This is a genomic window from Intestinirhabdus alba (assembly GCF_009711095.1).
In the GTDB taxonomy this organism is placed as follows: domain Bacteria; phylum Pseudomonadota; class Gammaproteobacteria; order Enterobacterales; family Enterobacteriaceae; genus Intestinirhabdus; species Intestinirhabdus alba.
Genome location: NZ_WMJZ01000010.1, coordinates 57,672 through 140,640 on the forward strand (window position 1 = coordinate 57,672; position 82,969 = coordinate 140,640).

The 82,969-nt window shown below is 60.5% G+C and carries 70 protein-coding genes and 3 pseudogenes (1 of these 73 running past the window's edge); 56 read left to right on the forward strand and 17 right to left on the reverse strand.

Features of this window, described 5'->3' with window-relative positions; translation table 11 throughout:
- The 12 genes from nuoC to GJV78_RS09215 form a co-directional block, all read left to right on the forward strand.
- Positions 1–997: the 3' portion of an NADH-quinone oxidoreductase subunit C/D gene (nuoC, locus tag GJV78_RS09160; protein ID WP_155108047.1), read on the forward strand. Its footprint begins 806 nt before the window's first position; the window shows 997 of its 1,803 coding nt (coding positions 807–1,803); its start codon lies beyond the left edge, outside the window; its stop codon occupies positions 995–997.
- Between the two features lie 2 nt (positions 998–999).
- A complete protein-coding gene (nuoE, locus tag GJV78_RS09165; protein WP_155108048.1) occupies positions 1,000–1,500 on the forward strand; it encodes an NADH-quinone oxidoreductase subunit NuoE in 501 nt (166 codons plus the stop codon).
- Positions 1,497–2,834, forward strand: a complete 1,338-nt coding sequence (gene nuoF / locus GJV78_RS09170; RefSeq protein ID WP_155108049.1) for an NADH-quinone oxidoreductase subunit NuoF — start codon at positions 1,497–1,499, stop codon at positions 2,832–2,834. Before nuoE ends, nuoF begins: the two co-directional genes overlap by 4 nt.
- Positions 2,835–2,888: 54 nt before the next feature.
- Entirely contained in the window at positions 2,889–5,615 is a 2,727-nt protein-coding gene (gene nuoG, locus GJV78_RS09175; protein WP_155108050.1) for an NADH-quinone oxidoreductase subunit NuoG, read from the forward strand.
- Entirely contained in the window at positions 5,612–6,589 is a 978-nt protein-coding gene (nuoH, locus tag GJV78_RS09180) for an NADH-quinone oxidoreductase subunit NuoH (protein WP_155108051.1), read from the forward strand. Before nuoG ends, nuoH begins: the two co-directional genes overlap by 4 nt.
- A 13-nt stretch (positions 6,590–6,602) precedes the next feature.
- Complete coding sequence (nuoI, locus tag GJV78_RS09185; protein WP_155108052.1) at positions 6,603–7,145, forward strand: NADH-quinone oxidoreductase subunit NuoI; 543 nt, start codon at positions 6,603–6,605, stop codon at positions 7,143–7,145.
- A gap of 10 nt (positions 7,146–7,155) precedes the next feature.
- The gene (gene nuoJ / locus GJV78_RS09190) at positions 7,156–7,710 is read left to right on the forward strand and encodes an NADH-quinone oxidoreductase subunit J (RefSeq protein WP_155108053.1); all 555 of its coding nucleotides are present in this window, start codon (positions 7,156–7,158) and stop codon (positions 7,708–7,710) included.
- Positions 7,707–8,009, forward strand: a complete 303-nt coding sequence (gene nuoK / locus GJV78_RS09195; protein WP_155108054.1) for an NADH-quinone oxidoreductase subunit NuoK — start codon at positions 7,707–7,709, stop codon at positions 8,007–8,009. The genes nuoJ and nuoK overlap by 4 nt, the downstream gene beginning before the upstream one ends.
- Positions 8,006–9,847 carry an NADH-quinone oxidoreductase subunit L gene (gene nuoL, locus GJV78_RS09200; RefSeq protein WP_155108055.1) on the forward strand — a complete coding sequence of 614 codons (1,842 nt, stop codon included), beginning with the start codon at positions 8,006–8,008 and terminating at the stop codon, positions 9,845–9,847. The genes nuoK and nuoL overlap by 4 nt, the downstream gene beginning before the upstream one ends.
- Before the next feature lie 230 nt (positions 9,848–10,077).
- Entirely contained in the window at positions 10,078–11,607 is a 1,530-nt protein-coding gene (gene nuoM / locus GJV78_RS09205; RefSeq protein ID WP_155108056.1) for an NADH-quinone oxidoreductase subunit M, read from the forward strand.
- Between the two features lie 6 nt (positions 11,608–11,613).
- Entirely contained in the window at positions 11,614–13,071 is a 1,458-nt protein-coding gene (gene nuoN / locus GJV78_RS09210; protein ID WP_155108057.1) for an NADH-quinone oxidoreductase subunit NuoN, read from the forward strand.
- 235 nt (positions 13,072–13,306) lie between these two features.
- A complete protein-coding gene (locus GJV78_RS09215) occupies positions 13,307–13,660 on the forward strand; it encodes a hypothetical protein (protein ID WP_155108058.1) in 354 nt (117 codons plus the stop codon).
- A gap of 182 nt (positions 13,661–13,842) precedes the next feature.
- Here the strand turns inward: GJV78_RS09215 and GJV78_RS09220 are convergent, their stop codons facing one another.
- Both GJV78_RS09220 and rbn read right to left on the reverse strand, forming a co-directional pair.
- Positions 13,843–14,847, reverse strand: coding sequence for a chemotaxis protein (locus tag GJV78_RS09220; protein ID WP_155108059.1), 1,005 nt, complete (start codon positions 14,845–14,847; stop codon positions 13,843–13,845).
- Positions 14,848–14,915: 68 nt separating this feature from the next.
- The gene (rbn, locus tag GJV78_RS09225) at positions 14,916–15,833 is read right to left on the reverse strand and encodes a ribonuclease BN (protein WP_155108060.1); all 918 of its coding nucleotides are present in this window, start codon (positions 15,831–15,833) and stop codon (positions 14,916–14,918) included.
- Between the two features lie 71 nt (positions 15,834–15,904).
- On the opposite strand from rbn, the gene GJV78_RS09230 reads away from it, so the two are divergent.
- The 15 genes from GJV78_RS09230 to yfaU all read left to right on the forward strand — a co-directional run bounded on the left by GJV78_RS09230 (position 15,905) and on the right by yfaU (position 30,993).
- Positions 15,905–16,363, forward strand: coding sequence for a GNAT family N-acetyltransferase (locus GJV78_RS09230; RefSeq protein WP_155108061.1), 459 nt, complete (start codon positions 15,905–15,907; stop codon positions 16,361–16,363).
- A 56-nt stretch (positions 16,364–16,419) separates the two neighbouring features.
- A complete protein-coding gene (gene elaB / locus GJV78_RS09235; RefSeq protein ID WP_155108062.1) occupies positions 16,420–16,725 on the forward strand; it encodes a stress response protein ElaB in 306 nt (101 codons plus the stop codon).
- Positions 16,726–16,828: 103 nt separating this feature from the next.
- Entirely contained in the window at positions 16,829–18,127 is a 1,299-nt protein-coding gene (gene menF / locus GJV78_RS09240) for an isochorismate synthase MenF (RefSeq protein ID WP_167519478.1), read from the forward strand.
- A gap of 84 nt (positions 18,128–18,211) precedes the next feature.
- The gene (menD, locus tag GJV78_RS09245) at positions 18,212–19,882 is read left to right on the forward strand and encodes a 2-succinyl-5-enolpyruvyl-6-hydroxy-3-cyclohexene-1-carboxylic-acid synthase (protein WP_155108063.1); all 1,671 of its coding nucleotides are present in this window, start codon (positions 18,212–18,214) and stop codon (positions 19,880–19,882) included.
- A complete protein-coding gene (menH, locus tag GJV78_RS09250; RefSeq protein WP_167519479.1) occupies positions 19,879–20,643 on the forward strand; it encodes a 2-succinyl-6-hydroxy-2,4-cyclohexadiene-1-carboxylate synthase in 765 nt (254 codons plus the stop codon). Before menD ends, menH begins: the two co-directional genes overlap by 4 nt.
- A 14-nt stretch (positions 20,644–20,657) precedes the next feature.
- The gene (gene menB, locus GJV78_RS09255; RefSeq protein ID WP_155108064.1) at positions 20,658–21,515 is read left to right on the forward strand and encodes a 1,4-dihydroxy-2-naphthoyl-CoA synthase; all 858 of its coding nucleotides are present in this window, start codon (positions 20,658–20,660) and stop codon (positions 21,513–21,515) included.
- On the forward strand, positions 21,515–22,477 hold the full coding sequence (gene menC, locus GJV78_RS09260; RefSeq protein WP_155108065.1) for an o-succinylbenzoate synthase: 963 nt from the start codon (positions 21,515–21,517) through the stop codon (positions 22,475–22,477). The genes menB and menC overlap by 1 nt, the downstream gene beginning before the upstream one ends.
- Positions 22,474–23,868, forward strand: coding sequence for an o-succinylbenzoate--CoA ligase (menE, locus tag GJV78_RS09265; RefSeq protein WP_155108066.1), 1,395 nt, complete (start codon positions 22,474–22,476; stop codon positions 23,866–23,868). The genes menC and menE overlap by 4 nt, the downstream gene beginning before the upstream one ends.
- A 95-nt stretch (positions 23,869–23,963) precedes the next feature.
- Positions 23,964–24,221, forward strand: a complete 258-nt coding sequence (pmrD, locus tag GJV78_RS09270; protein WP_155108067.1) for a signal transduction protein PmrD — start codon at positions 23,964–23,966, stop codon at positions 24,219–24,221.
- Between the two features lie 250 nt (positions 24,222–24,471).
- Positions 24,472–25,077, forward strand: coding sequence for a lipopolysaccharide core heptose(II)-phosphate phosphatase (locus tag GJV78_RS09275; protein WP_167519480.1), 606 nt, complete (start codon positions 24,472–24,474; stop codon positions 25,075–25,077).
- A 240-nt stretch (positions 25,078–25,317) separates the two neighbouring features.
- The gene (locus GJV78_RS09280; protein ID WP_155108068.1) at positions 25,318–26,514 is read left to right on the forward strand and encodes a nicotinamide mononucleotide deamidase-related protein YfaY; all 1,197 of its coding nucleotides are present in this window, start codon (positions 25,318–25,320) and stop codon (positions 26,512–26,514) included.
- Between the two features lie 309 nt (positions 26,515–26,823).
- Positions 26,824–27,606 carry an IclR family transcriptional regulator gene (locus GJV78_RS09285; RefSeq protein ID WP_155108069.1) on the forward strand — a complete coding sequence of 261 codons (783 nt, stop codon included), beginning with the start codon at positions 26,824–26,826 and terminating at the stop codon, positions 27,604–27,606.
- 12 nt (positions 27,607–27,618) lie between these two features.
- Positions 27,619–28,824: an L-rhamnonate dehydratase gene (gene rhmD, locus GJV78_RS09290; protein WP_155108070.1), complete on the forward strand. Its 1,206-nt coding sequence runs from the start codon at positions 27,619–27,621 to the stop codon at positions 28,822–28,824.
- A 53-nt stretch (positions 28,825–28,877) separates the two neighbouring features.
- Positions 28,878–30,167: an MFS transporter gene (locus GJV78_RS09295; protein WP_155108071.1), complete on the forward strand. Its 1,290-nt coding sequence runs from the start codon at positions 28,878–28,880 to the stop codon at positions 30,165–30,167.
- A gap of 25 nt (positions 30,168–30,192) precedes the next feature.
- On the forward strand, positions 30,193–30,993 hold the full coding sequence (gene yfaU, locus GJV78_RS09300; RefSeq protein WP_155108072.1) for a 2-keto-3-deoxy-L-rhamnonate aldolase: 801 nt from the start codon (positions 30,193–30,195) through the stop codon (positions 30,991–30,993).
- 54 nt (positions 30,994–31,047) lie between these two features.
- Here the strand turns inward: yfaU and glpC are convergent, their stop codons facing one another.
- The 3 genes from glpC to glpA are packed head-to-tail and all read right to left on the reverse strand — an operon-like array spanning position 31,048 to position 35,109.
- Positions 31,048–32,235, reverse strand: a complete 1,188-nt coding sequence (gene glpC, locus GJV78_RS09305; RefSeq protein WP_155108073.1) for an anaerobic glycerol-3-phosphate dehydrogenase subunit GlpC — start codon at positions 32,233–32,235, stop codon at positions 31,048–31,050.
- Entirely contained in the window at positions 32,232–33,491 is a 1,260-nt protein-coding gene (gene glpB / locus GJV78_RS09310) for a glycerol-3-phosphate dehydrogenase subunit GlpB (RefSeq protein WP_155108074.1), read from the reverse strand. Before glpB ends, glpC begins: the two co-directional genes overlap by 4 nt.
- The gene (gene glpA, locus GJV78_RS09315; RefSeq protein ID WP_155108075.1) at positions 33,481–35,109 is read right to left on the reverse strand and encodes an anaerobic glycerol-3-phosphate dehydrogenase subunit A; all 1,629 of its coding nucleotides are present in this window, start codon (positions 35,107–35,109) and stop codon (positions 33,481–33,483) included. Before glpA ends, glpB begins: the two co-directional genes overlap by 11 nt.
- A 261-nt stretch (positions 35,110–35,370) precedes the next feature.
- Between glpA and glpT the strand changes: the two genes are divergently transcribed.
- The 3 genes from glpT (at position 35,371) to inaA (ending at position 38,631) form a co-directional block, all read left to right on the forward strand.
- Positions 35,371–36,729, forward strand: coding sequence for a glycerol-3-phosphate transporter (gene glpT, locus GJV78_RS09320; protein WP_155108076.1), 1,359 nt, complete (start codon positions 35,371–35,373; stop codon positions 36,727–36,729).
- Positions 36,730–36,733: 4 nt separating this feature from the next.
- A complete protein-coding gene (glpQ, locus tag GJV78_RS09325; RefSeq protein ID WP_155108077.1) occupies positions 36,734–37,801 on the forward strand; it encodes a glycerophosphodiester phosphodiesterase in 1,068 nt (355 codons plus the stop codon).
- 176 nt (positions 37,802–37,977) lie between these two features.
- Complete coding sequence (gene inaA / locus GJV78_RS09330; RefSeq protein WP_155108078.1) at positions 37,978–38,631, forward strand: lipopolysaccharide kinase InaA; 654 nt, start codon at positions 37,978–37,980, stop codon at positions 38,629–38,631.
- Between the two features lie 60 nt (positions 38,632–38,691).
- On the opposite strand, the gene yfaE is transcribed toward inaA, so the two are convergent.
- From yfaE to ubiG, 4 genes are all read right to left on the reverse strand, one after another.
- Positions 38,692–38,946, reverse strand: a complete 255-nt coding sequence (gene yfaE / locus GJV78_RS09335; protein WP_155108079.1) for a class I ribonucleotide reductase maintenance protein YfaE — start codon at positions 38,944–38,946, stop codon at positions 38,692–38,694.
- Positions 38,946–40,076: a class Ia ribonucleoside-diphosphate reductase subunit beta gene (nrdB, locus tag GJV78_RS09340; RefSeq protein ID WP_155108080.1), complete on the reverse strand. Its 1,131-nt coding sequence runs from the start codon at positions 40,074–40,076 to the stop codon at positions 38,946–38,948. Before nrdB ends, yfaE begins: the two co-directional genes overlap by 1 nt.
- A gap of 115 nt (positions 40,077–40,191) precedes the next feature.
- Entirely contained in the window at positions 40,192–42,477 is a 2,286-nt protein-coding gene (gene nrdA / locus GJV78_RS09345; protein WP_155108081.1) for a class 1a ribonucleoside-diphosphate reductase subunit alpha, read from the reverse strand.
- A gap of 346 nt (positions 42,478–42,823) precedes the next feature.
- On the reverse strand, positions 42,824–43,552 hold the full coding sequence (gene ubiG / locus GJV78_RS09350; protein WP_155108082.1) for a bifunctional 2-polyprenyl-6-hydroxyphenol methylase/3-demethylubiquinol 3-O-methyltransferase UbiG: 729 nt from the start codon (positions 43,550–43,552) through the stop codon (positions 42,824–42,826).
- Between the two features lie 194 nt (positions 43,553–43,746).
- Between ubiG and gyrA the strand changes: the two genes are divergently transcribed.
- Together gyrA and rcsC are read left to right on the forward strand one after the other, a co-directional pair.
- Complete coding sequence (gene gyrA, locus GJV78_RS09355; protein WP_155108083.1) at positions 43,747–46,383, forward strand: DNA topoisomerase (ATP-hydrolyzing) subunit A; 2,637 nt, start codon at positions 43,747–43,749, stop codon at positions 46,381–46,383.
- Between the two features lie 209 nt (positions 46,384–46,592).
- Positions 46,593–49,442, forward strand: a complete 2,850-nt coding sequence (rcsC, locus tag GJV78_RS09360; RefSeq protein WP_155108084.1) for a two-component system sensor histidine kinase RcsC — start codon at positions 46,593–46,595, stop codon at positions 49,440–49,442.
- 273 nt (positions 49,443–49,715) lie between these two features.
- On the opposite strand, the gene rcsB is transcribed toward rcsC, so the two are convergent.
- Both rcsB and rcsD read right to left on the reverse strand, forming a co-directional pair.
- Positions 49,716–50,366, reverse strand: coding sequence for a response regulator transcription factor RcsB (rcsB, locus tag GJV78_RS09365; RefSeq protein ID WP_155108085.1), 651 nt, complete (start codon positions 50,364–50,366; stop codon positions 49,716–49,718).
- A gap of 17 nt (positions 50,367–50,383) precedes the next feature.
- Entirely contained in the window at positions 50,384–53,053 is a 2,670-nt protein-coding gene (rcsD, locus tag GJV78_RS09370; RefSeq protein WP_155108086.1) for a phosphotransferase RcsD, read from the reverse strand.
- A 1,024-nt stretch (positions 53,054–54,077) separates the two neighbouring features.
- On the opposite strand from rcsD, the pseudogene GJV78_RS09375 reads away from it, so the two are divergent.
- The 6 genes and pseudogenes from GJV78_RS09375 to mgtE all read left to right on the forward strand — a co-directional run bounded on the left by GJV78_RS09375 (position 54,078) and on the right by mgtE (position 60,973).
- Positions 54,078–54,645, forward strand: a pseudogene (locus GJV78_RS09375) (porin).
- Between the two features lie 185 nt (positions 54,646–54,830).
- A complete protein-coding gene (gene apbE, locus GJV78_RS09380) occupies positions 54,831–55,886 on the forward strand; it encodes an FAD:protein FMN transferase ApbE (RefSeq protein ID WP_155108087.1) in 1,056 nt (351 codons plus the stop codon).
- Positions 55,887–55,969: 83 nt separating this feature from the next.
- A complete protein-coding gene (gene ada, locus GJV78_RS09385; protein WP_155108124.1) occupies positions 55,970–57,028 on the forward strand; it encodes a bifunctional DNA-binding transcriptional regulator/O6-methylguanine-DNA methyltransferase Ada in 1,059 nt (352 codons plus the stop codon).
- Complete coding sequence (alkB, locus tag GJV78_RS09390; RefSeq protein WP_155108088.1) at positions 57,028–57,678, forward strand: DNA oxidative demethylase AlkB; 651 nt, start codon at positions 57,028–57,030, stop codon at positions 57,676–57,678. Before ada ends, alkB begins: the two co-directional genes overlap by 1 nt.
- Positions 57,679–57,753: 75 nt before the next feature.
- Entirely contained in the window at positions 57,754–59,397 is a 1,644-nt protein-coding gene (locus tag GJV78_RS09395; RefSeq protein WP_155108089.1) for a multidrug ABC transporter permease/ATP-binding protein, read from the forward strand.
- A gap of 139 nt (positions 59,398–59,536) precedes the next feature.
- Positions 59,537–60,973 (forward strand): magnesium transporter, encoded by a 1,437-nt coding sequence (mgtE, locus tag GJV78_RS09400; protein WP_155108090.1) that lies wholly within the window; start codon positions 59,537–59,539, stop codon positions 60,971–60,973.
- Here mgtE and GJV78_RS09405 read toward each other — a convergent pair.
- On the reverse strand, positions 60,936–62,180 hold the full coding sequence (locus GJV78_RS09405; RefSeq protein ID WP_155108091.1) for a SulP family inorganic anion transporter: 1,245 nt from the start codon (positions 62,178–62,180) through the stop codon (positions 60,936–60,938). The two genes, mgtE and GJV78_RS09405, sit on opposite strands and share 38 nt — an antisense overlap.
- A 220-nt stretch (positions 62,181–62,400) precedes the next feature.
- Positions 62,401–62,886, reverse strand: a complete 486-nt coding sequence (gene eco, locus GJV78_RS09410) for a serine protease inhibitor ecotin (RefSeq protein ID WP_155108092.1) — start codon at positions 62,884–62,886, stop codon at positions 62,401–62,403.
- Positions 62,887–63,348: 462 nt separating this feature from the next.
- Between eco and napF the strand changes: the two genes are divergently transcribed.
- From napF to GJV78_RS09485, 15 genes are all read left to right on the forward strand, one after another.
- Positions 63,349–63,843 (forward strand): ferredoxin-type protein NapF, encoded by a 495-nt coding sequence (gene napF / locus GJV78_RS09415; protein ID WP_330998796.1) that lies wholly within the window; start codon positions 63,349–63,351, stop codon positions 63,841–63,843.
- A complete protein-coding gene (napD, locus tag GJV78_RS09420) occupies positions 63,833–64,096 on the forward strand; it encodes a chaperone NapD (RefSeq protein WP_155108093.1) in 264 nt (87 codons plus the stop codon). Before napF ends, napD begins: the two co-directional genes overlap by 11 nt.
- The gene (napA, locus tag GJV78_RS09425; RefSeq protein ID WP_155108094.1) at positions 64,093–66,579 is read left to right on the forward strand and encodes a nitrate reductase catalytic subunit NapA; all 2,487 of its coding nucleotides are present in this window, start codon (positions 64,093–64,095) and stop codon (positions 66,577–66,579) included. Before napD ends, napA begins: the two co-directional genes overlap by 4 nt.
- Before the next feature lie 6 nt (positions 66,580–66,585).
- A complete protein-coding gene (gene napG / locus GJV78_RS09430; protein WP_155108095.1) occupies positions 66,586–67,281 on the forward strand; it encodes a ferredoxin-type protein NapG in 696 nt (231 codons plus the stop codon).
- The gene (napH, locus tag GJV78_RS09435) at positions 67,268–68,161 is read left to right on the forward strand and encodes a quinol dehydrogenase ferredoxin subunit NapH (RefSeq protein ID WP_155108096.1); all 894 of its coding nucleotides are present in this window, start codon (positions 67,268–67,270) and stop codon (positions 68,159–68,161) included. The genes napG and napH overlap by 14 nt, the downstream gene beginning before the upstream one ends.
- A gap of 89 nt (positions 68,162–68,250) precedes the next feature.
- Positions 68,251–68,700 carry a nitrate reductase cytochrome c-type subunit gene (gene napB / locus GJV78_RS09440; RefSeq protein ID WP_155108097.1) on the forward strand — a complete coding sequence of 150 codons (450 nt, stop codon included), beginning with the start codon at positions 68,251–68,253 and terminating at the stop codon, positions 68,698–68,700.
- 9 nt (positions 68,701–68,709) lie between these two features.
- Positions 68,710–69,312: a cytochrome c-type protein NapC gene (gene napC / locus GJV78_RS09445; RefSeq protein ID WP_155108098.1), complete on the forward strand. Its 603-nt coding sequence runs from the start codon at positions 68,710–68,712 to the stop codon at positions 69,310–69,312.
- 14 nt (positions 69,313–69,326) lie between these two features.
- A complete protein-coding gene (ccmA, locus tag GJV78_RS09450) occupies positions 69,327–69,953 on the forward strand; it encodes a cytochrome c biogenesis heme-transporting ATPase CcmA (protein WP_330998795.1) in 627 nt (208 codons plus the stop codon).
- Positions 69,950–70,609 (forward strand): heme exporter protein CcmB, encoded by a 660-nt coding sequence (gene ccmB, locus GJV78_RS09455; protein ID WP_155108100.1) that lies wholly within the window; start codon positions 69,950–69,952, stop codon positions 70,607–70,609. The genes ccmA and ccmB overlap by 4 nt, the downstream gene beginning before the upstream one ends.
- Before the next feature lie 149 nt (positions 70,610–70,758).
- Complete coding sequence (locus GJV78_RS09460) at positions 70,759–71,496, forward strand: heme ABC transporter permease (protein ID WP_155108101.1); 738 nt, start codon at positions 70,759–70,761, stop codon at positions 71,494–71,496.
- Positions 71,493–71,702, forward strand: a complete 210-nt coding sequence (ccmD, locus tag GJV78_RS09465; protein WP_155108102.1) for a heme exporter protein CcmD — start codon at positions 71,493–71,495, stop codon at positions 71,700–71,702. Before GJV78_RS09460 ends, ccmD begins: the two co-directional genes overlap by 4 nt.
- Positions 71,699–72,178: a cytochrome c maturation protein CcmE gene (gene ccmE / locus GJV78_RS09470; RefSeq protein WP_155108103.1), complete on the forward strand. Its 480-nt coding sequence runs from the start codon at positions 71,699–71,701 to the stop codon at positions 72,176–72,178. The genes ccmD and ccmE overlap by 4 nt, the downstream gene beginning before the upstream one ends.
- The gene (locus GJV78_RS09475) at positions 72,175–74,118 is read left to right on the forward strand and encodes a heme lyase CcmF/NrfE family subunit (protein ID WP_155108104.1); all 1,944 of its coding nucleotides are present in this window, start codon (positions 72,175–72,177) and stop codon (positions 74,116–74,118) included. Before ccmE ends, GJV78_RS09475 begins: the two co-directional genes overlap by 4 nt.
- A complete protein-coding gene (gene dsbE, locus GJV78_RS09480) occupies positions 74,115–74,672 on the forward strand; it encodes a thiol:disulfide interchange protein DsbE (RefSeq protein ID WP_155108105.1) in 558 nt (185 codons plus the stop codon). The genes GJV78_RS09475 and dsbE overlap by 4 nt, the downstream gene beginning before the upstream one ends.
- Complete coding sequence (locus tag GJV78_RS09485; RefSeq protein ID WP_155108106.1) at positions 74,669–75,727, forward strand: cytochrome c-type biogenesis protein CcmH; 1,059 nt, start codon at positions 74,669–74,671, stop codon at positions 75,725–75,727. Before dsbE ends, GJV78_RS09485 begins: the two co-directional genes overlap by 4 nt.
- Positions 75,728–75,788: 61 nt before the next feature.
- Here GJV78_RS09485 and narP read toward each other — a convergent pair whose 3' ends face one another.
- The 4 genes and pseudogenes from narP to GJV78_RS09505 form a co-directional block, all read right to left on the reverse strand.
- Entirely contained in the window at positions 75,789–76,436 is a 648-nt protein-coding gene (gene narP / locus GJV78_RS09490; protein ID WP_155108107.1) for a nitrate/nitrite response regulator protein NarP, read from the reverse strand.
- 319 nt (positions 76,437–76,755) lie between these two features.
- Entirely contained in the window at positions 76,756–78,300 is a 1,545-nt protein-coding gene (locus tag GJV78_RS09495) for a DUF6056 family protein (RefSeq protein ID WP_155108108.1), read from the reverse strand.
- A 197-nt stretch (positions 78,301–78,497) separates the two neighbouring features.
- Positions 78,498–78,674: pseudogene (locus GJV78_RS09500) on the reverse strand (RNA-guided endonuclease InsQ/TnpB family protein); the annotation flags it as partial.
- A gap of 544 nt (positions 78,675–79,218) precedes the next feature.
- The gene (locus tag GJV78_RS09505) at positions 79,219–79,404 is read right to left on the reverse strand and encodes a hypothetical protein (RefSeq protein ID WP_155108109.1); all 186 of its coding nucleotides are present in this window, start codon (positions 79,402–79,404) and stop codon (positions 79,219–79,221) included.
- Here GJV78_RS09505 and GJV78_RS24270 point away from each other — a divergent pair.
- The 3 genes and pseudogenes from GJV78_RS24270 to GJV78_RS09515 form a co-directional block, all read left to right on the forward strand.
- Positions 79,403–79,477 (forward strand): annotated as a pseudogene (locus tag GJV78_RS24270) (Clp protease N-terminal domain-containing protein); the annotation flags it as partial. The gene GJV78_RS09505 and the pseudogene GJV78_RS24270 sit on opposite strands and share 2 nt — an antisense overlap.
- 161 nt (positions 79,478–79,638) lie before the next feature.
- The gene (locus tag GJV78_RS09510; protein WP_155108110.1) at positions 79,639–81,981 is read left to right on the forward strand and encodes a type VI secretion system Vgr family protein; all 2,343 of its coding nucleotides are present in this window, start codon (positions 79,639–79,641) and stop codon (positions 81,979–81,981) included.
- Complete coding sequence (locus tag GJV78_RS09515) at positions 81,981–82,901, forward strand: hypothetical protein (RefSeq protein ID WP_155108111.1); 921 nt, start codon at positions 81,981–81,983, stop codon at positions 82,899–82,901. Before GJV78_RS09510 ends, GJV78_RS09515 begins: the two co-directional genes overlap by 1 nt.
- Positions 82,902–82,969 lie beyond the last annotated feature (68 nt).

Sequence of the window (82,969 nt, forward strand, 5' to 3'; positions counted from 1 at the left end):
CCCGTACACCGACCGCATCGAATACCTCGGCGGCTGCGTCAACGAGATGCCCTACGTGCTGGCGGTGGAAAAGCTGGCGGGAATAACCGTGCCGGATCGCGTCAATGTGATCCGCGTGATGCTCTCGGAGCTGTTCCGCATCAACAGCCACCTGCTCTATATCTCCACCTTTATTCAGGACGTTGGCGCAATGACGCCGGTGTTCTTCGCCTTTACCGACCGGCAGAAAATCTACGACCTGGTGGAGGCCATCACCGGCTTCCGTATGCACCCGGCCTGGTTCCGCATCGGCGGCGTGGCGCACGATCTGCCGCGCGGCTGGGAGCGCCTGCTGCGCGAATTCCTCGACTGGATGCCGAAGCGTCTGGCCTCCTATGAGAAGGCCGCCCTGCGCAACACTATTCTGAAGGGGCGCTCTCAGGGCGTGGCCGCCTACGGGGCGAAGGAAGCGCTGGAGTGGGGCACCACCGGCGCGGGCCTGCGCGCCACCGGCATTGCCTTCGACGTGCGCAAATGGCGTCCCTATTCAGGCTATGAAAACTTCGACTTCGAAGTGCCGGTGGGCGGCGGCGTTTCCGACTGCTACACCCGCGTGATGCTGAAGGTGGAAGAGCTGCGCCAGAGCCTGCGCATCCTTGAGCAGTGCCTCAACAACATGCCCGAGGGGCCGTTCAAAGCGGATCACCCGCTGACCACGCCGCCGCCGAAAGAGCGCACGCTGCAGCATATCGAAACCCTGATCACCCACTTCCTGCAGGTTTCGTGGGGGCCGGTGATCCCGGCTAACGAATCCTTCCAGATGGTGGAGGCGACCAAGGGGATCAACAGCTACTACCTGACCAGCGACGGCAGCACCATGAGCTACCGCACCCGCGTGCGCACGCCGAGCTTTGCGCACCTGCAGCAGATCCCGTCGGCGATCCGCGGCAGCCTGGTGTCGGATCTGATCGTCTATCTGGGGAGTATCGACTTTGTTATGTCAGATGTGGACCGCTAATTATGCACGATAATCAACCATTACAAACCGAGGCTTTTGAGCTGAGTGCGGCAGAGCGTGAGGCCATTGAGCACGAGAAGCACCACTACGAAGACCCGCGTGCGGCGTCCATTGAAGCGCTGAAAATCGTTCAGAAGCAGCGTGGCTGGGTGCCGGACGGCGCGATCCACGCCATCGCCGGGGTGCTGGGCATTCCGGCCAGCGATGTCGAAGGCGTGGCCACCTTCTACAGCCAGATCTTCCGCCAGCCGGTGGGGCGTCACGTGATCCGCTACTGCGACAGCGTGGTGTGCCATATCAACGGCTACCAGGGGATTCAGGCCGCGCTGGAGCAGAAGCTCAATATCAAGCCGGGGCAGACCACCTTCGACGGCCGCTTTACGCTGCTGCCGACCTGCTGTCTGGGGAACTGCGATAAAGGGCCGAACATGATGATCGATGACGATACCCACGCGCATCTGACCCCGGAAGGGATTCCTGAACTGCTGGAGCGGTATAAATGAGAGACATTATCCGTACTCCCGAAACCCATCCTCTGACCTGGCGTTTGCGCGATGACCAACAGCCGGTATGGCTGGATGAATACCGCAGCAAGAACGGCTACGAGGGCGCGCGCCGGGCCTTAAGCGGCCTCTCCCCGGACGACATTGTCAGCCAGGTCAAAGACGCTGGCCTGAAAGGGCGCGGCGGGGCGGGCTTTTCCACCGGCCTGAAGTGGAGCCTGATGCCAAAAGACGAATCCATGAACATCCGTTACCTGCTGTGTAACGCCGATGAGATGGAGCCGGGCACCTACAAAGACCGCCTGCTGATGGAGCAACTGCCGCACCTGCTGGTGGAGGGGATGCTGATCTCCGCCTTCGCGCTGAAGGCATACCGCGGCTATATCTTCCTGCGCGGCGAATATATCGAGGCGGCGGCCAACCTGCGCCGCGCCATCGCCGAAGCGACCGAGGCCGGCCTGCTGGGTAAAAACATCCTTGGCTCCGGTTTTGACTTCGAGCTGTTCGTACACACCGGGGCAGGGCGCTATATCTGCGGCGAAGAGACGGCGCTGATCAACTCGCTGGAGGGCCGCCGCGCCAACCCGCGCTCCAAGCCGCCGTTCCCGGCCACTTCCGGGGCGTGGGGTAAGCCGACCTGCGTCAACAACGTTGAAACGCTGTGCAACGTTCCGGCGATCCTCGCCAACGGCGTGGCGTGGTATCAGAGTCTGTCGCAGAGTAAAGACGCGGGCACCAAGCTGATGGGCTTCTCCGGCCGGGTGAAAAATCCGGGGCTGTGGGAGCTGCCGTTCGGCATCACCGCGCGGGAGATCCTCGAAGAGTACGCCGGCGGTATGCGCGACGGCCTGAAGTTTAAGGCCTGGCAGCCGGGCGGCGCGGGGACCGACTTTCTCACCGAAGCGCATCTCGACCTGCCGATGGATTTTGAAAGCATCGGCAAGGCGGGCAGCCGTTTGGGCACCGCGCTGGCGATGGCGGTTGACCACGAGATCGGCATGGTGCCGCTGGTGCGCAACCTGGAGGAGTTCTTTGCCCGCGAATCCTGCGGCTGGTGTACGCCGTGCCGTGACGGTCTGCCGTGGAGCGTAAAAATTCTGCGCGCCCTGGAGCGCGGCGAAGGCCAGCCAGGGGACATCGAGACGCTTGAGCAGCTGTGTCGCTTCCTCGGGCCGGGTAAAACCTTCTGCGCGCACGCGCCGGGTGCGGTAGAGCCGCTGCAGAGCGCGATTAAGTACTTTCGCGAAGAATTTGAAGCGGGCATTAAGCAGCCGTTCAGCAATACCCACGCCATCAACGGCGTACAGCCGAACCTGCTTAAGGCGCGCTGGTAAAAACAGAATTTTGATTAACGCTCGGCCCTGGCTGAGCCAACTGGAAGCATGCTAATGGCTACGATTCATGTAGACGGCAAAGAATATGAGGTCAACGGCGCGGACAATCTGCTGCAGGCGTGTCTCTCCCTCGGCCTTGATATTCCCTATTTTTGCTGGCACCCGGCGCTGGGCAGCGTCGGTGCTTGCCGCCAGTGTGCGGTAAAGCAGTACCAGAACGCGGAAGACACGCGCGGCCGCCTGGTGATGTCCTGTATGACGCCAGCGGCCGACGGCACCTTTATCTCTATTGATGATGAAGAGGCAAAACAGTTCCGCGAAAGCGTCGTGGAGTGGCTGATGATCAACCACCCGCACGACTGTCCGGTCTGTGAAGAGGGGGGCAACTGTCACCTTCAGGATATGACCGTGATGACCGGCCACAGCTTTCGCCGCTACCGTTTCACCAAGCGCACCCACCGCAATCAGGATCTGGGGCCGTTCATCTCCCATGAAATGAACCGCTGCATCGCCTGCTATCGCTGCGTGCGCTATTACAAAGATTACGCGGATGGCGAGGATCTGGGGGTTTACGGGGCGCACGACAACGTCTACTTTGGCCGCCCGGAAGATGGCGTGCTGGAGAGCGAATTTTCCGGCAACCTGGTGGAAATCTGCCCGACCGGCGTGTTCACCGATAAAACTCACTCCGAGCGCTACAACCGTAAATGGGATATGCAGTTTGCCCCGAGCATCTGCCAGCAGTGCTCCGTCGGCTGCAACACCAGCCCCGGTGAGCGCTACGGCGAGCTGCGCCGCATCGAAAACCGCTACAACGGCAGCGTAAACCACTACTTTCTCTGCGATCGCGGCCGCTTTGGCTATGGCTACGTGAACCTGAAGGATCGTCCGCGTCAGCCGGTGCAGCGTCGCGGTGACGACCTGATTATCCTCAACGCCGGGCAGGCGATGGTGGGAGCGGCGGATATTCTGCGCCAGTCGAAGAAGGCGATCGGCATCGGCTCTCCGCGCGCCAGCGTTGAGAGCAACTTTGCGCTGCGCGAGCTGGTGGGTGAGGAAAACTTCTACACCGGTATCGCCCGCGGCGAGCAGGAGCGCCTGCAGCTGGCGCTGAAGGTGCTGCGCGAGGGGGGCATCCATACTCCGGCACTGCGCGACATTGAAACCTACGACGCGGTGCTGGTACTGGGCGAAGACATCACCCAGACCGGCGCGCGCGTGGCGCTGGCGGTTCGTCAGGCGGTGAAGGGCAAAGCCCGCGAAATGGCGGCGGCCCAGAAGGTCGCCGACTGGCAGATCGCCGCGATCCTTAACATCGGCCAGCGCGCCAAATATCCGCTGTTCGTCACCAACGTTGACAGCACCCGGCTGGACGACATCGCCGCCTGGACCTGGCGTGCTCCGGTTGAAGATCAGGCGCGCTTAGGCTTCGCCATTGCCCATGCGCTGGACGCCGCCGCGCCGGCGGTTGACGGCATCAGCCGCGAGCTGCAGGGCAAAATTGACGTCATTGCCCAGGCGCTGGCTGGGGCGAAAAAGCCGCTGATTATCTCCGGCACCAACGCCGGCAGTACGGAAGTGATTCAGGCCGCTGCCAACGTGGCGAAGGCGCTGAAGGGCCGCGGGGCGGACGTCGGCATCACCATGATCGCCCGTTCGGTTAACAGCATGGGGCTGGGCATGATGGGCGGCGGCTCCCTTGACGACGCGCTGCTCGAGCTGGAAACCGGTCGTGCGGACGCCGTGGTGGTGCTGGAAAACGATCTGCACCGTCACGCCTCCGCCGTCCGGGTTAACGCCGCGCTGGCGAAAGCGCCGCTGGTGATGGTGATCGACCATCAGCGCACGGCGATTGCAGAACACGCCCACCTGGTGCTGCCGGCGGCAAGCTTCGCCGAAAGCGACGGTACGGTAATCAACAACGAAGGCCGCGCCCAGCGCTTCTTCCAGGTTTACGATCCGGCGTACTACGACGAAAAGACCACCATGCTGGAGAGCTGGCGCTGGCTGCACGCGCTGCACAGTGCCGTGCGCAACCGCGAGGTGGACTGGACCCAGTTGGATCACGTTATCGACGCCGTGGCGGCCGCCATCCCGGCGCTGGCCGGAATCAAAGACGCCGCCCCGGATGCCAGCTTCCGCATTCGCGGGCAGAAGCTGGCGCGCGAGCCGCACCGCTACAGCGGCCGGACCGCCATGCGCGCCAATATCAGCGTGCATGAGCCGCGTCAGCCGCAGGATCGGGACACCATGTTCGCCTTCTCTATGGAGGGGAACAACCAGCCGTCGGCCCCGCGTTCACAGGTGCCGTTTGCCTGGGCTCCGGGCTGGAACTCTCCGCAGGCGTGGAACAAGTTCCAGGATGAGGTGGGCGGCCATCTGCGCCACGGCGATCCGGGCGTGCGCCTGATTGAAGCGACGGCGGGCGGGCTGGACTACTTCACCGCCGTTCCGGAGAGCTTCCGGGCGCAGGAGGGGCGCTGGCGTATCGCGCCGTACTATCATCTGTTCGGCAGCGACGAGCTGTCCCAGCGCGCTCCGGTATTTCAGAGTCGGATGCCACAGCCCTACCTGAAGCTCAACCCGGCGGACGCCGCGAAGCTGGGGGTCAATGCCGGTACGCGCCTCACCTTCAGCTACGGTGGCAATAGGGTCACGCTGCCGGTGGAAATCGCCGAAGGCTTAACGGCCGGGCAGGTCGGTCTGCCGATGGGGATGCCCGGCATCGCGCCGTTTCTTACGGGTGAACACCTTGAGGATCTGCAGGAGGCACAACAATGAACTGGATTACACCGGAGCTTATCGACATCCTGCTGACCGTGCTCAAGGCGGTGGTGATCCTGCTGGTGGTGGTGACCTGCGGGGCCTTCATGAGCTTTGGCGAACGTCGCCTGCTGGGGCTGTTCCAGAACCGTTACGGGCCTAACCGCGTCGGCTGGGGCGGCTCGCTCCAGCTGGTGGCGGATATGATCAAGATGTTCTTTAAAGAGGACTGGGTGCCGAAGTTTACCGACCGGGTCATCTTTACCCTGGCACCGATGATCGCTTTCACCTCGCTGCTGCTGGCCTTCGCCATCGTGCCGGTCAGCCCCGGCTGGGTGGTCGCCGACCTGAATATCGGGCTGCTGTTCTTCCTGATGATGGCCGGGCTGGCGGTGTATGCGGTGCTGTTCGCCGGCTGGTCGAGCAACAACAAATACTCGCTGCTGGGGGCGATGCGCGCCTCCGCGCAGACCCTGAGCTATGAGGTGTTCCTTGGTCTTTCGCTGATGGGGGTGGTGGCCCAGGCCGGTTCGTTCAATATGTCCGATATTGTTGAAAACCAGGCCAATATCTGGAACGTCATCCCGCAGTTCTTTGGTTTTGTCACCTTCGCCATCGCCGGGGTGGCGGTCTGCCACCGCCACCCGTTCGACCAGCCGGAGGCCGAACAGGAGCTGGCCGACGGCTATCACATTGAATATTCCGGCATGAAGTTCGGCCTGTTCTTCGTGGGCGAGTACATCGGTATCGTCACCATTTCCGCGCTGATGGTTACCCTGTTCTTCGGTGGCTGGCACGGCCCGTTTTTACCGCCGTTCATCTGGTTCGCGCTGAAAACCGCGTTCTTTATGATGATGTTTATTTTGATTCGCGCGTCGTTACCGCGTCCTCGCTATGACCAGGTCATGTCCTTTGGCTGGAAGATCTGTCTGCCGCTGACGCTGATCAATCTGCTGGTAACGGCGGCTGTCATTCTCTGGCAGGCGCAATAAGGGGCACAAGACCATGACCTTAAAAGAATTATTGGTGGGCTTTGGCACCCAGGTACGCAGTATCTGGATGGTTGGCCTGCACGCATTCGCCAAACGTGAAACGCAGATGTATCCGGAAGAGCCGGTTTATCTGCCGCCCCGCTATCGCGGACGGATCGTACTGACGCGCGATCCGGACGGCGAGGAGCGCTGCGTAGCCTGCAACCTCTGTGCGGTTGCCTGTCCGGTCAGCTGTATTTCGCTGCAGAAGGCGGAGACACAGGACGGCCGCTGGTATCCGGAGTTTTTCCGCATCAACTTCTCGCGCTGCATCTTCTGCGGTATGTGCGAAGAGGCCTGTCCGACGACGGCGATTCAGCTGACGCCCGACTTCGAGCTGGGCGAGTACAAGCGCCAGGATTTGGTTTACGAGAAAGAGGATCTGCTGATTTCCGGTCCGGGCAAGTACCCGGAATATAACTTCTACCGGATGGCAGGTATGGCAATCGACGGCAAAGATAAGGGCGAAGCAGAGAACGAAGCCCGTCCTGTCGACGTCAAGGGCCTGTTACCGTAAGGAGAGGGCAATGGAGTTCGCTTTTTATATCTGTGGCCTGGTCGCCATTCTCGCTACCCTGCGGGTGATCACCCATACCAATCCGGTGCACGCGCTGCTGTACCTGATTATTTCGCTGCTGGCGATATCCGGGGTGTTCTTCTCGCTGGGTGCTTACTTTGCCGGCGCGCTGGAAATTATCGTCTACGCGGGTGCCATTATGGTGCTGTTTGTCTTCGTGGTGATGATGCTCAACCTGGGCGGCCCGGAAATCGAGCGTGAGCGCCAGTGGCTGAAGCCGCAGGTGTGGATCGGCCCGGCGATTCTGTCGGCCATCATGCTGGCGGTTATCGTTTACGCCATTCTGGGCGTTAACGACCAGGGTATCGATGGTACGGCGATCGGCGCGAAGGCGGTGGGCATTACGCTGTTTGGCCCTTATGTACTGGCGGTGGAACTGGCTTCCATGCTGCTGCTGGCCGGTCTGGTGGTTGCCTTCCACATCGGTCGCGAGGAGCGGGCGGGCGAAGTGCTGAGCAATCGTGCTGAAGACCGCGCGAAAAGAAAAACGGAGGAGCACGCATGATCCCCTTACAACACGGACTGATCCTCGCGGCGATATTATTCGTGCTGGGTCTGACCGGGCTGATTATCCGCCGCAACCTGCTGTTTATGCTGATCGGTCTGGAAATTATGATTAACGCCTCCGCGCTGGCCTTCGTGGTCGCCGGCAGCTACTGGGGCCAGTCCGATGGCCAGGTGATGTACATTCTCGCCATCAGCCTTGCTGCTGCCGAGGCGAGCATCGGGCTGGCGCTGCTGCTGCAGCTGCACCGCCGTCGCCAGAACCTGAACATTGATTCAGTAAGTGAGATGCGTGGATGAACATGCTTGCCTTAACCATTATTTTGCCATTGATTGGCTATGTGCTGCTGGCCTTCTCCCGCGGGCGCTGGTCGGAAAATCTCTCCGCTGTCGTGGGCGTCGGCTCAATCGGCCTGGCGGCGCTGGTGACCGCCTTTGTCGGCGTGGACTTCTTCGCCAGCGGCCGGCAGGCCTTCAGCCTGCCCCTGTGGACGTGGATGTCGGTCGGCGACTTTAACATCGGCTTCAGCCTGGTGCTGGACGGCCTGTCGCTGACCATGCTGTCGGTGGTCACCGGCGTCGGCTTCCTGATCCACATGTTCGCCTCCTGGTACATGCGCGGCGAGGAGGGCTATTCGCGCTTCTTCGCGTATACCAACCTGTTTATCGCCAGCATGGTGGTTCTGGTGCTCTCCGACAACCTGCTGTTGATGTATCTCGGCTGGGAAGGGGTGGGCCTGTGCTCCTATTTGCTGATCGGCTTCTACTACAGCGATCCGAAGAACGGCGCTGCGGCCATCAAGGCGTTTGTGGTGACCCGCGTGGGCGATGTGTTTCTCGCCTTCGCCCTGTTCATTCTCTATAGCGAGCTGGGCACCCTGAACTTCCGCGAAATGGTAGAGCTGGCACCGGCGCACTTCCAGGCGGGCAATAATATGCTGACCTGGGCGACGCTGATGCTGCTGGGCGGGGCGGTGGGTAAATCCGCCCAGCTGCCGCTGCAGACCTGGCTGGCCGACGCGATGGCCGGTCCGACGCCGGTCTCCGCGCTGATCCACGCCGCCACGATGGTGACCGCCGGCGTCTACCTGATCGCCCGCACCCACGGCCTGTTCCTGATGACCCCGGAGATCCTCCATCTGGTGGGGGGTATCGGGGCGATCACCCTGGTGCTGGCGGGCTTCGCCGCGCTGGTGCAGACCGATATCAAGCGGGTGCTGGCCTATTCCACCATGAGCCAGATTGGCTATATGTTCCTGGCGCTCGGCGTGCAGGCGTGGGACGCGGCGATTTTCCATCTGATGACCCACGCTTTCTTTAAAGCCTTGCTGTTCCTCGCCTCCGGTTCGGTGATCCTGGCCTGCCACCACGAGCAGAACATCTTTAAGATGGGCGGACTGCGCAAATCCATTCCGCTGGTTTACCTCTGCTTCCTGGTCGGCGGCGCGGCGCTGTCGGCGCTGCCGCTCATCACCGCGGGCTTCTTCAGTAAGGATGAGATCCTCGCCGGGGCGATGGCCAATGGCCACGTTAACCTGGCGGCGGCGGGGCTGGTGGGGGCCTTTATGACCTCCCTGTACACCTTCCGGATGATCTTCATTGTTTTCCACGGTAAAGCGCAAATTCACGCCCACGCCGGGAAGGGGATTACCCATCACCTGCCGCTGATCGTGCTGATGGTGCTCTCCACCTTCGTCGGCGCGCTGATTGTGCCGCCGCTGCAGGGCGTGCTGCCGGAGAGCGCCGCGCTGGATCACGGCCGCCTGCTGACCCTGGAAATCACCTCCGGCGCGGTGGCGATTGCGGGCATCCTGATTGCTGCATGGCTGTGGCTGGGCAAACGTACGCTTGTCACGTCGATTGCCAATAGCGCGCCGGGCCGCCTGCTGGGTGCCTGGTGGTACAACGCCTGGGGCTTCGACTGGCTGTACGATAAGGTGTTTGTGAAGCCGTATCTTGGCATCGCATGGCTGCTTAAGCGCGATCCGCTGAATGCGCTGATGAATATACCCGGCTTCCTTTCCCGCTACGCAGGCCGCGGCCTGCTGTTCAGCGAGAACGGTTACCTGCGCTGGTATGTGGCGTCCATGAGCATCGGCGCGGTTATCGTGCTGGCGCTGCTGATGGTGTTGCGTTGAGTTTGTTGGCTGAGTGAATATGCCCGGCGGTATGTCGGGCCTGTGAACTAAGAATGAATTTTAGTAACTGTTCCTGAAGTACAGGCGTCATCGGCGAAGTCAGACCGGAAACCGCCAGCGCACAGCAACCGGAGCGTACTCAAGTACGTGAGGATTGCGAGCACTGCCGGGGTTCGGGCTGGCGAGCAAGATAGCCTGAGCAGGAGTAAATATAAGGGACATACTTAGCTATGTTATTACCCTGGTTGATACTAATCCCCTTTATCGGCGGCCTCCTGTGCTGGCAGACCGAACGCTTCGGCGTGAAGGTGCCGCGCTGGATCGCGCTGATTACCATGGGACTGACGTTCGCGCTCTCTCTACAGCTGTGGCTGCAGGGCGGTTATTCACTGACGCAATCCGCGGGGCTTCCGCAGTGGCGGTCTGAGTTCCTGCTGCCGTGGATCCCGCGCTTTGGCATCTCAATCCACCTGGCACTCGACGGGCTGTCGCTGCTGATGGTGGTACTGACCGGCCTGCTCGGCGTTCTGGCGGTTCTCTGCTCCTGGAAAGAGATCGAAAAATATCAGGGCTTCTTCCACCTCAACCTGATGTGGATCCTCGGCGGCGTAATCGGCGTGTTCCTGGCCATCGATATGTTCCTGTTCTTCTTCTTCTGGGAAATGATGCTGGTGCCGATGTACTTCCTGATAGCACTCTGGGGCCACAAGGCCTCGGACGGGAAAACGCGCATCGCGGCGGCCACCAGGTTCTTTATCTACACCCAGGCGAGCGGTCTGGTGATGCTGATCGCCATCCTGGCGCTGGTGTTCGTGCACTACAACGCCACCGGCGTCTGGACCTTCAGCTACGAAGCGCTGTTGAAGACGCCGATGTCCCACGGCATGGAATACCTGCTGATGCTGGGCTTCTTCATCGCTTTCGCGGTGAAAATGCCGGTGGTACCGCTGCACGGCTGGCTGCCGGACGCCCACTCCCAGGCACCGACCGCCGGCTCCGTCGACCTTGCGGGCATTCTGCTGAAAACCGCGGCCTACGGCCTGCTGCGTTTCTCCCTGCCGCTGTTTCCCAACGCCTCGGCGGAGTTTGCGCCCATCGCTATGTGGCTCGGGGTCATCGGTATCTTCTACGGCGCGTGGATGGCCTTCACCCAGTACGATATCAAGCGGCTGATCGCCTATACCTCCGTTTCGCATATGGGCTTTGTGCTGATCGCCATCTACACCGGCAGCCAGCTGGCGTACCAGGGGGCGGTGATCCAGATGATCGCCCACGGCCTCTCCGCGGCGGGCCTGTTTATTCTGTGCGGCCAGCTGTACGAACGTCTGCACACCCGCGATATGCGCATGATGGGCGGCCTGTGGGGCAAGATGAAATGGCTGCCCGCGCTGTCGATGTTCTTCGCGGTGGCGACGCTTGGTATGCCGGGCACCGGCAACTTCGTTGGCGAGTTTATGATCCTGTTCGGCAGCTACCAGGTGGTGCCGGTTATTACGGTGATCTCCACCTTCGGTCTGGTGTTCGCCTCCGTGTACTCGCTGGCGATGTTGAGCCGCGCTTACTTCGGTAAGGCAAAGAGCGAAATCGCCGCCCGGGAGCTGCCGGGGATGTCGCTGCGCGAGCTGTTTATCATCCTGTTGCTGGTTGTGCTTCTGGTACTGCTTGGCTTCTATCCGCAGCCGGTTCTGGATACCTCGCATTCTGCGATGAGCAACATCCAGCAGTGGTTTGTTAATTCCGTTACTACTACAAGGCCGTAAAGCGCTATGACTTTAACTCCACAACACCTGATTGCGCTGCTGCCGCTGCTGATCGTCGGTTTGACGGTGGTGGTCGTGATGCTTTCCATAGCCGCGCGGCGCAATCATTTCCTGAACGCCACGCTGTCGGTTATCGGGCTGAACGCCGCGCTGGTTTCGCTCTGGTTTGTCGGTCAGGCGGGCAGCATGGACGTCACCCCGCTGATGCGCGTTGACGGTTTCGCTATGCTCTATACCGGGCTGGTTCTGCTGGCAAGCCTGGCCACCTGTACCTTTGCTTACCCGTGGCTCGAAGGCTATGACGATAACAAGGAAGAGTTCTACCTGCTGGTGCTGATCGCTACCCTGGGCGGCATCCTGCTGGCGAACGCCAACCACCTGGCGGCGCTGTTCCTCGGCATAGAGCTTATCTCCCTGCCGCTGTTTGGCCTGGTGGGCTACGCTTTCCGGCAGAAGCGCTCCCTGGAAGCCAGCATTAAGTACACCATTCTTTCCGCCGCCGCCTCGTCGTTCCTGCTGTTCGGCATGGCGCTGGTGTACGCGCAGTCCGGTAACCTGTCATTCCTCGCGCTCGGCAAGAGCCTGGGCGACGGCATGTTGCACGAGCCGCTGCTGCTGGCGGGGCTGGGGCTGATGATCGTCGGCCTCGGCTTTAAGCTCTCGCTGGTGCCGTTCCACCTGTGGACGCCGGACGTCTACCAGGGGGCTCCGGCTCCGGTCTCCACCTTCCTGGCGACGGCGAGTAAAATCGCCATCTTTGGGGTGGTGATGCGTCTGTTCCTCTACGCGCCGGTGGGCGACAGCGAAGCGGTACGTGTGGTGCTGGGGGTGATTGCCTTCGCCTCCATCATCTTCGGTAACCTGATGGCGCTGAGCCAGACCAACATTAAGCGTCTGCTCGGCTACTCGTCTATTTCTCACCTCGGCTATCTGCTGGTGGCGCTGGTGGCGCTGCAGGCGGGCGAAATGTCGATGGAGACGGTCGGCGTCTATCTCTCAGGCTACCTGTTCAGCAGCCTCGGCGCGTTTGGCGTGGTCAGCCTGATGTCCAGCCCTTACAGTGGCCCGGACGCCGACTCGCTGTTCTCTTATCGCGGCCTGTTCTGGCACCGGCCGATCCTCGCGGCGGTAATGACGGTGATGATGCTTTCGCTGGCGGGTATTCCGATGACCCTGGGCTTTATCGGCAAGTTCTACGTGCTGGCGGTTGGCGTACAGGCGCAGCAGTGGTGGCTGGTTGCCGCCGTGGTGATCGGCTCGGCGATTGGTTTGTACTATTACCTGCGCATGGCCGTCAGCCTCTACCTGAGCGCGCCGCGGCAGCCCGGCCGCGATGCGCCGACCAACTGGCAGTACAGCGCGGGCGGCATCGTGGTGCTGATCTCCGCGCTGCTGGTACTGGTGCTGGGCATCTGGCCTCAGCCGCTGATTGACGTTGTACGGCTTGCGATGCCGATGATGTAAGCGAAGCGGGCGGGTGCCTGACCGCCCGGCAGCAATAAACCACAGAACGCCTGATGAATGTATCGGGCGTTTTAGTTTTTTCTGCGGATTTATCGTTCGTCCCGGCCAGCCTGTTCGCTCTACTCGCGGGAAAAGGCAGAGGGACAGCCTTACCTGGTCGAAGGCCGTGCAGACGCCTCCTTTTGCTGCGCTTTCGGTGAGGGCGTTATCGGTCATATTCATGTCAGGAATTTTTATGCTTAACCGACTGCTGCTTGTATTAATGGTGACCTTACTGCCCGGCTGTAAGGAACAGAGCCTGCTATTAGCGAAACAGGACGTCATCAATCTTACCGTTAACGAGGCGCATGGCGCAGGCGGGAAGAGGCGGGTAACGGTTAGCGGTCTTGCAGCCCATAGCGCGCTGGCCGTGGAGCGGATCGAGCAGGTTGAGCAGCCCGCTGGCTCCGTGGCGTTACGGGTCTATTTATCGCCCGCCGGGGCGGGACGTACGGGGCAGTTCAGCTATACGTTAACCGTACCCGACACCATAAAACAGATTACTTTTGGCCCCGCCCGGGACGTTATCTGGAGCCGGTCGGACCCATAATCACGGGGTGATTTTTCCGCACTTTGCGTCTATCGTCACGGCGAGCGGTTTTTGCCGGGCGATAAGGCGTATCGTCCCGGCGGCGGTAAAGGCTGAGCGGAGCGGTGCGCGGGTTGGCGAGACCCGCCGCGCGGTGGGCTATCCCGTGCCGCGCATGGCCGGTTGCGCTGGCCGCCGCCCGATCAGCTAATAAGCTGCCGGCTTACCAGCGGCCCGCTGATATTTTTCGCCGCGCGATCCATCACCTCCTGAATCACCGACGACAGCTCGTTGATCTCAAACTTCGCCACGTAGCCGTCCGCCTGCACCTTACGCACATGATCCTCGTTGGCGCTGCCGGAAAGCGAAGAGTGGATCACCACCGGCAGCTTTTTCAGCCGCTCGTCGCTCTTAATTTTTCGCGTCAGGGTGAATCCGTCCATCTCCGGCATTTCGAGATCGGTCAGCACCAGGGCAATTTTCTCGCTGATTGCTTTACCTTCGGCTTCCGCCTCCTGGGCCAGCAGCTGGATTTTCTGCCAGGCGTCTTTGCCGGTCATATGCATCTGGTGCGGGATGCCCATCGCGTCCAGCCCCTTTTCCAGCATCGCGCGGGCGACTTTAGAATCTTCAGCGACAATGGCTACCGCGCCGGGGGTAATGTTGAATTTATTAATCTGCAGGTTAGTGGTGCGCAGATCGTGGCTGGCGGGCACGATGTCATACAGGATCTGCTCAACGTCGAGCACCAGCGCCAGGCTGTTGGTCTCCTTGTTATCGTCCAGACAGGCAATGCTGGTGATATAGCGGCCGTTCACCGCCTTCTCGGCGGTGTGTACCTGCTTCCAGTCGAGACGCATAATATTTTCCACCGACTCCACGGCGAAGGCCTGCACGCTGCGGGCATATTCGGTGATGAGCAGGATATTCAGCCCGCTCTCCGGTTTACAGCCGGCCACCGCGGGCAGATCGATAACCGGGATCGTCTGGTCACGTATATTAACCACCCCCAGCAGCGGAGGTTTCATGCCGGCAGGACGGGTGAATTTCGGCATCGGCACGATTTCCCGTAGCTTAAATACGTTGATGCCAAACAGTTCGGATTTCTGTTCATGCAGTGAGGTGCCAAGCCGAAACAGCAGCAGCTCAAAGCGGTTAGACAGGGTCAGATTGGCCCTGTCGTCAATATCTTTCTGGAAGTTATCCATCCTTGTCCTCGTTGTAAAAGCCAGCCTTCTCTGGGGAGTTATCGGCACCCTGGACAAAAAGTGGAGCGCTAAACGCAGAAAACGGCGAAATCGTCGGCCAGTTCGCTTGACGGAAATATCTTCCGGCACTCATCCAGCAGGCGCTGGCAGCCCTGTTCATCGTAGCGGGAGCTAAGGTGGGTAATAATCAGCCTGCCGACGCCCGCCTCCCGCGCCAGCTGGGCCGCCTGGCGGGAGGTGCTGTGCCCGCGGCCGTTGGCTTTCTCCTCCATTGCGGCCTCCAGCGTCGCTTCATGTACCATTACGTCCACCCCCTGTGCCAGCGCCAGGGCCGCGGCGCAGGGCGCGGTGTCGCCAAACAGCGCCACCGACCTGCCCGGCGTGGCCGGAGCCAGAAAATCCGCGCCGTTAATTTGGCGGCCGTCGTCAAGGGTGACGGTTTTGCCAGCCTTAAGCTGCTGAAACAGCGGGCCGGGCGGCACGCCCGCCGCTTTTAACGCTTTGGCATTCAGAGCGCCGGGTTTATCGTGTTCAACGACGCGATAGCCGTAGCACTCCAGCGGATGCGCCAGCGGGTAAGCGGTGACCGTCCGCAGGCCGTCGTCGAGAATCTTTCCGGGGCCGATTTCGATAATCTCCAGCGGATAGTCGGTCCAGGAGCCGCTCAGACGCAGGGCGGTTTCGGTAAACTCCCGCAGCCCTTTCGGTCCGTACAGGGTCAGCGGCAGAGGGCTACCGGCCATCGAGCGGCTGCACAGCAGCCCCGGCAGGCCGAAAAGGTGGTCGCCGTGCAGATGGCTGATAAAGATACGCTCCAGCCTGCCCGGATTAAACGGCGTGGCCAGCATCTGCTGCTGCGTGCCTTCGCCGCAGTCGAACAGCCAGAGTCCGGCCCGGGTCGGGTGCTGTAAATTTAACAGCATCGCCGGCACATTGCGTGTGCGGGTCGGAACGCCCGCAGAGGTGCCTAAAAAGTATAATTGCATTATTTCTCTGCATTTTTGCCTGGTTAAGAGTTACAGCCTGGTATAAAACAAATTATCAACGGGAGCGCTCCATGATCAACTGGCAGGATCTTCACCACGCCGAACTGACCGTTGCGCAGCTTTATGCGCTGCTTCAGCTGCGCAGCGAGGTGTTTGTTGTTGAACAGAAATGTCCGTATCTGGATGTCGACGGCGAAGATTTAGTGGGAGAAAACCGCCACATTCTCGGCTGGCGTAACGGCGAGCTGGCGGCGTACGCCAGAATTTTACCGCGTGAGGATGACGGGCCGCTGGCGATCGGCCGGGTTATCGTCAGCCGGGCGCTGCGCGGAGAGGCGCTGGGTCAGCAGCTGATGCGACAAACCCTGGCGGTCTGTCAGCGGCGCTGGCCGGGCAGGGCGATCTACCTCAGCGCGCAGGCTCATCTGCAGGATTTCTACGCGCGCTTTGGCTTCAGGGCGGTCACCGACGTTTATGACGAAGACGGCATTCCGCACGTAGGGATGGCGCGGGAGGGGGAGCAGGCGTAAACCGCAGCCGTTGGCTATAGTTATGGGCGGGCTTATTAAATGGATGGAGAACGAGAATGTCATATCAATTTGGTGATTCGCGTATCGATGATGACCTGACGCTGCTGAGCGAAACGCTGGAAGAAGTGCTGCGCTCCTCGGGCGACCCTGCCGATCAGAAATATGTTGAGCTGAAGGCGCGGGCCGAACGGGCGCTGGATGACGTGAAAAAGCGCGTCAGCCAGGCCTCTGACAGCTACTACTATCGGGCCAGGCAGGCCGCTTACAAAGCCGACGACTACGTGCATGAGAAACCCTGGCAGGGAATTGGCGTAGGCGCGGCGGCCGGGCTGGTGCTTGGGCTGCTGCTGGCGCGGCGATAATTTCGCCATACGGACGGGATTGCGCCAACTCCCCGAAACGGGGTACTGCTTTTTTGGGCCAGTACCCCGTATAATACGCGGTTTTTAACCGGGAGAGGCCCGCGTGCATTCACTCACTACCGCGCTGGAAAGTCTGATACGTCTTGTATCGCAGGTGCAGCCGTCGGCACCCGGACTGCGCGTTTACGACGTGCCTTTTCCCCTGAACGACGCCTTTGACGCCCTGAGCTGGCAGGCCGCTCAGGGCGTTTATCCCCAGTTTTACTGGCAGCAGCGCAGCGGTGATGAAGAGGCCGCCGTGCTGGGTGCCGTCGCCGATTTCTCCTCTCTGCAGCAGGCGCAGCAGTTTCTCCGACAGTATGAGTCGCATCCGGATCTGCGCGTCTGGGGGCTGAACGCATTTGAGCCACAGCGAGGGGCGCTGTTTCTGCCGCGTCTGGAATGGCGGCGCAGCGCGGGAGCCGCCACGCTGCGTCTGCACCTGTGGAGCGCGGTGTCTCTGCGCGAGGATGCCGGACAGGCGCGGGCGTTTCTTGCCGCGCTTGTCGGGATGAAGCCGCTGCCCTCCCTGCGCCTGACGCCGATCGACGAACAACATCGGCCGGAGCGACCGGAGTGGGAGCGCCTGATCGGGCAGGCGACGCGGGCCATCGCTGACCAGGCGTTTGACAAGGTGGTGCTGGCGCGGGCGACCGACCTGCGGTTTTCGCGCCCGGTGAGCGCCGCGGCGCTGATGGCCGCCAGCCGTCGTCTGAATCTCAACTGCTATCACTTCTGCATGGCCTTTTCGCCGACGCGGGCCTTTTTAGGCTCCTCCCCGGAGCGGCTCTGGCGGCGGCGCGGCTGCGCGCTGCGCACCGAAGCGCTGGCGGGCACCGTCGCCAGTCATCCTGATGAACATCGGGCATGGCAACTGGGCGACTGGCTGATGAAGGATGATAAAAACCAGCGCGAGAATATGCTGGTGGTAGAGGATATCTGCCAGCGGCTGCAGCAGCATACCCGGGCGCTGGAGGTGCTGCCGCCCCAGGTGCTGAGGCTGCGCAAGGTGCAGCATCTGCGGCGCTGTATCTGGACGACGCTGCACCGGGCGGATGATGCCCTTTGTCTGCTACAGCTGCAGCCCACCGCCGCGGTGGCGGGGCTTCCCCGCGAGCAGGCGCGGCGATTTATTCAGCGCAATGAAGCCTTCGATCGCGAATGGTACGCCGGTTCGGCGGGCTATCTGTCGCAGCAGCAGAGCGAATTCTGCGTGTCGCTGCGCTCGGCGAAAGTGACCGACCGCGCGGTGCGGCTGTACGCCGGGGCGGGGATCGTACGCGGCTCGGACCCGGGACTGGAGTGGCAGGAAATTGAGAACAAGGCGGCAGGGCTGCGCACTTTGTTACAGATAGCCACCTGATGAGTTATACATTCCCGACTCATATCAATAATCCATTTTTTCTTAACTTTATACTTAGTCGCAATATTGATACCGGACAATCTCATGTCAGTAAGCGCATTTAACCGACGCTGGGCGGCGGTCATTCTGGAAGCTCTCACGCGGCACGGCGTCAGGCATATCTGTATTGCCCCCGGCTCCCGATCCACGCCCCTGACCCTGGCGGCGGCGGAAAACGCGACCTTTATTCACCATACCCACTTCGATGAGCGCGGGCTGGGTCACCTGGCGCTGGGGCTGGCGAAGGTCAGCAAACGGCCGGTAGCCGTGATCGTCACCTCCGGAACGGCGGTGGCGAACCTCTATCCGGCGCTGATCGAAGCGGGGCTGACCGGCGAAAAGCTGATTCTGCTGACCGCGGATCGCCCGCCGGAGCTTATCGACTGCGGTGCCAACCAGGCGATCCGCCAGCCGGGCATGTTCGCCTCGCATCCGGCGCAGACCCTCTCGCTGCCGCGCCCGACCAGGGATATCCCGGCGAGCTGGCTGGTTTCGACGATCGATAACGCGCTGGCCGCGCTGCACGGCGGCGCGGTGCATATTAACTGCCCGTTTGCCGAACCGCTGTACGGCGAACCTGACGACACGGGCCTCGCCTGGCAACAGCGCCTCGGCGACTGGTGGCAGGACCACAGGCCGTGGCTGAACGCGGCGCGACGGCTGGAGAGCGATCCTCAGCCCGACTGGCACTTCTGGCGACAGAAGCGCGGCGTGGTGGTGGCCGGCAGGATGAGCGCGGAAGAGGGAAAAAAGGCGGCGCGGTGGGCGCAGACCCTGGGCTGGCCGCTGATTGGCGACGTGCTGTCGCAAACCGGGCAGCCGCTGCCCTGCGCCGACCTCTGGCTGGGCAACACGAAGGCGGTCAGCGAGCTGGAGCAGGCGCAGATCGTGGTGCAGCTCGGCAGCAGCCTCACCGGGAAGCGTCTGCTCCAGTGGCAGGCAAGCTGCACGCCGGAGGAGTACTGGATTGTCGACGCCATCGACGGACGGCTGGACCCGGCGCACCACCGGGGGCGGCGGCTGGTGGCGGAGGTGGGCGACTGGCTGGAGAAGCATCCGGCGGAGAAGCGCCAGCCCTGGTGCACGGCCGTTCCGCGGCTGGCGCAGCAGGCATGGCAGGCCGTGACCGCCCGCCGCGACGCCTTCGGCGAGGCGCAGCTGGCGCACCGGATTAGCGACTATCTGCCGGAGCAGGGGCAGCTGTTCGTCGGCAACAGCCTGGTGGTGCGCCTGATTGATGCGCTGGCGCAGCTGCCGGCGGGCTATCCGGTTTACAGCAACCGCGGGGCCAGCGGCATCGACGGCCTGCTGTCGACGGCGGCGGGCGTGCAGCGCGCCGGTGCCCGGCCGACGCTGGCCATCGTTGGCGATCTGTCGGCGCTGTACGACCTTAACGCCCTGGCGCTGCTGCGCCAGGTCTCCGCCCCTTTTGTGCTGATCGTGGTTAACAACAACGGCGGACAGATTTTCTCGCTGCTGCCAACCCCCCGGAGCCAGCGCGAACAGTTCTATCTGATGCCCCAGAACGTGCGCTTCGCTCATGCCGCCGCCATGTTTAATCTGCCGTACCACTGCCCCCGGAGCTGGGCGGAGCTGGAGGCCGCGCTGGCGGACGCCTGGCGCGCTCCGGCGACGACGGTTATCGAGCTGGTGGTTAACGACGTCGATGGGGCGCATACGCTGCAGCAGCTGCTGGCGCAGGTGAGCCAGCTGTGATCCTGCACGCGCGGGCAAAACGCGGCCGGCCGGGGATGCCCTGGCTGGTGTTTTTGCACGGTTTTTCCGGCGACGCGCGGGAGTGGCAGGCGGTGGGCGAGCGCTTTTCCGACCATTCGCGGCTTTATATCGATCTGCCGGGGCACGGCGGCTCGGCGGAAATCGCCGTCGGCGGCTTTGACGAGGTCAGCGCGCTGCTGCGCGCCACCTTAATTAGTTACAACATACTCGACTACTGGTTGGTGGGCTACTCCCTCGGCGGTCGGGTGGCGATGATGGCGGCCTGTCAGGGCGCGCCGGCCTCCGGCCTGCGCGGGCTGGTGGTGGAGGGGGGCCATCCGGGCCTGACGAACGACGAAGAGCGCCTCCGGCGTCGTCTGTCCGATCTTCGCTGGGCCGATCGCTTTCGCCAGCAGCCGCTGTGCGAGGTTTTTAGCGACTGGTATCAGCAGCCGGTCTTCGCGTCGCTGACCGCCAGCCAGCGCCGGACGCTGGTGGCTCTGCGTAGCCGTAACAACGGCGACACCCTTGCCGCGATGCTCGAAGCCACCTCCCTTGGCGTCCAGCCGGATCTGCGCGCGCGGATTAACGGCGGGGCGTTTCCGTTTTATTATCTCTGTGGCGAACGCGACGGCAAATTTCGCGCCCTGGCGGCGGAGCTGGCAGCGGTAACCCACATCATTCATCACGCCGGACACAACGCGCACCGGGAAAATCCCGCGGGCGTGGCGGCCTGTCTGGCTCAGATTCTGCGTCACTGACTAAAGGACACCCTATGATTTACCCTGATGAAACCATGCTCTACGCCCCGGTTACGTGGCAGGATTGCTCCGAAGGCTACACGGATATTCGTTATGAAAAATCCACCGACGGCATTGCCAAAATCACCATTAATCGTCCGCAGGTGCGTAACGCCTTTCGTCCTCTGACCGTTAAAGAGATGATTCAGGCGCTGGCGGATGCCCGCTATGACGATAACGTCGGCGTGATTATCCTGACCGGCGAAGGTGACAAAGCGTTCTGCGCCGGCGGCGACCAGAAGGTGCGCGGCGACTACGGCGGCTACCAGGACGACTCCGGGGTGCATCACCTGAACGTGCTGGACTTCCAGCGCCAGATCCGCACCTGCCCGAAGCCGGTGGTGGCGATGGTGGCCGGCTATTCCATCGGCGGCGGCCACGTGCTGCACATGATGTGCGACCTGACCATCGCGGCGGAAAACGCCGTCTTTGGTCAGACCGGTCCGAAGGTCGGCTCTTTTGACGGCGGCTGGGGCGCTTCCTATATGGCGCGCATCGTCGGCCAGAAGAAAGCGCGTGAAATCTGGTTCCTCTGCCGTCAGTACGACGCGCAGCAGGCGCTGGATATGGGGCTGGTCAACACCGTGGTGCCGCTGGCGGATCTGGAAAAAGAGACCGTGCGCTGGTGCCGTGAAATGCTGCAGAACAGCCCGATGGCGCTGCGCTGCCTGAAGGCGGCGCTCAACGCCGATTGCGACGGTCAGGCGGGGCTGCAGGAGCTGGCGGGCAACGCCACCATGCTGTTCTACATGACGGAAGAGGGACAGGAAGGCCGCAACGCCTTTAACCAGAAGCGTCAGCCGGACTTCAGCAAATTCAAACGGAATCCCTGATGCGCGGCGCGCAGGTATACCGCTGGCAGATCCCCATGGACGCGGGGGTGGTTCTGCGCGACAGGCGGTTAAAAACCCGCGACGGGCTGTACCTTCACCTGCAGGAAAACGGACGCGAAGGGTGGGGGGAGATAGCGCCGCTGCCCGGCTTCAGCCAGGAGACGCTGGAAGAGGCTCAGGGCGCGCTGCTGGCCTGGCGCGACGGCTGGCTGCGGGGCGACGCTTCGCTGCCTGCGCTTCCCTCGGTGGCCTTTGGCGTCAGCTGTGCGCTGGCGGAGCTGGCCGGCGAACTACCGGAGGCGGCGGACTATCGCGCCGCGCCGCTGTGCACCGGCGATCCTGACGCGCTGGTGGTGCAGCTGGCCGGGATGGCGGGCGAAAAGGTGGCGAAGGTCAAGGTGGGTCTCTATGAGGCGGTGCGCGACGGCATGGTGGTCAACCTGCTGCTGGAGGCGATCCCCGATCTCCGCCTGCGCCTGGACGCCAACCGCGCCTGGACGCCGCTGAAGGCGCAGCAGTTTGCGAAGTATGTTAATCCGCTGCACCGGGAGCGCATCGCCTTTATTGAGGAGCCCTGTCGGACCCGCGAGGCGTCGCGCGCTTTCGCCCGCGAAACCGGCATCGCCATCGCCTGGGACGAAAGCCTGCGCGAGGCCGATTTTGCCTTTGCGGCGGAAGAGGGCGTGCGGGCGGTGGTCATCAAGCCGACCCTGACCGGCAGCCTGGAGCGGGTGCGCGAGCAGGTTGCGGCGGCCCACGGGCTGGGGCTGACCGCGGTGATCAGCTCCGCCATTGAGTCCAGCCTCGGCCTGACCCAGCTGGCGCGCCTTGCCGCCTGGCTGACGCCGGACACCGTTCCGGGGCTGGATACCCTGAGCCTGATGCAGAGGCAGCAGCTTCGCCGCTGGCCGGGCAGCCCGCTGCCGTGCGTCGGTAGTGACGCGCTGGAACCGCTGCGATGACCGAACGACAGACCTCCGACCAACCGCACTCCTTTAGCGACTGGCCGTGGCGTCACTGGCGGCAGGCGCGCGGCGACGCGCCGGCGGTGCGTTTTAACGATGAGGTATTAAGCTGGCGGGAGCTGTGCGCGCGGGTCGATCGGCTGGCGGGCGGTTTCGCCTGGCAGGGGGTGACCGAAGGCAGCGGCGTGATGCTGCGCGCCTGGAACAGCCCCTGGACGCTGCTGGCCTGGCTGGCGCTGCTGCAGTGCGGCGCGCGGGTTCTGCCCGTCAATCCGCAGCTTCCCCGTCCGCAGCTCGACGCGCTGCTGCCCGGCTTAACGCTGCGCTTTGCCCTGCAGCCGGAGGGGGAGAACCTCTGTCCCGATCTGCTGGCGCTGCGGATGCAGGAGGATCGGGCCGGGCACTGCGCGCCCTGGCAGCCCCGACGGCTGGCGTCGATGACGCTGACCTCCGGCTCGACCGGGCTGCCGAAGGCGGCGGTGCACAGCTGCCGGGCGCATCTTGCCAGCGCGGCGGGCGTGCTGTCGCTGATGCCTTTCGACAGGGGAGACGACTGGCTGCTGTCGCTGCCGCTGTTTCATGTTTCCGGGCAGGGGATTCTCTGGCGCTGGCTGTACGCGGGCGGACGCATTACCGTACGCGATAAGCAGCCGCTGGCGCAGATGCTGGCCGGCTGCACCCATGCTTCGCTGGTGCCCACTCAGCTGTGGCGTCTGCTGGCGGACCGCGCGCCGGTAACGCTAAAAGCGGTGCTGCTGGGGGGCGCGGCGATCCCGGTAGCCCTGACCGAGCGGGCGCGCGAGCGCGGCATTCGCTGCTGGTGCGGATATGGGCTGACCGAGTTTGCCTCCACGGTGTGCGCGAAAGAGGCGGATGGCCTGGCGGACGTCGGCTCGCCTCTGCCGGGGAGGGAGGTGCGCATCGTCAATGAGGAGGTGTGGTTGCGCGCCGCCAGCATGGCCGAGGGCTACTGGCGCGACGGCAGGCTGATGCCGCTGGCAAATGACGAGGGCTGGTTCGCAACCCGCGATCGGGGGGCGCTGCGCGACGGCAGGCTGACGATCGTCGGCAGGCTGGATAACCTGTTCTTCAGCGGCGGCGAAGGCATTCAGCCGGAAGAGGTGGAGCGCATTATTGCCACCCACCCGCAGGTGGCGCAGGCTTTTATCATACCGGTTGAGGATGACGAGTTTGGCCACCGCCCGGTGGCGGTGGTTGAGTATATCGCCGGAGATGAGGTCGATCTCAGCGGCTGGGTAAAAGACAAGCTGGCGCGTTTTCAGCAGCCCGTGCGCTGGCTGACGCTGCCCGAAGCGTTAAAAACCGGCGGCATTAAGTTATCCCGCCGGGCGCTGTCCGGGTGGGTACAGACGCAGCTGACGGCGTGAAAACGGCAATCGGCGGTCCCATGCACCGGATATTGCCGTTTTGTTTATTCAGCAATGTGTAGCGTAGGTGAAATTTTTCTCTTCGCGGGTGCGTTATGGAGTGGCTGGTTAAAAAAACGCTGTATCTTGAAAAGAGTACGCGGCAGTTTCTCGTGCTTTGGGACAGCGGTGGTTCGCTGAAAATGATTGCCGAAGTGCTCTCCGTCCGGCTGCTGCAGGTGGGCGATGTTCTCTCGCCGATGCCGGATGCCCTGTACTGCATCAACCGTGACCGCAGCTGGACGGTGAAAATGATCAGCGCCGGTTACTATTGCCGTACCGAGTGGGAGCGGCTGGCGGCCTGCGACGAATAGCCGCGTCGGCAGCCGCTATTCGCCATTAAAAAATAAAAACCGCGTTCGGATATATTATTTTTTTTGCATTCTAGCGCCGCAAGATTAAATTATCCTTAAGCTGCCTGGGTGATGGAAATATATAATTTTCAGGCACTTTTTTCTTTGCCTTCGCTCTCTTTTTCAGGCATTTTTGCTTGTGCTGAGTTTATTTTTTGTATAAATGCCCGTCCCCCCTGCTCAGTGAAACGGTTCCCGTGGAGAGATTAACGTGTTGCCATTTGCCCGAACTTCATTATCTGTTCGTAGAAAATCTGTCGCTATTTTTATTATGCTGGCGCTTGTCGCAGCGCTCTGTTCTGAGCTGGCCTGGAGCAGCAGCGGGCTGCCGCGTATCGACGTTAAAACCCTCGGTCTGCTGGCGAAGCAGCGCCCGGTAATCGTGTTGTTCCGCCACGCCGAGCGCTGTGACCGTTCAGATAACCCATGCTTGTCCGATAAAACCGGCATTACCCTTAGCGGAGCGCAGGCCGCCAGGGCGCTGGGTAAAACCTTCAGCGCCAATATAAAAGAGTACGATCTCTATTCCAGCAGCGCGGTGCGGACGATTCAGTCGGCCAGCTGGTTTTCCGGTGGCAAAAAGCTGACGGTAGATAAAAATATGCTGTCCTGCGGCCGGGATATTTATCGCGCCATGAATAATATCATTAGCCGCTCGCCGGATAAGAACGTGGTTATTTTTACCCATAATCACTGCCTCAGCCGAATTGCAGAAGATAAGCGCGGCGCAAACGTTGATCCGGACTATCTGGATGGACTAGTGATGCATGCGGATAAGGGCAGGCTGTTTCTCGACGGACGGCTGGCGGCCCGCTGACGGGCCGTTTTTACGCTCAGAGCAGCCCTTTCAGCCTCAGGTTTTTTGCGTAGCCTCACTGTGTTTATTTCCGCCCCGCTGCGCAGCGGCGGTCTCCTTAGGGTATATACCCGTCATACTTCAGGTTGCATGTGCGTTGGCTTTATTCGGCCCGGGGGCTGTTCAAAACGCGCTGCGTTTTGCCCTGCAACTCGAATTATTTAGGGTATAGTGTTTTGACGATAAAAGCAGGAGAACGCGATGTTAAACGTGGAGATGCTGTCCACCGGGGATGAAGTGTTGCACGGGCAAATCGTCGACACCAACGCCGCCTGGCTGGCCGATTTTTTCTTTCATCAGGGGCTGCCGCTGTCGCGCCGCAATACGGTAGGCGACAGCCTGGACGCGCTGGTGGCGATTCTGCGTGAGCGCAGCCAACATGCCGACGTGCTGATCGTCAACGGCGGGCTGGGGCCTACCGGCGACGATCTGAGCGCGCTGGCCGCCGCGACGGCGAAAGGCGAGCCGCTGGTGCTGCACGAGGCGTGGCTGGCCGGGATGGAGCGCTTCTTCCGCGAGCGCGGGCGGGTAATGGCGTCCAGCAACCGTAAGCAGGCGGAGCTGCCCGCCAGCGCGGAGCTTATTAATAATCCGGTGGGCACCGCCTGCGGCTTTGCGCTGCAGCTTAACCGCTGCCTGATGTTCTTTACCCCCGGCGTGCCGTCGGAATTTAAGGTGATGATTGAGCAGGAGATCCTGCCGCGCCTGCGCGAGCGCTTCTCCCTGCCGGAGCCACCGCTCTGCCTGCGCCTGACCACCTTTGGTCGCTCGGAAAGCGATCTGGCGCAAAGCCTCGATGCGCTGCCGCTGCCGGAAGAGGTGACCATGGGCTATCGCTCCTCAATGCCGATCGTTGAGCTGAAGCTGACCGGGCCGTCCGGGCAGCGCGCGGCAATGGAGAGCCTGTGGCAGGAGGTGAAGCGCGTTGCCGGGCAAAGCATCATTTTTGAAGGTACTGAAGGGCTGCCGGCGCAGCTTGTCCACGCGCTGCAGGAGAGGCAGTTCAGCCTGACCTTAAGCGAGCAGTTTACCGGCGGCCTGCTGGCGCTGCAGCTCTCCCGGGCCGGAATGGCGCTGCGTGATAGCGAGGTCGCGCCTTCCCGGGAGGAGACGCTGGATGAGACGGCGCGGCGGATCGACGGGCGTCGCCGCGCGCAGCGCGCGGATCTGGCGCTGGCGATCGCTGGCCTGGAAAACGAGCACCTTAACGTTGCCCTCGCCACGCCGGACGGCACCTTCGCCCTGCGCGTCCGCTTCAGCACGACGCGCTACAGCCTGCCGGTGCGCCAGGAGGTCTGTGCCATGATGGCCCTTAATATGCTGCGCCGCTGGCTTAACGGGCAGCCGGTTGCCAGCGACCACGGCTGGATCGAGGTGGTTGAGTCGTTAACGCTGTAATGGCGTCCGTGCGGTCAGCGAAAATGCAGCTTCGCTGGCCGCTATCCGGCGTCTGGCCCGCCGGTGCTAACCACGTTCCGGAGATAGCGCTTTACCATAGGTCGGATAAGGCGCTGCCGACATTCGCTCCGTTTGTCGCCGTGGTTGTCCAACCTGTTGTACTCTTCATAAAAAAATCCGTGCGCGCACTCACGTTTCCTGGCGTTATTCTTCCACTCCGCTGGACGAAAGGCGCGTTTTGATGCGCTTCACAAATTCCCCTTAGCGGACCGATCACACTGATTCCAGTATCTCAGACTGGAGTCCAGTATGTTGGAATCAAGCAAAGTCCCGGCGCTGACGCGCGCCATCGACATTCTTAATCTGATCGCGAAAATTGGTCCGTGCAGCGCGACGACGATTATTGAAACGCTGGGGATCCCCAAAAGCACGGCCTATCTGCTGCTCAATGAGCTGAAACGACAGCGCTTTATCAGCGTCGATCACCATGAGAACTTTTGTCTGTGGACGAAACTGGTGGAGCTGTCGGGCCACGCGCTCGGCAACATGGATTTGCGTGAGCTGGCGCGTCCCCGCCTGACGCAGCTGATGGATGAAACCGGGATGCTCTGCCATCTGGGGATCATCGATCGCGAAAGCGCTTACTACATCCTGAAAATTGAATCCTCGTCCACCGTCAGCGTCCGCTCCCACGAAGGCAAAAGTCTTTCGCTGTATCGCTCCGGCATCGGCAAATGTCTGCTGGCCTGGCAGCCTGCGCCCGCGCGCAAAGCCATTATCGGGCAACTGGTCTGGGAAAAGGCGACGCCGACCACGATTACCGATCCGCAACGGTTAAGCGATGAACTGGAGCGCATTCGCCAGCGCGGCTGGAGCTTTGACAACGGAGAGGATTACCCGGACGTGCGCTGCGTCGCGGCACCCGTTTTTAACGCCAACAGTGAACCTGCCGCCGCCATCTCGGTGGTCGGCACCCGATTACAAATCAACGATGAGAACCGTGATTACCTGGCCGGGAAGGCGATTGCCTGCGCGAAGGATATTTCACGTCTTCTGGGATGGAAAAGTCCCTTTGATTCACTCGCATCATAAATGGAGAACATCATGAACCTACCCAAAATTAAACAGGTTCGCGCCTGGTTTACCGGCGGTGCCACCGCAGAGAAAGGCGCTGGCGGCGGTGACTATCACGATCAGGGAGCCAACCACTGGATTGACGATCATATCGCGACGCCGATGAGTAAATACCGCGAATACGAGCAGTCGCGTCAGTCCTTCGGTATTAACGTGCTGGGCACGCTGATTGTGGAAGTGGAAGCCGATAACGGCCAGATCGGATTCGCCGTCTCCACGGCGGGGGAGATGGGCTGCTTTATTGTGGAAAAGCATCTCAGTCGTTTTATTGAAGGGAAATGCGTCAGCGACATCAAACTGATTCATGACCAGATGCTCGGCGCGACGATGTACTACTCCGGCTCCGGCGGCCTGGTGATGAACACCCTCTCCTGCGTCGATCTGGCGCTGTGGGATCTGTTCGGCAAAGTGGTCGGCCTGCCGGTTTACAAACTGCTGGGCGGCGCGGTGCGGGAGGAGATTCAGTTCTACGCCACCGGCGCGCGTCCGGACCTGGCGAAGGCGATGGGCTTTATCGGCGGGAAAATGCCAACCCACTGGGGGCCGCACGATGGCGACGCGGGTATCCGCAAAGACGCGGCGATGGTCGCCGGGATGCGCGAGAAGTGCGGCGCGGATTTCTGGCTGATGCTCGACTGCTGGATGAGCCAGGATGTGAACTATGCGACCAGGCTGGCTCACGCCTGCGCGCCGTACAATCTTAAATGGATTGAGGAGTGTCTGCCGCCGCAGCAGTACGAAGGCTACCGCGAACTGAAACGCAGCGCGCCGGCGGGCATGATGGTCACCAGCGGCGAGCATCACGGCACGCTGCAGTCATTCCGCACCCTGTCAGAGACCGGCATCGACATCATGCAGCCGGACGTCGGCTGGTGCGGCGGGTTAACCACCCTGGTGGAGATCGCGGCCATCGCCAAAGCGCGCGGACAGCTGGTGGTGCCGCACGGCTCCTCCGTCTATTCGCACCATGCGGTGATTACCTTCACCAATACGCCGTTCAGTGAATTCCTGATGACCAGTCCGGACTGCTCCACGATGCGCCCGCAGTTTGATCCGATCCTGCTTGACGAGCCGGTGCCGGTGAACGGACGTATTCATAAATCCGTGCTGGATAAACCGGGATTCGGCGTCGAGCTTAATCGCGACGGTAACCTGAAGCGCCCTTATAGCCACTAATGACCCGTGCGTTGCCCGATGCCGGCAACGCCCTCCCTGTTGAGGAATCTGCTATGAGCACCACTTTACTTGACGGCGTGGTGAAGAAAAACCGCGCGCGTTTAATTCCGTTCATGCTGGCGCTGTACGTGCTGGCGTTTCTTGACCGTTCGAACATCGGCTTCGCCAAAGAGACTTATCAGATTGACACCGGGCTGAGCAACGAAGCGTACGCGCTGGGGGCCGGGATTTTCTTCGTGGTTTACGCCTTTCTCGGCGTGCCCGCCAACCTGCTGATGCGCAGGCTGGGCGCGAGAACCTGGATCGGCACCACCACCCTGCTGTGGGGCTTACTCTCCGCGGCGATGGCGTGGGCGGATACAGAGGCGAAATTCCTGATCGTTCGCACCCTGCTGGGGGCGGCGGAAGCCGGGTTCTTCCCCGGCATGATCTACCTGACCTCGCAGTGGTTTCCCCAGCGTACCCGCGCCAGCATTATGGGGCTGTTCTACATGGGCGCGCCGCTGGCCCTGACGCTCGGTTCGCCGCTCTCCGGCGCGCTGCTGGAAATGCACGGCTTTCTGGGGCATCCGGGATGGTTCTGGATGTTCGTTATCGAAGGTTTACTGGCGGTGGGCGCAGGAATATTTACCTTCTTCTGGCTGGACGATACGCCGCAGCAGGCGCGTTTCCTTAACGCTGAAGAAAAAGCCGCGCTGCTCGGTCAACTGGCGAGCGAAGATGAGAAAAAAGTGACCTCAAAACTCACCGATGCGCTGCGTAACGGCCGCGTCTGGCAGCTGGCGATGATCTACCTGACGATTCAGGTGGCGGTGTATGGCCTGATCTTTTTCCTGCCGACTCAGGTGGCCGCGCTGCTGGGGACGAAGGTGGGCTTTACTGCTTCGGTGGTCACCGCCATCCCGTGGGTCGCCGCGCTGTTTGGCACCTGGCTTATTCCGCGCTATTCGGACCGGACCGGCGATCGCCGCAATGTCGCCGGGCTGACGCTGTTGGCGGCAGGTATCGGCATCGGCCTTTCCGGCCTGGTTTCTCCGATCCTGGCGCTTCTGGCGCTCTGCATCGCGGCGGTAGGCTTTATCGCGGTGCAGCCGGTGTTCTGGACCATGCCGACGCAGCTGCTTTCCGGCACCGCGCTGGCGGCGGGCATTGGCTTCGTTAACCTGTTCGGCGCGGTGGGCGGCTTTATCGCCCCGATCCTGCGGGTGAAGGCTGAAACCCTGTTCGCCAGCGACGCGGCGGGGCTGCTGACGCTGGCCGGGGTCGCCATCCTCGGCGCGCTAATTATTTTCACGCTGGGCGTGAACCGTACCGCGTCACAGCCGGGTGCAGCGCATCAATAATTTTATCCACGTTGTAAGGATCATTATGAACGCATTGTTAGCAAACCCCTTTAAGGAAGGATTGCGTAAAGGCGAGGTTCAGATAGGGCTGTGGCTAAGTTCGACGACCGCTTATATGGCGGAAATTGCCGCGACCTCGGGATACGACTGGCTGCTCATCGACGGCGAGCACGCGCCCAATACGGTACAGGATCTGTATCACCAGCTGCAGGCCATCGCGCCCTATGCCAGCCAGCCGGCGATCCGCCCCGTCGAGGGAACAAAGGCCCTGATTAAGCAGGTGCTGGATATCGGCGCGCAGACGCTGCTTATTCCGATGGTGGATAGCGCTGAGCAGGCGCGTCAGGTGGTGGCCGCCACCCGTTACCCGCCGCTGGGTGAGCGCGGCGTCGGGGCCAGCGTCGCGCGGGCCGCGCGCTGGGGGCGCATCGATAACTATATGGCGCAGGCGAACGAATCGCTCTGTCTGCTGGTGCAGGTCGAAAGCAAAACGGCGCTGGATAATCTTGATGCGATTCTCGATGTGGATGGCATTGACGGCGTGTTTATCGGGCCTGCGGATCTGTCGGCGTCGCTGGGCTATCCGGATAACGCCGGGCACCCTGAGGTGCAGCGGATTATTGAGCAGAGCATCCGGCGCATACGCGCCGCGGGTAAAGCGGCGGGCTTTCTGGCCGTCGACCCGGAAATGGCGCAAAAGTGTCTGCAATGGGGGGCCAGTTTCATCGCCGTGGGCGTTGATACCATGCTCTACACGGAGGCGCTGGACGCCCGGCTGGCGCGGTTTAAACCGGCTCCGGAGGTGAAGGTGAAAAGCAGCTATTAGGCGGCGGCCGTACACGACCCCGACGGCGTGCCGCCGGGGTCGTTGTGAATGTCGTCAGCCCAGGGCCCGGGCTAACAGGGTGATGGGATGTTCGCAGCGTTTGCTGGTGGACATCTCAATCTGCCATTTGCAGGTTTCACAGTCGGAGACCACCAGGTCCGCGCCGCTTTCCTCAATTTGCTTAAACAGCGGGGCACCGATGGCCTGGGAGGTGGGATAGTTCTCCTTCTTAAAGCCGTAGGTGCCGGCGATGCCGCAGCACTGCGAGTCCAGCACCGTCAGCTCAAGGCCGGGAATGCGCCGCAGCAGCTCCAGGGTATAGAGCGTCCAGCCCATTTTTTCCATATGGCACGGCGTATGGTAAACCACCTTCAGCGGCAGCGGCTTCAGCGGCAGCGTTTTCCCCTCGTCCAGCCTGCGCCACAGCCAGCGGGTGGCCAGCTCGATATGGTCGCGCAGATCCGCGTTATCGACGTCCAGCACCTCCGGATATTCGTCGCGCAGCGCAAAGGTACAGGTGGAGGAGGTGGCGATAACCGGAATGCCCTCACCGATGGCTTCGCGCAGGGACGCCACGTTGCTTATCGCCTGCTTTCGCGCTTTGTCGGTAAAGCCGTTGGCGATCAGCGGCACCCCACAGCACTTCTCCTTGCTCAGCAGCACGACGCCGGTGCCCGTCGCGTTGAACACCTTAATCAGATCCTTCCCGAGCTGCGGGTGGTTGTAGTTGACGAAGCAGCCGTGGAAAAAGGCCACCCGATCGGCATACTGCGCCTGCCGGGCGGCCTGGCTGCGATACCAGCGGCGGAAGGTGCCGAAGGAGTATTTCGGCAGCGTGCGGCGATGGTCGATTTTCAGGGCGTAGTCCAGCAGCTGGCGCACCGGCTTCAGGGCGGTGGCGGTATTGACCACCGGCGCGAAGGGCGTGGAGACGCTGCCCATCAGGTCGGTATGGCTTAAGATAAAGTTGCGCAGGGACGGGCGCGCGGTGTCATATTTCGCCCGCGCGCGCTGGATAATATCGCCAATTTTCACGTCCGACGGGCAGGCCACCTCGCAGCGCTTGCAGTTGATGCAGTACTTCAGCGCGTCGTCGTACAGCGCGCCGTCCTTCAGGCGCAGGCGCTCGCCGTCGGGGCCGGCCTGTTTTGGTCCCGGATAGCCAGGGTTGACGCGGCTGACCGGGCAGGCGGTGGTGCATACGGTGCATTTAATGCAGCTCTCAAAACGGGTATCGCTCATTGCTGATCTCCTGCGCGCCGGGCAATCTGGTGGGCGGCATACAGGGCGGTTACCGCGCTGACGCCGCCTCCGCATCCCTGGGAAATGGGGTCGAAGCCGCCGAGCACCGAGCCGATGGCAAACAGGTTGTCCACCGTTTTGCCGGCCAGCGACGGCCGCAGCGCCTTATCGGTCACCACGCCGAACTGCTGCCAGGGCTGCGGATCGAAAAAGTCCGGCCGATACCATTCGGCGCGGGTGGCGGTTTGCCGCACGTCCAGCCCGAGAATCGCTTCGCGGACGCCGTCGCGCCCGGCAGTCAGCCCGCTGCTGAAGAAGCTGCCGCTGGCGAGCACCGCGAAGCGCGGGCGCAGCGGGATATCGGCATGGTTGCGGGTATGGATTTCGCTTACCGCGCCGTCGCGGCAGGTGACCGCCGTTACCTCATCGCCCGGCATCCAGATGCCGCCCTGGCGCACGAAGCGGCGCTGCAGCTGGTTATGCAGGCGAATGCCCGGCACCGAAGGCGGCAGGGTGGGCAACAGCGCCAGCGGGCAGGGGAGCCGTTCGTTGAGCCAGCGCCACAGCGCGTCATCCGCCAGCCCGAAGCAGGCGGGCATCATCAGCATTTCGTAGCGCTGCGCTATGGGCAGCAGCGCCTCGTACAGCCGCGGCCACAGCGCTTCGTTGTCGAGGACGCGGGCGATGTTAACGGCGCGAAACTCGGTGGCGTTATCGCGCAGAACGTCCAGCTCCGGCAGTTCGATCTCCGCCGTTTCAACCTGCAGATTGCGCTGGCGCAGCGAGGCCGCCGCCAGATGGGCCTGAAAGTCGAGCAGGCCGCTGATGCCGACCACGCAAATTTGCCGGGCGCTGAGCGGCCAGACCGGCGTCTCCGGGGCGCTCAGCCAGGTGGTGCGCAGGGTGCCCAGCGGGGTAACGCGCTGATGCGCCTGGCGGACCTCTCCCCGCAGTCGGGTTCCGCATTCGCCCATCAGTACCCGGGCCTGTTCCGCCAGATCCAGCACGGTCTGCGCGCCGAGCAGCGCGTAGGGATGCTCCGGTGCCTGGGCGCTCAGGGCGTTCAGGCCGTCGGCAATATCCTCCACCGGCTGGCCGTCCGGCAGGACGCTGAGGAGATCCAGCGATCCGGAGGAGAAGTGCAGCGCGCTCTGTCCACGGGTGACAATCGCGCAGCGTAAGCCCTGTTTTTGCAGCTGCAGGCCGCACAGCAGGCCGGCGAATCCGCCGCCCATAATGACCGTATCAAATCTCATCGCCCGGCTCCTTCTCCAGACCGCAAAGCCCCTGATAAACCCAGCGCGTAAATTCGCTTTCGCGCAGCGCATCGCCCCAGGCGATGGGCTGTACGCCCTTCCAGCGCTCATTGAGAAAATCCGAAAGCTGGGTAAGGGACTGCGCCGGGGTGGTGATGTTAAAGCGCTGCAGCAGGCCGGCGGCGCGGCAGGCGCACAGCTCGCCCTGGCAGGTGCCCATGCCTACGCGGGTGCGGCGACGCAGGTCGAGCAGGCTGTGCACGTTCAGATTTTCAACCGCGTACTGCACCTCGCCCGCGGTGACCGCTTCGCACTCGCAGACCACGCTGCGGTGGTGGCGGCCTTCGCTCAGCCACGCGGGGGTGCGATCGCCGTGACGATACACCGCCGAGCCGCGCAGCGGCGCGGGCAGGGAGATAATGCGCTTTAAGGTGTTTTCGGTCGGCTCATGAGAGCCGGGCAGCGGTGCCTCGGCGGTCGTGCAGGGGCGGCTGTTGCCAAGCTTACGGCAGACCGCGTCGGTGGCCCACTCCGCCATCAGGCGGTAGGTCATCAGCTTGCCGCCGGTGATGGTAATAAATCCGTCGAGGCCGTCGCGTTCGGCGTGATCGAAAAGCACGATGCCGCGGCTGACGTTACGTCCGCTCGGATCGTTGTCGCTGGCCACCAGCGGGCGCACCCCGGAGTAGGCGCGCAGAATGCGGGTTTGCGCCATTACCGGGGCCAGCTTCTCGCCCTCGCGCAGCAGAATGTCGACCTCGTCGGCGGTCACCCGGTTGCTGTCGATGTCGCGGTAATCAATATGGGTTGAGGTGGTGCCGATCAGTGAAATGGTGTCGCCGGGCACCAGAATATCGGCGTCCGACGGCTTACGGCAGCGGTTAATCACGTGCTGGTTGATGCGGTGATCCACGATCAGCAGCGATCCCTTGGCCGGGAACATGCGGATGTTCAGATCGGCGTATTCGGCGATGCGCTGGCCCCAGATGCCGGCGGCGTTGACCACCACCGGCGCGTGCAGCGACAGGGTCTCCCCGGTGAGGTGGTTACGCAGGTGAACGCCGCAGACCGTCGCCCCTTCGCGGATAAGGCCAATAACCTCATGGGCGGTCAGTATCGTCGCCCCGTGCTCCCTGGCGTCCAGCATATTGGCGGCGGTCAGGCGGAAGGGATCGACGGTGCCATCCGGTACTTTAACCGCGCCGATCAGCTGCGGGTTGACCGCAGGTTCAATCAGGCGCGCCTGCTGCGGATCGATCGCCTCAGCGCGGATCCCCGCCGCTTCGCAGGCGCGGATAAAGGTGGCCTGAAAGCCAAGATCGTCTTCCGGCAGGGTAATAAAGAGTCCGTCCGTCGGCTCCACGCAGTGGCGGGCGATACGCTTCAGGATCTGGTTTTCGCTGATGCATTCGCGGGCGGACTCCGCGTCGGTAACGGCGTAGCGCGCCCCGCTGTGCAGCAGGCCGTGGTTGCGGCCGGTAGCGCCGGTGGCGATATCGTGGCGTTCGACCAGAATAGCGCGCAGCCCGCGCAGGGCGCAGTCGCGGGCTATCCCTGCGCCGGTGGCTCCGCCGCCAATGATAATCACGTCACCCGTTTGCGCGTCGCGAGATTTCATTGCTCATCCTCACAGTTCGTTTTTTATCATTTAGCCACACAAAAAGCGCGGTTTGTTTGATTTCGCGCATATTCGAGCATTTTTCGAAAATGAAACGTGATTCCATGCGTCTTTTTGAACATTTGTCATAGATCTGTAACACTCTGTGCTTTAATTCACATTCACATTATGTAACTTTACATAACATCGCGACCGCCCCGGAAGCAGCAGGGGTTGTACCGTACTTAATCACTACTAAAAAATGAGCCACGGAGGCTTTATATGTTGAGTATTTTTAAACCTGCGCCCCACAGGGCGCGTTTGCCCGCTGCGGAGATCGATCCGACCTACCGCCGGCTGCGCTGGCAAATTTTTCTGGGGATTTTCTTTGGCTATGCCGCGTACTATCTGGTGCGCAAGAACTTTGCCCTGGCGATGCCCTGGCTGGTGGAGCAGGGCTTTTCGCGCGGCGATCTGGGCTTTGCCCTGTCGGGCATCTCTATCGCCTACGGATTTTCGAAATTCATCATGGGGTCGATTTCCGACCGCTCGAATCCGCGCGTTTTTCTGCCCGCCGGCCTGATTCTGGCGGCGATGGTGATGCTGTTTATGGGCTTTGTGCCCTGGGCGACCTCAAGTATCACCGTCATGTTCGTGCTGCTCTTTCTCTGCGGCTGGTTCCAGGGGATGGGGTGGCCGCCGTGCGGCCGCACCATGGTGCACTGGTGGTCGCAGAAAGAGCGCGGCGGCGTGGTGTCGGTGTGGAACTGCGCCCATAACGTCGGCGGCGGTATTCCTCCGCTGCTGTTCCTGCTGGGCATGATGTGGTTTAACGACTGGAAGGCGGCGTTCTATATGCCGGCGCTGGGCGCGGTTCTGGTGGCCCTGTTCGCCTTCGCCATGATGCGCGATACGCCGCAGTCCTGCGGCCTGCCGCCCATCGAAGAGTACAAAAACGACTATCCGGACGATTACAACGAAAAGGCGGAAGAGGAGCTGACCGCGAAGCAGATCTTTATGCAGTACGTGCTGCCAAACAAGCTGCTGTGGTATATCGCTATCGCTAACGTCTTTGTCTATCTGCTGCGCTACGGCATTCTCGACTGGTCGCCGACCTATCTGAGAGAGGTGAAGCACTTCGCGCTGGATAAATCCTCCTGGGCCTATTTCCTCTACGAGTACGCCGGTATTCCTGGCACCCTGCTGTGCGGCTGGATGTCCGATAAGGTCTTCCGCGGCAACCGTGGCGCTACCGGCGTCTTCTTTATGACCCTGGTGACCATCGCCACCATCGTTTACTGGCTGAACCCGGCCGGCAACCCGACGGTGGATATGATCTGCATGATTGTCATCGGCTTCCTGATCTACGGTCCGGTTATGCTGATCGGCCTGCACGCCCTCGAGCTGGCACCGAAAAAGGCGGCGGGCACCGCGGCGGGCTTCACCGGCCTGTTCGGCTACCTCGGCGGCTCGGTGGCGGCCAGCGCCATCGTCGGCTATACCGTCGACTTCTTCGGCTGGGACGGCGGCTTTATGGTGATGATCGGCGGCAGTATCCTGGCGGTCCTTCTGCTGATCGTTGTGATGATCGGCGAAAATCGTCGTCATCATGAGCTGCAGATGAAACGCGGCGGGGAGTAAAACGATGAAAACCTCTCTGATAAACCTGAGCGCAGCGCTGATGCTGGCCGGTGCCGTCGTCAGCGGCAGCGTCTTCGCCGCTGAGAAGATTGTCATTGCCCACCGCGGTGCCAGCGGCTATCTGCCGGAGCATACGCTGCCGGCGAAGGCGATGGCCTACGCCCAGGGCGCGGACTATCTGGAGCAGGATCTGGTGCTGACCAGGGACGACCGGCTGATTGTCCTGCATGACCACTATCTCGACCGGGTCACCGACGTTGCGGAGCGTTTTCCTGACCGCGCGCGCAAGGATGGCCGGTATTACGCTATCGACTTCACCCTCGACGAGGTTAAATCGCTGAAGTTTACTGAAGGGTTCGATATCAAAAACGGTACGAAGGTGCAGACGTATCCTGGCCGCTTCCCGATGGGAAAGTCTGATTTTCGCATTCACACCTTCGAAGAAGAGATTGAGTTTGTGCAGGGGCTGAACCATGCCACCGGTAAGAACATCGGTATCTATCCGGAGATTAAGGCTCCGTGGTTCCACCATCAGGAAGGCAAGGATATCGCGGTAAAAACGCTGGAGGTGCTGAAAAAATATGGCTACACCGGTAAGCAGGATAAGGTTTTTCTGCAGTGCTTTGACGTCGCCGAGCTGAAGCGCATCAAAAACGTGCTGCAGCCGAAGATGGGCATGGATCTTAACCTGGTGCAGCTGATTGCCTATACCGACTGGAACGAAACGCAGCAGAAGCAGCCGGACGGCAGCTGGGTGAACTACAGCTACGACTGGATGTTCCAGCCCGGCGCGATGAAGCAGGTGGCGGAGTATGCCGACGGCATTGGCCCTGACTACCATATGCTGATTGCGGACTCTTCGAAGAAGGGGGCGATTAACCTGACCGGCATGATGCAGGACGCGCGGCAGAATAAGCTGCTGGTGCATCCCTTTACCGTGCGGGCGGACCAGCTTCCGGACTATGCGGCCGACGTGACGCAGCTGTATGACATTCTGTACAACCAGGCGGGCGTCGACGGGCTGTTCACCGACTTCCCCGATAAGGCGGTGCAGTTCCTCGAAAAACGCTGACGCCCCGTCAGCCAAAACCCCGGCCAGCCGTGCCGGGGTTTTTTTTGCCCGCCGCGCCATTTATCCCCGGACGCAGAAGTCCAGTTACGATCTTCAATTTCTTAAGAAAGACTTAACAAAAAGAACTATATTCATTTCGGCGTAGTGATTGTCAGTACAATAATGGATGAAATGAGATGACAGTATCAGCAAAACACGACGAATTTAGCCGCTGGTGGGCAACGGAAGGCGACTGGGTGGAAGAGCCTAACTATCGCCGTAAGGGTATGAGCGGGGTGCAGTGCGTGGAGCGCGACGGCAAAAGGCTCTACGTTAAGCGCATGACCCACCATCTGTTTTACTCGCTCCGCTACCCCTTTGGCCGCCCGACCATCGTGCGGGAGATCCGCGTCATTAAGGCGCTGGAGCGCGCCGGGGTGATCGTGCCAAAAATCGTCTACGGCAGGGCGACCAAAGTGGACGGTGAATGGCGGGCGCTGCTGGTTACCGAAGACATGGCCGGCTTTATCAGCATCGCCGACTGGTATCATCGCCATGCGGTAACGCCCTACCCGGATGAGGTGCGTGAGGCGATGCTCAGGGCGGTGGCCCTGGCGTTTAAAAAGATGCACCGCATAAAGCGCCAGCACGGCTGCTGTTACGTCCGGCATATTTACGTTAAAACCGAAGGCGAGGCGGAAGCCGGCTTTCTCGATCTTGAAAAGAGCCGCCGCCGCTTCAGCCGCAGCCGGGCGGCTGGCCATGATTTCGCCCAGCTGGAGAAGTATCTCGATCCGATCCCCCGGGCCGACTGGGAGAAGGTGAAGGCGTACTACCACGCCCTGCCGTAGCCGTGGGCGCTTTCCGACGCCGCCGGGCCGTTCGTCCAGCGCGCGGCGCGGCAGAGGGTGCTACATTTCGATTTCAATATCCCCTTTCGCCCGGCAGCAGCAGGGCAGGATTTCGCCCGGCTGAATGCAGGCTAAAGGCTCGGCGATCCAGTCCACCTGGCCCGCCAGCAGGCGGCAGCGGCAGGAGCCGCAGTAGCCCTCCCGACACTGGAACTCAACGTTAACGTTATGCGACTCCAGCGCCGCCAGCAGGGAGGGGTACTCCTCCCTGCACAGCAGCTGTGCGCCGGTGATGCGCAGCGTCACGCGGCCCATCAGAGCTGAAAGTTGCTCAGATCGTCGGTATCGACTTCCGAATCGATTTGTCCGACCAGGTAAGAGCTGACCTCCACCTCCTGCGGTGCCACCTGCACGTTGTCAGACACCAGCCAGGTATTGATCCACGGAATCGGATTGGAGCGCGTCTGGAACGGCAGATCGAGCCCCACCGCCTGCATGCGGATGTTGGTGATGTACTCGACATACTGGCAGAGAATGTCTTTATTGAGGCCGATCATCGAGCCGTCGCGGAACAGGTATTCCGCCCACTCTTTCTCCTGCTGCGCCGCCTGCACGAACAGGTCATAGCACTCCTTTTGACATTCGTTGGCGATCTCCGCCATTTCCGGATCGTCGCTGCCGGAGCGCAGCAGATTCAGCATATGCTGGGTGCCGGTCAGGTGCAGGGCTTCGTCCCGGGCGATAAGGCGGATAATTTTGGCGTTGCCCTCCATCAGCTCGCGCTCGGCGAAGGCGAAGGAGCAGGCGAAGCTGACGTAGAAGCGGATCGCCTCCAGCGCGTTAACGCTCATCAGGCACAGATAGAGCTTTTTCTTCAGCTCGCGCAGGCTTATGGTCACGGTTTTGCCGTTGACGGTGTGGCTGCCTTCGCCCAGCAGGTGCCAGTAGCTGGTCATCTCGATAAGCTCATCGTAATAGCGAGAGATGCCCTCCGCGCGCTTCTGGATCTGTGCGTTGGTGACGATATCGTCAAACACCACCGACGGATCGTTAACGATATTGCGGATGATGTGGGTGTAGGAGCGCGAGTGGATGGTTTCCGAAAAGGCCCAGGTTTCCACCCAGGTTTCCAGCTCCGGAATGGAGATCAGCGGCAGCAGGGCGACGTTCGGACTGCGCCCCTGAATGGAATCCAGCAGGGTCTGGTACTTCAGGTTGCTGATAAAAATGTGCTTTTCATGCTCCGGCAGCGCCTGGTAGTCGATGCGGTCGCGGGAGACGTCGACCTCCTCCGGACGCCAGAAGAAGGAGAGCTGTTTTTCGATCAGCTTTTCAAAGATGTCATATTTTTGCTGATCGTAGCGTGCAACGTTTACCGGCTGGCCGAAAAACATCGGCTCCAGCAGCTGGTCATTTTTCGTCTGTGAAAACGTAGTGTATGCCATTGAAGTGAATCCTTTATGGGATGAGCGCCGGATGGCGGCGCAAGCGCCTTATCCGGCCTACAAGCCGTGCAATTGCAGGCCGGGTAAGCGTCGTCGCGCCACCCGGCATCATTCATCAGATCTTACATGCGCCGCTTTCGCAGCCGTCGTCCTGAACAGACGGCACCATGTCGTCCTGGGCATCCTCCGCACCGTCGCGAGTGTTCTGATAGTACAGCGTCTTCACGCCAAACTTATAGGCGGTAAGCAGATCCTTCAGCAACTGCTGCATCGGCACCTTGCCCGACGGGAAGCGCGACGGATCGTAGTTGGTGTTGGCGGAGATCGACTGATCGATAAACTTCTGCATAATGCCCACCAGCTGCAGGTAGCCGTCGTTGCCCGGCATCTCCCACAGCAGCTCGTAGGCGGAGCCCAGGCGCTCGTAATCCGGCACCACCTGGCGCAGAATGCCGTCCTTCGACGCCTTAATGCTGACGTAGCCGCGCGGCGGCTCAATGCCGTTGGTGGCGTTGGAGATCTGCGAAGAGGTCTCGGACGGCATCAGGGCGGAGAGCGTGGAGTTGCGCAGGCCGTGGGTTCTGATGGACTCACGCAGCGTCTCCCAGTCGAGGTGCAGCGGCTCGCTGACGATGGCGTCCAGATCCTTTTTATAAGTGTCGATGGGCAGGATGCCTTTGGCGTATGTGGTTTCATTGAACCACGGGCAGGCACCTTGCTCTTTCGCCAGCTCGTTGGAGGCCTTCAGCAGGTAATACTGAATGGCTTCGAAGGTTTCATGGGTCAGGTTGTTGGCGCTGCCGTCGGAGTAGCGCTTGCCGTTCTTCGCCAGCCAGCAGGCGAAGTTGATCACCCCAATGCCCAGCGTACGCCGCCCCATCGCCCCGCGTCTGGCCGCCGGGATTGGGTAGTCCTGATAGTCGAGCAGGGCGTCCAGCGCGCGTACCGCCAGCACCGCCAGATCTTCCAGCTCCGCCAGGCCGCTGATGGCACCGAGGTTAAAGGCTGACAGGGTGCACAGGGCGATTTCACCGCTCTCGTCGTTGACGTCCATCAGCGGTTTGGTCGGCAGGGCGATCTCCAGGCACAGGTTGGACTGGCGCACCGGTGCCACCTGCGGATCGAACGGGCTGTGGGTGTTGCAGTGGTCAACGTTCTGAATATAGATACGGCCGGTGGAGGCGCGCTCCTGCATCATCAGGGAGAAGAGATCCACCGCTTTTACCCGCTGCTTACGGATGCTGTCGTCTTTTTCATACTTCGTGTAGAGGCGTTCGAACTCCTCCTGATCGGCGAAGAAGGCGTCGTACAGACCCGGCACGTCGGACGGGCTGAACAGGGTGATCTCTTCCCCCTTCAGCAGGCGGGTGTACATCAGCTTGTTAATTTGTACCCCGTAGTCCATATGGCGCACGCGGTTGCCTTCGACGCCGCGGTTGTTTTTCAACACCAGCAGGCTTTCGACTTCCAGATGCCACATCGGGTAGAAGAGGGTGGCCGCGCCGCCGCGAACCCCGCCCTGGGAGCAGGATTTAACCGCCGTCTGGAAGTGCTTATAGAACGGAATGCAGCCGGTATGGAACGCCTCGCCGCCGCGAATCGGGCTGCCCAGCGCGCGAATGCGCCCGGCGTTGATGCCGATACCGGCGCGCTGGGAGACATATTTCACGATGGCGCTGGAGGTGGCGTTGATGGAGTCGAGGCTGTCGCCGCACTCGATCAGCACGCAGGAGCTGAACTGGCGCGTCGGGGTACGCACGCCGGACATGATTGGCGTCGGCAGCGAAATTTTAAAGGTGGAAACCGCGTCGTAGAAGCGCTTCACGTAGTCAAGGCGCGTTTCGCGTGGATAGCCGGAGAAAAGGCAGGCGGCGACCAGCAGATAGAGGAACTGAGCGCTTTCGTAGATCTCGCCGGTAACGCGGTTCTGAACCAGATATTTGCCTTCCAGCTGCTTTACCGCCGCGTAAGAGAAGGTCATATCGCGGTCGTGAACGATAAACGAGTCCATCTGCTGGAACTCTTCTTCCGTGTAGTCTTCCAGCAGATGATTGTCGTACTTGCCCAGCGCCACCATTTTTACCACGTGGTCGTAGAGCGCCGGCGGCTCGAACTGGCCCCAGGCTTTTTTACGCAGATGGAAAATCGCCAGACGTGCGGCCAGGTACTGGTAATCCGGCGCGTCCCGGGAGATCAGGTCGGCGGCGGCTTTGATGATCGTTTCATGGATGTCGGACGTTTTGATACCGTCATAAAACTGAATGTGCGAGCGCAGTTCGACCTGAGAAATTGAGACATTGCTCAACCCCTCTGCCGCCCAGTCCAGAACGCGGTGGATTTTGTCGAGATTAATGCGTTCGGTGCTGCCATCACGCTTTGTCACCAGCAGACTCTGATTCATCTGTTTTTTACCTGTCCGTGAAAGAAAAAATATCCCCGGCACTATCCACAGCGCCGGTTGTGGCTAAACCTGTGGATAAACACTATATGTAGGGGGTTGGTGTTAATGAAAACGCTATATGGTGAGTATTCTAGTAGGGAATCTTTTCAGTACAAGAGTTGATTTTGAGGTTAAATTGAGGTTGCAAAAGGGTAAGAGTCGCCAGGTGCGCGTCCCGTAAGGGCTGGCGAGGTTGTCAAGAAATGACAAAAAAAATAGAAAATTTGATCGAACGCCGATTTCTTCGGCTAAGAAAAGAGCGAGCCCCGCGAAGAGGCTCGCTCTATGTCAAATTTCCTGGCGCTTTTTAGTCGATTCTGGCGCTGGTGTGCAACATGTAGTTAACATCGACGCCCGGCCCCAGCCTGAACGTGTTGCTGAGGGGATTATAGTGCAGCCCGATGATGTGCCGCTCCCGCAGCCCCGTCTGGTCAATCCAGCCCAGCAGCTCCGCGGGCTTGATAAACTTTTTCACGTCGTGAGTGCCTTTCGGCACCATGCGCAGGATATATTCCGCGCCGATCACCGCCATCAGCCAGGATTTGCCGTTGCGGTTCAGGGTAGAGAAAAAAACCTCGCCGCCGGGCTTCACCAGCCGGGCGCAGGCGTTAACCACCGACTGCGGGTCCGGCACGTGCTCCAGCATCTCCATGCAGGTGACCACATCGTACTGCCCGGGGTGCTTCGCCGCATGTTCTTCTACCGTCTCCTGCACGTACTCAACCTGAATGCCGCTCTCAAGGGCGTGGAGCCTCGCCACCTGCAGCGGCTCAAAACCCATATCAAGACCGGTCACCGCCGCGCCTTCACGCGCCATGCTCTCCGCCAGGATGCCCCCGCCGCAGCCGACGTCGAGCACCTTTTTGCCAAACAGCCCGCCGCAGCGCCCGGCGATGTACTCCAGCCGCAGAGGGTTGATGCGGTGCAGCGGCTTAAATTCGCCTTCTAAATCCCACCAGCGTGAGGCAACCGCTTCAAATTTAGCAATTTCCTGCTGGTCCACATTGTGCTTCATCGGCTCTGTTTCGCCATTCATCGGGGCATTCACTCCTTCCTGGGCAAGATAAATGAGTATATCAGGCAATCCTGGCGAAGAAAGTGAATATCCCCTCCTCCCCGGCGGGGCGTTTATCCCGCTGAATAACGTGCATAGGTTTACCTCAATCACGACGGCTGTGTTATAATTTCCGACCTTTGAATCCGGGATTACAGTAGAGGGATAGCGGTTAGATGAGCGACCTTGCGAGAGAAATTACACCGGTCAACATTGAGGAAGAGCTGAAAAGCTCCTATCTGGATTATGCGATGTCGGTCATTGTTGGCCGTGCGCTGCCGGATGTCCGAGATGGCCTGAAGCCGGTACACCGTCGCGTACTTTACGCCATGAACGTATTGGGCAATGACTGGAATAAAGCCTATAAAAAATCTGCCCGTGTCGTTGGTGACGTAATCGGTAAATACCATCCCCACGGCGATACCGCGGTATATGACACCATCGTGCGTATGGCGCAGCCGTTCTCGCTGCGCTACATGCTGGTGGATGGCCAGGGTAACTTTGGTTCTGTCGACGGCGACTCTGCCGCAGCGATGCGTTATACGGAAATCCGTATGTCGAAGATCGCCCATGAGCTGATGGCCGACCTGGAAAAAGAGACGGTAGACTTTGTTGATAACTATGACGGCACGGAGAAAATTCCTGACGTCATGCCAACCAAAATTCCCAACCTGCTGGTAAACGGCTCGTCCGGTATCGCGGTCGGTATGGCCACCAACATCCCGCCGCACAACCTGACGGAAGTGGTTAACGGCTGCCTGGCCTATATTGATGATGAAGAGATCAGCATTGAAGGGCTGATGGCGCATATTCCGGGGCCGGACTTTCCGACGGCGGCGATCATCAACGGCCGTCGCGGCATCGAGGAAGCCTATCGCACCGGCCGCGGCAAGGTCTATATTCGCGCCCGCGCCGAGGTAGAGGTTGACGACAAAACCGGTCGTGAAACCATCATCGTTCATGAAATTCCTTATCAGGTGAACAAAGCGCGCCTGATCGAAAAAATCGCCGAGCTGGTAAAAGAGAAGCGCGTTGAAGGGATCAGCGCGCTGCGCGATGAATCCGATAAAGACGGTATGCGCATTGTGATCGAAGTGAAGCGCGACGCGGTCGGAGAGGTGGTACTTAACAATCTCTACTCCCAGACCCAGCTGCAGGTCTCCTTCGGCATCAACATGGTTGCGCTGCACCACGGCCAGCCGAAGATCATGAACCTGAAGGATATTATTTCAGCGTTCGTTCGCCACCGTCGTGAGGTGGTGACCCGCCGTACTATCTTCGAACTGCGTAAAGCCCGCGATCGCGCGCACATCCTTGAGGCGCTGGCGATTGCGCTGGCCAACATCGATCCGATCATCGAGCTGATTCGCCGTGCGCCGACCCCGGCGGAAGCGAAAGCGGGGCTGGTAGCGCGTCCGTGGGCTCTGGGCAACGTCGCCGCCATGCTGGAGCGCGCCGGTGACGACGCCGCGCGTCCGGAGTGGCTGGAGCCGGAGTTCGGCGTCCGCGACGGCCAGTACTACCTGACCGAACAGCAGGCCCAGGCGATCCTCGATCTGCGTCTGCAGAAGCTGACCGGCCTGGAGCATGAAAAGCTGCTCGACGAATATAAAGAGCTGCTGGAGCAGATTGCCGAGCTGTTGCACATCCTCGGCAGCGCCGATCGCCTGATGGAGGTGATCCGCGAAGAGTTAGAGCTGGTCCGCGATCAGTTTGGCGACGCGCGTCGCACCGAGATCACCGCCAACAGCGCCGATATCAACATTGAAGATCTGATAAGCCAGGAAGACGTAGTGGTTACCCTGTCTCATCAGGGATATGTGAAGTATCAGCCGCTGACCGACTACGAGGCGCAGCGTCGCGGTGGTAAAGGTAAATCCGCCGCGCGTATTAAAGAAGAAGACTTTATTGACCGCCTGCTGGTGGCCAATACCCACGATACGATCCTCTGCTTCTCCAGCCGTGGCCGTCTCTACTGGATGAAGGTGTACCAGCTGCCGGAAGCCAGCCGCGGGGCGCGCGGTCGTCCGATCGTCAACCTGCTGCCGCTGGAGGCCAATGAGCGTATTACCGCCATCCTGCCGGTTCGCGAGTACGAAGAGGGGGTGAACGTCTTTATGGCGACCGCCAGCGGCACCGTTAAGAAAACGGCGCTGACCGAGTTCAGCCGCCCGCGCTCCGCCGGGATCATCGCCGTTAATCTGAACGAGGGCGACGAGCTGATCGGTGTGGACCTGACCGCCGGCAATGATGAAGTGATGCTGTTCTCCGCCGCCGGTAAAGTGGTGCGCTTTAAGGAGAATGCCGTCCGGGCGATGGGCCGTACCGCCACCGGCGTGCGCGGCATTAAGCTGGCGGACGAAGATAAAGTGGTTTCGCTGATCGTGCCGCGTGGCGAAGGCGCTATCCTCACCGTGACGCAAAACGGCTACGGTAAGCGTACCGCCGAAGGCGAGTATCCGACCAAGTCGCGCGGAACCCAGGGCGTTATCTCCATTAAGGTCACCGAGCGTAACGGCACCGTGGTGGGCGCGGTGCAGGTAGATGACTGCGACCAGATCATGATGATCACCGACGCCGGCACCCTGGTGCGCACCCGCGTTTCGGAGATCAGCGTGGTGGGCCGCAATACCCAGGGCGTGATCCTGATCCGGACGGCGGAAGAGGAGCACGTGGTCGGCCTGCAGCGCGTGGCGGAGCCGGTCGACGACGAGGAGCTGGACTCCATCGACGGCAGCGCTGCGGAAGGGGATGACGATATCGCCCCGGAAGCGGAGAGCGACGACGAAGCGGCGGATGACGACGCCGAGTAAAATAGCGTAATGCCAGGGGCCGGATAAAAACCGGCCCTTTTCTTTTATTACGCCAGTATCAGCCGGCTACTGGCTAAGTTATTCGCGCCGCCGGGGCTCCTGAACGAGCCTTTATGCCGCTGCTAAAGGTAAACGCGGCTTGAAGTATGCCGGGTATACCGCTACCTTAATCACACTCTATTGATTGACTGAGGCGGAGCTTCGCCCCTTTGAAATATCTGGCTTCCTTTCGCACCACCCTGAAGGTTTCGCGCTATCTTTTCAGGGCGCTGGCGCTGCTTATCTGGCTGCTTATTGCCCTGTTTTCGGTGTTTTACATCGTCAACGCCCTGCACCAGCGGGAGTCTGAGATCCGCCAGGAGTTTAACCTCAATTCCGACCAGGCCCAGCGCTACATCCAGCGTACCTCTGACGTCATGAAAGAGCTGAAGTACATCGCTGAAAACCGTCTGGCGGCGGATAACGGCGTGCTGTCGTCGCGGGCGCGCGACGATAAAATCGTGGTGCCCACCTTTGAGCCGCTGGTTGCCGATTCCGACTGTACCGCTATGGGCAACGCCTGGCGCGGTTCGCTGGAGTCGCTGGCGTGGTTTATGCGCTACTGGCGCGATAACTTTTCCGCCGCCTACGATCTTAACCGCGTTTTTTTAATCGGCAGCAACAGCCTCTGTATGGCCAACTTCGGCCTGCGCGACATGCCGGTCGAGCGCGACGAGGCGCAGCGGGCGCTGCATGAGCGTGTGATGAAGCACCGCAACACGCCGCAGGACGAGGCGGGAAATAACCTCTTCTGGATAGGCCAGGGCCCGCGCCCCGGCACCGGCTATTTTTATGCCCTGACGCCGGTCTATCTGGCGAATCGCCTGCAGGCTCAGCTGGGCGTTGAGCAGTCCGTGCGAATGGAAAATTTCTTTACGCCGGGCAGCCTGCCGATGGGCGTCACCCTCCTTGACGAGAACGGCCACGTGCTGATTTCGCTCACCGGCGCGGAGGGGAATATTAAAGTGGAGCCGCGCTGGATGCAGGAGCGTTCATGGTTTGGCTACACGGCGGGCTTTCGTGAGCTGGTGCTGAAGAAAAGCCTGCCGCCGTCGTCGCTGAGCGTCGTCTATTCCGTCCCCGTCGATCAGGTGCTGGAGCGCATTCGTATGCTGGTGCTCAACGCCATTCTGTTCAACGTGCTGGTGGGAATAGGGCTGTTTACCCTGGCGCGGCTCTATGAACGGCGGATTTTCATTCCGGCGGAGAGCGACGCCCTGCGGCTGGAGGAGCATGAGCAGTTTAACCGTAAAATCGTCGCCTCCGCGCCGGTGGGGATATGCATTCTGCGCACTCTCGACGGCGTCAATATCCTCAGCAACGAGCTGGCCCACACCTACCTCAATATGCTTAACCATGAGGACCGGCAGCGGCTGACGCAGATCGTCTGCGGCCAGCAGGTCAACTTTGTCGACGTGCTGACCAGCAACAACACCAATCTGCAGATCAGCTTCGTCCATTCGCGCTACCGCAATGAAAACGTGGCGATCTGCGTGCTGGTGGACGTCTCGGCGCGCGTCAAAATGGAGGAGTCGCTGCAGGAGATGGCTCAGGCGGCGGAGCAGGCCAGCCAGTCGAAGTCGATGTTCCTTGCCACAGTAAGCCACGAGCTGCGTACTCCGCTGTACGGCATCATCGGCAACCTCGATCTGCTGCAGACCAAGGCGCTGCCGGAAGGGGTGGATCGCCTGGTAACGGCGATGAACAACTCCTCCAGCCTGCTGCTAAAAATCATCAGCGATATTCTTGATTTCTCAAAAATTGAGTCCGAGCAGCTGAAAATTGAGCCGCGGGCGTTCTCGCCCCGCGAGGTGATGAGCCATATCACGGCCAACTATCTGCCGCTGGTGGTGCGTAAGCAGATCGGGCTGTACTGTTTTATCGAGCCGGAGGTGCCGGTCACCCTGAACGGCGATCCGATGCGCCTGCAGCAGGTGATCTCCAACCTGCTCAGTAACGCCATTAAGTTTACCGATATCGGCTGTATTGTTCTGCACGTCCAGTGTGACGAAAACTACCTCAGCATTCGGGTGCGCGACACCGGCGTGGGCATTCCCGCCAAAGAGGTGGTGCGCCTGTTCGATCCCTTCTTTCAGGTGGGCACCGGCGTCCAGCGCAACTTCCAGGGGACCGGGCTGGGGCTGGCGATATGCGAGAAGCTGATCAATATGATGGACGGCGATATCGCCGTGGATTCTGAGCCGGGCATGGGCAGCCAGTTCACGCTGCGCATTCCGCTGTACGGCGCTCAGTATCCGCAGAAAAAGGGCGTGGAGGGGCTGTCCCGGACGCGCTGCTGGCTGGCGGTGCGCAACGCCTCGCTGTGCCGCTTTGTTGAAAACAGCCTGGCGCTCAGCGGCGTTGAGGTTATCAGCTATGAGGGGCAGACCCCTGCCGCTGACGATCTGCTGATTACCGACGAGGCGCGGCTGGCGCAGCCGTGGCCGGGGCGCGCGGCGGTTATTTTCTGCCGTCGGCACATCGGTATTCCGCAGGAGAGAGCGCCGGGTGAATGGGTGCACAGCGTGGCGTCGCCCCACGAACTGCCCGCGCTGCTGGCGCATATTTACTGCATTGAGCTGGATAGCGAGGCGCTTCCGTCGGCGCTGCCCGTGGCGGATCGCATCGCCGACAGCAACGACGATATGATGATCCTGGTGGTGGACGATCACCCCATTAACCGCCGGCTGCTGGCCGATCAGCTGGGATCGCTGGGCTATCAGTGCAAAACGGCGAACGACGGCGTCGATGCGCTCAACGTACTGAGCAAAAACCATATCGATATCATTCTGAGCGATGTCAACATGCCCAATATGGATGGCTACCGCCTGACGCAGCGGATCCGCCAGCTTGGGCTGACCCTGCCGGTGGTTGGCGTGACGGCTAACGCCCTGGCGGAAGAGAAACAGCGCTGCCTGGAGTCAGGTATGGACAGCTGCCTCTCCAAGCCGGTGACGCTGGATGTCCTGAAACAGACGCTGGCGGTTTACGCGGAGCGGGTGAGAAAGGCGCGAGATTAACGCCGCCATCGCCTTATCGGGCCAGCGGAGCCGTTTGTTGACTCCGCTGGCCCGATAAGCAAACGCCACCGGACAATGGCGGGAAATACGGTCGGCTTTTCCGCCTCTCAGAGCCAGGCTCATCAGGCGGGTGACCTGCCGTTTTGCACCCGGGCGCAGCCCGCACAAAACGCATCGCGTTTGTGCGGCCCCCCCGGAGAGCGCTTCGCGAATCCCCCTCACGTATCGGGTGTACGCTCCGGGCGCTGTCCGCGTGACAATGACGCCAGGCGGTTAGTCTTTATCCGCCGGACTCAGGGTGACGGAAGAGAGGTAGTTCAGCAGCGCGATGTCGTTCTCGACGCCGAGCTTCATCATCGCCGATTTTTTCTGGCTGCTGATGGTTTTAATGCTGCGGTTCAGCTTCTTGGCAATCTCTGTCACCAGGAAACCTTCGGCGAACAGGCGCAGCACCTCGCTCTCCTTCGGCGAAAGGCGCTTGTCGCCGTAGCCGCCAGCGCTGATTTTCTCCAGCAGGCGGGAGACGCTCTCCGGGGTGAATTTTTTCCCCTTCTGCAGCGCGGCCAGCGCCTTCGGCAGATCCGTCGGCGCGCCCTGTTTCAGGACGATGCCTTCGATATCAAGGTCAAGCACCGCGCTGAGAATAGCCGGGTTATTGTTCATGGTCAGCACAATGATCGACAGGTTCGGGAAGTGGCGCTTGATATATTTAATCAAGGTAATTCCATCACCATATTTATCTCCCGGCATGGAGAGATCGGTAATCAGTACGTGTGCATCTGATTTAGCCAGGTTATTGATTAACGCTGTGGAGTCTTCAAATTCGCCGACTACATTCACCCACTCGATTTGTTCAAGTGATTTGCGAATACCGAACAGTACGATCGGATGGTCATCGGCAATAATTACGTTCATAGTGTTCATGTATTTAGGCTACCTTGCTACAGCAAGCTTTTGACGTAAGCGTCAATGTCGCTGATATATTTCTCTATACCTGGAGCATCTTTTTCATGAATCAGATGTTCCAGCGTTTCACATAACTGCTTGCCGGGTACCAGATTTAGCATGGCAAACACGCCCTTCAGGCGGTGAGCCGTTTGGGCCAGCGCAGCGAAATCGCTGGTTGCCGCCTCAGTATACAACCTCTTAACATCATCCGGTACTGTGTCTACAAACAGTGCATAATAGCCGCTGGCATGAAGTTCGGCATTTTCATTTCCACCGGGGGATAGATCAGATATCGCCTCCTGGGCCAGCTGCTCCTCAATAAGCGCCAGTATCGCCTGCTGCATTGCGTTACTCATATTAAAGTTAACGCACAGCTGACCTGGCCCTATTTTTCGTACCCCAGGCTCATCATCGCTTAAAAGCAGGCCAGAGGCAGTAAGATTAGACGGATTATCCGTTAAAAAAAGATCATATTCTTGATTTAAAAATCTTTCGTCCGGGGTAAGGCAGGTAGCTCCCCAGTGTTCCAGCTGTCGCCGCACGATATGACGAATCTCGCTGGAGGTGACGTCAACCATCACGCTGACATCATCCAGCAGCCGCTCTTCCGTTTCCCTGTGCTGGCCGTGCGGTGCCATTTTAACATGTACGGTATAGCGTGTGCCAAGCGTATCCCGCGCTTTAATACTCAGATGGCCGCCCAGCTTGCGCGCCAGCTGGTCGCACAGCCAGAAGGTCAGCGGGTTGGCTTTACCGTAGCGGTCGCCCTGGGTCTCGTTAATATAGGGGAAGTGCAGATTGTCGATCTCGCTCAGGGTCACCCCTTCGCCGGTATCAAGGATGCGAAAGGTCAGGCGATCCGGCGATGATTCATCCTGGTCGACCTCAAGGGTGATTTTGCCAATCTGCGTTGTGGTAACGGCATACTGGATCAGCAGTAGCAGGATTCGCCGCAGAGCGCTGCGATCGCCGTGGCGCTCGTCGTTGGCGCTCAGATGATTATTGATGAGCAACTGCAGGCCTTTGCGGCGGATGGTTGGCAGCACCTCCGGCACCACGTCATCAATCAGCGCCTGCACGGAGAAAAGATCGGTGTCGCTTTTCCAGGTGTCGTTTTCCAGCACGTTGGCCAGCTGGATTTCCTCAATAATGCGCACCAGCAGCTCGGCCTGGCTCACCAGCTTTTGCGCCTCCGGGCCGCTTAACGCCGCAGCGCTCGCCGCCAGCTCGTTCACCGGATCCCTGAGGGCGCTGCCGATGTTCTGCATAAAGAGGGCGCGGCCGTGCTGATTTTTTTCATACAGGCGCTGGGCCTGCTTCAGCTTCTTATTCACCAGCACTTCGCGGTCCTGATCGCGAATAATAAAGATTTGCGTGCGCGACGCCGTCTGGCTGCGGAACAGGCGGATCTCGTACAGCTCGTTATTGATGGTAGCCTGAATGACCCCCTGATGCTGCTCCGCCATGCTGGTGATATTTTGCAGATTCAGGTGCGGCAGCAGGTGATCGGCGATCTTATTGCTGATGATCGTGCGGTTGGCCTCCTGGTCGTGCACCAGCAGCCCCAGCGGCAGCAGGGAGACGATCTCCTCGTTGATGGCCCGCAGCACTCTCAGCTCGTTGGTGGCGGCGCTGCTGGTGGCCACTTCGGTTGAGCGGCCGGGCTGATGGCGAAAGGTGGAGTAGCCGAACAGGGCCAGCGCCAGCAGGCCGATATTCAGCAGCAGCGGCAGCAGAATGTTTTGCAGCGTATCGAGCAGCAGCGTGCCGAAGGGCACCTGCCAGATCAGCCGCATACCGGTGGTGTTCAGCGCCGATGATATTTCGATTTTCGAGTCATTAAAGCTAATGCTGACGCTGTCCGTGGTCTCTTTGTCATTGCTGCGCGCGGCGGCAGGCGCGGTTTCAGGCTCAAGGCGGAAGCTGTCCAGCGCCATTCCAGGCGGGATCAGATCGTTGATCGGCAGATCGAAAGCCACGACGGTGGCCAGATGTCCCGGCTGGTTAAAGGTGGTGCGCAGCGTGAAATAGTGACCGTTCTGCCACGCCAGGCGGCGCAGCGAAGAGAAGCTTTCGCGCTCGTCCAGCGCGTTGGCCTGCTGCAGCATTTCCGCCCGCCGCGAGTCGACGATGTTGCCGATAGCGGACTCTTTAAACCCGGAGGCGAGATCCTTTAGCGGCAGCGTGGAGACCAGAATCAGGCTGTTGTCCTGGCCGTTCAGATAATACATTGACCAGGGTACGGATTCTGCGCCCCACAGCGTATCAAGATAGGTTGAAATGCGCTGGGTCATCTCCAGGGTAGAGCCGTCGTGAGAGCCGAAAATAAGCGCTTCGGTTTTTCGCCTGGGCTTTTCCAGATAATAGACGTCCTGCTTCAGGCGCGTCTCCTGCAGGCCTTCGCCGTTGGAGGGGGTCGTGGTGGCGGCGATATTGTCATACATTTGCCAGGTGACGTAGCGCCAGGCATCCACGCGCTTGTGGATCGCATGGGTAATGTCGACGACCTGATAGCTTTTATCCTTCAGCCAGGCGTTGACCGCGCTTTGCACCATCACGCCCATAGTGACCAGCAACACGATGATGAGCAGCAAAAAGAAACGGGTAATGCTTCCCGGCAGGAGGGAAAATCGGGTGGACGCCGCTGTATCAGACTGACTCATTCGTGGTGATGACCTGTGAAAACAACGCAAAAGGTGAAAAGGCAGTATAAAGGGTACGGCGTGAATTTCCATACTCTCGCTGACGGGGAAAGGGTGCATTTTTCCGAAAAGAGAGCCGCCGCCGCTGAGCGGGCTAATGCAGGCATATTATTTGCCTTATGCGCCACCCGCGGCCGCGTAGCCCGAAAACGGCACGGCAGGGACGAGCAGGTTATTCGCTGTTCCGACACAAGGAAGTGCTAATAATTGATTATTGTGATTATTTTAATGTTTGGCTATTGCGCCAGAGAGCGGCGACAGGGGCCAAAAAAAAAACCGAATGTGCGGCATCCGGTTATCAAGGGGGAAATGACCATTCAGTAAGGAATGACGGTAACAAATAAAAATTAATGATGATAGCGACGATATTGTAAGGGGGAGTGGCGCTGTTGTTTTGGCATTCAGTGCGCTAAAAAAACGTTTTGCAGCTTATTGTTTTAATATATTATTTTCCCGTTTTACCCGAAAAGCCTCTCGTTAATCTCCGGGAACTTATTGTAGTCATTGACCGGGGACGCGGCGTTCAAATCTGCTCCCGACAGATTTGTCACTCACCCCGGTCACAGTGTTTGCTATGTTCCCGGGGATAAATGAGGGACATCCCTGTCCCTCACCGAAGGCGACCTTCGGTCGGGCAAATTCGTTCCTGACGGATTTGTTGCACGTTTGCCGCATGATTCGGCCTGAGGGCCTCACCCCTTCGGGGCCAGCCCGGGGGCTGTTCAAAACGCACTGCGTTTTGTCATGCAACTCGAATTATTTGGGGTATATATATATTTCGCAATACTTTTAAAAAGTGCCCTGTCACTTATATTCTGAAACACCTGAATTGCGCTATGAAACATCTTTAACCGTCTGGTATCACATTCACATTAGATTAATCCAGGGTTTTACGGAAAATGAAACGGCCGCCTGATTAATAAAGGAGTAATCAGGATGCAGTGGCATAAAAAGTAAATAAAGGCAAAAGCTAAGGGTTAATAACGTGAAAATTAATGCACTCTCTCTTCTGATTCCCGCGCTGCTGGCGCAGCAAATGCGGCTGAGATTTATAATAAAGACGAAAATAAATTAGATCTGTTTGGTAAAGTCGACGGCCTGCACTATTTCTCTGACGATAAAAGCGCCGATGGCGATCGAACCTACGTTCGCTTTGGCTTCAGGGGCGAAACCCAGGTCAGCGATCTTATCACCGGCTACGGCCAGTGGGAGTATCAGATCCAGGAGAACGACGCTGAATCCACCGACAACGCCTGGACCCGCGTGGCCTTTGCCGGGGTGAAGTTTGGCGATGCCGGCTCTTTTGACTACGGGCGCAACTACGGCGTGGTGTATGACGTCACCTGCAGTCAAGGGGTAAAGATCTGGAACGCGGCTATGGCGATGAAGATATCCTGAAATACGTGGACGTCGGCGCGACCTGGTACTTCAACAAAAATATGTCCACCTGGGTGGATTACAAAATCAACCCGCTGGACGACAACCGCTTCACCCGCGATGCGGGCATTAGCACTGACAATATCGTCGCGCCGGGGCTGGTTTACCCGTTCTGACGGGCGTTGGCCGCTGAGCGTCAAAGAGAGGATATTCCCCCTCTCTGTCAGCAAACTGAAAGGCCAGTCGGGCCTTTTTTAACGCACTTTTACGACGCACGGACGGTCGCTTTTGGTGTAGTCTGTGTCGCAAAATTTCTCAGGGGAGGGCGCGTTGCTCATCGCCCGCAGGAGGACAATCAGGTATGGAGATAAACGTTGCCCGGGCCGTCGTGCTGGCCGCCGCGCTTTTTTTCACCGGCTGCGAAGAGGCTCCGACACCCGCTGACGCCACGCCGCCCGTCGTCATGGTGCTGCAGGGCAAGACGATGGGCACCGTCTGGCGGGTCAGCGCCGTCGGCGTGGACCCGCGGCGCGGTGCGGCGTTAAAAGAGCGAATACAGGCGCAGTTGGACGCCGACGATCGGCTGCTGTCGACCTATAAAAACGACTCCGCGCTGATGCGTTTTAACCACTCCGGCAGCCTGTCGCCCTGGCCGGTCAGCGAAGCGATGGCGGATATCGTCACTACCGCCCTGCGCATTGGTGCCCGCACCGACGGCGCGATGGATATTACCGTCGGGCCGCTGGTAAACCTGTGGGGCTTTGGCCCGCAGCAGCAGCCGGTAAATACGCCCACCCCGGCGCAAATCGAGGCGGCAAAGGCCCGGAGCGGGCTGCAGCATCTGACGGTCATCAATCAGGCGCGACGCCAGTATCTGCAAAAGGATATTCCCGATCTGTACGTCGATCTCTCCACCGTTGGCGAAGGCTATGCGGCGGATCGCCTGGCGCGTCTGATGGAGCAGGAGGGCATCGTTCGCTATCTGGTTTCCGTCGGCGGCGCGCTGAGCGGCCGGGGCATGAACGGTGAGGAGCGACCCTGGCGGGTGGCGATTCAGAAGCCCACCGACCGGGAAAACGCGGTGCAGGCGATAGTCGATATTAACGGCCACGGCATCAGCACCTCCGGCAGCTACCGGAACTATTACGAGCTGGACGGCCGACGCCTCTCGCACATTATCGATCCGCAGACCGGCAGGCCCATCGAACACAATCTGGTTTCGGTAACGGTTATCGCGCCAACGGCGCTGGAGGCGGACGGCTGGGACACCGGCCTGATGGTGCTCGGCGCGGAAAAAGCCAAAGAGGTGGCGCGTCGGGAAGGGCTGGCGGTCTATCTGATCGTCAAAGAGGGCGAGGGCTTTAAAACCTGGATGTCGCCGCAGTTCCACAGTTTTCTTATCAGCAATAAAAATTAAACCGCAAGATTGCTGGTTTTCGCCCGCGGATTTGCGGGCACACTGGACCTGAGTAAGCGCTATGCTGAATAAAGGAGTCCATGATGAAAAACCTTATACCGATAAGCGACGATAAATGCTGGCAACTGGTGCAGGCGCGCGATCCGCGCGCCGATGGTCGCTTTGTCTATGCGGTGCGCACCACCGGCATCTTCTGCCGCCCCTCCTGTCGGGCGAAGCGCGCCCTGCGCCGTAACGTCGCCTTCTTTATCGACGCGGCGGCGGCGCTGACCGCCGGGTTTCGCCCCTGCAAACGCTGCCGGCCGGACGGCGAAGATGCCCGGCTGCCGCAGCGGGAGAAAATTGTCCGCGCCTGCCGTCTGCTGGAGCAGGATACTCCCGTCACCCTTGCTGAGTTAGCCCACCGGGTGGCGTTAAGCCCGTATCATCTGCACCGTCTGTTTAAGGCCGCCACCGGCATGACCCCGAAGGCATGGCAGCAGGCGTTTCGCGCCCGCCGCCTGCGCGAGTCGCTGCTGGCGGGCGGCAGCGTGACCCGGGCGATCCATCACGCTGGTTTTCCCGACGCCGGCAGCTATTATCGCCGGGCGGACAGGGCGCTCGGGATGACGGCAACGCAGTTTCGCCGCGGCGGCGAGCGGCTGGTGATAGAGTACGGGCTGGCGGAGTGCGCGCTGGGGCGCTGCCTGGTGGCGGAAAGCGAGCGCGGCATTTGCGCGATTTTGCTGGGCGATGATGACGCGGCGCTGATTGCGGAGCTGCGCGCCCTGTTTCCCGCCGCCGGGGTGCGGCAGGGTGGCGGCGGATTTATGCAGCGCCTTTATGAGGTTATCGCCAGCGTCAACGCCCGGGACAGGCCGCTAACGCTGCCGTTAGATATTCAGGGCACCGCCTTTCAGCAGCAGGTCTGGCAGGCGCTGCGCGCTGTGCCCTGCGGCGAGACCGTCTGCTACCGGCAGCTGGCGAGCGCGGCGGGCAGGCCGAAGGCGGCGCGTGCAGCGGCCAGCGCCTGCCGGGCCAACAGGCTGGCGATCGTCATTCCCTGTCACCGGGCGGTGCGCGGCGACGGCTCCCCGGCAGGCTATCGCTGGGGGGCGGAGCGCAAGGCGCGGCTGTTGAAACGTGAGGCGGAGGAGGAGTAATGCTCGATCTGTTTGCGGAAGCCGAACCCTGGCGGGAGCCGCTGGCCCCCGGCGCGGTGATTCTGCGTCGGCTGGCCCTTGAGAAAGCGCCGCAGCTGGCAGCGGATATTCAGGCCGTCGCCCGCCGCGCGCCGCTGCGCCAGATGGTAACCCCCGGCGGCTATACCATGTCGGTGGCGATGACCAACTGCGGCCCGCTGGGCTGGACCAGCGATCGCCGCGGCTACCGCTATTCTGCCGTCGATCCCCTTAGCGGAGAACCCTGGCCACCGTTTCCGGCCTCGTTCACCGCCCTTTGCCGCGAGGCGGCGTCGGCGGCGGGCTACGGCGATTTTCAGCCGGACGCCTGCCTGATTAACCGCTACGCGCCGGGGGCGAAGCTGTCGCTGCATCAGGATAAAGACGAGCCGGACCTGCGCGCCCCCATCGTCTCCGTATCGCTGGGACTGCCGGCCCTGTTTCAGTTCGGCGGCCTGCGGCGCAGCGATCCGCTGCGGCGTATGCTGCTGGAGCATGGCGATGTGGTGGTGTGGGGCGGCGATTCCCGGCTGTTCTATCACGGCATTCAGCCCCTGAAGCCCGGCATTCATCCTCTGACCGGCGACTGTCGCTACAACCTGACCTTCCGTCAGGCGGGTAAAAAAGAATAAAAATAAGAATTATTATTGATGTGCGCCGGCAGATGTTTAAACTGCGGGCTGTTTATATTTCTCCTGGATGTATTCATGGAACTTCTCTTTCTTGTCTGGCGGCAGTATCGCTGGCCATTTATCGGCGTGATGGCGCTCAGTCTCGCCAGCGCCGCGCTGGGTATCGGGCTGATTGCCTTTATTAACCAAAGGCTTATCGAAACGGTGGACGTCTCGCTGACGGTGCTGCCGGAATTCCTCGGCCTGCTGCTGCTGTTGATGGCGGTTACCCTCGGGTCGCAGCTGGCGCTAACCGTCCTGGGCCACCATTTCGTCTACCGCCTGCGCGGCGAGTTTATCAAGCGCATTCTGGATACCCGGGTCGAGCGCATCGAGCGGCTGGGCAGTGCCTCCCTGCTGGCCGGGCTGACCAGCGATATCCGCAATATCACCATCGCCTTTGTGCGCCTGCCGGAGCTGGTGCAGGGGATCGTTCTGGCCTTCGGCTCGGCGGCCTATCTGGCGATGCTGTCGACGAAGATGCTGCTGGTCACCGTCGTCTGGATGGCGATCACCATCTGGGGCGGATTTGTGCTGGTGGCGCGGGTCTATAAGCATATGGCGACCCTGCGTGAGACTGAGGATCGGCTGTACGCCGATTATCAGACGGTGCTGGAAGGGCGCAAAGAGCTGACCCTCAACCGCGAACGCGCGGAGTTCATCTTCCGCCAGCAGTATGAGCCGAACGCCAGCGCGTACCGTCACCATATCATTCGCGCCGACACCTTCCACCTCAGCGCCGTCAACTGGTCGAACATTATGATGCTTGGCGCTATCGGCCTGGTGTTCTGGATGGCGAACGGCCTGGGATGGGCCGATACCGCGGTGGCGGCAACCTATTCACTGACCCTGCTGTTTCTGCGCACGCCGCTGCTGTCGGCGGTCGGGGCGCTGCCGACCCTGCTCACCGCGCAGGTGGCGTTTAACAAGCTGAATAAATTCGAACTGGCCCCGTTCCGGGCGGCGTTCCCGCGCCCCCGCCCGCAGACCGGCTGGCAAACGCTGGAGCTGCGGGACGTGGTCTTCCACTATCAGGACAACGCTTTCTCGATAGGCCCGGTAAACCTGACCATCCATCGCGGCGAACTGCTGTTCTTAATCGGCGGCAACGGCAGCGGTAAATCCACCCTGGCGATGCTGTTGACCGGTCTGTATCAGCCACAGTCCGGGACGATCCTGCTCGACGGCAGGCCGGTTTCGGCCGACGGGCCGGAGGATTATCGCCAGCTTTTCTCGGCGGTCTTTACCGACGTCTGGCTGTTCGACAGGCTGCTGGGGCCGGGAGGCAAACCGGCCGATCCGCAGCGGGTGGAGAAATGGCTGGCGCATCTGAAGATGGCGCGTAAGCTGGAGCTGAGCGACGGGCGGATATGCAATCTGCAGCTGTCGAAAGGGCAGAAAAAGCGCGTGGCGCTGCTGCTGGCGCTGGCGGAAGATCGCGATATTATCTTGCTGGACGAGTGGGCCGCCGACCAGGATCCGCACTTCCGCCGTGAATTCTACCAGGTGTTGCTGCCGCTGATGCAGGAGATGGGGAAAACCATTTTCGCCATCAGCCATGACGATCACTACTTTATTCACGCCGACCGCCTGCTGGAAATGCGCAACGGGCAGCTGAGCGAGCTGATGGGCGAGGAGCGCGACGCCGCCTCGCGGGATGCGGTGGCGCGCACCGCCTGACCAACCGGTTGCCGCCCCGTCGGCGGGCGGTAACCTCACTCTCTTTGTTGTTTTTTCATCCGTTTGATCGCGCCGTTTATTGTTATTTACATAACCCCGAACCATGCTTAACGGCAACTCATTTCATGGACGCATATTAATGACCGTTAAAACAAAAAACAGCGCCAGGCTGCGTGATGAAGAGCGTGCGCGCCTTATCTGGCTGTTAACCACCGATAAGGCCATTATTTCCACGCTGTTGGGGAAGCTTACACTGGCTGAGCAATATGACGTCGGCACCTTAGCCGACGATATTGCTGAGGTAGGGGTGCTGGTGGCCCACCTGCCGCCGCCGGATCTGGCGGACACCCTCGAAGCGCTGCCGTCGGATGAGCGTCACGCCCTGTGGAGCCTGGTGGAGAGCGCCAGGCGCGGCAACGTGCTGCTTGAGGCCTCCGAAAACGTCTGGGACGACCTGATTGACGGCATGAGTGACCAGGAGCTGATCGACGCCCTGCAATATCTGGATATCGACGAGCAGATCTACCTGGTGCACCATCTGCCGCGCAACCTTACCGGGCAGCTGCTGGCAACGCTGCCGCCGGATGAGCGCGAGCGCGTACGGCAGGTGATGCGCTACGAAAAAAATCGCGTCGGCGCGCTAATGGAGTTTGGGGTTATCACCGTCCGCCCGGACGTTACCCTGCAGGCGGTACAGCGCTACCTGCGGCGGCTGGGCAAAATGCCCCACAACACCGATAAGCTGTTCGTTACCGGGCGGGATAAAACGCTGATGGGCGAGCTGACGCTGACCAGCATCCTGCTTAACGACGTACAGAGCAAGGTGAGCGAGGTGATGGACGACGATCCGCTAACCTTCTCGCCGGAGGATATTGCGGAAAACGCCGCGCGCACCTTTGAGCGCGACAACCTGGTCAGCGCGGCGGTGGTCGATGCCTCCGGCAAGCTGATGGGGCGCTTAACCGTTGACGATATCGTTGACGTGGTTTACGAAGAGACCGACAGCGACCTGCGGCGGATGGGGGGCCTGAGCGCCGAAGAGGACGTGTTCGCCCCGGTGGCGAAAGCGGTGAAAACCCGCTGGGCGTGGCTGGCCGTTAACCTGTGCACCGCGTTTATCGCCTCGCGGGTGATCGACGGCTTCGAGCATACCATCTCCCGGCTGGTGGCGCTGGCGTCGCTGATGCCCATCGTGGCGGGCATCGGCGGCAACACCGGCAATCAGACCATCACCATGATCGTGCGCGCCCTGGCGCTGCAGAAAATCCAGCCGGGCAACCTGTCGTTTCTTATCCTGCGTGAAATGGGCGTGGCGCTGGTGAACGGCCTGGTCTGGGGCGGCATCATGGGCGGCGTGACATGGTGGCTGTATGAGGACCGCGCGCTGGGCGGGGTGATGACCCTGGCGATGGTGCTGAACCTGCTGGTGGCGGCGCTGATGGGGGTGCTGATCCCGATGACGATGGTGAAGCTCGGCCGCGATCCGGCGGTCGGCTCAAGCGTGATGATCACCGCCATCACCGACACCGGCGGCTTCTTTATTTTTCTCGGTCTGGCGACGCTGTTTCTGCTGTAGCCGGACGCCTGCCTCTGACGAGGCGAGGAAGCAGCGCCATCGCGAGGACCCCGGCGGCTACGCCGATCGCCAGGTTGCCGGTGGAGACCGTCGCCGCCACGGTGACCAGCATTGTCAGCGTTTCGGCGATCGGCGTTCTGGTAAGCGAGGCGGGCTGCACGCTGCGCCAGCTGAAGGTCTTCACCGCCACTAACACCATAATGCCCGCCAGCACCGCCATCGGGATCTTCGCCATCACCTCGCTCAGGGCGGTCACCAACAGCAGCAGCACGCCGGCGGCGGCGAAGGTTGACACCCGGCTGCGGCCTTTGCCCATTTCAACGTTGACGATGGTCTGGCCGATCATCGCGCAGCCCGCGATCCCGCCGTAGAAGCCCGCCAGCATATTGGCGATCCCCAGACCCGCGCTCTCACGATTCTTGTTGGACGGGGTGGCCGTCAGATCGTCCACCAGCCTGGCGGTCAGCAGGGATTCCATCAGGCCGACAAAGGCAATGCTCAGGGCGCAGGGCCAGATAATCATCAGCGTCTGCAGCGTCAGCGGTGCCAGCAGCGGGGTCAGCCCCGGCAGACCGCCGCTCATGGAACCTTCGTCGCCGACCGTTGGCAGCGGCTGTCCGCTGGTGGCGGTAAAAAGGGTCAGCGCAACGACGGCGATCAGCGGTGCGGGGATGCTCTTAATCACTCGCGGCGTCCACTGGACGATGAACAGCGTCAGGGCGAACAGCCCCCAGATAAGCGGGCTTTTGTTCCAGAAGTGCGGCACCTGGGCGAAGAAGATCAGAATCCCCAGCGCGTTAACAAAGCCGGTCATTACCGCAGCGGGAATAAAGCGCATCAGCCGGGCCATGCCCAGCGCGCCGAACAGGATCTGAATGACGCCAGCCAGTATCACCGCCGGCAGAATGTACTGCACGCCGTGCTGATGCACCATCGGGCCGATAACCAGCGCGACGGAGCCTGCCGCCGCGGTAACCATTGCCGGACGGCCGCCGAGAAACGACATCGCCAGGCACAGCACCACCGAGGCGATCAGGCTGACCTTCGGGTCTACGCCGGCAATCACCGAAAAGGAGATCACTTCCGGGATCAGCGCCAGGGCGGTAATGACGCCGGCAAGCGTCTCGCGAGCCAGCAGGCGCGGCGCGCGAAGTACGTCGCCGACGGTATGTTCCGCCGCGCGGGCAGAGGGGGAGGTCTTAGGCATACAATCTCTCAGGTCAGGAGGGGCCTGATAACGGCCTGACGATGGCCGTTCGTGCGGTGAATAACAGAGCGCCGCATAGTACCTTTCCCCGGCGGGGGAGGCCAGTAATGTTTGCGGCGACGCGGGCGAAAATAACGCCCGGCGGTAGCGCGCGTAAGCGGATATTTAAAGGCGATCCGCGGTGCGGGTGGGATCGCCGGTCAGCTATGGCAGGTGAGGATTAGCGGACGACCGCGCTTTGCACATTCTCTTCCGCTTTCCAGATCCGGTACTTCACTTCTATGTTCTCCGGGACGTACACCACAATCGGCAGCCTGCTGTTGTAGCGCAGCATCTCTTTGTCGCCCAGCCAGGCGGTAACAAATTTCTGCGTTTTTTTGCCGTCCGGACAGGCCATCAGGGTGGAAACCGGGGAAGCGGCCTTCTCAAAAATGTAATAGTCGTAGCCCCAGCCTTCCAGGGTTTTGCTCTCCAGCTTTCCGCCGAGGCGGTGCCGGTTGCAATCCACCTCCATCGTCTGGCCAATCAGCAGTTCCACTTTGAGAGTAGACTCATCTTCCTGTGGGGTAAGCTGAATAACCTGGCGTTTCATCCCGCTTTCCGCCTTCGGCCAGGGGGCGATTTTCTCCAGCGGCCGGGCGTCAGCGGCCCAGGCTGAGGTGCTGGCAAACGCCGCAAACAGGACGGCAGGTAATATCATCTTCATTTTCACAGCGATTCCTTTTTATCTATTGCCGACATCTTTCACGCGGCATCGGCGTTGACACCTTATATGCGGCCTGAAACGGATGGGATATTGCACAACGTTGGCGACAGATTAACACGACGGCATATGAGATAAATCTGCTTTTACCGCGAGCGGACGGTGAGCGGCGGTCTGACAAGCGGTTTCGATATGTAAATATCAATATAACCCGTTGAAAATTTCAGATAAATACGCCTTTCCGGGCGGTTTATTACCGCGATTTTGATCCGGCTACCGCAATTACCCCAATCGGGGTATGCACCTCAGACACATCCTTTAATATCTTAGCGGCATAATAATGATTCAGGCTGACTTCCCTGTCTAAACAGAGGGTAAGCGCTTCTGCTGCCGGGAAAACGTCTGATAATTTTACGCTTGATTCAGCCGCGCACTCCCCCGTGAGCGCCGCTTATGGAAGGCAACGTGATGGTCGATCTCTCCCGTCGAAATATTCTGACAGGCAGCTGGCGTGCGGCCCGCGGCGAGATCCGTCCGCCCTGGACCCAGGAAGATAGCGCTTTTCTTTCCCGCTGCATCCGCTGCGACGCCTGTGTCCAGGCCTGCGAAAACGGCATTCTGCAGCGCGGCGCGGGCGGCTATCCGGCGGTAAATTTTCTGCGGGGGGAATGCAGCTTTTGTTATGCCTGCGCCAGCGCCTGTCCGGAAGCACTTTTTTCCCCGCGCCACGCCAGGGCCTGGGATCTGCGGTTTACCCTCGGGGAGGCATGTCTGGCGCAGCGCTCTATTGAGTGCCGCCGCTGTGAGGACAGCTGCGAGCCACAGGCCATTACCTTTCGCCCGACGTTGTCCGGCATCTATCAGCCCCGGCTCGTCGTTGAGGCATGTAGCGGATGCGGTGCATGCGTGGCGGATTGCCCGGTGTCAGCCATTACCGTGGAGTATAACCATGCACACTAACTGGCAGGTCTGCAGCCTGATTGTTCAGGCTAAAGGCGAAGTTTTACAGGATGTCAGCGCCCGGCTGAACGCCTTCCCCGGCTGTGAAGTCGCCGTTAGCGACAGGGAGAGCGGTCAGCTGATCGTCGTGGCGGAAGCAGAGCACAGCGAAACGCTGATGCAAACAATTGAGTCGGTACGCAACGTTGCGGGCGTGCTGGCGGTGTCGCTGGTTTATCACCAGCAGGATGAGCAAGGTGAGGAAACGCCATGAAACTCAGTCGTCGTAGCTTTATGAAAGCTAACGCCGTTGCGGCCGCTGCGGCGGCTGCCGGGCTAAGCGTGCCGGGCGTCGCCCGCGCCGTCGTGGGGCAGCAGGAAGCCATTAAGTGGGACAAAGCCCCGTGCCGCTTTTGCGGAACGGGGTGCGGCGTGCTGGTCGGCACCCAGCAGGGGCGCATCGTCGCCTGCCAGGGCGACCCGGATGCGCCGGTCAACCGCGGTCTTAACTGCATTAAGGGCTACTTCCTGCCCAAAATCATGTACGGAGAGGATCGTTTAACCCAGCCGCTGCTGCGTATGAAGGACGGCCAGTACAGCAAAGACGGCGAATTTACGCCGATTAGCTGGGAGAAGGCCTTTGACGTAATGGAAGAGAAGTTTAAAACGTCGCTTAAGGAGAAAGGGCCAGAAGCGATCGGCATGTTCGGCTCCGGCCAGTGGACTGTCTGGGAAGGCTACGCCGCGGCGAAGCTGTTTAAGGCCGGGTTCCGCTCGAACAATATCGACCCGAACGCGCGCCACTGCATGGCGTCGGCGGTGGTCGGCTTTATGCGCACCTTTGGCATGGATGAGCCGATGGGCTGCTACGACGATATCGAGCAGACCGACGCCTTCGTTCTCTGGGGCTCCAATATGGCGGAGATGCACCCGATCCTCTGGTCGCGTATCACCAACCGCCGCCTGTCGGATCCGAACGTCACCGTCAACGTACTCTCCACCTACCAGCACCGCAGCTTCGAGCTGGCGGACAACGGGATGGTCTTTACGCCGCAGACCGACCTGGTGATCCTGAACTATATCGCCAACTACATTATCCAGAACAACGCGGTTAACCAGGCGTTTATGGATAAGCACGTCAACCTGCGCAGAGGGGTAACGGATATCGGCTACGGCCTGCGTCCGACCCATCCGCTGGAGAAGGCGGCGAAGAATCCCGGCTCAGGGGACTCCGAGCCGATGAGCTTCGAAGAGTACAAGGCCTTCGTGGCGGAGTACACGCTGGAAAAAACCGCCGAAATGTCCGGCGTGCCGAAAGATCAGCTGGAGAAGCTGGCGCAGCTGTACGCCGATCCGAACAAGAAGGTGATCTCCTACTGGACGATGGGCTTCAACCAGCACAGCCGCGGCGTGTGGGCCAATAACATGGTCTACAACCTGCACCTGCTGACCGGCAAAATCTCCCGGCCTGGCTGCGGCCCGTTCTCCCTGACCGGCCAGCCCTCCGCCTGCGGCACCGCCCGCGAAGTGGGCACCTTCGCCCACCGCCTGCCGGCCGACATGGTGGTCACCAACGAGAAGCACCGCGATATCTGCGAGAAGCACTGGCAGATCCCGACCGGCACCATTCCGGCGAAGATCGGCCTGCACGCCGTGGCGCAGGATCGTGCCCTGAAGGACGGTAAGCTCAATGTTTACTGGACCATGTGTACCAATAACCTGCAGGCGGGGCCGAACATCAACGAGGAGCGACTGCCGGGCTGGCGCGATCCGCGTAACTTTATCATCGTCTCCGATCCCTATCCGACCATCAGCGCCCTGGCCGCCGACCTGATCCTGCCGACCGCCATGTGGGTGGAAAAAGAGGGGGCCTACGGCAACGCCGAGCGCCGCACCCAGTTCTGGCGTCAGCAGATTAAAGCGCCGGGCGAAGCCAAATCCGACCTGTGGCAGCTGGTGCAGTTCTCTCGCCGTTTCAAAACCGACGAGGTCTGGTCAGAAGAGCTGCTGGCGCAGAAGCCGGAGCTGCGCGGCAAAACCCTGTACGAAGTGCTGTTCGCCACGCCTGCGGTAACGAAATACCCGCTGAGCGAGCTGGCGGAAGATCAACTGAACGATGAATCCCGGGAGCTGGGCTTCTATCTGCAAAAAGGGCTGTTTGAAGAGTACGCCTGGTTCGGCCGCGGACACGGCCACGATCTGGCACCGTTCGACGATTACCACAAGGCGCGCGGCCTGCGCTGGCCGGTGGTCGATGGCAAAGAGACCCAGTGGCGCTATATCGAAGGCAGCGATCCTTACGTGAAGGCGGGGGAAGGCTACAAATTCTACGGCAAACCGGACGGCAAGGCGGTGATCTTCGCGCTGCCGTTCGAACCGGCGGCGGAATCGCCGGATAAAGAGTACGACCTGTGGCTCTCCACCGGCCGCGTGCTGGAGCACTGGCATACCGGCAGTATGACCCGCCGCGTGCCGGAGCTGCACCGCGCCTTCCCGGAAGCGGTGGTGTACGTTCATCCGCTGGATGCGAAAGCGCGCGGCCTGCGCCGCGGGGACAAGGTAAAAATCGTCTCCCGCCGCGGCGAGGTGATTTCGGTTGTCGAAACGCGCGGGCGTAACCGTCCGCCCCAGGGGCTGGTCTATATGCCGTTCTTCGACGCCGCGCAGCTGGTGAACAACCTGACGCTGGACGCGACAGACCCGCTCTCTAAAGAGGCGGATTTCAAGAAGTGCGCCGTTAAGCTGATGAAGGTGTAATGCAGCATGGCCCGCTCAGCAAAGCCGCAAAACGGCCGCCGCCGCTTTCTGCGCGACGTTGCGCGCACGGCGGGCGGGCTGGCCGCCGTTGGCGTGGTGCTGGGGCTGCAGCAGCAGACCGCCCGCGCCGCCGGCGTGCGGCTGCGTCCGCCGGGGGCGAAGCCTGAGGCCGCGTTTGCCAGCGCCTGCGTGCGCTGCGGCCAGTGCGTACAGGCCTGCCCCTACGACACGCTGAAGCTGGCGACGCTGGCCTCCGGCCTCAGCGCCGGTACGCCTTACTTTGTCGCCCGGGATATCCCCTGCGAGATGTGCGAGGAGATCCCCTGCGCCAGAGTGTGCCCCAGCGGGGCGCTGGATCGGGAGCTGGCCTCCATTGACGATGCGCGGATGGGGCTGGCGGTGCTGATGGATCAGGAAAACTGCCTTAACTTCCAGGGGCTGCGCTGCGACGTCTGCTATCGGGAATGTCCGAAGATTGACGACGCTATCACCCTTGAGCTGGAGCGTAATATGCGCACCGGCAAACACGCGCGGTTTTTACCCACCGTCCACAGCGACGCCTGCACCGGCTGCGGCAAGTGTGAAAAAGTGTGCGTACTGGAGCAGCCGGCAATAAAGGTGCTGCCGCTGTCGCTGGCGAAAGGGGAGCTGGGCCACCACTACCGCTTCGGCTGGCTGGAGGGCAAAGATGGCAAATCGTAAACGTGACGCCGGGCGTGAAGCGCTGGAGAAGAAGGGCTGGTGGCGCAGCCACCGCTGGCTTGTGCTTCGCCGCCTCAGCCAGCTGGCGGTGCTGGGGATGTTTCTCAGCGGCCCGTGGCTGGGGGTCTGGATCCTGCACGGCAACTACAGCAGCAGCCTGCTGCTGGACACCGTGCCGTTGACCGATCCGCTGATGACCCTGCAGAGCCTGGCGAGCGGCCATCTGCCCGCCGCCGTGGCGCTGACGGGGGCGGCGATCGTGGCGGCGGCGTACGCCCTGGCAGGCAAGCGGTTATTTTGCGGCTGGGTTTGTCCGCTGAATCCCGTCACCGACCTGGCGAGCTGGCTGCGCAGACGGTTTGACCTGAATCAGTCCGCCACGCTGCCGCGTCGTATACGGTACGTGCTGCTGGCGGTGGTGCTGGTGGGGTCGGCGCTGAGCGGAACCCTGCTGTGGGAGTGGATTAACCCTGTTTCCCTGCTCGGGCGTAGTCTGGTAATGGGGTTCGGCAGCGGCATCCTGCTGATTATCGCACTGTTTTTATTTGATTTACTGGTCGTTGAACACGGCTGGTGCGGGCATCTCTGTCCGATGGGAGCGCTGTACGGCGCGCTGGGAAGTAAAGGCGCGCTGACCGTAGCGGCGAACGCGCGACAGAAGTGTAACCGCTGTATGGATTGTTTTCATGTTTGCCCGGAACCGCATGTACTACGTGCGCCGGTGCTGGATGAGCAAAGCCCGGTGCAGGTCACCAGCCGCGACTGCATGGCCTGCGGCCGCTGCGTGGATGTCTGTTCTGAGGATGTATTTACAATAACAATACACAAAATCATTCGGGATGCATCGCGGCGGCAAGCGAGGAATTCCCCGGGAGCATAGTCACTATGCGACCAGGGGGCGGAGTGCAGCCTACAAAGAGGCAGCCTGAAGGATGAAGTGTACACACGATGGAGTTCGGGAGCGAAACAATGAAAAGCCATGACCTGAAAAAAGCGCTGCGTCAATGGACGGCCCTGCTGGCCCTGGCCGTGAGCGGCGCGGTGTGGGCAGCAGACGGATTAGATTTAAGCCAGTCGCCGGAGGTTTCCGGGACGCAGGAAGGAACGATTCGTATGCCGAAAGAACAGCAGCGTATGCCGCTGAACTACGTCAATCAGCCGCCGATGATCCCGCACAGCGTTGAGGGCTACCAGGTGACCACCAACACCAACCGCTGCCTGCAGTGCCACGGCGTGGAGAGCTATCGCACCACCGGTGCGCCGCGTATCAGCCCGACGCACTTTACGGACCGCGACGGCAAAGTTCAGGCGGAAGTCGCGCCGCGCCGCTATTTCTGCCTGCAGTGCCACGTGCCGCAGTCTGACGCCGCACCGATTGTTGGCAACAGCTTCACCCCCTCAAAGGGTTACGGGAAATAAGAGGTCGTCATGGAAAATGCTAACCGTAAACCCGGTGTGATTAAGCGCCTCTGGCAGTGGTGGCGTCGCCCCAGCCGCCTGGCGCTGGGAACGCTGCTGCTGATTGGCTTCGCCGGCGGTATTATTTTCTGGAGCGGTTTCAATACCGGAATGGAAAAGGCCAATAGCGAAACCTTCTGCATCAGCTGCCACGAGATGCGTAATACGGTTTACCAGGAGTATATGGAAACCGTACACTATAACAACCGCAGCGGCGTGCGCGCCACCTGCCCCGACTGCCACGTGCCCCATGAATTTGTGCCAAAAATGATTCGCAAGATCAAAGCCAGCAAAGAGTTGTATGGTAAGATCGTCGGGGTAATTGATACGCCGCAAAAATTTGAAGCGCATCGCCTGACGATGGCGCAAAACGAGTGGCGGCGAATGAAAGACAATAACTCTCAGGAGTGCCGTAACTGCCACAACTTTGAGTTTATGGATTCAGCCGCCCAGAAAGGCGTCGCGGCAAAAATGCACGATCGGGCGGTTAAAGAGGGGCAAACCTGTATCGACTGTCATAAAGGGATTGCCCATAAGCTCCCGGATATGCGCGACGTGAAACCAGGGTTTTAGCAGGAAATGAATGCGTGGGGATGCTTGAAGTTAAAGACCTCCTCTGCGAACGGGATGAGAGAACGCTGTTCAGCGGTCTCTCATTCCAGGTGAACGCAGGCGAGTGGGTACAAATCACCGGGAGCAACGGCGCGGGTAAAACCACTCTGCTGCGGTTGCTGAGCGGGCTGGCCCGCCCCGACGCGGGCGAGGTGCGCTGGCAGTCACAGCCGCTGCATCGCGCCCGCGACGGCTACCACCAAAACTTATTGTGGATTGGACATCAGCCGGGCATCAAAACCCGGCTGACGCCGTTGGAGAATCTGCGTTTTTTTCACCGCGACGGCGACGTCGCCCGCTGCCTTGAGGCGCTGGAGCACGCGGGGCTGGCGGGCTATGAGGATATTCCCGTCTGCCAGCTCTCGGCCGGGCAGCAGCGCCGGGTAGCCCTGGCGCGCCTGTGGTTGACCCACGCGACCCTGTGGATCCTCGACGAACCCTTTACCGCCATCGACGTGGTCGGCGTGGAGCATCTGACCCGCCGGATGGCGCAGCACACCGGGCAGGGCGGGATAGTGATCCTGACCACCCACCAGCCAATCAACGTGGCGGCAGATAAGATTCGGCGCATTGCGCTGACCGGCGAGAGGGTCGAGCAATGATGTGGCGAATTTTCCGGCTTGAGCTGCGCGTGGCCTTTCGCCACAGCGCGGAGATCGCCAACCCGCTGTGGTTTTTTCTGATCGTTATTACCCTGTTTCCCCTCAGCATCGGCCCCGAGCCGCAGCTGCTGGCGCGGATCGCCCCCGGCGTCATCTGGGTGGCGGCGCTGCTCTCCTCGCTGCTGGCGCTGGAGCGGCTGTTTCGCGACGATCTGCAGGACGGCAGCCTGGAGCAGCTGATGCTGCTGCCGCTGCCGCTGCCGGCGGTGGTGCTGGCGAAGGTAATGGCCCACTGGATGGTGACCGGCCTGCCGCTGCTGATCCTCTCTCCGCTGGTGGCGCTGCTGCTGGGGATGGACGTCTACGGCTGGAAAATCATGGCCCTGACCCTGCTGCTGGGAACCCCGACCCTGGGCTTTCTCGGCGCGCCGGGCGTGGGGCTGACGGTTGGGCTGAGGCGCGGCGGCGTGCTGCTGAGCGTGCTGGTGCTGCCGCTGACTATCCCGCTGTTGATCTTCGCCACTGCCGCAATGGACGCCGCCTCCATGCATCTGCCCGTTGACGGCTATCTGGCCATTCTGGGTGCGCTGCTGGTTGGTAGCGCCACCCTGAGTCCCTTTGCGACGGCGGCGGCGCTGCGTATCAGCCTGCAGTAGCCTGAGTTTTGATTGACAACAAAGGAAGAAATGCCCGCTGGCGTTACGCTTATCGGGCATGTGCTGTTAGTGGCCGGATAGCGTATTTTGCTGCCGTCCGGCGCAATGGAAGTTTCATTCTTTTTTTTGAGTCTGGTGACTGAAATATTATGTGGAAAACACTTCATCAACTGGCGATGCCTCCCCGGCTCTACCAGATCTGCGGCTGGTTCGTTCCGTGGCTGGCGATCGCCAGCGTGCTGGCGCTGGCGACGGGCTGGATCTGGGGATTTGGCTTTGCGCCTGCGGATTATCAACAGGGGCAAAGCTACCGCATTATTTATCTGCACGTGCCGGCGGCGATCTGGTCGATGGGTATCTATGCGTCGATGGCGATTGCGGCGTTTGTCGGCCTGGTCTGGCAGATGAAAATGGCTAACCTGGCGGTGGCGGCGATGGCCGTGCCGGGGGCGATCTTCACCTTTATCGCGCTGGTGACTGGCTCCGCCTGGGGGAAACCGATGTGGGGCACCTGGTGGGTGTGGGACGCCCGGCTGACCTCCGAGCTGGTGCTGTTGTTCCTGTACGTCGGCGCTATTGCCCTGTGGCACGCCTTTGACGACCGCCGTCTCGCCGGGCGCGCGGCGGGCATTCTGGTGCTGATAGGCGTCGTCAATCTGCCGATCATTCACTACTCGGTGGAGTGGTGGAATACCCTGCACCAGGGGTCAACCCGGATGCAGCAGAGTATCGATCCGGCCATGCGCTCACCGCTGCGCTGGGCGATTGTTGGCTATCTGCTGCTGTTTCTCACGCTGGCGCTGATGCGGATGCGTAACCTGATTCTGGTAATGGAAAAACGCCGCCCGTGGGTGAGCGAACTGATTTTAAAAAGAGGCCGCCAATGACCAGCGCTTTTGCTTCCTGGAGTGACTTTTTTGCAATGGGCGGCTACGCCTTCTACGTCTGGCTGGCGGTGGCCTTTACCGTTATTCCGCTGGCGGCACTGGTGCTACACACCGTGCTGCAGCATCGGGCGATCCTGCGCGGCGTGGTGCAGCAGCGGGCCAGGGAGACGCGGCTGCGTGCGGCGCAGCAGCGGGAGGCGGCATGAATATTCGTCGTAAAAACCGTTTAATGATCGCCCTCGCGGTGCTGGCGGGGCTGGCGCTGACCATCACGCTGGTGCTCTATGCCCTGCGCTCCAACATCGACCTGTTTTATACGCCGGGGGAGATCCTCTACGGCAAGCGGGAAACCCATGAGCTGCCGACGGTGGGCCAGCGCCTGCGCGTGGGCGGGATGGTCATGCCCGGCAGCGTCAGGCGCGATCCGGATTCGCTGAAGGTGAACTTCAGCATCTACGACGCCGAAGGCTCGGTGGATGTCACCTATGAGGGCATTCTGCCGGATCTGTTCCGCGAAGGGCAGGGCGTGGTGGTGCAGGGCGAGCTTGGCGAAAATAACCACGTGCAGGCCAAAGAGGTGCTGGCCAAGCACGATGAAAACTACACGCCGCCGGAGGTGGAAAAGGCCATGCAGGAAAACCACCGCCGTCCGATTGGCGACGATAAGGAAAAATCGCAATGATGCCTGAAATCGGCAACGCGCTGCTCTGCCTGGCGCTTGGCGTGGCGCTGCTGCTCTCCGTTTATCCGCTATGGGGCGTGGCGCGCGGCGATGCGCGCATGATGGCCTCGGCGCGGCATTTCGCCTGGCTGCTGTTTGTGCTGGTGGCGGGCGCTTTTTTCATTCTGATTCACGCCTTTGTGGTCAACGACTTCACCGTGACCTACGTCGCCAGTAACTCCAACACCCTGCTGCCGGTCTGGTATCGGGTGGCGGCCACCTGGGGGGCGCATGAAGGTTCTCTGCTGCTGTGGGTACTGCTGATGAGCGGCTGGACCTTCGCCGTGGCGGCGTTCAGCCGACAGATGCCGCTGGACATCGTCGCCCGGGTGCTGGCGGTTATGGGCATGGTCAGCGTGGGCTTTCTGCTGTTTATTCTGTTTACCTCTAATCCCTTTGCCCGCACGCTGCCGGACTTTCCCGTCGAAGGGCGGGACCTGAATCCGCTGCTGCAGGACCCGGGGCTTATCTTCCACCCGCCGCTGCTCTATATGGGCTACGTTGGTTTCTCGGTGGCCTTCGCCTTTGCGATTGCCGCGCTGTTGAGCGGGCGGCTGGACAGCACCTTCGCCCGCTTCTCCCGTCCCTGGACGCTGGCGGCGTGGATCTTCCTGACGCTGGGCATCGTTCTCGGCTCCGCCTGGGCCTACTACGAGCTGGGCTGGGGCGGCTGGTGGTTCTGGGACCCGGTGGAAAACGCTTCGTTTATGCCGTGGCTGGTCGGCACCGCGCTGATGCACTCGCTGGCGGTGACCGAACAGCGCGCCAGCTTTAAGGCGTGGACGCTGCTGCTCTCGATCTGCGCCTTTTCGCTCTGCCTGCTGGGCACCTTTCTCGTCCGCTCGGGCGTGCTGGTATCAGTGCACGCCTTCGCCTCGGACCCGTCCCGCGGGATGTTTATTCTCACCTTTATGGTGCTGGTAATCGGCGGTTCGCTGCTGCTGTTTGCCGCCCGGGGACACAAAGTTCGCTCGCGGGTCAACAACGCCCTCTGGTCGCGCGAGTCGCTGCTGCTGGGCAACAACGTGCTGCTGATCGCCGCCATGCTGGTGGTGCTGCTGGGTACGCTGCTGCCGCTGGTGCATAAGCAGCTGGGGCTGGGCAGTATTTCCATTGGCGAGCCGTTCTTCAACAGCATGTTTACCTGGCTGATGGCTCCCTTCGCGCTGCTGCTGGGCGTCGGCCCGCTGGTGCGCTGGGGCCGCGACAGGCCGCGCAAGCTGACGCGGCTGCTGGCTATCGCCGTGGTGACGACGCTGGTGCTGTCGGTGCTGCTGCCGTGGCTGTTTGAAGATAAAATCGTCGCCATGACGGTGGTCGGCCTGGCGATGGCCTGCTGGGTGTTCGTGCTGGCGGTGGCGGAGGTGGCCCAGCGCGTTGCCCGCGGGACGAAGATGACCTCCAGCTACTGGGGCATGGTCGCCGGCCACGTCGGGCTGGCGGTCACCGTCGTCGGTATCGCCTTCAGCCAGAACTACAGCGTGGAGCGCGACGTGCGCATGAAGGCGGGGGACAGCGTGGCGATCCATGATTATCGCTTCACCTTCCAGGAGGTGAAAGATATCACCGGGCCGAACTATCGCGGCGGGGTGGCGATTATCAACGTCACCCGTGACGGCAAGCCGGAGGCGGATCTGCACGCGGAGAAACGCTTCTACAACAGCACCAGCTCGATGATGACGGAAGCGGCAATTGACGGCGGGGTGACCCGCGATCTCTACGCCGCCCTCGGCGAGGAGCTGGATAACGGCTCCTGGGCCGTGCGGCTCTACTATAAGCCGTTTATTCGCTGGATATGGGCGGGCGGGCTGCTGATGGCGCTGGGGGGGCTGTGCTGCCTGCTCGATCCCCGCTACCGTCGGCGTAACCGTCCGCAAAACGCTGCGCCGGAGGTGGTATGAAGCGCAAAGTTCTGTTGTTACCGTTAATGATTTTTCTCGTCATCGCCGCGGCGCTGCTGTGGCAGCTGACGCGCAACGCCGACGGGGATGACCCCACCAGGCTGGAGTCGGCGCTGATTGGCAAGCCGGTGCCCGCGTTTCGTCTGGAATCGCTGGACAATCCCGGCCACTACTATCAGGCGGATAGCCTCACCCAGGGAAAACCGGTGCTGCTCAACGTCTGGGCGACCTGGTGCCCCACCTGCCGCGCCGAGCATCAGTATCTGAATCAGCTTTCGGCGCGGGGGATCCGCGTGGTGGGCCTGAACTATAAGGACGAGCGGCAAAAGGCGATCGTCTGGCTGAAGGAGCTGGGCAATCCCTATGCGCTGAGTCTGTTTGACGGTGACGGTATGCTGGGTCTGGATCTGGGGGTCTACGGCGCGCCGGAGACCTTCCTGATCGACGGCAAGGGCATCATCCGCTACCGCCACGCCGGGGATCTTAACGACCAGGTGTGGGAGAGCGAAATTAAACCGCTGTGGGATAAATACAGCAGGGAGGCCGCGCAATGAGGTTCTTACTGGGCGTGCTGATGCTGGTGATTTCCGCTTCGGCGCTGGCCACCATCGACGTGATGCCGTTCAAAGACGAGGCGCAGGAGCAGCAGTTTCGCCAGCTTACCGAGCAACTGCGCTGCCCGAAGTGCCAGAACAACAGCATCGCGGACTCTAACTCAATGATCGCCACCGACCTGCGGCAGAAGGTGTATGAGCTGATGCAGGAGGGGAAAAGCCGGCAGGAGATCATTGACTATATGGTGGCGCGCTACGGCAACTTCGTCACCTACGATCCGCCGCTGACGCCCCTGACCGTGCTGCTGTGGGTAATGCCGATCGCCGCGATTCTGGCCGGAGGCTGGGTGATTTTTGCCCGCTCGCGTCGCCGGGTGCGGCTGACGCCGGAGACCTTTGACGACGCTGACGACGACCTGCCCGCAGAGGGCAGCCGCGCCGGTTATGCGGTCTATATTCCGGGGGTTATCGTCGCGCTGGCGGTGGGTGTGGTCAGCTATTATCAGACCGGCGGCTACCCGCAGGTGAAGGCCTGGCATCAGGCCACGGCGCAGATGCCCGCGCTGCTGGAACAGGCGCTGGATCCGAAGGCGCAGCCGCTCAGCGAAGAGGAGATGTCGCGACTGGCGCTGGGTTTACGCACCCGGCTGCAGGAGGACGCCAGCAACGTTGAGGGCTGGATTATGCTGGGACGTGTCGGGATGGTGCTGGGCAACGTTGGCACGGCGACCGGGGCGTACGCTCACGCCTGGCAGCTGGACCCGCGGAACAGCGAGGCGGCGCTGGGCTATGCCGAAGCGCTGACCCGTTCTCCCGATCCGAATGATAATCGTCAGGGGGGCGAGCTGCTGCGTCAGCTGGTGAAAAGCGATCATGCCAACGTGCGCGTGCTCAGCATGTACGCCTTCAACGCCTATGAGCAGGAGCACTTCGCCGAGGCGGTTGCCGCCTGGCAGATGATGCTGAAGCTGCTGCCGGCTAACGATACCCGCCGGCCGGTGATTGAACGCAGCATTGCCCAGGCGATGCAGCAGCTCTCGCCGCAGTCGGAGTAAAGTACCGGCACCCGTCGGGCCTGTGCCGCACGCAGGCCCGATGTTATTTCCGCGCCGGCGTTTACTGCATACCGCGGGTTTGCAGGAACAGGATGGTTGCCGCCACGCGGGAGCGCACGTTCAGCTTGCGCAGCAGGTTACGGATATGCACCTTTACGGTCTGTTCAGAGATATTCAGCGCCGAGGCGATCTGTTTGTTGGACTGCCCCTGCGCCAGCTCGTGCAGTACGTCCAGCTCGCGCTCGGTCAGTACGCTGAACGGATCTTCCTCCGCGCCATACTGCTCGCGCTCCCGCAGATACTGGCTGACGCGCTCGCTGAACGCTTTACCGCCGTTTGCCCCCTGACGAATCGCTTCCAGCAAGACTTCCGGATCGCTGTCTTTTAACAGATAGCCGTCGGCCCCGGCGTCGATCAGCGCATAAATGTCGCTGGCGGTGTCGGAGACGGTCAGGATAATGATCTGCGCGGTAACGCCGTCCCGGCGCAGCGCGTTCAGCGTATCCAGCCCGCTCAGCCCCTTCATGTTCAGATCCAGCAGAATGACATCAACGTTCAGCCGGTTTGCCATATCGATTGCGCTGGCCCCGTCTCCCGCTTCGGCGATGACCTCAAAGTTGGGGTCCAGATCCAGTAACTGACGAATACCTCGCCGCATAAGTGGATGATCGTCCACGATAAGCACCTGAAAAGGCGTTGCTTCAGGCATAGTATGCTCCTGAGATTTTACCAGGCTGTGTCCCGAAACCGGGCGGGGCCATTCCGGCCCATTGCCGCGCTGTTCGCCGCGGATCTGGACTAACCCAGACCTTACGGCTCGCGCCTCAATATCCGCCAGCGACGCTTACGAACGGTTCAGTGACGCAGCCTGGAGTCATTATTGATTTCAGCGCGAAAGTTGTTCACATTTACGGCGCTGATAGTGAGAAAATTTTACCCCAAATCAGGTAGAGATAAGTAGTAAAAGCTGGGTGGAAAGCGCCTTCTGCCGCAGCAGCCGGCGCTGATAAACGCGAACCCGCGGCCGTTTAATCCGTCAGCGAGAGCTGCGTAATCTGGCCTTTGGGCGTGCTGGTGTAATACCAGTACTCATTATTGATCTGCGCCGCTTTCAGATTCGCGATCGGCACGGCGTTTTCCGCGGAGCCGATCGTAAAGCGCAGCGTACCGCTCAGCGGCCGGGTGCTGACGAGCATCAGATCCCCGTTGCCGTTATAGCGCGCAACGGTATGCGGGTCGATAACCTGGCGTTCGCCGGTGGCGAGCACAGAGTAGTCAAACGCAACCTTTTTCTTCGCGACCTCGCCAGCGCCAAAATACTCTGCGTAAATATGCGGATCGTGGAAGAAGCCGAAATGTCCGCCGCTGTTCTGCATCTTCAGGAAATAGAAATCGGGGATCGTAAAATTACGTTTCCCCTGGCTAAGCTGCGCGTTAACGACGGAAATCCTGACGTTATCCTGCTGGTACACGCGGATATAGGCGTTGTACATTAGCGTCCATGACCAGGCGAAGACCGCGCACAGCAGCAGGCACAGCGCGAAGAGGCCGGACATTACGGCGCGGGTTGCTATCGCCACCAGCTCCCGCAGAAGAAAGGAGATAGCCAGCAGAAAGAACAGGAACGTCGACATCATTACCCGGTCCGGATAAGAGGGCGAAGCGACCATGATTAAGGAGGTGCCAACGCCCACCAGCAGCATCAGCACGATAACGCCGAGATTGAATTTATTAAAGCGGTGTCCTTTCTTATATGCAGCGACGGCGACGACGGCTAACAGAGCCAGAACGACATACGCGATCCAGATAAGCGCCAGGTGATTAAAAAACCGCTCGCTGAGGTGAATCGTCAGCCTCTCAAAGATTGATCGGCTATACCAGGCGGCGTGTGAATTCTGCGCGCGGACAAAGTTACCCGGCGAGAAGACCAGGATGCTGGCACCCAGCAGCGTGGAGATAAAATAGAGACACTTATTGAGGAAGAGCTGCCTGTAGCGCCAGAAATCATAGACGATAGCCAGCAGGGCCAGGCCAACGACAAAGGGGGCGACGCTTTCGTTTGAGCACCCGGCCAGCAGCCCCAGTAGCAGCATAATCCCCTGCGTGCGCCGTTCATTTTGCGTCTGCAGCCGGTACAGGTTCCAGATCCACGCGGCGACAAACAGGTTTGTCCACAGATAGTTGGCGCTGCCGACCACCCAGAAAACCACCTGTCCGACGTTGGGGTTTGCCAGCCAGAAGGTCAGAAATACGATGGCGAAAATCAGGGCATCGTGTTTTTTCCATTTCAGCGTTCCGGTCGGCGTCTTGACGATAAAATAGCAGAACGCGATAGCCCCCAGCCCCGTCATCGTCGAAATAAAAAGTCGTGAGTTGCTGGCTAAAAGGAGGGCGCTGGTGTAATCGGCAACGAGGCGTCCGCTCCAGGTCATGTAGTGGTGCCAGTGCGCGTCAAACGACAGGCCGATTAACGCATAGCGGTAATCATCAGAATGAATGGGGGTATACCATTCGAGAATAAATACTGCAAAAAAGGCGATCGCAAGTACCGCTTTACTTAACATACCTTGCATTCACTATCCTTTATCTTCATCGTTCCGGCGGACCGGTAACCGCGCCGGCATTGCCGCATTATTGGTTCTGTAGGTTATGCGAAGGAGCAGCTTACCATTAATTTCTCTTTCCCACGGAAATCGAAATCATACCTTTTCCATGCCTGGGGGAAAATAGTGCTGAGTTGACCTCCTTCACGCCCTAAAGGATGTGGATCGGCCTTCACCTGAATTATTTCGGTGGGTTCCTGCTTCAACGGGCGGCCTGACTGCACCCTCCCTCCACAGGCCAGCACGCCGTGCCCCGCCGCTAAAATGTTACGAGCGCCGTTTACATCGCCGTTCGCTGTATATTCACGCGCCAGACACGCGAATTGACTTTGTGACAGGCGGTTTCGCAGGCTGCCTCTGATGAGCGGCAGGGATGTCTTTTATTACCGCAGGCCATTCAGGATGAAACCCCTGGGCCAAATAAAAGCAATGCAGATACGGCCTGTAGTAGGGGATATATGAAAGAAAATCCTTAAATAAGGTCCGGTATTGGATCTTTAATCCGTATCGTTGATTTAGGATGACGCTTTATTTTACCCTGCGTTTGTAAAGCAATGTGAATTATACCCGTCATACTTCAAGTTGCATGTGCGTTGGCTGCGCTCTCACCCCCCGGTCACATAGTTTGCTATGCTCCCGGGGATAAATGAGGGACATCCCTGTTCCTCACCGAAGGCGACCTGCGGTCGGGCAAATTCGTTCCTGACGAATTTGTCGCTCGTTTGCCGCGTGATTCGGCCTGAAGGCCTCACCCCTTCGGGGCCAGCCGGGGGCTGTTCAAAACGCGCTGCGTTTTGTCCTGCAACCCGAATTATTTAGGGTAAATTCACCAAAAATAACTTACAGGTAAAGGGTTACCATTGCCGATCCTTTGCAGAATAAAGNAATTCACCAAAAATAACTTACAGGTAAAGGGTTACCATTGCCGATCCTTTGCAGAATAAAGCGCCTGCGATCGGGGGCGTTCAGCAAAGACAACACGCTCTGCCAGGCCTGATGCGCTTTTGGCTCCTGAATAACAGGGAACGGCGACGGGCGGTAGCGTGTCAGGAACTGATAAAGAGAGAATCTCATGGAAAATCCAGCCATCCTGTTACCCCGACTTAACCCTTACCGCGCCCGCGCCGTGGAGGGCGTCGCCTGCCTGCTGCCGGCGCAATATTGACATCCTGCTGATCCCGCAGACAGTGCCACTTCTGAGCCGGCAACCGCTGACACGCCTGGCGGGGCAGACGAGGCTGCGGTAGCTGACGCCGGGCCGGGATGAAAAAGAGGGAAGGGGGATGGCGTCTGATAAAGGAGACAATAATGAGTGACATACCCCCCTTGATATTCAGCCACAGCCACCACCTTTTAACGGTGCGGGGCTGTGCCTCGCTTCTGGACGTGCTGAGCTTCGAAGGCTATGAAGCGCTGAGCGAGCCGTTTCGCTATGTGATTGAATTCACCAGCGCGGATAGAGCCATCACGGCGTCGCGGATGCTGATGCAGAAGGCGACCTTCACCCTCCAGGCACCGGTGGACCAGGGCTTCGGCGTTAAAATTCAGCGGCCGGTGCGCACGATTCAGGGGGTGGTGACGGCCTTTGAGCGCCTCTCCACCTCTAAAGACGAAACGCGCTACTCCCTGACCCTGCAGCCGCGCCTGGCGCTGCTCTCAAGAAGCCGCCAGAACCGGATTTACCGGGACATGTCGGTGCCGCAGATCGTGGAGCATATCCTCAGAACCCGCCATAACATGCGCGGGGAGGATTTTGTCTTTACCCTGGCGAATGAGTATCCGCGCAGGGAGCAGGTGATGCAGTACGGGGAGGACGACCTGCATTTTATCAGCCGGCTGCTGGGTGAAGTGGGTATCTGGTTTCGCTTCACCGCCGACACCCGGCTGCACATTGACGAGGTGGCGTTTTACGACGACCAGAGGCACTACGAGCAGGGGCTGGTGCTGCCGGCGGTGTCGCCGTCCGGCCAGCATGACGGCGGGGCGGAGTCGGTGTGGGGGATGGCGAGCCGCCATAACGTGGTGCCGCGGTCGGTGTTCACCCGTGACTACAACTACCGTAACGCGCCTGAAGATATGAGCCTGAGCGCCGGGGCCACCTCCGGCGACAGCACCACCTACGGCGAGGCGTACCACTGGGGGGATAACTACCTGACGCCGGGCGGCGTTGGGCGGCATAATCCGCAGCCGGAGAGCGGAGCGTTTTACGCCCGTCTGCGCCACGAGCGCTACCTGAATAACCAGACGCGGTTAAGCGGGAAGAGCAGCAGCGCGGCGCTGGCCCCAGGCCTGCAGCTGCAGGTCACGGGCGGCGAGGAGGTTACCGATATTTTCCGCCGGGGTGTGGTGATGACGAAAATTCACTGCAGCGCCCGGCGTGACCACAGCTATGAAGTGGCGTTTGAGGCCATACCCTGTTCGAAGCGTTACGGCTTCCGCCCGGAGCCGGGTGACAAACCGGTGATGGCGGGGACGCTGCCAGCGCGGGTGACCAGCACGAAGACCAACGATATCTACGGCCATATCGACCGTGAGGGTCGCTATAAGGTGAATCTGCTGTTCGATCGCGACCGCTGGGAGGCGGGGGAGGAGAGTCTGTGGGTGCGCCAGGCGCGCCCGTATGCCGGCGACACCTACGGCCTGCACCTGCCGCTGCTGGCGGGGACCGAGGTGGCGATAGCCTTTGAGCAGGGGGACCCGGATCGTCCGTACATTGCGGGCGTGCTGCATGACTCTGCGCATCCGGACCACGTCACCATTCAGAACTATAAGCGCAACGTGCTGCGCACGCCGGCGAACAATAAAATCCGTCTCGATGATACGCGCGGCAAGGAGCATATTAAGGTCAGCACAGAGTACGGTGGCAAAAGCCAGCTGAATCTGGGGCACCTAGTGGATGTGCAGAGGCAGCCGCGCGGCGAGGGTTTTGAGCTACGGAGCGATGCGTGGGGGGCGATACGGGCCGGAAAGGGGATATTTATCACGGCGGACGATCAGCCAAAGGCGCAGGCACAGCAGCTTGAAATGAAAGCGGCGCTGGAGACACTGCAGCAGGCGCAGGGGCTGGCGCAATCGCTGAGCGAGGCGGTGAAAACCGCTAAGGCGGAACTGGCTCAGGTGAAAGCGCAAAAAAGCCTGATGGAAACGTCGCTCAACGCGCTTCAGCAGGCAGCTTTGCTGCTGAGCGCGCCGGCAGGGATTGCCCAGGTCTCACCAGAGAGTATCCAGATCAGCACGGGTAATAATTTTATCCAGACCTCCGCAGAAAACAGTGACTTCAGCGTATTCAAAAAATTCACCGTGGCCGCCGGTGAAATAATCAGCCTGTTTGCCAAAACGCTGGGAATAAAAATTTTCGCCAACCGAGGAAAGGTGGAGATACAGGCGCAGGGGGATGCCATGGAACTGACCTCGCTGAAGGATATGAAGATCCAGAGTAAGGACGGTGAGGTTTACATTGCCTCGGATAAAAAAATTACGCTGGTATGCGATAAAACAGCGCTAATTATTGAAAGCTCCGGCGTGACGATAAAAACGACGGGGGATGTGAATGTTAAAAGCGCCACTCTTAATCGCCTGGGGCCGCAAAATTATCAATACGCGCCGCCGGAATTGCCGGATGAGGCAACCTGTGTAGAGGCGGCGAAATAATGGAAAACGCAATAACAAACGCCCCGTCTGTCACATTGACGGAAAGGCTGAATCACTATCCTGAAATGTATCGCTATTTGTTATTGGACCCGCTGAAAACAGTTGCCAGCGTTAATCCGCTACATCCGCAACAATTAAAGCAGTCTCCCGGAGAGAACGCCATTTATCCCGTTCTGCGTCGCGATCTTGCCTATTCACCTGAGCATTGTCCTTTGCTGGTCCTTCTGGCCTCGCCAGGTGAAGCGTGTACCTGTCCGTGGCTTGACGGCACGGAGGGGTATGCGCGCGGCGAGGCGTTGCAGGATAAGCGCTACCTTTGTGGCTGGCTGGTCAGCTCACAGAAGCCTGAACAACTTGCGGTTTCGCTGGCGGAGCAGTGCGACAGGATAAGTCAAACGTTTTTGCCGTTTTTTGAGCCGCTACGCTTTGAGCTACTACAGGCGATGAGTCCGGTAAATGGCCTGGCCGGGAGTATCTGGCCCGTCAGTCAATGGTGGTATATGACGGTGGCGGGTGAACTTGCCTGCCAGACGGGACAGGCGTCGGATGAGAAGTGGCGGCTGAACTGGGGTGCTGAATGGATACAACAAAATGTGCGTGCCGTCGGGCAAATTCTGCAAGCCTGGGGCGCTGTCAGCACCGTCCTGCCTTCCGATGCGGCGATGCAGGCGGCGATAATGTGGAAAAAAACAGCCGAAACAGGTTTGAAGGACCCCAGGGACCGCTATTTTTTAGCCACCTGCAGCCTGGGGACTGGCGTGGATATTGCGCAGCACCCGGCAGTCAACGACCTGATACAGCAGGTTATTGCCGAACCTTCCGTACCTTTATCCCGACGCCTGCAGGCCCTGCCGGAGACGATAAAGCAGGCGCTCATGAACGAAGCGTGTCACCCGACGGAACGAAACAAAGGAGTATGACGCCATGACGTTTGACGAACAAATTGCCCGGTATGCCGATGCCAGCGAACAGGCCGCCTCCACGCCGT

Bases quoted from the DNA above. Each gene is read 5' to 3' on its own strand.
- nuoE (WP_155108048.1), top strand. From the start codon at position 1,000: ATGCACGATAATCAACCATTACAAACCGAGGCTTTTGAGCTGAGTGCG.
- yfaU (WP_155108072.1), top strand. From the start codon at position 30,193: ATGAACGCATTGTTAGCAAACCCCTTTAAGGAAGGATTGCGTAAAGGC.
- glpB (WP_155108074.1), bottom strand. From the start codon at position 33,491: ATGAGATTTGATACGGTCATTATGGGCGGCGGATTCGCCGGCCTGCTG.
- nrdB (WP_155108080.1), bottom strand. From the start codon at position 40,076: ATGGCATACACTACGTTTTCACAGACGAAAAATGACCAGCTGCTGGAG.
- menD (WP_155108063.1), top strand. From the start codon at position 18,212: ATGTCAGTAAGCGCATTTAACCGACGCTGGGCGGCGGTCATTCTGGAA.
- elaB (WP_155108062.1), top strand. From the start codon at position 16,420: ATGTCATATCAATTTGGTGATTCGCGTATCGATGATGACCTGACGCTG.
- GJV78_RS09405 (WP_155108091.1), bottom strand. From the start codon at position 62,180: ATGCCTAAGACCTCCCCCTCTGCCCGCGCGGCGGAACATACCGTCGGC.
- napH (WP_155108096.1), top strand. From the start codon at position 67,268: ATGGCAAATCGTAAACGTGACGCCGGGCGTGAAGCGCTGGAGAAGAAG.
- napD (WP_155108093.1), top strand. From the start codon at position 63,833: ATGCACACTAACTGGCAGGTCTGCAGCCTGATTGTTCAGGCTAAAGGC.
- napA (WP_155108094.1), top strand. From the start codon at position 64,093: ATGAAACTCAGTCGTCGTAGCTTTATGAAAGCTAACGCCGTTGCGGCC.
- rbn (WP_155108060.1), bottom strand. From the start codon at position 15,833: ATGCAATTATACTTTTTAGGCACCTCTGCGGGCGTTCCGACCCGCACA.
- GJV78_RS09495 (WP_155108108.1), bottom strand. From the start codon at position 78,300: ATGCAAGGTATGTTAAGTAAAGCGGTACTTGCGATCGCCTTTTTTGCA.
- rcsD (WP_155108086.1), bottom strand. From the start codon at position 53,053: ATGAGTCAGTCTGATACAGCGGCGTCCACCCGATTTTCCCTCCTGCCG.
- GJV78_RS09485 (WP_155108106.1), top strand. From the start codon at position 74,669: ATGAGGTTCTTACTGGGCGTGCTGATGCTGGTGATTTCCGCTTCGGCG.
- nuoK (WP_155108054.1), top strand. From the start codon at position 7,707: ATGATCCCCTTACAACACGGACTGATCCTCGCGGCGATATTATTCGTG.
- eco (WP_155108092.1), bottom strand. From the start codon at position 62,886: ATGAAGATGATATTACCTGCCGTCCTGTTTGCGGCGTTTGCCAGCACC.
- yfaE (WP_155108079.1), bottom strand. From the start codon at position 38,946: ATGGGCCGCGTGACGCTGCGCATCACCGGCGCACAGCTGCTGTGCAGG.
- nuoM (WP_155108056.1), top strand. From the start codon at position 10,078: ATGTTATTACCCTGGTTGATACTAATCCCCTTTATCGGCGGCCTCCTG.
- nuoH (WP_155108051.1), top strand. From the start codon at position 5,612: ATGAACTGGATTACACCGGAGCTTATCGACATCCTGCTGACCGTGCTC.
- glpT (WP_155108076.1), top strand. From the start codon at position 35,371: ATGTTGAGTATTTTTAAACCTGCGCCCCACAGGGCGCGTTTGCCCGCT.
- ccmB (WP_155108100.1), top strand. From the start codon at position 69,950: ATGATGTGGCGAATTTTCCGGCTTGAGCTGCGCGTGGCCTTTCGCCAC.
- ada (WP_155108124.1), top strand. From the start codon at position 55,970: ATGAAAAACCTTATACCGATAAGCGACGATAAATGCTGGCAACTGGTG.
- GJV78_RS09460 (WP_155108101.1), top strand. From the start codon at position 70,759: ATGTGGAAAACACTTCATCAACTGGCGATGCCTCCCCGGCTCTACCAG.
- GJV78_RS09295 (WP_155108071.1), top strand. From the start codon at position 28,878: ATGAGCACCACTTTACTTGACGGCGTGGTGAAGAAAAACCGCGCGCGT.
- napG (WP_155108095.1), top strand. From the start codon at position 66,586: ATGGCCCGCTCAGCAAAGCCGCAAAACGGCCGCCGCCGCTTTCTGCGC.
- GJV78_RS09505 (WP_155108109.1), bottom strand. From the start codon at position 79,404: ATGAGATTCTCTCTTTATCAGTTCCTGACACGCTACCGCCCGTCGCCG.
- glpC (WP_155108073.1), bottom strand. From the start codon at position 32,235: ATGAGCGATACCCGTTTTGAGAGCTGCATTAAATGCACCGTATGCACC.
- GJV78_RS09280 (WP_155108068.1), top strand. From the start codon at position 25,318: ATGTTAAACGTGGAGATGCTGTCCACCGGGGATGAAGTGTTGCACGGG.
- glpA (WP_155108075.1), bottom strand. From the start codon at position 35,109: ATGAAATCTCGCGACGCGCAAACGGGTGACGTGATTATCATTGGCGGC.
- rhmD (WP_155108070.1), top strand. From the start codon at position 27,619: ATGAACCTACCCAAAATTAAACAGGTTCGCGCCTGGTTTACCGGCGGT.
- ccmE (WP_155108103.1), top strand. From the start codon at position 71,699: ATGAATATTCGTCGTAAAAACCGTTTAATGATCGCCCTCGCGGTGCTG.
- dsbE (WP_155108105.1), top strand. From the start codon at position 74,115: ATGAAGCGCAAAGTTCTGTTGTTACCGTTAATGATTTTTCTCGTCATC.
- GJV78_RS09475 (WP_155108104.1), top strand. From the start codon at position 72,175: ATGATGCCTGAAATCGGCAACGCGCTGCTCTGCCTGGCGCTTGGCGTG.
- gyrA (WP_155108083.1), top strand. From the start codon at position 43,747: ATGAGCGACCTTGCGAGAGAAATTACACCGGTCAACATTGAGGAAGAG.
- nuoF (WP_155108049.1), top strand. From the start codon at position 1,497: ATGAGAGACATTATCCGTACTCCCGAAACCCATCCTCTGACCTGGCGT.
- inaA (WP_155108078.1), top strand. From the start codon at position 37,978: ATGACAGTATCAGCAAAACACGACGAATTTAGCCGCTGGTGGGCAACG.
- menC (WP_155108065.1), top strand. From the start codon at position 21,515: ATGCGCGGCGCGCAGGTATACCGCTGGCAGATCCCCATGGACGCGGGG.
- GJV78_RS09285 (WP_155108069.1), top strand. From the start codon at position 26,824: ATGTTGGAATCAAGCAAAGTCCCGGCGCTGACGCGCGCCATCGACATT.
- napB (WP_155108097.1), top strand. From the start codon at position 68,251: ATGAAAAGCCATGACCTGAAAAAAGCGCTGCGTCAATGGACGGCCCTG.
- menE (WP_155108066.1), top strand. From the start codon at position 22,474: ATGACCGAACGACAGACCTCCGACCAACCGCACTCCTTTAGCGACTGG.
- GJV78_RS09215 (WP_155108058.1), top strand. From the start codon at position 13,307: ATGCTTAACCGACTGCTGCTTGTATTAATGGTGACCTTACTGCCCGGC.
- GJV78_RS09510 (WP_155108110.1), top strand. From the start codon at position 79,639: ATGAGTGACATACCCCCCTTGATATTCAGCCACAGCCACCACCTTTTA.
- apbE (WP_155108087.1), top strand. From the start codon at position 54,831: ATGGAGATAAACGTTGCCCGGGCCGTCGTGCTGGCCGCCGCGCTTTTT.
- ubiG (WP_155108082.1), bottom strand. From the start codon at position 43,552: ATGAATGGCGAAACAGAGCCGATGAAGCACAATGTGGACCAGCAGGAA.
- pmrD (WP_155108067.1), top strand. From the start codon at position 23,964: ATGGAGTGGCTGGTTAAAAAAACGCTGTATCTTGAAAAGAGTACGCGG.
- nuoG (WP_155108050.1), top strand. From the start codon at position 2,889: ATGGCTACGATTCATGTAGACGGCAAAGAATATGAGGTCAACGGCGCG.
- nuoN (WP_155108057.1), top strand. From the start codon at position 11,614: ATGACTTTAACTCCACAACACCTGATTGCGCTGCTGCCGCTGCTGATC.
- ccmD (WP_155108102.1), top strand. From the start codon at position 71,493: ATGACCAGCGCTTTTGCTTCCTGGAGTGACTTTTTTGCAATGGGCGGC.
- alkB (WP_155108088.1), top strand. From the start codon at position 57,028: ATGCTCGATCTGTTTGCGGAAGCCGAACCCTGGCGGGAGCCGCTGGCC.
- GJV78_RS09230 (WP_155108061.1), top strand. From the start codon at position 15,905: ATGATCAACTGGCAGGATCTTCACCACGCCGAACTGACCGTTGCGCAG.
- rcsB (WP_155108085.1), bottom strand. From the start codon at position 50,366: ATGAACACTATGAACGTAATTATTGCCGATGACCATCCGATCGTACTG.
- GJV78_RS09220 (WP_155108059.1), bottom strand. From the start codon at position 14,847: ATGGATAACTTCCAGAAAGATATTGACGACAGGGCCAATCTGACCCTG.
- nuoJ (WP_155108053.1), top strand. From the start codon at position 7,156: ATGGAGTTCGCTTTTTATATCTGTGGCCTGGTCGCCATTCTCGCTACC.
- mgtE (WP_155108090.1), top strand. From the start codon at position 59,537: ATGACCGTTAAAACAAAAAACAGCGCCAGGCTGCGTGATGAAGAGCGT.
- nuoI (WP_155108052.1), top strand. From the start codon at position 6,603: ATGACCTTAAAAGAATTATTGGTGGGCTTTGGCACCCAGGTACGCAGT.
- nuoL (WP_155108055.1), top strand. From the start codon at position 8,006: ATGAACATGCTTGCCTTAACCATTATTTTGCCATTGATTGGCTATGTG.
- GJV78_RS09395 (WP_155108089.1), top strand. From the start codon at position 57,754: ATGGAACTTCTCTTTCTTGTCTGGCGGCAGTATCGCTGGCCATTTATC.
- napC (WP_155108098.1), top strand. From the start codon at position 68,710: ATGGAAAATGCTAACCGTAAACCCGGTGTGATTAAGCGCCTCTGGCAG.
- nrdA (WP_155108081.1), bottom strand. From the start codon at position 42,477: ATGAATCAGAGTCTGCTGGTGACAAAGCGTGATGGCAGCACCGAACGC.
- menB (WP_155108064.1), top strand. From the start codon at position 20,658: ATGATTTACCCTGATGAAACCATGCTCTACGCCCCGGTTACGTGGCAG.
- narP (WP_155108107.1), bottom strand. From the start codon at position 76,436: ATGCCTGAAGCAACGCCTTTTCAGGTGCTTATCGTGGACGATCATCCA.
- glpQ (WP_155108077.1), top strand. From the start codon at position 36,734: ATGAAAACCTCTCTGATAAACCTGAGCGCAGCGCTGATGCTGGCCGGT.
- GJV78_RS09515 (WP_155108111.1), top strand. From the start codon at position 81,981: ATGGAAAACGCAATAACAAACGCCCCGTCTGTCACATTGACGGAAAGG.